General features: G+C 66.5%; 98 protein-coding genes and 2 pseudogenes (1 of these 100 only partly in view). 55 read left to right on the forward strand and 45 right to left on the reverse strand.

Annotated features, from left to right (window positions below; translation table 11 throughout):
- The 9 genes from SMAL_RS11380 to moaA form a co-directional block, all read right to left on the reverse strand.
- Positions 1-3,071: the 5' portion of a nitrate reductase subunit alpha gene (locus SMAL_RS11380; RefSeq protein WP_012511274.1), read on the reverse strand. 673 nt of this gene lie to the left of the window's left edge; 3,071 of the gene's 3,744 nt are visible here — the first part of the coding sequence; the start codon lies at positions 3,069-3,071; its stop codon lies beyond the left edge, outside the window.
- Positions 3,072-3,143: 72 nt separating this feature from the next.
- Positions 3,144-4,562, reverse strand: a complete 1,419-nt coding sequence (locus SMAL_RS11385) for a NarK family nitrate/nitrite MFS transporter (protein ID WP_012511275.1) — start codon at positions 4,560-4,562, stop codon at positions 3,144-3,146.
- A 145-nt stretch (positions 4,563-4,707) separates the two neighbouring features.
- Positions 4,708-5,073: a hypothetical protein gene (locus SMAL_RS11390; protein ID WP_012511276.1), complete on the reverse strand. Its 366-nt coding sequence runs from the start codon at positions 5,071-5,073 to the stop codon at positions 4,708-4,710.
- Entirely contained in the window at positions 5,070-5,618 is a 549-nt protein-coding gene (mobA, locus tag SMAL_RS11395; protein WP_012511277.1) for a molybdenum cofactor guanylyltransferase, read from the reverse strand. Before mobA ends, SMAL_RS11390 begins: the two co-directional genes overlap by 4 nt.
- Before the next feature lie 36 nt (positions 5,619-5,654).
- Positions 5,655-6,155 (reverse strand): molybdenum cofactor biosynthesis protein MoaE, encoded by a 501-nt coding sequence (locus tag SMAL_RS11400; RefSeq protein WP_012511278.1) that lies wholly within the window; start codon positions 6,153-6,155, stop codon positions 5,655-5,657.
- A gap of 3 nt (positions 6,156-6,158) precedes the next feature.
- Complete coding sequence (locus tag SMAL_RS11405) at positions 6,159-6,419, reverse strand: MoaD/ThiS family protein (protein WP_006371550.1); 261 nt, start codon at positions 6,417-6,419, stop codon at positions 6,159-6,161.
- Positions 6,419-7,672 carry a molybdopterin molybdotransferase MoeA gene (locus SMAL_RS11410; RefSeq protein WP_012511279.1) on the reverse strand — a complete coding sequence of 418 codons (1,254 nt, stop codon included), beginning with the start codon at positions 7,670-7,672 and terminating at the stop codon, positions 6,419-6,421. Before SMAL_RS11410 ends, SMAL_RS11405 begins: the two co-directional genes overlap by 1 nt.
- Positions 7,672-8,667, reverse strand: a complete 996-nt coding sequence (moaCB, locus tag SMAL_RS11415) for a bifunctional molybdenum cofactor biosynthesis protein MoaC/MoaB (RefSeq protein WP_012511280.1) — start codon at positions 8,665-8,667, stop codon at positions 7,672-7,674. Before moaCB ends, SMAL_RS11410 begins: the two co-directional genes overlap by 1 nt.
- Before the next feature lie 8 nt (positions 8,668-8,675).
- Positions 8,676-9,656: a GTP 3',8-cyclase MoaA gene (gene moaA, locus SMAL_RS11420; RefSeq protein ID WP_012511281.1), complete on the reverse strand. Its 981-nt coding sequence runs from the start codon at positions 9,654-9,656 to the stop codon at positions 8,676-8,678.
- Positions 9,657-9,850: 194 nt separating this feature from the next.
- Here moaA and SMAL_RS11425 point away from each other — a divergent pair, with 194 nt between their 5' ends.
- A complete protein-coding gene (locus SMAL_RS11425) occupies positions 9,851-10,255 on the forward strand; it encodes a hypothetical protein (RefSeq protein WP_012511282.1) in 405 nt (134 codons plus the stop codon).
- Here SMAL_RS11425 and SMAL_RS11430 read toward each other — a convergent pair.
- Complete coding sequence (locus SMAL_RS11430) at positions 10,249-10,578, reverse strand: hypothetical protein (RefSeq protein ID WP_006371559.1); 330 nt, start codon at positions 10,576-10,578, stop codon at positions 10,249-10,251. The genes SMAL_RS11425 and SMAL_RS11430 overlap by 7 nt on opposite strands.
- A gap of 569 nt (positions 10,579-11,147) precedes the next feature.
- Between SMAL_RS11430 and SMAL_RS11435 the strand changes: the two genes are divergently transcribed.
- Positions 11,148-11,522 (forward strand): hypothetical protein, encoded by a 375-nt coding sequence (locus SMAL_RS11435; protein ID WP_012511283.1) that lies wholly within the window; start codon positions 11,148-11,150, stop codon positions 11,520-11,522.
- A gap of 45 nt (positions 11,523-11,567) precedes the next feature.
- Here the strand turns inward: SMAL_RS11435 and SMAL_RS11440 are convergent, their stop codons facing one another.
- Positions 11,568-11,903, reverse strand: a complete 336-nt coding sequence (locus tag SMAL_RS11440; protein WP_006371662.1) for a DUF6984 family protein — start codon at positions 11,901-11,903, stop codon at positions 11,568-11,570.
- Between the two features lie 220 nt (positions 11,904-12,123).
- Between SMAL_RS11440 and SMAL_RS21210 the strand changes: the two are divergent.
- A pseudogene (locus SMAL_RS21210) lies at positions 12,124-12,385 on the forward strand (IS3 family transposase); the annotation flags it as partial.
- A gap of 37 nt (positions 12,386-12,422) precedes the next feature.
- Here the strand turns inward: SMAL_RS21210 and SMAL_RS11445 are convergent.
- Both SMAL_RS11445 and SMAL_RS11450 read right to left on the reverse strand, forming a co-directional pair.
- Positions 12,423-12,998, reverse strand: a complete 576-nt coding sequence (locus tag SMAL_RS11445; RefSeq protein ID WP_232273975.1) for a hypothetical protein — start codon at positions 12,996-12,998, stop codon at positions 12,423-12,425.
- Positions 12,999-13,002: 4 nt separating this feature from the next.
- The gene (locus tag SMAL_RS11450) at positions 13,003-17,736 is read right to left on the reverse strand and encodes an RHS repeat-associated core domain-containing protein (RefSeq protein WP_012511285.1); all 4,734 of its coding nucleotides are present in this window, start codon (positions 17,734-17,736) and stop codon (positions 13,003-13,005) included.
- A 271-nt stretch (positions 17,737-18,007) separates the two neighbouring features.
- Here SMAL_RS11450 and SMAL_RS21215 point away from each other — a divergent pair.
- Positions 18,008-18,142: pseudogene (locus SMAL_RS21215) on the forward strand (alpha/beta fold hydrolase); the annotation flags it as partial.
- A 35-nt stretch (positions 18,143-18,177) separates the two neighbouring features.
- Here SMAL_RS21215 and SMAL_RS11460 read toward each other — a convergent pair.
- Positions 18,178-18,972 (reverse strand): AraC family transcriptional regulator, encoded by a 795-nt coding sequence (locus SMAL_RS11460; RefSeq protein WP_012511286.1) that lies wholly within the window; start codon positions 18,970-18,972, stop codon positions 18,178-18,180.
- Between the two features lie 70 nt (positions 18,973-19,042).
- Between SMAL_RS11460 and SMAL_RS11465 the strand changes: the two genes are divergently transcribed.
- The 10 genes from SMAL_RS11465 to SMAL_RS11505 all read left to right on the forward strand — a co-directional run bounded on the left by SMAL_RS11465 (position 19,043) and on the right by SMAL_RS11505 (position 26,583).
- On the forward strand, positions 19,043-21,013 hold the full coding sequence (locus SMAL_RS11465; protein WP_232273976.1) for an FUSC family protein: 1,971 nt from the start codon (positions 19,043-19,045) through the stop codon (positions 21,011-21,013).
- Positions 21,014-21,017: 4 nt separating this feature from the next.
- Positions 21,018-21,227: a DUF1656 domain-containing protein gene (locus tag SMAL_RS11470; RefSeq protein ID WP_012511288.1), complete on the forward strand. Its 210-nt coding sequence runs from the start codon at positions 21,018-21,020 to the stop codon at positions 21,225-21,227.
- A gap of 1 nt (position 21,228) precedes the next feature.
- Positions 21,229-22,113, forward strand: a complete 885-nt coding sequence (locus SMAL_RS11475) for an HlyD family secretion protein (protein WP_012511289.1) — start codon at positions 21,229-21,231, stop codon at positions 22,111-22,113.
- On the forward strand, positions 22,110-23,546 hold the full coding sequence (locus tag SMAL_RS11480; RefSeq protein WP_012511290.1) for an efflux transporter outer membrane subunit: 1,437 nt from the start codon (positions 22,110-22,112) through the stop codon (positions 23,544-23,546). The genes SMAL_RS11475 and SMAL_RS11480 overlap by 4 nt, the downstream gene beginning before the upstream one ends.
- A gap of 134 nt (positions 23,547-23,680) precedes the next feature.
- Positions 23,681-24,028: an RcnB family protein gene (locus SMAL_RS11485; RefSeq protein ID WP_012511291.1), complete on the forward strand. Its 348-nt coding sequence runs from the start codon at positions 23,681-23,683 to the stop codon at positions 24,026-24,028.
- Positions 24,029-24,308: 280 nt separating this feature from the next.
- A complete protein-coding gene (locus SMAL_RS21220; protein WP_232273977.1) occupies positions 24,309-24,680 on the forward strand; it encodes a hypothetical protein in 372 nt (123 codons plus the stop codon).
- The gene (locus SMAL_RS21225; protein WP_012511293.1) at positions 24,677-24,820 is read left to right on the forward strand and encodes a hypothetical protein; all 144 of its coding nucleotides are present in this window, start codon (positions 24,677-24,679) and stop codon (positions 24,818-24,820) included. The genes SMAL_RS21220 and SMAL_RS21225 overlap by 4 nt, the downstream gene beginning before the upstream one ends.
- An 81-nt stretch (positions 24,821-24,901) precedes the next feature.
- Complete coding sequence (locus tag SMAL_RS11495) at positions 24,902-25,432, forward strand: hypothetical protein (protein WP_041864535.1); 531 nt, start codon at positions 24,902-24,904, stop codon at positions 25,430-25,432.
- A gap of 49 nt (positions 25,433-25,481) precedes the next feature.
- Positions 25,482-26,108: a hypothetical protein gene (locus tag SMAL_RS11500; RefSeq protein ID WP_012511295.1), complete on the forward strand. Its 627-nt coding sequence runs from the start codon at positions 25,482-25,484 to the stop codon at positions 26,106-26,108.
- An 82-nt stretch (positions 26,109-26,190) separates the two neighbouring features.
- Complete coding sequence (locus SMAL_RS11505; protein ID WP_012511296.1) at positions 26,191-26,583, forward strand: diacylglycerol kinase; 393 nt, start codon at positions 26,191-26,193, stop codon at positions 26,581-26,583.
- Between the two features lie 49 nt (positions 26,584-26,632).
- Here SMAL_RS11505 and SMAL_RS11510 read toward each other — a convergent pair whose 3' ends face one another.
- Positions 26,633-27,553: a M14 family metallopeptidase gene (locus SMAL_RS11510; RefSeq protein WP_006371858.1), complete on the reverse strand. Its 921-nt coding sequence runs from the start codon at positions 27,551-27,553 to the stop codon at positions 26,633-26,635.
- A gap of 145 nt (positions 27,554-27,698) precedes the next feature.
- Here SMAL_RS11510 and SMAL_RS11515 point away from each other — a divergent pair, with 145 nt between their 5' ends.
- From SMAL_RS11515 to SMAL_RS11545, 7 genes are all read left to right on the forward strand, one after another.
- Positions 27,699-28,352 carry a DUF3348 family protein gene (locus tag SMAL_RS11515; RefSeq protein ID WP_012511297.1) on the forward strand — a complete coding sequence of 218 codons (654 nt, stop codon included), beginning with the start codon at positions 27,699-27,701 and terminating at the stop codon, positions 28,350-28,352.
- Positions 28,353-28,362: 10 nt separating this feature from the next.
- On the forward strand, positions 28,363-30,627 hold the full coding sequence (locus SMAL_RS11520) for a DUF802 domain-containing protein (protein WP_012511298.1): 2,265 nt from the start codon (positions 28,363-28,365) through the stop codon (positions 30,625-30,627).
- The gene (locus SMAL_RS11525; RefSeq protein ID WP_012511299.1) at positions 30,624-31,262 is read left to right on the forward strand and encodes an OmpA family protein; all 639 of its coding nucleotides are present in this window, start codon (positions 30,624-30,626) and stop codon (positions 31,260-31,262) included. The genes SMAL_RS11520 and SMAL_RS11525 overlap by 4 nt, the downstream gene beginning before the upstream one ends.
- A complete protein-coding gene (locus SMAL_RS11530) occupies positions 31,186-31,629 on the forward strand; it encodes a DUF2894 domain-containing protein (RefSeq protein WP_232273978.1) in 444 nt (147 codons plus the stop codon). Before SMAL_RS11525 ends, SMAL_RS11530 begins: the two co-directional genes overlap by 77 nt.
- A gap of 390 nt (positions 31,630-32,019) precedes the next feature.
- The gene (locus SMAL_RS11535) at positions 32,020-32,985 is read left to right on the forward strand and encodes an IS110-like element ISStma4 family transposase (RefSeq protein ID WP_012510657.1); all 966 of its coding nucleotides are present in this window, start codon (positions 32,020-32,022) and stop codon (positions 32,983-32,985) included.
- 198 nt (positions 32,986-33,183) lie between these two features.
- Positions 33,184-35,502: a TonB-dependent receptor gene (locus SMAL_RS11540; protein ID WP_012511301.1), complete on the forward strand. Its 2,319-nt coding sequence runs from the start codon at positions 33,184-33,186 to the stop codon at positions 35,500-35,502.
- A 21-nt stretch (positions 35,503-35,523) separates the two neighbouring features.
- A complete protein-coding gene (locus tag SMAL_RS11545) occupies positions 35,524-36,984 on the forward strand; it encodes an esterase-like activity of phytase family protein (protein ID WP_012511302.1) in 1,461 nt (486 codons plus the stop codon).
- 119 nt (positions 36,985-37,103) lie between these two features.
- Here SMAL_RS11545 and SMAL_RS11550 read toward each other — a convergent pair whose 3' ends face one another.
- From SMAL_RS11550 to SMAL_RS11590, 9 genes are all read right to left on the reverse strand, one after another.
- Positions 37,104-37,862 carry a 2,3-dihydro-2,3-dihydroxybenzoate dehydrogenase gene (locus SMAL_RS11550; RefSeq protein ID WP_012511303.1) on the reverse strand — a complete coding sequence of 253 codons (759 nt, stop codon included), beginning with the start codon at positions 37,860-37,862 and terminating at the stop codon, positions 37,104-37,106.
- Positions 37,853-41,743: an enterobactin synthase subunit F gene (locus SMAL_RS11555; RefSeq protein ID WP_012511304.1), complete on the reverse strand. Its 3,891-nt coding sequence runs from the start codon at positions 41,741-41,743 to the stop codon at positions 37,853-37,855. The genes SMAL_RS11550 and SMAL_RS11555 overlap by 10 nt, the downstream gene beginning before the upstream one ends.
- Positions 41,740-41,997: a phosphopantetheine-binding protein gene (locus SMAL_RS11560; RefSeq protein WP_006372122.1), complete on the reverse strand. Its 258-nt coding sequence runs from the start codon at positions 41,995-41,997 to the stop codon at positions 41,740-41,742. The genes SMAL_RS11555 and SMAL_RS11560 overlap by 4 nt, the downstream gene beginning before the upstream one ends.
- A complete protein-coding gene (locus tag SMAL_RS11565) occupies positions 41,994-42,629 on the reverse strand; it encodes an isochorismatase family protein (RefSeq protein WP_006372124.1) in 636 nt (211 codons plus the stop codon). Before SMAL_RS11565 ends, SMAL_RS11560 begins: the two co-directional genes overlap by 4 nt.
- On the reverse strand, positions 42,629-44,281 hold the full coding sequence (locus SMAL_RS11570) for a (2,3-dihydroxybenzoyl)adenylate synthase (RefSeq protein ID WP_012511305.1): 1,653 nt from the start codon (positions 44,279-44,281) through the stop codon (positions 42,629-42,631). Before SMAL_RS11570 ends, SMAL_RS11565 begins: the two co-directional genes overlap by 1 nt.
- Complete coding sequence (locus SMAL_RS11575) at positions 44,278-45,471, reverse strand: isochorismate synthase (protein WP_006372127.1); 1,194 nt, start codon at positions 45,469-45,471, stop codon at positions 44,278-44,280. Before SMAL_RS11575 ends, SMAL_RS11570 begins: the two co-directional genes overlap by 4 nt.
- Positions 45,468-46,664 (reverse strand): MFS transporter, encoded by a 1,197-nt coding sequence (locus SMAL_RS11580; RefSeq protein WP_012511306.1) that lies wholly within the window; start codon positions 46,662-46,664, stop codon positions 45,468-45,470. The genes SMAL_RS11575 and SMAL_RS11580 overlap by 4 nt, the downstream gene beginning before the upstream one ends.
- A gap of 154 nt (positions 46,665-46,818) precedes the next feature.
- Entirely contained in the window at positions 46,819-47,130 is a 312-nt protein-coding gene (locus SMAL_RS11585; protein WP_032129991.1) for a DUF3817 domain-containing protein, read from the reverse strand.
- Between the two features lie 153 nt (positions 47,131-47,283).
- A complete protein-coding gene (locus SMAL_RS11590; protein ID WP_012511308.1) occupies positions 47,284-48,219 on the reverse strand; it encodes a TIGR03571 family LLM class oxidoreductase in 936 nt (311 codons plus the stop codon).
- Positions 48,220-48,285: 66 nt separating this feature from the next.
- On the opposite strand from SMAL_RS11590, the gene SMAL_RS11595 reads away from it, so the two are divergent.
- The 5 genes from SMAL_RS11595 (at position 48,286) to SMAL_RS11615 (ending at position 52,190) form a co-directional block, all read left to right on the forward strand.
- The gene (locus tag SMAL_RS11595) at positions 48,286-48,735 is read left to right on the forward strand and encodes a GNAT family N-acetyltransferase (protein WP_012511309.1); all 450 of its coding nucleotides are present in this window, start codon (positions 48,286-48,288) and stop codon (positions 48,733-48,735) included.
- 119 nt (positions 48,736-48,854) lie between these two features.
- Positions 48,855-50,369 (forward strand): thioredoxin family protein, encoded by a 1,515-nt coding sequence (locus SMAL_RS11600; RefSeq protein ID WP_012511310.1) that lies wholly within the window; start codon positions 48,855-48,857, stop codon positions 50,367-50,369.
- A 284-nt stretch (positions 50,370-50,653) separates the two neighbouring features.
- Positions 50,654-51,283 (forward strand): superoxide dismutase, encoded by a 630-nt coding sequence (locus SMAL_RS11605; RefSeq protein WP_012511311.1) that lies wholly within the window; start codon positions 50,654-50,656, stop codon positions 51,281-51,283.
- Positions 51,280-51,855 (forward strand): flavin reductase family protein, encoded by a 576-nt coding sequence (locus SMAL_RS11610; RefSeq protein ID WP_012511312.1) that lies wholly within the window; start codon positions 51,280-51,282, stop codon positions 51,853-51,855. Before SMAL_RS11605 ends, SMAL_RS11610 begins: the two co-directional genes overlap by 4 nt.
- Positions 51,855-52,190, forward strand: coding sequence for a tetratricopeptide repeat protein (locus tag SMAL_RS11615; RefSeq protein ID WP_032129997.1), 336 nt, complete (start codon positions 51,855-51,857; stop codon positions 52,188-52,190). Before SMAL_RS11610 ends, SMAL_RS11615 begins: the two co-directional genes overlap by 1 nt.
- A gap of 5 nt (positions 52,191-52,195) precedes the next feature.
- On the opposite strand, the gene SMAL_RS11620 is transcribed toward SMAL_RS11615, so the two are convergent.
- Positions 52,196-53,344 carry a fatty acid desaturase family protein gene (locus tag SMAL_RS11620; RefSeq protein ID WP_006372458.1) on the reverse strand — a complete coding sequence of 383 codons (1,149 nt, stop codon included), beginning with the start codon at positions 53,342-53,344 and terminating at the stop codon, positions 52,196-52,198.
- 12 nt (positions 53,345-53,356) lie between these two features.
- Entirely contained in the window at positions 53,357-54,427 is a 1,071-nt protein-coding gene (locus SMAL_RS11625) for a ferredoxin reductase (RefSeq protein WP_050559890.1), read from the reverse strand.
- A gap of 92 nt (positions 54,428-54,519) precedes the next feature.
- Here SMAL_RS11625 and fabR point away from each other — a divergent pair, with 92 nt between their 5' ends.
- The 4 genes from fabR to SMAL_RS11645 all read left to right on the forward strand — a co-directional run bounded on the left by fabR (position 54,520) and on the right by SMAL_RS11645 (position 60,928).
- A complete protein-coding gene (gene fabR / locus SMAL_RS11630) occupies positions 54,520-55,176 on the forward strand; it encodes an HTH-type transcriptional repressor FabR (RefSeq protein ID WP_005409961.1) in 657 nt (218 codons plus the stop codon).
- A 785-nt stretch (positions 55,177-55,961) separates the two neighbouring features.
- Positions 55,962-57,959, forward strand: coding sequence for an autotransporter family protein (locus SMAL_RS11635; RefSeq protein WP_232273979.1), 1,998 nt, complete (start codon positions 55,962-55,964; stop codon positions 57,957-57,959).
- 259 nt (positions 57,960-58,218) lie between these two features.
- Entirely contained in the window at positions 58,219-60,378 is a 2,160-nt protein-coding gene (locus SMAL_RS11640) for a TonB-dependent receptor plug domain-containing protein (RefSeq protein ID WP_012511315.1), read from the forward strand.
- Positions 60,368-60,928 (forward strand): thioredoxin-like domain-containing protein, encoded by a 561-nt coding sequence (locus SMAL_RS11645; protein ID WP_012511316.1) that lies wholly within the window; start codon positions 60,368-60,370, stop codon positions 60,926-60,928. The genes SMAL_RS11640 and SMAL_RS11645 overlap by 11 nt, the downstream gene beginning before the upstream one ends.
- Positions 60,929-60,996: 68 nt before the next feature.
- On the opposite strand, the gene mntR is transcribed toward SMAL_RS11645, so the two are convergent.
- A complete protein-coding gene (gene mntR, locus SMAL_RS11650; protein ID WP_006372477.1) occupies positions 60,997-61,467 on the reverse strand; it encodes a manganese-binding transcriptional regulator MntR in 471 nt (156 codons plus the stop codon).
- Positions 61,468-61,584: 117 nt separating this feature from the next.
- Between mntR and SMAL_RS11655 the strand changes: the two genes are divergently transcribed.
- Positions 61,585-62,916, forward strand: coding sequence for an Nramp family divalent metal transporter (locus tag SMAL_RS11655; protein ID WP_012511317.1), 1,332 nt, complete (start codon positions 61,585-61,587; stop codon positions 62,914-62,916).
- Positions 62,917-63,057: 141 nt separating this feature from the next.
- Here the strand turns inward: SMAL_RS11655 and SMAL_RS11660 are convergent, their stop codons facing one another.
- The 4 genes from SMAL_RS11660 to SMAL_RS11675 form a co-directional block, all read right to left on the reverse strand.
- Complete coding sequence (locus SMAL_RS11660; protein ID WP_012511318.1) at positions 63,058-63,384, reverse strand: thioredoxin family protein; 327 nt, start codon at positions 63,382-63,384, stop codon at positions 63,058-63,060.
- Entirely contained in the window at positions 63,356-63,835 is a 480-nt protein-coding gene (locus tag SMAL_RS11665) for a flavodoxin (protein ID WP_041864661.1), read from the reverse strand. Before SMAL_RS11665 ends, SMAL_RS11660 begins: the two co-directional genes overlap by 29 nt.
- 13 nt (positions 63,836-63,848) lie before the next feature.
- Positions 63,849-64,889, reverse strand: a complete 1,041-nt coding sequence (locus SMAL_RS11670; RefSeq protein ID WP_012511320.1) for a ribonucleotide-diphosphate reductase subunit beta — start codon at positions 64,887-64,889, stop codon at positions 63,849-63,851.
- Between the two features lie 108 nt (positions 64,890-64,997).
- Positions 64,998-67,361 (reverse strand): ribonucleoside-diphosphate reductase subunit alpha, encoded by a 2,364-nt coding sequence (locus SMAL_RS11675; RefSeq protein WP_012511321.1) that lies wholly within the window; start codon positions 67,359-67,361, stop codon positions 64,998-65,000.
- Between the two features lie 430 nt (positions 67,362-67,791).
- On the opposite strand from SMAL_RS11675, the gene SMAL_RS11680 reads away from it, so the two are divergent.
- Both SMAL_RS11680 and SMAL_RS11685 read left to right on the forward strand, forming a co-directional pair.
- The gene (locus SMAL_RS11680) at positions 67,792-68,769 is read left to right on the forward strand and encodes a zinc-binding dehydrogenase (protein ID WP_012511322.1); all 978 of its coding nucleotides are present in this window, start codon (positions 67,792-67,794) and stop codon (positions 68,767-68,769) included.
- A gap of 226 nt (positions 68,770-68,995) precedes the next feature.
- Positions 68,996-71,620, forward strand: coding sequence for a TonB-dependent receptor (locus SMAL_RS11685; protein WP_012511323.1), 2,625 nt, complete (start codon positions 68,996-68,998; stop codon positions 71,618-71,620).
- Positions 71,621-71,712: 92 nt separating this feature from the next.
- Here SMAL_RS11685 and betT read toward each other — a convergent pair whose 3' ends face one another.
- Both betT and SMAL_RS11695 read right to left on the reverse strand, forming a co-directional pair.
- Complete coding sequence (betT, locus tag SMAL_RS11690; protein ID WP_006372779.1) at positions 71,713-73,692, reverse strand: choline BCCT transporter BetT; 1,980 nt, start codon at positions 73,690-73,692, stop codon at positions 71,713-71,715.
- 195 nt (positions 73,693-73,887) lie between these two features.
- Positions 73,888-74,268 carry a VOC family protein gene (locus SMAL_RS11695; RefSeq protein WP_006372781.1) on the reverse strand — a complete coding sequence of 127 codons (381 nt, stop codon included), beginning with the start codon at positions 74,266-74,268 and terminating at the stop codon, positions 73,888-73,890.
- Between the two features lie 145 nt (positions 74,269-74,413).
- Here SMAL_RS11695 and SMAL_RS11700 point away from each other — a divergent pair, with 145 nt between their 5' ends.
- The 3 genes from SMAL_RS11700 (at position 74,414) to SMAL_RS11710 (ending at position 78,891) form a co-directional block, all read left to right on the forward strand.
- Positions 74,414-74,932 carry a sigma-70 family RNA polymerase sigma factor gene (locus tag SMAL_RS11700; protein WP_041864536.1) on the forward strand — a complete coding sequence of 173 codons (519 nt, stop codon included), beginning with the start codon at positions 74,414-74,416 and terminating at the stop codon, positions 74,930-74,932.
- Positions 74,929-75,873: a FecR family protein gene (locus SMAL_RS11705; protein ID WP_012511325.1), complete on the forward strand. Its 945-nt coding sequence runs from the start codon at positions 74,929-74,931 to the stop codon at positions 75,871-75,873. The genes SMAL_RS11700 and SMAL_RS11705 overlap by 4 nt, the downstream gene beginning before the upstream one ends.
- Before the next feature lie 69 nt (positions 75,874-75,942).
- A complete protein-coding gene (locus SMAL_RS11710; protein ID WP_012511326.1) occupies positions 75,943-78,891 on the forward strand; it encodes a TonB-dependent receptor in 2,949 nt (982 codons plus the stop codon).
- Positions 78,892-79,033: 142 nt separating this feature from the next.
- On the opposite strand, the gene SMAL_RS11715 is transcribed toward SMAL_RS11710, so the two are convergent.
- Positions 79,034-79,357, reverse strand: coding sequence for a DMT family transporter (locus SMAL_RS11715; RefSeq protein WP_012511327.1), 324 nt, complete (start codon positions 79,355-79,357; stop codon positions 79,034-79,036).
- Positions 79,357-79,710, reverse strand: coding sequence for an SMR family transporter (locus SMAL_RS11720; protein WP_010485170.1), 354 nt, complete (start codon positions 79,708-79,710; stop codon positions 79,357-79,359). The genes SMAL_RS11715 and SMAL_RS11720 overlap by 1 nt, the downstream gene beginning before the upstream one ends.
- A 160-nt stretch (positions 79,711-79,870) precedes the next feature.
- Between SMAL_RS11720 and SMAL_RS11725 the strand changes: the two genes are divergently transcribed.
- The gene (locus SMAL_RS11725) at positions 79,871-80,722 is read left to right on the forward strand and encodes a LysR family transcriptional regulator (protein WP_012511328.1); all 852 of its coding nucleotides are present in this window, start codon (positions 79,871-79,873) and stop codon (positions 80,720-80,722) included.
- 101 nt (positions 80,723-80,823) lie between these two features.
- Here SMAL_RS11725 and SMAL_RS11730 read toward each other — a convergent pair whose 3' ends face one another.
- A complete protein-coding gene (locus SMAL_RS11730) occupies positions 80,824-81,744 on the reverse strand; it encodes a M14 family metallopeptidase (protein ID WP_012511329.1) in 921 nt (306 codons plus the stop codon).
- 131 nt (positions 81,745-81,875) lie between these two features.
- Here SMAL_RS11730 and SMAL_RS11735 point away from each other — a divergent pair, with 131 nt between their 5' ends.
- The 3 genes from SMAL_RS11735 (at position 81,876) to SMAL_RS11745 (ending at position 86,611) form a co-directional block, all read left to right on the forward strand.
- Complete coding sequence (locus SMAL_RS11735; protein ID WP_012511330.1) at positions 81,876-83,957, forward strand: TonB-dependent receptor family protein; 2,082 nt, start codon at positions 81,876-81,878, stop codon at positions 83,955-83,957.
- 62 nt (positions 83,958-84,019) lie between these two features.
- Positions 84,020-85,792: a chloride channel protein gene (locus SMAL_RS11740; RefSeq protein WP_012511331.1), complete on the forward strand. Its 1,773-nt coding sequence runs from the start codon at positions 84,020-84,022 to the stop codon at positions 85,790-85,792.
- A gap of 102 nt (positions 85,793-85,894) precedes the next feature.
- Positions 85,895-86,611, forward strand: coding sequence for an MgtC/SapB family protein (locus tag SMAL_RS11745; RefSeq protein ID WP_012511332.1), 717 nt, complete (start codon positions 85,895-85,897; stop codon positions 86,609-86,611).
- 15 nt (positions 86,612-86,626) lie between these two features.
- Here SMAL_RS11745 and SMAL_RS11750 read toward each other — a convergent pair whose 3' ends face one another.
- A complete protein-coding gene (locus SMAL_RS11750) occupies positions 86,627-87,034 on the reverse strand; it encodes a MerR family transcriptional regulator (RefSeq protein ID WP_012511333.1) in 408 nt (135 codons plus the stop codon).
- 63 nt (positions 87,035-87,097) lie between these two features.
- Here SMAL_RS11750 and SMAL_RS11755 point away from each other — a divergent pair, with 63 nt between their 5' ends.
- On the forward strand, positions 87,098-87,925 hold the full coding sequence (locus SMAL_RS11755; protein WP_012511334.1) for a class I SAM-dependent methyltransferase: 828 nt from the start codon (positions 87,098-87,100) through the stop codon (positions 87,923-87,925).
- Positions 87,926-88,007: 82 nt separating this feature from the next.
- On the opposite strand, the gene SMAL_RS11760 is transcribed toward SMAL_RS11755, so the two are convergent.
- From SMAL_RS11760 to SMAL_RS11775, 4 genes are all read right to left on the reverse strand, one after another.
- Complete coding sequence (locus tag SMAL_RS11760) at positions 88,008-88,298, reverse strand: DUF6959 family protein (protein ID WP_019659952.1); 291 nt, start codon at positions 88,296-88,298, stop codon at positions 88,008-88,010.
- Positions 88,299-88,419: 121 nt separating this feature from the next.
- Complete coding sequence (locus tag SMAL_RS11765; protein WP_012511335.1) at positions 88,420-89,256, reverse strand: OmpA family protein; 837 nt, start codon at positions 89,254-89,256, stop codon at positions 88,420-88,422.
- Positions 89,257-89,317: 61 nt separating this feature from the next.
- Positions 89,318-94,459: an ESPR-type extended signal peptide-containing protein gene (locus SMAL_RS11770; RefSeq protein ID WP_012511336.1), complete on the reverse strand. Its 5,142-nt coding sequence runs from the start codon at positions 94,457-94,459 to the stop codon at positions 89,318-89,320.
- Positions 94,460-94,694: 235 nt separating this feature from the next.
- Positions 94,695-95,675, reverse strand: coding sequence for an AraC family transcriptional regulator (locus SMAL_RS11775; protein ID WP_041864538.1), 981 nt, complete (start codon positions 95,673-95,675; stop codon positions 94,695-94,697).
- A gap of 692 nt (positions 95,676-96,367) precedes the next feature.
- Here SMAL_RS11775 and SMAL_RS11780 point away from each other — a divergent pair.
- The 13 genes from SMAL_RS11780 (at position 96,368) to SMAL_RS11840 (ending at position 108,955) form a co-directional block, all read left to right on the forward strand.
- A complete protein-coding gene (locus tag SMAL_RS11780) occupies positions 96,368-96,559 on the forward strand; it encodes a Flp family type IVb pilin (protein WP_012511338.1) in 192 nt (63 codons plus the stop codon).
- 66 nt (positions 96,560-96,625) lie between these two features.
- Positions 96,626-97,171: an A24 family peptidase gene (locus SMAL_RS11785; protein ID WP_012511339.1), complete on the forward strand. Its 546-nt coding sequence runs from the start codon at positions 96,626-96,628 to the stop codon at positions 97,169-97,171.
- The gene (locus SMAL_RS11790; protein ID WP_012511340.1) at positions 97,168-97,644 is read left to right on the forward strand and encodes a TadE/TadG family type IV pilus assembly protein; all 477 of its coding nucleotides are present in this window, start codon (positions 97,168-97,170) and stop codon (positions 97,642-97,644) included. The genes SMAL_RS11785 and SMAL_RS11790 overlap by 4 nt, the downstream gene beginning before the upstream one ends.
- Positions 97,645-97,667: 23 nt before the next feature.
- Positions 97,668-98,705, forward strand: a complete 1,038-nt coding sequence (gene cpaB, locus SMAL_RS11795; RefSeq protein ID WP_012511341.1) for a Flp pilus assembly protein CpaB — start codon at positions 97,668-97,670, stop codon at positions 98,703-98,705.
- An 18-nt stretch (positions 98,706-98,723) separates the two neighbouring features.
- Positions 98,724-100,082: a type II and III secretion system protein family protein gene (locus SMAL_RS11800; protein ID WP_012511342.1), complete on the forward strand. Its 1,359-nt coding sequence runs from the start codon at positions 98,724-98,726 to the stop codon at positions 100,080-100,082.
- Positions 100,083-100,109: 27 nt separating this feature from the next.
- Entirely contained in the window at positions 100,110-101,366 is a 1,257-nt protein-coding gene (locus SMAL_RS11805; protein ID WP_041864539.1) for a CpaE/TadZ family protein, read from the forward strand.
- Positions 101,351-102,700 (forward strand): TadA family conjugal transfer-associated ATPase, encoded by a 1,350-nt coding sequence (locus tag SMAL_RS11810; RefSeq protein WP_012511344.1) that lies wholly within the window; start codon positions 101,351-101,353, stop codon positions 102,698-102,700. Before SMAL_RS11805 ends, SMAL_RS11810 begins: the two co-directional genes overlap by 16 nt.
- Positions 102,701-102,702: 2 nt before the next feature.
- Positions 102,703-103,659, forward strand: a complete 957-nt coding sequence (locus SMAL_RS11815) for a type II secretion system F family protein (protein WP_012511345.1) — start codon at positions 102,703-102,705, stop codon at positions 103,657-103,659.
- 28 nt (positions 103,660-103,687) lie between these two features.
- Positions 103,688-104,623 (forward strand): type II secretion system F family protein, encoded by a 936-nt coding sequence (locus tag SMAL_RS11820; RefSeq protein WP_012511346.1) that lies wholly within the window; start codon positions 103,688-103,690, stop codon positions 104,621-104,623.
- Positions 104,623-105,543: a tetratricopeptide repeat protein gene (locus SMAL_RS11825; RefSeq protein WP_012511347.1), complete on the forward strand. Its 921-nt coding sequence runs from the start codon at positions 104,623-104,625 to the stop codon at positions 105,541-105,543. Before SMAL_RS11820 ends, SMAL_RS11825 begins: the two co-directional genes overlap by 1 nt.
- Positions 105,540-105,980 (forward strand): DUF3613 domain-containing protein, encoded by a 441-nt coding sequence (locus SMAL_RS11830; RefSeq protein ID WP_012511348.1) that lies wholly within the window; start codon positions 105,540-105,542, stop codon positions 105,978-105,980. Before SMAL_RS11825 ends, SMAL_RS11830 begins: the two co-directional genes overlap by 4 nt.
- A gap of 8 nt (positions 105,981-105,988) precedes the next feature.
- Positions 105,989-108,142, forward strand: a complete 2,154-nt coding sequence (locus SMAL_RS11835) for a TadG family pilus assembly protein (RefSeq protein ID WP_012511349.1) — start codon at positions 105,989-105,991, stop codon at positions 108,140-108,142.
- Between the two features lie 99 nt (positions 108,143-108,241).
- Positions 108,242-108,955: a DUF2968 domain-containing protein gene (locus SMAL_RS11840; protein WP_012511350.1), complete on the forward strand. Its 714-nt coding sequence runs from the start codon at positions 108,242-108,244 to the stop codon at positions 108,953-108,955.
- Positions 108,956-109,029: 74 nt separating this feature from the next.
- Here SMAL_RS11840 and SMAL_RS11845 read toward each other — a convergent pair whose 3' ends face one another.
- A complete protein-coding gene (locus SMAL_RS11845; RefSeq protein WP_012511351.1) occupies positions 109,030-109,413 on the reverse strand; it encodes a hypothetical protein in 384 nt (127 codons plus the stop codon).
- A 188-nt stretch (positions 109,414-109,601) separates the two neighbouring features.
- On the opposite strand from SMAL_RS11845, the gene SMAL_RS11850 reads away from it, so the two are divergent.
- Complete coding sequence (locus SMAL_RS11850) at positions 109,602-110,426, forward strand: alpha/beta fold hydrolase (RefSeq protein ID WP_012511352.1); 825 nt, start codon at positions 109,602-109,604, stop codon at positions 110,424-110,426.
- 114 nt (positions 110,427-110,540) lie between these two features.
- Here the strand turns inward: SMAL_RS11850 and SMAL_RS11855 are convergent, their stop codons facing one another.
- The 3 genes from SMAL_RS11855 to SMAL_RS11865 are packed head-to-tail and all read right to left on the reverse strand — an operon-like array spanning position 110,541 to position 115,293.
- A complete protein-coding gene (locus SMAL_RS11855) occupies positions 110,541-112,190 on the reverse strand; it encodes an MFS transporter (RefSeq protein WP_012511353.1) in 1,650 nt (549 codons plus the stop codon).
- Positions 112,184-113,467, reverse strand: a complete 1,284-nt coding sequence (locus SMAL_RS11860) for an alginate export family protein (protein ID WP_012511354.1) — start codon at positions 113,465-113,467, stop codon at positions 112,184-112,186. Before SMAL_RS11860 ends, SMAL_RS11855 begins: the two co-directional genes overlap by 7 nt.
- Positions 113,446-115,293: an amidohydrolase gene (locus SMAL_RS11865; RefSeq protein ID WP_180889449.1), complete on the reverse strand. Its 1,848-nt coding sequence runs from the start codon at positions 115,291-115,293 to the stop codon at positions 113,446-113,448. The genes SMAL_RS11860 and SMAL_RS11865 overlap by 22 nt, the downstream gene beginning before the upstream one ends.
- Positions 115,294-115,343: the final 50 nt, after the last annotated feature.

The following is a 115,343-nucleotide window of genomic DNA, read 5'->3' on the forward strand; positions in this document are numbered from 1 at the left end:
TTGTAGCTGACGTTGTCGTCTTCCAGGCCCGACCAGATCGGCGAGGAAATGATCTTGCGCGGCTGTGCCTGGATGTCACGGAAACGGATCGCCTCGTGCTCCTTGCCCACCGCCAGGTGGGTGTGCTCGCGGCCGGTGAACGTGCCCAGCGATTCCCACGCCTTCACTGCGACGTGGCCGTTGGTCTCCGGCGCCAGGTGCAGGATCACCTCGGCCGCGTCGATCGCGGTCGAAATGGCCGGACGGCCCTGGCTCACGCCCGCGTCGTGCACGGTGTGGTTGAGCTTGCCGAGGAATTCGACTTCGTGCTTCGTGTCCCAGCTCATGCCCTTGCCGCCATTGCCCAGCTTGTCCAGCAGCGGGCCCAGCGAGGTGAACTTGCGGTACAGATTGGGGTAGTCGCGCTCCACGACCGTCATCGACGGCATGGTCTGGCCCGGAATGGCCTCGCACTCGCCCTTCTTCCAATCAGCCACGCCGAACGGCATGCCCAGCTCGTTGGGGGTGTCGTGCAGGGTCGGCACCAGCACCAGGTCCTTCTCCACGCCCAGCACACCGGGCGCCATCTCGCTTACGGTGCGGGCAACTTCCTTGAAAATCTCCCAATCACTGCGCGATTCCCAGGCCGGATCCACCGCCTTCGACAGCGGGTGGATGAACGGGTGCATGTCCGACGTGTTGAGATCGTCCTTCTCGTACCAGGTGGCCGTGGGCAGCACGATGTCCGAGTACAGCGCGGTGGTGCACATGCGGAAGTCCAGCGTCACCAGCAGGTCGAGCTTTCCTTCCGGCGCTTCGTCGCGCCACTTCACTTCCTCCGGCTTGACCGCGCCCATCTCGCCCAGGTCCTTGCCCTGCAGGCCGTGGCGCGTACCCAGCAGGTGCCGCAGCATGTATTCGTGGCCCTTGCCCGAGGAACCGAGCAGGTTCGAGCGCCAGATGAACATCATGCGCGGGTGGTTCTGCTGCGCGTCCGGATCAGCAAAGGCGAAGTCCAGCGAACCATCCTTGAACTTTCCCAGCGCATAGTCGGCCGGGGCCACGCCGGCCGCTTCGGCCTCGCGCACCAACTGCAGCGGGTTGCGGTCCAGCTGCGGTGCGCTCGGCAGCCAGCCCATGCGCACCGCACGCAGGTTCAGGTCGGCCAGGCTGCCGCTGTACTTGCTCGCATCCGCCAGCGGCGACAGCAGCTCATCCACCTGCAGCTTCTCGTAGCGCCACTGCCCGGTGTTGAAGTAGAAGAACGAGGTGCCGTTCATGTGACGCGGCGGGCGGCTCCAGTCCAGGCCGAAGGCCAACGGCTGCCAGCCCGTCTGCGGGCGCAGCTTTTCCTGGCCCACGTAGTGCGCCCAGCCGCCACCGGTCTGGCCCACGCAACCGCACATGATCAACATGTTGATCAGGCCACGGTAGTTCATGTCGTTGTGGAACCAGTGGTTCATGCCGGCGCCGACGATGATCATCGAACGGCCATGGGTCTTGTCGGCGGTACGGGCGAACTCGCGGGCGATCTCGATCACTTCCGCACGCGACACGCCGGTGATGCGTTCCTGCCAGGCCGGGGTGCCCGGCACCATGTCGTCGAAGCTCGATGCCACGTTGCTGCCGCCAAAGCCACGGTCCACGCCGTACTGGGCCAGCAGCAGGTCGTAGACCGTGGCCACCAGGGTCTCGCCGCCTTCGGCCAGGGCCAGGCGGCGCACCGGGATGTTGCGCTCAAGCACGTCGTCGGCCGGCGCAGCGGTCCAGCCCTCCGACTCGATGCCACCGAAGTACGGGAAGCTGACCGCCTCGATGCCCTCATGAGCGTCGGCCAGGCTCAGGCGCAGGCGCGTATCGGCGCCATTGCTTTCCTTCTCCTCGATGTTCCACTTGCCCTTCTCGCCCCAGCGGAAGCCGATCGAACCGTTGGGCACCACGATCTGGCCGCTGCTCTCGTCCAAAGCCAGCGTCTTCCAGTCCGGATTATTGGCTTCACCCAGGCCACCCAGCTCGCTCGCACGCAGGAACCGGCCCGCTACCAGGCGGCCATCGTCGCGACGCTCCAGGCGCACCAGCATCGGCATGTCCGAGTACTGGCGGCAGTAGTCCTGGAAATACTGCGAGGGCGAATCCACATGAAACTCGCGCAGGATCACATGACCGAAGGCAAAGGCCAGTGCCGCGTCGGTGCCCTGCTTGGGGTGCAGCCAGTGGTCGGTCAGCTTGGCCAGCTCGGAATAGTCCGGGCAGATCGCCACCGTCTTGGTGCCGTTGTAGCGCGCCTCGGTGAAGAAGTGCGCATCGGGCGTACGCGTCTGCGGCACGTTCGAGCCCCAGGCGATGATGTAGCGGCTGTTGTACCAGTCGGCCGATTCGGGCACGTCGGTCTGCTCGCCCCAGATCTGCGGCGAGGCCGGCGGAAGGTCGCAGTACCAGTCGTAGAAGGACAGGCAGGCGCCGCCCAGCAGCGACAGGTAACGCGCGCCGGCGGCGTAGGACACCATCGACATCGCCGGAATCGGCGAGAACCCGACCACGCGGTCCGGGCCGTACTGCTTCACCGTGTACAGGTTGGAGGCGGCGATGATCTCGTTGGCCTCTTCCCACTGCAGGCGCACGAAGCCGCCCATGCCGCGGCGGGTCTTGTACGAACGCGCCTTCTCCTTGTCCTCCACGATGCTGGCCCAGGCATCGACCGGGGCCTTGCTCTTCCGTGCTTCGCGCCACAGGCGCAGCAGCGTGCCGCGGATCAGCGGGTACTTCAGCCGGTTGGCGCTGTACAGGTACCAGGAATAGCTGGCGCCACGCGGGCAGCCACGCGGTTCGTGGTTGGGCAGGTCCGGGCGCGTACGCGGGTAGTCGGTCTGCTGGGTTTCCCAGGTGACCAGGCCGTTCTTGACGTAGATCTTCCAGCTGCACGAACCCGTGCAGTTCACGCCGTGGGTGGAACGCACGATCTTGTCGTACTGCCAGCGGGCGCGGTAACTGTTTTCCCAGTCACGGCCTTCGCTCTTGGCGAATCCGTGGCCATCGGCAAAGGTCTGGGGGTCACGCTTGAAGAACTGCAAGCGATCGAGGAAATAACTCATCGGGGATCTCCCTTTGCGGACATCGGCATCGTGGCTGTGTGTGTCATCTGGCTGCGGTGCGTTTTCATGTCGTCAGCAGGGTGTCTCGGCACCGCGCCGGTAGTACCACCACCAGGTCACGGCCAGGCAGGTGACATAGAAAACGACGAACCCGTACAGCGCCATGTCGGGGCTGCCGGTCAAGGTGATGGACGAGCCGTAGCTCTTGGGAATGAAGAAACCGCCATAGGCACCGATCGCACCGGAGAAACCGACCACCGCGGCCGACTCGATGCTGGCCTGGTGCGCGGCCGAGGCCTTGCCTTCGGCGTTGTCGTTGGCCGACCAGCGCTCATGCAGGGTGCGGAAGATCACCGGAATCATGCGGAAGGTGGTGCCGTTGCCGATGCCACTGAGCACGAACAGCGCCATGAAGCTGAGCAGGAAGCCATGGAAGTTGCCGCCCTGGCCGTGACTGGGCAGGAAGTGCAGCACACCGAACACGGCGGCGATCATCAGCGCGAACACCCAGAAGGTCAGGCGTGCGCCACCCCAGCGGTCGGCCATGCTGCCACCCACCGAGCGCATCAATGCGCCCAGCAGCGGGCCGATGAAGGCGTAGGCCAGCGGGTTCACGTCCGGGAACTGGCTCTTCACCAGCATCGGGAAGCCGGCCGAGAAACCGATGTAGGAACCGAAGGTGCCGATGTACAACCAGCACATCAGCCAGTTGTGCTTGCGGCGGAAGATCACCGCCTGCTCGGAGAACGACGAGCGGGCGCTGGTCAGGTCGTTCATGCCGAACCAGGCCGCGATGGCGCACAGCGCGATGGCCGGCACCCAGATGAAGCCGGCGTTCTGCAGGAACAACGGCGCCCCGCCCTCCGCCGTGGGCTGCGGTGCACCACCCAGCGCACCGAACACGCCCACGGTGATGACCAGCGGGATCACCGCCTGCGCCACCGACACGCCCACATTGCCCAGGCCGGCGTTCAGGCCCAGCGCCAGGCCCTGCTTCTGCTTGGGGTAGAAGAAGGAGATGTTGGACATCGACGAGGAGAAGTTCGCGCCACCGAAGCCGCACAGAATTGCGATGGCCACGAACACCCCGTACGGCGTGGCCGGGTTCTGTACCGCAAAGCCGAGCCAGAGCGTCGGCGCCAGCAGCGAGGCCGTGGACAGCGCGGTCCAGCGGCGGCCGCCGAAGATCGGGATCACGAACGAATAGAAGATGCGCAGCGTGGCGCCGGACAGGCTGGGCAGCGCCACCAGCCAGAACAGCTGGTCGGTGCTGAAGTTGAAACCGATCTTCGGCAGGCTGATCGACACCGCCGAGAACAGCACCCAGACCGAGAAGGCCAGCAGCAGCGAGGGGATCGAGATGACCAGGTTGCGGGTGGCGACCCGCTTGCCGGTGCGCTCCCAGTAGCCGGGGTCCTCCGGCGTCCAGTCGCTGATGACGCGACCCGGACGGGCAGTGCTGCGGACAACAGAATCGCTACCGACGGTCATACATGGCTCCAAGGCTGTGGAATGACGTGGGTACTGCGTTTCAAGTTGTGACCCGTCGTCATGCAGCCATTAGGCCGCGCAGCAACAACGACGGGGTTGATCTGGATCAATCAGGGGCCGGTTTCCGCCGTGCCCCTGACAAATGTCAAACCGGTGAAGCGGTGTTGCGGCGGGTCACCCCGCGCTGGCGCACGCTGTCGCGCACGTCCACATCGAACTGCAGCTGAAGCTGGCCGCCATCTTCCAGGGCAATGTCGAATGGCAGCCCATCCCGGCACGGCAGCCGCGCCGCCAAGGCCTCGACTGCCGGGCGCGGCAGTACCAGGCGGCAGAAGGTGCCGCCATCGAGCAGCACCGGTTGATCGCCGCCATGCAGCGACACCGCCATGCCCCAGCCCTCGATGCCGCCAAAGCGGGTCATGTTCTCGACCGATTCACCGGCCAGCAGGCGCGCCAGTTCGGCCTCGTCCAGGCGAAGCCGTACTGATTGATCCTGCAACTGCACTTTCATGACGCAACATCCTCCCATTGTTCGGGGGTATTGCAGTTGACCAGGCAGGCTTCGTCAACGCTTTCCAGCAGCAGCGCGTGCATCTGCAGGCGGTGCTGGAAGGCCTGTACCGAGCGCGGCCTCTGCGCATCATCCAGCATCGCGGCCAGCACGCTACGAGTGGCATTGTCCACATTCAACAGCATGGGAAAGGGATGCCCGTCAAAGATCGTGCATGCGCCCCGCCCCTCGGCGGCCAGCCGTTGGAGCAGCCGCGGCGCCAGCAACGGGGTATCCACCGCTACCACCCAGGCCGGGCTATCGGGCATCTGCTGCATCACGCTGTGCAGTCCACCCAGGGGACCGCAGCGCGCCACCTGATCGGGGATGCCGCCGAAGGCTGGATAGTTGCCGCTCACCCACACCCGTTGGGCGCCGGCCTGCAGCAGCAGGCCGCGCATGTGTTCCAGCAGGGTGCGCCCCTGCCACGGCAGCAGCGCCTTGTCGCGCCCCATCCGGCTGGACAGGCCGCCGGCCAGCACGATGCCATCGATGGTTCCGCTCATTGCAGTAGAGCCACGCCATGCGTGGCTGCACCGGCATCAATGCGGGTGGTCGTGCACGTGGTCATGGGCATGTGCGGGTTCGTTGTCTGCATGGCACAGGCTGCAACCCTCGCTCCACTCGCTGTCGCCGTCCTCGTAATGCTCCTGCTTCCAGATCGGGCACTGGTGCTTCACCACCTCGATCAACTGCCGGCAGGCCCGGAAGGCCTCGTCACGGTGCGGGCTGCCCGCAGCCACCACCACCGCCACATCGCCGATGCCCAACCGGCCCTTGGCATGGGCTACATACAGCTTCAACTTCGGCCCGAACGTGGCCTCGACCTCTGCTGCCAACCGCTTGAACTCGTTCAGCACCAGCGGCTCGAACAGGTCGTAGGTGATCCCGTTCACCGGCCGGCCGATATTGACGTCGCGCACCTTGCCGATGAACACATCGATGCCACCGAAACCCGGATCGGACACCGCAGCGATGCCCTCGGCCGGATCGATCGCCGCCTGCGCGCGATCCACCACCTTGGCGATGATCTTCTCGCTCATGGCTCAGCCCCCGCTCACCGGCGGCAGGATCGCCACCCGGCCATCGTCGGGCAGCGCCTCGTGGTCACGCAGTACGCGTTGCTGGTCGGCAAACGCCGAGTAGTCCAGCAGGCCCGCGCGGAACCCCGGCCAGCGCGCAGGCAGCAGCTCGCGCAGCGCCTGGCGCAGATCGGCCACAGTGCCACCGGCCACCTCCACCGCGATTTCGCGGCTGGCATCCAGATCGGAAAACGCACCGAACAACTGCAGATTCACCTGTTTCATCATGACTCCTTGCTCGCCAGCTGCACCGGGTCATGGTGACCCCAACCCTGCACGCGCACCGGCGTGCCGGCAGCGGCCAGTTCTCCCTCGGCCTCCAGCACCACCCAAGCGTTGGCCTGCAGCATGGACATCAAACGGAACGACTCCTGCCCGGACAGCACGCGCGCACTCAGGCACCCCTGTGCGTCCACTTCCACCCGCGCACGCGCGTGGAAGCGCAGGCCCGGCGGCTTGCGCACGTCGGCCTGCAGCGGCAGCTGCAACACGGCTTCCGGTGCCAGCCCCAGCAGGCGGCGCAGCACCGGCTCGACGAAGAAGCGCTGGCCCACGGCGGCCGACACCGGGTTGCCGGGCAGGCCGAAATACAGCGCGCCATTGGGCAGCACCGCAAACAGCAACGGCTTGCCCGGGCGGATCGCCACCTTGTGGAACACGATGCGCGCACCACGTCCAAGCAGCGCATCGGGAACGAAATCGTAGCGGCCGGCCGACACCGCGCCGGTGCTGATCAGCAGCTGCGCGCCCGCAGCCAGCGCTTCATCCAGCACCGCGTTGAACGCGGCCACGTCATCACCCACCGTGCCCTGCCAGACCACCTCGGCACCGGCGGCCTGCAGCCGGCCGACCAGGTACGGCCGGTTGCTGTCACGAATCTGGCCGGATTCAAGCGTCTGCGCCGCCTCGGTCACCAGCTCCTTGCCAGTGGCGATCACCGCCGCCTTCGGCCGCGCCACTACCGCCACCTGGCCCACGCCAATGGCGTGCAGCAGGGTGCGCGCATTGATGTCCAGCACCTGCCCGGCCTGCAGCACACGCTCGCCTTCGCGCACATCCTGGCCGCGCAGGCGCACGTTCTGGCCCGGCTTCACCGTGCTCTTCAGGGCGATGCGGGTCGGGCGGCCGTCCTCGCTGGTAAGGATCTCCACGTTCTCGACCGGTACCACCGTATCCAGCCCAACCGGCATGCGCGCACCGGTCATGATTTCCCAGGCACCCTCGCCGCCCTCGGCACCGGCATCGCCTGCCGCCTGCCAGCCCTGCACCACGAATTCGGTACCGGCCTCGAACGTCGCGCCGTTGGCGCGCAGCGCGAAGCCGTCCATTGCCGAATTGTCGAACGGCGGCAGCGACTGCTCACTGATGATGTCACTGGCCAGAGTGCGGACGCCGGCCTCATGCAGCGGCAGGCGCTCGGCCGGCAGCGGCGTGGCCGCGTCCAGCAGGTGCTGCAACGCTTCGCTGTAGGCAATCATCAGTGGCCACCACCGTCGACCATCGCCAAGGCGTGGCCCAGTACCGGCGCCAGGATATCGAGGCACTGCGCCGCCGCCTTCGGGCTGCCCGGCAGTGCAAACACCAGCATGTTGCCCAGCTGCACCACCTCGGCGCGGCTCAGCCAGGCCATCGGCGTGTGCTGCGCGCTCAGTGCGCGCACCATCTGCGCCAGGCCATGCACCGGCCGCGCGTTCAAGGAACGCAGCGCCTCCGGGGTCAGGTCACGCGGGCCCAGCCCGGTACCGCCGGTACACAGGCACAGGCGCACACCCTCGGCCGCCAGCGCCTGCAGGCGGCCGGCCAACGGCTCGATGCCATCCGGCAATACCTCGGCCGCCACCACCTCGCCGCCCAGCTTTTTCACGCCGGTCACCAGGGTCGGGCCAGACACATCCTCATACGTGCCCTCGCTGGCGCGGTCACTCAGCGTGATCACCGCGCAGGCCGCGCCCTCCAGGCCCTTCGGCGCACGCGGCTTGAAGCGCGCGCGCTCGGCATCGTCCATGCCATCCGGGTGCAGCCACACGCCGCGCTTGCCACCTTCCTTGAACAGCAGGCGGATGCCTTCAATGCGCAGGGCCGGTTCCACCGGCTTGCTCAGGTCGTACAGGGTCAGCAGCGCCGCGTTGACGCCGGCCAGTGCCTCCATCTCCACGCCGGTGCGCGCCTCGCTGGCGCACTCGCACCACACGCGGATCGCCTGCCGTTCCGGCACCGCCGCGCAGAACACCTGCACCAGCTCCAGCGGCAGCGGGTGGCACAGCGGCATAAGCATCGAGGCCATCTTGGCACCCTGCAGGCCGGCAATCTCGGCCATCACCAGCGCATCGCCCTTGGGCAGGCGGCGCTCGACGATCAGCGGATAGGCCACCGGACCGGCATGCAGCTCGCCCACCGCCACCGCACGGCGGCGGGTGATGCGCTTGTCGCGGACATCGGCCATATGGAAGGCCGCATTCAATTCCCCACTCATCGTGTTGCTCATCCTCCGATGGAGGCCAGGTGCGGGGTCAGCCCGGTCTGGCCCTGGTGCAGTCCATGCCCGGCCGCTTTCAGGCCAAGCTGTGTGGTGATGCGTGCCAGCAGCGCGTCGTGGTCGTCGTCGCGCTGCAGCAGCGGGCGCAGCGGTACGCCGAACTCGCCGAACAGGCACAGCCGCAGGTCGCCCTTGGCGGTCACCCGCAGGCGGTTGCAGCCCTTGCAGAAGTCACGCGAATACGGGGCGATGATGCCGATGCTGCCGCGATGGTCGGGGTGGCCGAACTCACGCGCCGGGCCGGCATCGGCCGCGCGTGGACGCTCGTGCCAGCCTGCGGCAAGCAGCTGCTCGATCACCACGTCGGCACGCAGGTGGTGGCGCTGGAAATAGGCTTCGTTGTCGCCGGTGCGCATCAGCTCGATGAAGCGCACGCTGAAAGGACGGTCACGCAGGTAGTCCATCCACTGCGGCAGCTCGTCGTCATTCAAGCCGCGCAGCAGCACCGCGTTGAGCTTGATCGCCGGCAGGCCCAACGCCTGCGCCAGGGCCAGGCCCTGTTCGATCTCCGGCAGGCGGTCATGCCCGGTGATGGTCCTGAAGCGTTCGCGCTGCAGGCTGTCCATGCTCACGTTCAGCGCGGTCAGGCCGGCGCGGTGCCAGCCCGGCAGGCGACGCGGCAGCAACGTGCCATTGGTGGTGATGGCCACCTTGCGGATGCCCGGCGCCGCCGCTACGGTGGCGATGATCTCGTCCAGATCCTTGCGCAGGCTGGGCTCGCCACCGGTCAGGCGGATCTTGCTCATGCCCAGCGCGGCGAACGCGCGCACCAGGCGCGCGATTTCATCCACCTGCAGGAAGCGCGGGCGGCCATCGACCTGGTAACCGTCGGGCAGGCAGTAGCTGCAACGGAAGTTGCAGGCTTCGGTCAACGACAGGCGCAGGTACGGAAAGCTGCGTCCGAAACCGTCGGTGAGTTGGCTCATGGCTGGTCCACCTTGTTGCTCCACCGTCTTGCCTGTACCCGGAACGGCCCGGAAACCCTCGTCTGCTGGAACGATTGCCAGAGTACGCGGCAGTCAGCTCCATGGGCATGACTTAAATCAATCGTCTTCGGCCCCGCGCGGCAGGCGTTGTGGCAGCATGCGGCTTTCCGTGCAGCGGGCGTGTGACAACCCTCATGATGATGAACGATTTCCAGCAGCTGCTGCACGCCGCAGGCCAGCAGGCTGAACCGCAGCGCTTGCTGTTCGTATTCGTGCGCGCCGAGCTGCCCGAATCACCCACCGACGACCAGCGCGACCGGCATGACCGCCGTGAGGGCGGCACCCTGTCGCCGGTGCTGTGCGTGGACAAGCTGCCAGCCGAGGTGCCCAGCTTCAAGGCGCTGGCCACCGAATCCACCACCACCGGCATCGACTGGGACCTGGTGTTCGTGGCGGCGCTGGACGGTCGCGCCGGTTTCGCTCCCAACAGCGATGAGGCCGCCCGCCCGCTGAAGCTGATGGTCAACGCCATCCATGACGGTCAGATCGGCCGCTTCGCCGCCTTCGACCGGGGCGGCGAGCCTGTTCAGTTCTATTGAGCCACCAGCTGCAGGGTCAGGAAGAAGATCACCAGCACGGTGTTCAGCCCCCAGGCCACGGTCAGCCCGCGCGCGGCCACGCCCAGGTTGGGGTTGTGCGCAGTAGGCGCCGCCCGCCACACCGCCGGGATGATCCAGCCGGTATAGAGCAGCAGTACGGCAAATACCCCCAGCAGCAGCGGGGTGCGCTGGTTGGCCAGCGCCCAGAGGGCTACCGCCCACAGAATGTTGCTGGGAATGACGCCCTGCAGCCAGAACACGCTCCAGAGCCGGGAACGACCCTGCGCGTCAGGTGCCGGGTGCAGGGAAGCAGTGGCGGTCATAAGTCTCCTTCAGTTTAGGAAACGTGCCGGACCAGCCTGCGCTTGGTGGCTGGGAACGTCAACCCGCGTCGCACGTCACGCTTTGGCGTCGGCGGGTCCCCGCCATGCTCGACTCAGGCCCCCGCGGAGCCTGTCGCCATCACCCCTTCCCACCCGCTTCCCTCCCTCGCCCAACCTCGACACCTGTCGCAGATTGCACGGTTCGGGCGGATCACCACGCCAGCCAGCGCTGGCAGTGCTTAACAGCGTGGGAGAATGCCGAAAGCGTCTCCAATCGAGCGATGTTTGCAACTCTTCTGATTGGCATTGCACAGCGCCAGGGGCTCAGATGGCGTGCCACCGGAAAAGGGTGGCCGGGCTTCGAACACCCGAGTTGATGTTGATGTATGCGCTTGCCAGCCGGCGTCACCTCAGCGTGGCGCCGGCTGGCAATCCGTCTGCCGGCTATGGCGGGCGGTGCGTGGGGGCTTCCGGGCCCGCCGGACTGACATCAACCCGGTGTTCGAACCACGTACCGCCCGCCACTTTTATGGGTGGCGGCTACCGATTGCCCTGCACGGAGCCTTGCCATGAACGAATCGGACTTCCCGCATCTGCACGCCTATCGCAGCACCGCCCACGACGACGGTTCGCCACAGGCTGTGCCCGCAGTGGACAGGAACACCTTCATTGCCAACCTCCATCGCATCGGCGTCGGTGCGGCGGCCGATGGCCAACCCTGGCCGGAGCGGCATCAGCTGCCCGGGCGCTGCCTGGCCCTGGCCGATGCCGATTGCGCGTTGAGCGGGTTGCGGGTAGTGCTGGAAATGCTGCTGGCGGCGGAGCGCACCCGGCAGAACGGCGAACCGGAGCAGTACGTGGGCGACCGGGTGATGGAGGGGTTGGTCATGGCTTGCCAGTCGTTGTGCGCGCAGGCGGAGGGGCGGTTGCAGCCCGAAGGGTGAACGCCAGGCGCAACGGCCTTCAGCGAGGAACGCTTTCAACAGGCGTCAATGCTCGCTGAAAGCGCTTCTCAGATCGACGCCGATGATCGGAGAGAAGTCCACCTTGCACAGCTCCAGCTCGAAGAGTTGATCGTGATTATCCAGGCACAGGGTGACTCTCACCGGCACGCCGTCGGCATCGGCAAGCATGGCAGTGGCAATATCACTGCCGAAAAGCTGGGTCGTGCTGGACAGGAACACCACGCCCCCGAATCCGACGACCTCCACGTCCTCCACCTGGGCGAGCGCCAGATCCTTCAACAACCGTTCGGACAGTTCGGTCGTCTCAGGCAGCAGCCTGTGGATGAGAGAGACCTCGTCGGGGGTGAGGAATCTGGGCACGGGATGTCCTTCAGGGCACTGCACCCGCCATCGGCAGATGCTCGATCCGCCATGTCCTGGCGTAGATGAGAATGACGCTTCCGGTCGAGCTGGTCTCGAGACGGAAACACTTCAGGCCGGACAGCGGATAGCCGACCGCCTTCCAACGATCAAGAAGATCAGCAAGTCCCGGCTCGTTATCGTCAACCCTGGCGAACTCAATTCGCTCTTCACCCAGTAAAACTGGCAGAGCGTTCTGCGCGAGCAGACATCCTGTGCAGCATGAGCCGGATAGGAAACAGCCATGACAACGCATCGATGGAGAAGTTCTTCCAGCGACAGTAGCGGGAACATACAAAGCAGAGGATCTAAAGCAATCACGACGAGACACGCGCAAACGTCGCCCTGCACATCGAGATGTTCTAGAACCCAAGACAGCGCCACGGCTCCAGCGACGAGCCGCCCCAATAAAGTTCGAGACGCAGCAGGCACTTGGCGGCTGATGGCTACCCGGGAAACACTGGACGATTAACCTTTGGATCAGGCCCCGCCCAGCTTCTTAACATTCTTCTCCTTCACCACGTCCAGCATCGATTTGACCGCCTCAATTCCATGATTCAGGGCCACTATTAGAGAATCGCAAAGTTTCAGATCATGATCATCCAACGCCGGGACTAGTTCCTTCAGCAACTTCAGCGCTAGATCCGTCTTCCCCAATAGCGCCAATGCAGTTGCATGATTGATATGAGCGTGAGCACCTCTCAAGCCCCGCGTCTCAAGAAATGATGCAAATTCCATCAAGGTCATTGAAGACTTCGCTTCAATAACGTTTCGCAGCTCGATCGATGAAAGAATGCTCTCAACCACATCATCGTCTGCCATTTGATCCCTTCCGATAAACGGCCGATCCGCGATTCGGCTGCTGTAGGAAAGATGCGGCCCAAAGGAGTCAAACAATGGAAATACAAAATTCCATACATAGAGCCCCCTTGGGACGAACTCCAGAACAATTCCTTGTGCCACATAGTCATAGTCACTTCGGAAAAAATATCCGCTTGACCCGCCGATCAGGCCGGACCTTTTCCGCAGAAGGCTGCAAATGTATCGCTTGTTCATCTTATCAACGGCCTTCAGGCTTAAGTTCCACCACGAGAGTTCCCTCGGGGAGATTCTTGACGTACTTATTGTACTGATCCCAGGAGATGTAAGCCCAACCAGTCTTCAGATCGAAGATGGCTTGAGGTGCATCAACTGGGCCGTACACAGCGTCCGCCCGTGAGGACCCCGGGTACCCATACCTAACAACCCTACGGCCAGCGTAGCTCACCTCAGTCGCATACTGAGACGTCGGGCATGTGGTATCCACCAGGCGCTTGAACTCACTATGGATGAGCGTTCCGCGTATCCAAGGCAGTGAGCAACGCCATCCACAGGTGGCGTCAATGGTGGACGCTGCTTGGTTTGCCAGCCTCTGGAGCCGATTTCCGACCGCCTGCAACTCCGGTGAAACAGGTACGGCCTGAGGTATGTATTTTTTATCGGCCAAGCCTAGCGGATCGACACGGCCAGTGGGATCTCCGCTTCCATACGCGAACGAGTTCAGTCCACCCATCAACCCAATCGGATCGCTCTGGGTATACCGCCCCACTGCCGGGTCGTATTCCCTCCGATAGTTGTAGAACAGCCCACTCGCATCCGTCGCCTGTTGGCCCGGGAATCGCAGCGCCAACTCGAATGCCACGCCATCGCCGTCCGGGTCGGTACTCGGAATCTGGTTGCCGAACACCTCGCTCTTGTTGCTCCACTCCCAGATCGCCACATCGCGCGCCGGGTCGATCACCACGCGCGGCGTACCCAGATGGTCCGGCTGGATGTAGGCCAACTCCGGCACACCTGCGCTTGGCACGCTGATCAGCGCCACCGGGTAGTTGTCCAGCCAGATGGCCTGCTGCTGCGCCTGGCCCGTGGCCGAGTAGTTGCCCAGCCACTGCCCTGCTTCGTTATACAGGGTGATCTGTGCAGCGCCACCAGCCGGGGTGCGCAGCACGCGCTCGCCGCGATGGTTGTAGGCGTAGCTTTCCAGTACGGCGTTGCCTTGCTTCACCGCGTTCATGCGGTTGGCATCGTTGTAGATGAACGTCTTGCCGCCGATGCTGGTGGTGTTGCCCACCGCGTCATGGTTGCGCGCTTCACCATCCACCGCAGTCAGGCGATGACTGGTTGCGGGATAGGTGTAGCTGGCAGTGCCCGCCGAAGTGGTCAGCGCGGTGCGATTGCCGGTGGCGTCGTAGGCATAGGTTTCAATCGGCGTGCCGGTCGCACCGTCCTGGGTCTGGGTCAGGCGACCCAGCGCGTCGTAGGCGTACTTGGCCAGTACCGTCGAGCCAGTGCCGTTCTTCAGCTCGGTGATCGAACCGACCGGATCATAGCCGTAGCCCAGCGACAGGCCATCTGCGGCCGGGTCATGTACCGCCTGCGGGCGGTAGTCCAGATCCAGCGGACGCTGCAGCTGGCGGCCATTGCCGTAGGTCCAGCCGGTCGCCGGACCGAAGGCTGCATAGCTCACGTTGTTCACCACGATCTGGCGCGCCTGGCCGGGCCGGGTCAGGCCGATCTGGCTGATGCGGCCCTGGATATCACGCACGTAGTCGGCCACGCTGCCGTCGGGGTAGGTCAACGCAGTCAGACGGCCCGACTTGCTGTAGGCGTAGCGCAGCGTGCTGGCCACACCATTGACGGTCTGCACCTTGCGGGTGACCTGACCGAAGCGGTCATGGCAGTACTGGGTGCTGCCGTTGGCATGCAGCACCTGCCCCAGCCGCCCCTTGGCGAAGCGCTCGTCGGCGGCGCAGGCCGCTGGCGCCACGTCATAGCTGTAGCCTACGTCCAGATTGGGGTCCGGATAGGCGACTCCGATCAAACGGTTCAGCGCATCGTAGTGATAGGTGGCGGTGACGCCGCGCGCGTCGGTAGCGGCCTTGCGATTGCCTGCCGCGTCCACGGTGTAGCTGCTGGCGCCACTGTCCGGGCTGACCTGTCCGGTCAGATCACCGAAGCCGTTGTAGGCGTAGGTGGTGTGCAGGCCCTTCGGATCAGTGACCTGGGTGACCTGGTCCAGCGCGTTGTACTGGCTGCGGATCTCCGCCGCGACGCCGCCCACGTCCTGCAGGGTCTGGGCCAGGCGGTTCAGCGGGTCGTACTGCTGGCTGGTCACGCGCTGCAGTGCGTCGGTCACCGTCTGCAGGTTGCCGTTGGCATCGTAGGCAAAGCCGGTAGCGTGATTGCCTGCGTCCTTCAGCGCGGTCAGCTGGCCGAGCGTGTTGAACGTGCGTGCCAGGGTACGGCGCAGCGTGCCACCGGTGTCCAGCGTGTCTTCCTTGAGGCGGTTGCCGGCATTGTCCAGTGTGTAGTGAATCGTGTTGCCTGCGTTGTCCTCGATGTCGGTCAAGCGCAGCGCAGCATCGTAGACGTAGGAAACGCTGCTGCCATCCGGCTCGGTGATCTTCTGCACCTGGCCCGTCGGCCAATAGCTCAGCTGGGTGACCCGATCCTCGGCAGTGGTCGCGCCGCGTACGGTGATCGAGGTCGGCCAGCCGCGAGCATGGTACGTGTAATCGGTGACCACGCCGTTGGCGTCCTTGACCGACAACGGCCGCCCGAACGCGTCGTAGGCCAAGGTCTCGACCGTCTGGCCCAGCGCATTGGTCACGCTGCGCAGGTCGCCCTTGCGATAGCTGCAGGCGCCATTGGCCGCGCATCCCGCATCATCCGCCGGGTAGTAGGCGTAGGTAACGGCATCAACCACATCCGTGCGCGGACCATCCACACTCTTCAGCAGCCCTTCCACAGGGCAGCTCCCTGCCGCAGCCACGTCCGCAGCTTCGCAATACGTGTAGCTGGTGATGCGCGTCTGACCGGACGCGATGTCGGTCACCGTGTTGGTTGTCGGCTGTCGCCGGGTATTGAAGGACGTTCGGGTTTCACGATTGCCGATGCGGGTGGTCAGTACCGCATTGGTTTCGACGTCGCGCGCGGTGGTCACCACCCGCTGTTCGGGCAGGCCGACCGCTTCGGTCACGGTATGGATGCTGACGGCACGACCGCTCACCGGATCGGTGCCCTGCGCATAGGTGTGCTTGGTCTGGATGCCGCGGCGATCGGTGTAGGTATCCAGACGCCGGCGGAAGTCGACACTCTGGTCGTAGTAGGTTCGGCTGACGGTTCCCTGCGAATCCGTCAGGCCGGTCACCTTGCGCGACGGCGCAGTGTCGCCGCCGGGTGTCAGGGTGTAGTCGGTCTGCCGCCCAAGCGCGTCGGTCACGACCGCACCGCCATTGGGGCTATAGGCCAGCGTCACGCCATCGGCACCGCCGGCGTGCTGACTGGAAATGACACGGCCGTCGGAATCATAGGTAAAAGTGCTGTAGCGACGCCCGTCCTCCGCCGTGATGCCGGTCAGATGCTGGGGGAAAGCTTGGTTCTCGTAGTGATACGTGCGCACACCGCCACCCGCATAGGTCACCGTGGCAACCTGGTTCTGCGGCGTGTAGGTATAGGTGGCGAGCGCAATGCCTTCGACCAGTACCGAACTGATCAGCGCCTCATAGTCGTTGGACTGGTGGACGAACTCCAGCGTGCGGCCACTGCTGTGGGTGACGGCCGCAAGGCGGTCGCTGTCATCGTAGATATAGGTCAGCGACGTGGCATCCGGGAAGCGCTTGGTGATCAGACGCCCGTCCGCGCCGAAGGTCGAGATGGAACCCGCCGAATACAGCGTCCAGTTACCGTTCTGGACGAGACGATCACCACTGTCGTCGTCCGCCTCATAGGCTTGGCCGATCTTCTTGAATGCACGCTGGAAACCGGTGCTTTCAATGATGCCCACACTGTCAACGCCATCCAGTGCCAGGTGGGCGCCCAGCGAATGGGTCCAGCCATAGCCAAAGCCGCCGGATGAGGTGGAGATGCCGGAGTGATAGAACCGCGTCAGCGCGATCCAGCCCAGATCGAAGTCCGGCGCGATCTCATACTTCTCGCCCGTTTTAACATCACATGGGTTGCCGACATTGCCGTCGCAGGTACCGCCGTTGGAGGCCGGGTCATTGTCGGGAATCGGACTCATGTTCGCAGCTGTATCCTTGCGGGACATGGGGCAGTTACCGTTGCCGCCATCCTTGTCGCACTTCTGCGACTTCGAGGTGATGGTCGCAACGAAGTCCTCGTTGACGCAGGCGTTGTGCTTGTTGGACCACTGCGTAAGCGGAACAGGGCAATCAAGGCGGCGCTTGCGGCCGAAGGCCGCCTGACTCACGTGGGGCGTGCAGGGCGATTCGGCCGTGTTCTGCCCAATCATATGCGTGATCTGATAGAACCTGGACTCGACCACCCCCTCCATTTCGGGCACACCCGAGAACCAGTCTCCCTGTGGAGTCACAGCAGCACCCGGACAGACAGGATTGGTGGCCTGGACGCGCGCGAGATAGCTCGCGACCATCGCCTCTTCGGTCGTAAATTCCGCCGTGGCCAGATAGGTCCAGTCTGGATCCGAAGGTTGCGCCTTCCCCATCCAGTAGGTGATCGACGTGTTTCCGTTCAAGTCCACGACTTTCGACTTGATCTTGTCGACAGACTGCCAGCCGAACTGGAACTCCGGCGGGAACGGGCTGGGCGCCGGCAGGTTCTTGATGGCGGCCACCGCCGCCTGTTGGGTCTTGTATTGCGTCGCATCGCCACCGGGCTGCGAAATGCGCCAGGTGATCTTGCTTTCCTGAGCCTGTGCCACCGCAGGGGCGAAGCAGCCGACGGCAACAATGGCCAGCGCGGCACGCGAGAAGCTCTTCAGTCGTTCCAACACCCCTGTTCTCCTTCCTGGACGAACACAGCGCCGGCGGGAACGAGAACGCGGAGGTGTTCCCCACGTCATGCTTCGGATCGTCCCTGGTCCGGAATGCGGCAGTTGCCACATGCCGCCTTTATCGTTGAGGACGCTCGCACATTCAAGTGTGGAGTCGCGTAACCGGTCACAGATTCAAGCATCCGTGGCCATTCAGCGGCCTACGCCCGGCTCCCATGACTTCTTCTACAGGGAGTCCGTGTTCATAGCTCACAACACCACCTGCACAACTGCCGCACACGCCCTGCTCTTCTCGGGATTCACGCGCGGCTCGCACCGCTACCTGGCAACCGGCCACACCCTCCAGCGCGAGGACCCTGCTTCGGTGGTGGCCGCGATTCAATCGGTCTCCGGCATCTTGGAGTAGCCGTTCCAGGCAACGGCTTCCCCGGTTGTTCCCGGCTACTGCCCACGCAGGCGCACCGCAAAGTACCGCGCCGGGGAAAGGCCAAGCGCCTTCTTGAACATGGTGATGAAGGCCGTCACCGACTCATAGCCCAGCGTCTCGGAAACGCGTTGTACCGGTGCACCACCGGCGAGTTCACGAATGGCGATGAGCAGATGCAGCTGCTGCCGCCAGCGCCCGAAGGACAGACCCGTTTCTCGCTCAATGAGCCGGGTCAACGTGCGCTCTCCCAAGGCCAGGCGCATGGCCCACTGGCTGATGGTGCTGCGGTCTGCCGGGTCAGCCGACAGCGCCGCAGCCAGCGCACGCACCTTCGGGTGATGGCTGACGGGCAACGACAGGTGCTCGGCCGGCATTTGTACCAGCTCGTCCAGCAACACCCGCGCCAGCCGGTCGGTATGGCTGCCATGCGGGTAGTCCAGTGGCGCGTCGGCCAGGTGCAGGATCATCTCGCGCAGCATCGGGGAGATCGCCAGCGTCACGCACTGCGCTGGCAGTTCGACGACGCCGGGCTCGACGAACAGGTAGCACAGGCGCGCGTTGGCGGTGGCGCGGTTGCTGTGCGGCATGCCACCCGGAATCCAGACGCCACACTGGGGCGGCACGATCCACAGTGCATTGGCCACTTCGCAGGTCACCGCCCCATGCAACGCAAGAATGAGCTGGCCCTTGCGGTGCTCATGTACGGGAATTTCTGCGTCGTGCTCGGCCACCTGAAGGCGGCTGGCGACCGCCGGGCGATCGGTCTCGTCCGGGTCCAGGTCAAAGCCGGGGAGCGAAATGCGAGCCATTCTCACATTGACCGGTTTTAGCGATTGGTTGTCATTGTAGCGAAATTCGCCAGTGCGACCGATCACTAGCATGAGCCGCATGCACGCCCCCACCCCATTTCGCCCCAACGTGCGCCAGGCATTTGCACGGTTGAAGAGCCCCGCCCTCAGGACCGACCAAGAGGCGGTGCTGTTCTCGCTCAAATGCCTGCTCGCCGCGTCGCTGGGGCTGTATGTCTCTCTAAGGATCGGCCTGAATCGCCCGTTCTGGGTGATCGGCACGGTCTATCTGGTGTCGCAGCCCCTTTCCGGGGCGACGCTCAGCCGCGGCCTGTTCCGCCTGCTCGGTACCGTGGGCGGGGCCATCGCCACCGTCGCGCTGGTGCCACGCTTCGCCAATGCGCCCCTGGTGCTGAGCGCCGCGCTGGCCACGTGGATGGCGCTGTGCCTGTATCTGGCGATGCTCGACCGCACGCCACGTGCGTACGCGTTCCTGCTGGCCGGCTATACCACCAGCCTGATCGGGTTTCCTGCGGTGATGGTGCCGGGAGACGTGTTCACCATCGCCATCACGCGGGTGCAGGAAATCTCCATCGGCATCCTGGCCGCCACCCTGGTACATGCGTTGGTGCTGCCGCGCCGGGTCTCGATGCGCGTGCACGCGCGGGTTGCCGCCGTGCTGGATGATGCGGAACGATGGACACGCGACATGCGCGCCGGTGCATCGGACACGGTGCTGGCGTCGGACCGCTCGAAAGTGGCAGCCGACCTGCTCGAGCTGCATGTACTGTCGATCCACCTGCCCTTCGACAGCGCCCATGGCGTGGCCCAGGTGCAGATCCTGCGTGCCCTGCATGACCGGATGCTGGACGTACTGATGCTCTCCAGCGCGGTGGAAGATTCCCTCGCCCGGCTGCGCTCACCCCAGGCCAGCGCGATGGATGCAACAGGCTGGCGCGATCTGCTGCAGGCCGGCCTCGCCGCGCAACAGGCCGAACTCGACCTCGCCCACGCCGACTGCCGCGTGCTGCAGGCGCAACTGCACACTGCCCGCCCCGACTGGCACCGGCATGTACCTGCTCGCCTTGCGCGACATGCGCAGGGTGCGGTACTTCACCGGGATCATCGGCTTGCCCTGCGCAGCGCGCTGGGCGCGTTCGTCGGCATCCTGCTGAGCTGCGTGCTGTGGATCATTACTGGCTGGTCGGAGGGCGCCACGGCGGTGTCCATCATCGGCACTGCATGCGTCCTGTTCGGCACCCTCGAAGCGCCGGCACCGCATGTCATGCGCTATCTGCTGGGGTCGTTGATTGGCGTTGCCGTCGGCCTGCTCTACGGTCTGCTGATCTTCCCCGCGCTGTCCGATTTCGTCGGCCTGATTGCCGCGCTCGCGCCTGCGCTGCTGCTGTGCGGATCGTTCCTGGCCCGGCCATCCTTCATCATGGCTGCGCTGGGCGTGGTGCTGACGTTTCCGCTCATCGCGGGACTGGGCGCGACCAATACGGTCAACATCGTCGGCGCACTCAACAACAGCGTTGCATTGTTCGTCGGTACGGCAATGGCACTGTGCAGCATGCAGTTGTTCCAGACCGCCGATGCGGGCCGCAACCGCGCACGGCTGGAGCGTTCGATCCGTCGGGACATCGCACGACACGCCGCCGGACAAGGTGATATGACCCGCGCCTGGCTCAGCCGCATGCTGGATCGAATCGGGCTGCTCGCTCCCAGGTTGCAGGGCCGTTCCAACGCAGCACACGACCTGCGAGCGTTGTTTGCGGACGTTCGTGCGGCACGTGCATCCAGCCAATTCCGCACACTGAACAAGTGCCTGGACGACCCGCACGTTCGGGCGCTTCACGCGGCGCTGATCGAACGCGTCACCGCACATTTCAGGATTCGCGCCCACTCACCACGCAGTGTCGACGCCCATCTTCTGGAACTGGTGGACCGCGTGCGCGAGGCAGCGGCAGCCAGCGCCGAGGCCGATCAAGGGTATCTGCTGCACCTGCTCTGCGGGTTGCGCCGCGACCTGCTGGTCCCCCCGCTCGCCCATCGACACTGACAGCATGCTCTCTGATCTTTCCATTGATGGCGTGCTCATTCCCGGCCTGCTCGCCGTGGCCGCCGCTGCGCTGGCGCTGTCGGTGCTGACCTCACGTCTGCTCGCCAGCCTCGGTCTGTACCGGCTGCTCGTCGCGCGGCCGCTGGTGGGCCTGTCCCTGTTCGTGATCCTGGCGGAGCTGATGATCCGGCTCTCGCCCCTGCTCGAGAAATGAAATGAAACACCTGCTTGCTGTCATCGGGCGCTGGAGCGCAACGCTGGGCGTGTGTGCGCTTGCCGCCATTGCCGCGCTCTCCATCTGGAATCGTTACGAAATGCGCCCGTGGACGCGGGATGGGCGGGTGCGCGCCGATGTGGTGCGCGTTGCATCGGACATGGGGGGGCTGGTGACCCAGGTGCTGGTGCACGACAACCAGCGGGTGAGCGCCGGACAGCTGCTGCTGGTACTGGATCAACCGCGCTTCGCTGCCGCGCTTGAGAAGGCCGACGCAGCGGTCAGCAGTGCACGCGCGACGCTGGCGCTGGCCCGCCGCGAATCGACGCGGGACAACGCACTTGGCAACCTGGTCGCCTCGGAAACACGCGAACGCAATGCCGCCAAGGTCGATACCGAGCTGGCTGCGCTGGCGCAGGCACGGGCCGAACAGCGCGTTGCCCAGCTCAACGTGCAACGCACCGAGGTGCGCGCGACCACCGATGGCATCATCACCAACCTGGACCTGCACGCGGGCGACTACCTGCAACCCGGTGCGCAGGCGCTGGCGCTGATCGACACCCGCAGCCTGCGAATCGAGGGCTACTTCGAGGAAACCAAACTGGCCTGCATCACCGAGGGCGATGCCGCCGTGGCCCGACTGATGGGCGACGACCGCGACGTCCGCGGACACGTGGACACCATCGCCGCCGGCATTGCCGACGATCAGCGCTCAAGCACCCACAACCTGCTGCCGGCCGTGGCGTCGACCTACACCTGGGTCAGGTTGGCACAGCGCATCCCGGTACGCATCCATATCGATGATGCTCCGCCGGATACGCGTCTGATCGTGGGTCGCACTGCGAATGTGACCATCACGCCCTCGGCACGGGGAGCCTGCAAGTGAGCGTGCGAACAGTGCGTGGTGGGCTGCTTGCCCTGCTGCTGCCGATGACGGCCTGCGTGTCCGGCCCCGACTATCACCTGCCGGCGAGCGCTGTCGCAGCCTCCCCACGGGCGGCGCGGGCCTTTGTCTCGGGCCAGGAGGCATCGTTCAGCCACGACGCGCCACCGGATCGATGGTGGCAACTATATGGCGACCCCCAGCTAGACGCCCACGTGCGCGAAGCACTGGCGGCCAATACCGACCTGCGCGCCGCCGATGCCAACCTTCGGCGCGCCAGCGCAACCGTGCTGGAGTACCGCGCGCGCGGCTCCGTGCAGGCCGAAGTGGATGCGTCGGGCACGCTCACCCATGCCGGTGGTTACACCCAGGCGTCGGCCGCACCGCAATCCTATGCGCTGGGCCTCCACCTCTCCTATCCGCTGGATCTCGCAGGCGGCATCCGCCGCGGCATCGAGGCCGCCAACGCAGACGCGGAGGCTGTCGCTGCGGCACGGGACCAGGTCCGCGTGGTCGTCGCTGCTGCCGTCACCCGTGCCTACCTCCGGGTGTGCACCAGCAATCACACGCTCACCGCAACCCGGCAAGTGCTGGCGATACAGCGCGCCACGCTGGAGGCAACCCGGCGCCTGGCTGCAGGTGGGCGCGGAACGGACTTCGATGTCAGCCGTGCCGGTGCCGCCGCCAACCGCAGCGCAGCGGGGATACCGCACCTGCTGGCCGAACGCCAGGCCACACTGTTCGAACTGGCCGCATTGATGGGCAGGCTCCCGGCAGACTATCCCAGGGAGGCCGAAGCGTGCCCGCAGCCCCCTGAGCTGGAGCAGGCGCTGCCGGTCGGTGACGGCTGGCAGCTGCTCCAGCGGCGCCCTGACATACGCGCAGCCGAACGCAGCCTGGCCGCCGCAACTGCAATGATCGGCGCCGAGACGGCGGGTCTCTATCCGCAGATCACCCTGGGCGCCTCTTCGGGCGTGGCCGGCACACCGGCGCATCTGCTGTCGGCTGACGGCTTCGGGGCGAGCACCGGCCCCGTGCTGTCATGGCACTGGCCCAACCGCCGCGTGGCGAAGGCCCGCATCGCTGCGGCCGGTGCCAATGCAGATACAGCTCTCGCGTCCTTTGACAGCATTGTGCTGCAGGCATTGCGCCAGACCGAGACCGCACTTTCTGCCTGCACACAGGAGCTCGAACGCGAGCACAGCCTGGCGCAGGCGCGGATGGACGCAGCGCGGGCCGCCGGGCAGGCACAGCAGCTCTACCGATTCGGCAGGATCGATTTTCTCGATGTGCTTTCGGCCCAGGCCGCGCTGGCAGATGCGGAGTCCGCGTTGGCCACCTCGCGCGCGCAGCGCATTGACCGCCAGATGGATCTTTTCCTGTCCTTGGGTGGTGGCTGGGCCACAACGGATTCAGCCTCGGGCGGGGTCCAGTGACCCGTTGCCTGGCAGCGACTGCAGGCCGCGCCGTCTGTTCAGAAAAGTACCGCCTACACCCGTATTCATTCACATGGATTGCCCTATATTCCCGCCACAGCGCCGCATGCTGCGGCCATGACGGAGGCGTCTCCATGAAGACCACACGTTTGCTTGCCATCGCATTGAGCGCAGCCACCGCGTTGACCGCGGCCCCCGCGTTCGCCGATCCGCCGCACCACGCCCGCGGCAACGGCCCGCCCCCGCATGCGGGCGGCCCGCATAACCGTGATGCGCCGCCGCCGGGCTGGCAGAAGAAGGCCTGGCGACGTGGCGAGCGCCTGTCGTGGGCCGAAGTGGACCGCCGCTACTGGGTAGACGATTACGCGCGCTATGACCTGCGCGAGCCGGGCCGCGACCGGCGCTGGGTGCGGCAGTCGGACAACGAGTACTTGTTGGTGGAGATTGCCACCGGGCTGATCATCGATGCGCTGCATCGCTGAAGCGACCTGCAGCGTCCCCACACGGAGCGATTGACTTCGGTGCGGACAACTTACGACCGGGGTCACCCCGGTTGGCGGCGCCTGTGCCCACTGCGCCCAATGTGCTTGCGTGACGGCCCGGCATTCATGCCGGGCCGCAGTGCGCCGTCAAACTCTCCATGAGGTGCAGGATGCGCAATGGAATGGGACCGAAACTGGTGATCGCCTGCCTGGCGCCCTCGCTGTTGCCCCAGCGGCGGCAACAGCGGCCGCAACGCCGGGCGATCGTGGGCAGGACTTCGTGCAGACACAGGCCATCGCAGCGCGCTGCCAAAAGACCCTGCCCGGCCTGGAACTGCAGCTGCAGGAGGGCCGCAAGCACTGGCTGTCGACACTCGACGCTGCCCAACTGCAGGCCGCCGAGGCCTATGCCAGCAGCCAGGAAGGCAAGGCTCTGGAAAAGGGTGTGGAGCAGGATGCCTCCCGGGCCTTCGGTCGCAACCCCCTGTCCGCGGCAGCGACCTGCGTTGGCCTGCTCGCCGAGTACGGCCCGGCCCATCCGCTGCCTGCCGCCACGGCAATGCCGGCCGACCGGGTGCAGCACTACAGCTGCACTTTGCGCCGATGGCGCTGGCCCGGTTGCAGTGCGCCCGCCTGGAGGACATCGACGTGACAGCCCAGCCCGACGGTTCGGAAACCTGGCAGTACCGGGCCTGCGGCCGGACCGAATCCGTTCGCATGGCCCCGCTCGGACAGAACTGGTCGATGAGCGATGCGGACCGCAATCGCCTGTTCGACGCGCTCACCGGGTAGGTTGGACTGCACGCAAGGACGATGTATCCACCCGCCTACGGACGGTGATGCGCCAGCGCCGCCTCCCATCCTCAGGACCCCATGATGCCCAACGCACGTGTACGCTTCGCCGCCCTCGCCCTCTTGCTCCCGGCATGCCTGCCGGCCTACGCCGCACAGAACGCACCCGCCGACGTCAAGGCCATCGAACAGGTGATCGAATCATTCCGCATCTCGCTGATCAACAAGGACAAGCCGACCTACATGGGCCTGTTCTTCTCCGACAAACCCGAAGACATCGGCTGGCAGTACGTTTCCGAAGATGTGCGCCTGCAGGACATCCGCAAGGCCAAGCCCGATGCGATCAAGGCGCGGCGGATTCCTTCCAACAACTTCATTGCGCTGATCGACGGCGTCGTTGCCTCGCCGAAACCGACGGAAGAGAAGTTCTCCAACACGAAGATCGAGACCGATGGCGACGTGGCCTCGGTGTCGTTTGACTACAGCTTCCACGACGATGGCGTGAAGACCAACTGGGGCAAGGAAATGTGGCAGCTGGTCCGCACCGAGCGGGGCTGGAAGATCTTCTCGGTGATCTATTCGATCCGCGATTCACGCAGCCCGGCCGAATAAGTGATCTGTCAGACTGGTGCCCACCGTACACCCACGCCAGCCAGACCCGATGACACGGATTGCAGACCTCAACGCCGACCAGCTCGCCCACCACGCGCTCAACATCTTCATCGCCCAGGGCCGTCACGTGGAAGGCGCACGCGTGATCTACCGGGCGCTGCAACTGGACCCGCATCATCCCGGTGCGCTTCGCTGCCTGAGCGATTTCCTGGCCCACGAGGGCACCGAGCCCTTCGCGGCAGTCACGCTGGAACACGCCCTGTCCGGTGCCGTTCCACTGAATGGCGATGCGCGCCGGACGCTGGATGACCTGCGTTTCCTCGATATCTGGTCGTGGGGCTTCTCCCGCCACAACTCGGGAGAGACGAACCTCAGTGGCGAAGCGTTCAAAAGCCGCGAGGATTTCGTGTTCGATGGCCCGGCCTATGCGGCCTTCCTCAACACGGTTACCGAGCCGGCCGGTTCGTTGCAAGGCGCCTTCCAGGCCGCGGTCCGCATCTGCGGGCTGATGTCCGGCCTGCTGCGCCATGCGGAGAAGGACAATCCGGCGTTCGATGACGTGCTGCGTTCTTCCGACTTCGTCGAGACCGAGGCGTACCCGGCATGGCTGGCCTCGCCGACTGATGAGCTGGACACCCTCGACCAGGCCATCCAGGCGCAGCGCCAAGCCGGCTGAAGGAAAATCCAACGGGCGTCCGACGCTTTCCCGACGCCCGCCTGCACATCCTGTCGTGAGGTCAATTCATGGCAGGACCGGCATGCAGCCACCTCACCCCAGGGATAGCGGCAAGTACCCGCACGGCAAGACCGGGATTCGCCGCATCTTCCATACGCTGATCCATTCGCGCGATGGCTTCATCGCCACCTTCCGTGGCGAAGCCGCCTTCCGGCAGCTGTTGCTGCTGCATGCACTGCTGATCGCCACCGCGTTCCTGCTGGACATCAGCCGGGTCGAACGCGCCGTGGTGCTGGCGGTCTGCTTCATCAGCCTGCTGGTGGAACTGCTCAACTCGGCCATCGAAGCGGTGGTCGACCGCATCTCGCTTGACCACCACCCACTGTCCAAGAACGCCAAGGACATGGGCAGCGCCGCACAGACCACCGCACTGCTGATGGTCGGCACGGTGTGGGGCGTGATCCTGCTGGGCTAGCTCACGCCGAGCCGCCGGGCATGACCCGGCGCGCCCCTGGGCGGAGGTATTACTGCGTGGCCAAGGCGAAATCCAGGCCCGCGCATACCGCCGCCACCTGGGCGTCATTGCATTCCTGCGGGTTGGTGCGCGGGCTGTCCGGGTAAACCTCGGTGGTGGTGGCAAAGCGCGCGTCGGTGAAGCCGGCGCAGGCGCCGATCGAGCGCGATTCGCCCCAGACCACGCCCGGCGACTGCAGCGGCAGACCGACCAGGTTGCCTTCGGCGTCGGCCGGGGCGATATGGGTGACCGGGGCCACGGCGGTGATCAACGCCTTCTGGAACTCGGCCTGCGGATCTTCGCTGTTGCCGATCACGTAGAAGCCATCCGGAATGGTGTCGCGCTCGAACGGCTTGCCGTCGCGGGCGCAGCGGGCCGGATCGAACTCGTGCAGGTCGCTGTCGGTGGTCTCGTGCAGGTCCAGGTGCACCAGCAGGTTCGGCTTGCGCTCGGCCACCCAGCGCATCAGCGCGGCGGCTTCCTCGATCTGGCCGCCGTCACGGAAGCTGCGGTTCGGGTCGATGGCATCCGGGTTCCAGCGCTGGATGCGCTCGTAGCCCCACGGGCTGACGCACGGCGCCACGATGAGGTTCAACCGGCCCAGGTAACGCTCGGCCTGCTGTTCCAGGAACTGCAGGGCACCATGCACGCCGCTGGTCTCGTAACCATGTACGCCGCCGGTGATCAGCGCGGTCGGCAGCGCCGGGTTCCAGTCGTGGTTGACCACGGCGAACAGCGGGTAATGGTCCGGTGCATAGTCCAGCTGACCGTACTGGATCACATCGAAGCTGTCGTCCAGACGTTCAAGCGCGGCCACTACATCGTCGTGGTAGCTGCGCTGACGCTGCTGGCGCGCCCGCCACTGTGCGCGTTCCGCGTCGCCCCAGGGCTGTCCGGGGGTGCCGATCGGGTAGAACTGCGCAACAGTCATTGGGTACTCCAAGGGTCGAACGGGATGGGTGCAGCCGGTCATTCTAAGCCTTGTCGCGCCTGCGGGTCCCCTCCCCCGGCCCCGCCTTCATCCAGGCCGGGTCATCTGGTTGTAAAATCAACGGTTTTTGGCCCCTCACCCCTTGATGGCGAAAGCAGCGCAGCCGGTCCTGGGTGGACCGGAATTCCTCCGCCTGCTCGCCCGTCTCAGCGACGGCGCGATGCCGGCCAGCAGTCCCGCCCTGACCGATCGCCTCGGCCAGTGGGTGGACTGGAGCCGTGCCGTGGCCCTGTCCGGGGCGCTCGGCGGACGCCTGCCCGAGCCCGGTGAGGCCACCGAAGCGGCCGGGGATGTACTGGACGACTGCGCCCAGGCCCATGCCAGCCTGCTGGCCTCGATCAGTGAGGATGCCGAGGCCGAGCGCCTGCTGGACCTGGCCGAAGCCACCGCCGCACCCAACTTCGCCTCGCTGCGCCAGCGCTACCGGGTACTGCAGCAGGCCATCCAGACCGCCACCGGGCGCCTGCGGGGTCGCCTGCGCGATCAGCTGGTGCAGGCTTCACCCGAGCTGGCACGGCTGGCCGAGGTCGATGCGGTGATGGAACAGACCCTCACCCCGCGCGAGCACAGCCTGCTGGCCACTGCGCCGGCGATGCTCGGCGCCCGTTTTGAACGCGTGCACGGCCAGCCCGGCTGGCGCGCGGCCTTCCGCCATGACATGCGCACCCTGCTGCTTGCCGAGTTGCAGCTGCGCTTCCACCCGATCGAAGGGCTGCAAGACGCCCTGCGCTCCCACTGACCGGAACACCATGTCCAGAACTGCTTTCCATGTCGTTGTTTTCCTTGTCGGCCTGCTGGCCGTGTGCTGGATCGGCATTGGCTACGTTTCGGTGCATCCGCTGGGTGCAGCGGTGGCGGCGATCATCGCGGCCTGCTACATCGCCGGTGGCGTGGAGCTGTACCGCTATCGCCAGGCCAGCAACGGCCTGCGCAGCGCGCTGAGCGACCTGTCCAGTGCCAAAGAGGGCTTGGCCCCCTGGCTGGAGCGCGTGCCGGTGGGCCTGCGCAACGCCGTGCGCCTGCGCGTGGAAGGCGAGCGCACCGCCCTGCCCGCGCCGGTGCTGACCCCGTACCTGGTTGGCCTGCTGGTGCTGCTGGGCATGCTCGGCACCCTGCTGGGCATGATGGACACGCTGCGTGGCACCGGCCTGGCCCTGCAGAGCGCGACCGACATGGCCGCCATCCGCGGCTCGCTTGCCTCGCCGGTGCAGGGTCTGGCGGTGGCCTTCGGCACTTCGATCGCCGGTGTGGCCAGCTCGGCCATGCTCGGCCTGCTGGCAGCACTACTGCGTCGCGACCGTCTGCAGGCCGTGCAGCAGCTGGACCGCGCCATTGCCGGCGACCTGCATCCGTATTCGCAAGCCTGGCAGCGCGCCGAATCGCTGCGCCTGCTGCAGGCACAGTCCGCCGCGCTGCCGGCGCTGGTCGACCGCCTGCAGGCGATGACCAGCACCTTCGAACAGCACAGTGCGGCCGCCAATGAGCGCCTGCTGGCCGGCCAGGCCGAGTTCCTGACCCAAAGCCAGGCGCTGCAGGAACGCCTGGCCGTCTCGCTGCAGCAATCGCTGCGCGAAGGTGCCGAGGCCAGCGCCGCCGCCATCGTTGGCGCGCTGCAGCCGATGGCCGAGACCACGCTGGCCGGACTGGCCCACCATGGTGAGGCGCTGCATGCCCGTGTCGAACAGGCGGTGCAGCAGCAGTTGTCTGGCCTGAGCGAAGGATTCGAGCGCAGCCGCGTCGCCACCGAAGCCAGCTGGGCCAAGGTGGTGAGCGAGCAGACCCAGGCACAACAGACGCTGGTGAGCGATCTTCGCCAGCACCTGCAGGCCTTCAGCGATGGCCAGGGCACGCATGCCGAAGCACTGGTCGCGCGCATCGGCGAGCGCCTGCAGGCCGATGCCAGCGGCAATGCCGAGGCCTGGCGCGCCGCCGCCGAGCAGCAGCAGGCACTGAACAGCGCGCTGGTCGAACGCCAGCAGCAGGCGTTGCTGGCCGCCAGCGAGCATCTGGACGCGCGTGCGCAGGCGCTGCTGCAGGCACTGGAACAGCACCACAGCACCAGCCAGGCGCTGCTGCAGGATCACGAACTGCAGCGTTCGCAGCAGTGGCAGTCCGCACAGGCCGCCGCCGCGACCGCGCACGCCGAACTGCAGGCCAGCCTGGACAGCCGCGAGCAGCAGCGCCAGGCGCGCTGGGATGCGGTCAGTGCCGAACTGCAGCAGGCCCACGCCGCGCTGCAGGCCCAGCTGCAAGCCGGCGACGAACAGCGCCTGCAGCGCTGGAGCGATGCCTTGCAGCATGTTTCCACCGACCTGGCCGAGCGCCTGCAGGCCAACGGCGAACGCCTGGCCGCGCAGCAGCAGCAGGTCTGCGACACGCTGGCCGAGACCGCACAGCAGATTGGCGAGAACGGTCGCGCACAGGCCAGCGCCACGCTGGCCGAAGTGTCTACCCTGCTGCAGACCGCCGCCGCCGCGCCCAAGGCTGCTGCCGACGTCATCAACGAGCTGCGCAGCACGCTGTCCGAGAGTCTTGTGCGTGACAACGCGATGCTGGAAGAACGCGGTCGCCTGCTGGCCACCGTGCAGACCCTGCTGGATGCAATCAACCACGCCTCGCACGAACAGCGCACGGCGGTGGACGCGCTGGTCGGCGGTTCGGCCGAGCTGCTGGAACGCGTCGGCAACCGCTTCACCGACCATATCGCCGCCGAGACCGGCAAGCTGGATGGCATTGCCGCGGCGCTCAATGGCAGCGCCGGTGAAGTGGGCCAGTTGGCCGGCACCTTCGGCGACGCGGTCGCGCAGTTCGGCAATGCCTCCACCGAGCTGTCCGGCCGCCTGGAACAGATCGGCGGTGCGCTGGATGCCTCGCTGGCGCGCAGCGACGAGCAGCTGGCCTACTACGTGGCGCAGGCGCGCGAGGTGGTCGACCTCAGCCTGCTGTCGCAGAAGCAGGTGATGGAAGAACTGCAGCAGCTGGCCACGCGCCGCGGCAAGGCCGGTAGCGCATGAGCGACGAGCTGGAGGTCGATGGCGGCTCGCACGCCCCGATCTGGGCCGCCTTCGGCGACCTGATGTCGGTACTGCTGGGTGCGTTCGTGCTGATCCTGGTCGGCGTGGTTGCCGTGCAGCTGGAACTGTCGCAGCGGCTGGACCAGGAAGTGAAGCAGCGCCAGGCCGAAGCCAAGCGACTGCAGACGCTGGAACAGGCGCTGGCGGGCCCGCTGGCCGCCGGTCGCGTGACGCTGGTGGATGGCCGCATCGGTATCAGCGGCAGCGTGCTGTTCGCGCTGAACTCCGACCAGCTGCAGCCGGAAGGCCAGGAGCTGCTGCGCAGCCTGGCCGCACCGCTGGCCGCTTACCTGGGCACGCGCGAAGAGATCCTGATGGTCAGCGGCTTCACCGATGACGCGCCGGTGCGCGAAGGCAACCGCCGCTTTGCCGACAACTGGGAGCTGTCGGCGCAGCGATCGCTGACCGTGACCCGCACCCTGATCGCCGATGGCGTCCCAGCCGATGCGGTGTTTGCCGCCGCGTTTGGCAGCGAGCAGCCGGTCAGCTCCAATGCCGATGAAGCCGGCCGCGCGCGCAACCGCCGCGTGGAGATCGCACCGATCCCCAAGCCCAAAGCCGCGGATGCCAAGTAAGCCGCCCGCACTGGATGGCCTGCGCGCACTGGTGCGCGACCTCGATGCGGGGTCGCGCTCGCTGCCGCATTACCCGCAGGTGCCGATGCTGCAGCAGGTGCAGCGCGAGTGGTCGGAACTGCGCAGCGAACTGCAGGTGCGCCGTTCGCTGCGCACCGAGGCCCCGGCCGATGGCGGTCCGCTGAATTCGGCGGTGCTGGTGCAGCGCATGCTGGACACCATGCAGGCCACCAGCCCCGGTTATCTGCGCCACTTCATTGACTACGTGGATACTTTGTCCTGGCTGCAGGCGCTGCAGGATGGTGCCGCCAGCGGCGGTGATACGCCGAAGCCGAAACGCACGCGCAAGCCGCGCAACGCTGGGTAAGCATTTTGTAGCTGCCAACCTCGGTTGGCGCTCCTTCACCATGATGCTGCGCATGCCAACCAAGGTTGGCATCTACCGTGATCCTGAAGCGTTTGTAGAGCCGAGCCCATGCTCGGCTCCGGGAACAAGCAGCCGAGCATGGGCTCGGCTCTTGTGTCTTGGATCGTGCCCTGATCAGGCACAATCCCCCGGTGACCCGGGAGGCTCCGATGACGCTGCCTCGGCTCTTAAGCCTTCGAGCTTGCAAAGTAGATTCAGCGCGTCGGCGGCCTGACACCGCCATGGAACTTGAACGGTATCTTAGGCCCGCCATCGGGTGAGAGCCTGTACTCACAAGGGCAAGTCTGGCGGCTTCCGATCACGATCGTAAGTTCAAGCTGGAGCGAAATCATGCAATTTATCGGCATCGACGCAGCCAAGGCGACTTTTGACATCGCCCTGCCTCTATCTCACGGCAAGTATCGAACCAAGGCCAAACTCCCCAATACGCCAAAGGGTTTTGATGAGCTTCTGGCCTGGCGCGCCAAACATGCGCCGAACGCGGCGGTAGGTATGGAGGCTACAGGCATCTATCACGAGGCCTTGGCTCAAGCACTGGTGGAAGCGGGGGTAGTGGTTCATGTGGCCAATCCCGCCCGAGTAAAGGCGTTTGGGCAGGCGGAGGGGATGCGGACCAAGACTGACCGCAGCGACGCCAAGCTGATTGCCCGGTTTTTTGAGGCACAACGCTCGGAAAAGCTGTATCCCTACGTTCCACCGACGCCCTCGGAGGTGAAGCTGCGCGCCTTGGTACGGCGTCGAGATGACCTCCAGGAAATGCTGCAGATGGAGCACAACCGCCTGGACGTTGCCGATATCTCGGTCCAGCAAGGGATCAAGGATGTGATCCGGACGTTGGAAGAGCAGATCAAGCAGGTCCAGAAGGCGATTGAGGACCATATCGATAACGATCCGGACCTGCGCCGGCGTCATCAACTGCTTACCAGCATCCCCGGTGTAGGCAACACCAGCAGTGCCCAGCTGTTGGCCATGCTGGGGGATCTAAGCAAATACAGCGACGTGCGCCAGGTGGTTGCCCACGCGGGCCTGAATCCGGCCCAGCGTCAATCAGGAAACTACGAAGGCAAATGCCGGATATCACGCGTCGGCGACGCCAATTTCCGCAAAAAGCTGTACATGCCGGCGCTGACCGGGAAGACCCACAACCCCACACTGAAGTCCTTTGCAGACCGGCTCAGCGCGAAAGGCAAGCCCTTCAAGGTCGTCATGTGTGCAGTGATGCGCAAGCTCATCCATCTGATTTGGGGCGTACTGAGAAGTGGCCGACCCTTTGAGCCTGACGTCGCCCTTGCCTAGGCGAGGGCGACACGGTATCTACATGCCTGCGCCTCACAACTGATGAACATGTCACCAGACAGTCATCTGTCTAGCGCACCATTTTCACGTTGATCCACGGCGCCTGCAGCGCCACCGGTCGCATCGGTTGTCTCCCCTTTTGAACTCCATGAGCTCCGCGCCCGTGCGGTGGCTCGTGCCTGCCTGAGTGTCCGTAACATGACGAAGACTTTGTTGGCCGCTGCGCTGTCCCTGGCGCTCGCTCCCGCGGCCTGGGCGCAGGATGCTGCCCCGACCTCCACTGGCACGTCCGCCACCGATCTCGATGCGGTTTCGGTGATCGGCAGCGGTGAAGCGCGCCAGGTGCAGCGCATCACCCGCGAGAACCTCGACATCCTGCCGCCGGGCACCAGCCTGCAGAAGACGCTCAATCTACTGCCGGGCGTCAACGCGCAGTCGGCCGATGCGCTGGGCACCAACGAGCAGTCGATGACCCTCAGCCTGCGCGGCTTCAACTCCACCCGTCTCGGTTACACGCTCGACGGCGTGCCGCTGGGCGATGGCGCGTACAACAACTACAACGGCCTGACCATCAACCGTGCGCTGATCAGCGAGAACATGGCCGGCGCGGAACTGGCGGTGGGCATCGGCAGCCTCGGCACGCCGTCCACCAGCAACCTCGGCGGCACCATCTCGTATACCTCTGACCGCCCAGCCCAAGAGTTGGGTGGCCGCGTGGTGCAGACCTTCGGCAGCGATGCCAACCGCCGCACCTTCGTGCGCGTGGACAGCGGCGAGTACAACGGCTTCTCCGGCTACGTTTCCGGCATGAATGCCGTCTCCGATCTGTGGAACGACCAGACCGCCTACAACAAATCCCCCACCAAGCAGTTCAACGCCAAGGGCGTGTGGAACTTTGGCCGCGGCCAGATCACCGGTTTTGTCGATACCTCGCGCACCACCCAGGCGGACTACTTCTACCTGTCCAAGGACGAGATGTCGCGTGGCCTCGGTTGGGACTGGGGCGGCTACGCGCCGGACTGGAACAAGGCCGTGGCCAAGGCCTACTGCAATACCGCCAGCCTCAACGCGAAGAAGTGCGACAGCAGCGGTCCGGACAAGGATGCCGATGGTGCCTTCACCGCCGGCCAGATCCTGCGCGATGACAACCTCTACTACCTGGCCGGCGACTTCTTCCTGGCCGATGGCTTCAGCCTGCGCGCCCTGGCCTACCACCACGACGACCGCGGCGAAGGCCACAACTGGAACAGCGGCGCGTGGTCGAACAAGGGCACCGCACAGGAAATTCCGATCATCTTCCGCAACACCATCTACACCATCGACCGTGACGGCGGCACGCTGTCGTTTGACTGGGAGCTGGGCGCACACCGCATCGAAGGCGGCGTCTGGTACGAGCGCAACACCAGCAGCGCCGAGCGCTACCAGACCGCCGTGGATGGGCCGCGCGACCTGAGTGGCATGAACACCCTGCCCTCCGACGTCGGCGTGTTCGCCCAGCGCACCCGCTGGAAGACCCACCAGTTCTTCCTGAAGGACACCTGGCGCCTGCTCGATGATCGCCTGACCCTGGAGTTCGGCGCCAAGAGCCCGCACGCCACCTCCGATGCACAAGCACTACCGGGTGACGCGAAGACGCCGATCTCGCCGACCTCGAACAACCAGTTCGCCACCGGCTCGCTGAAGGCCAGCAAGAACTTCCTGCCCAGCATCGGCGCCAACTTCCGCCTGGCCGAGCACCACGAGATCTTCGCCAGCTACGCCGAGAACATCGCCATGTTCCAGGGTGGCTTCAAGCTGGGCCCGCAGGCAGTCAGCCAGGCCACCTGGAACGCGCAGGGCAATCTGAAGCCGGAGGAATCGCGCTCGCTCGAAGCCGGTTACCGTTTCGTCACCGATACCCTGCAGGCCTCGATCGCGGCCTACAGTGTGCGCTTCGACAACCGCCTGCTGCAGTACAACCCCTGCGACTCGCGCCAGCCGGTCGGTCCGACCTGCGGCAACCGCTTCTACAACGTAGGCGGCGTCGACAGCCGCGGCGCCGAGCTGACCGTGCTGTGGATCCCGAACGAGCACTTCAGCTGGTACACCTCGGCCTCGCTGAACCGTTCGACCTACGCCTCCAACTACGTGCAGGCCGGTGTCGAGCAGCAGATCAAGGGCAAGATCCAGACCGATACACCCAAGCAGCTGCTGGCCACCGAGATCACCTGGCGTGACAACGGCTGGTTCGCCAGCCTGCGTGGCAAGTACACCGGCGAGCGCTTCTACACCTACACCAACGACCAGGGCTTCGGTGGCTTCACCGTATTCGATCTGGCCGGTGGCTATGACTTCGGGCAGGTCGGCTTCGCCAAGGGCATGCGCCTGTCGTTCAACGTGACCAACCTGACCAACAAGCGCTACGCCAGCAACCTGGATTCGAGCGTGTTCGCACCCAGCGACCCGGCCGGCAAGCTGTATGTATTCCATGCCTCGGCACCGCGCCAGGTGTTCGGTACGATCGACCTTCGCTTCTGATCGACCACCCGGAGTCCACCGATGCTCGCGACCGCCCTGCTGCTGGCCACCCTCTCCGCCAGCGGATACTCCGCTCCGCATGAGGCAACGGGTGCACCGCCACGCACCCTGAAGCTGGGTGGTCGTACCTATGTGGACAAGGGCCTGGTCGCGGCCGGACGGTTGCCCGCGGGCACGGTGGACTTCCTCGGCGACACGCTGGGCTCGTTCTCGTCGCTGGCGGTGCAGCCCGGCACCTGGAAGCGCACCGCCAACGGCTACGAAGGCGTGCTCTGGACCCTGCCCGACCGCGGCCGCAACGATCCCGAGGCCGGCCTGTTCTACGACTACACCAGCCGCGTGGAGCGCATGCAGCTACGCATCGACGCTACCTCTGGCAAGCCCGGTGCGCTCGGTACGCTGACGATGGTTCCGGACAGGGGCGTGGTGCTGAAGGACTTCAACGGGCAGCCGTTCACCGGTGCCGACCCGGGTGAGCACACGATCACCCAGCGCGAGGTGGTGTTGCCCTCGCCGGCCAGCGGCGCAGGCGCGGGCAAGGTCTCGCTGGATGCGGAGTCGCTGCAGTTCACCGCCGATGGCCACTTCTACATCGGCGATGAGTACACCGCCAACGTCTACTACTTCGATGCACAGGGCCAGCTGCAGGGCGTGATCATGGCGCCGCCGGCGATCCGTCCGCAGCGCGATGGCAAGCCCGCCTTCGGTTCGCTGGCGGCGCCGCAGACTGGGCGCCGCAACAATCAGGGCGTGGAAGGCATGGGCCTGTCGCCCGACGGTACCCGCCTGTTCGTGGCCCTTCAGAGCGCGACGCTGCAGGACAGCGCAAAAGGCAACGCGGCCGGGCGCATCAACACCCGCGTGCTGGTCTATGACGTGACGGCCTCGCCGACGCCACAGCAACCTATCGGCCATTACGTGATGGCCCTACCCGCCTACGCGCACGACGGCAAGGGCAAGCTGGACCGCACTGCCGCGCAGAGCGAGCTGCGCGCACTGGACGCGCACCGTTTCCTGCTGCTGGCCCGTGATGGCAATGGCCTGGGCAAAGACGGCGACGATCCGATCGTCTACAAGTCGGTGCTGCTGGTGGATGTGGCCGATGCCAGCAATCTGGCTGGCAGCACCTACGAAACCGGCACGACCTCGGTACTGGCTGATCCCATCGGTACCACGTTGAAGGCAGGCATCGTGCCCGCACGCAGCGACGAACTGCTGAACCTGCTCGACCGCCCCCAACTTGCGCGTGCCGGGCTGGACCTGGACACGAAGCGCGGCCCACATGCCGGACTACTCTCGGAAAAGTGGGAAGCCATGGACGTGCTGCCGGCGCTCGACCCGCAGCATCCGAACGACGTGCTGTTGCTGATCGGCAACGACAACGACTTCATCGCCCGCCGCTGCCGCATGCAGGGCCAATCCTGCGACAGTCCGTACGACAACGACAACCGGGTGCTGGTCTACCGACTGACCCTGCCCTGACGGAGAACAGACGTCACGCTCTCTGTAGAGCCGAGCCCATGCTCGGCTGAGGCAGAAAGCAGCCGAGCATGGGCTCGGCTCTACAACCCCCGATCCATTTCATCGCAGATAGGGTGCTATCACCCGCGCAGGGTGGCGCCGCCGTCCACATACAGGTCGCTCATCGCCACGTGCCCGGCCTGCTCGGAGAGCAGGAACATCACCGAGTGCGCGATGTCTTCCGGGGTGGCCAGCTTGCGCAGCGGGATGCCGGCCTTGTACGTCTCCAGGTTGCCGGCAATCACCCGCTCGGCACCGTGCTCGTCCTGCCACATGCCGGTCTGCATCGGGGTCAGCGTTGAACCCGGGGCGACGATATTGCAGCGGATGCCCAGCGGCGCCAGTTCCAACCCGAGGCAGCGGGTGAACATCGTGGCGGCAGCCTTGGACGCGGCGTAGGCAGCCATGCCGTGCCGCGGCACGCCGGCGGCATTCGAACTGACGGCGACGATCGCGCCCTGTCGCCGTGGTGACATCACCCGCGCCAGCGCACGCCCAACATGGAACACGCCATCGGCGTTGACTGCGAACACCCGGCGCCAATCGGCATCCGTGGTCTCCGCAACAGCTCCCACATGCAGAACACCCGCCACACTGGCGGCAAGGCCAATGGGCCCGATGCTGGCTTCCACGCGATCCACCAAGGCATCCACCGCCGCGCTGTCGGTCACATCGAGGGCAAACGCCTGCACACGTGCATCCGCGACCACGGGCGCCTCGCGATCGGTTGCCACCACCGTGCAGCCGGCCTCGGCCAACAGCCGTACCAGGGCCTCGCCGATGCCGCCGGCGGCGCCGGTCACCAGTGCCACGCGACCTTCAAAGCCGGTCAACTGCATGTTGCGATCTCCTGTTGCTCATCCCAGTGGCGCAGGCGCGCCGACAACCACGGTGCCAGCTGCGCCACCGCATCGCGTCCGGTCAGCTCGGCATGCAGGAACGGCAGTTCCAGCGCCTGCACCTTGCGCGCGTGCGTGCGCCACAACGCCGACTGCAGCTGCGGCCGCGTCTGATGATCCCGGCCAGCGCGCACGTGCACCAGCGTGCCGTCGAACGGTTGGTGGATGTGTTCGCGGATCAAGCGATTGGTGCCGGTCACCGCACGCACCACGCCATCGAGCACTACATCCGGCAGACTGCCGAGCGCACTACCACCGCGACGCAGGAAGGCAAGAATGCGTTCACGGCTGTCCAGCTCCGGATGCGCCTCCGGGTCATGGCCGGCAATCGCCAGCAGCGCACGCAGTGCGGCGATGGCATCCGGTTCCGGCTCGGCCCGCCAGCATTCGCTGGGATAGGCGTCGAGCAGCACCAGTTCACCGACTTCACGCCCGATTTCATGCAGGCGCACCGCCATCGCCTGGGCGAGGATGCCGCCCACCGACCAGCCCAGCAGATGCACCGGCCCCTTCGATTGCAGCGTAACCACCCGCTGCACGTAGTCATTGGCCATGGCTTCGATGCTGGACGGCAACGGCTGCTTCGGATCCAGCGCGGGCGACTGCAGGCCATATACCGGGCGTGCCGGCTGCAGGGCGCGCGCCAGCGTCCGGTAGTTCCAGGCGATGCCACCGGCCGGGTGCAGCACGAACAACGGAGTGGGCCCATCAGCGTCAGTCGCAGCCAGCGAGATCACCGGGCCCAATGCGTGGTCGGCCAGCGCCGGCGGTTCGGCAATGCGCGTCGCCAATGCGGCTACGGTCGGCTGCGCGAACAAGGCACCGAGGCCGAGGTCACAGCGCCAGCGTTGTTCGATGGCCAGCAGCAGGTGCACCGCGGACAGCGAGTCGCCGCCGAGACTGAAGAAGTCCGCATCCACTGCCACCGCTGCCTCGCGGCCCAGCGCCTGTGCGAACAGCATTGCCAGTTCCTGCTCCAGCGGCGTGCGCGGCGCCAGTCCGGCAATCTCGCTCTGCGGCGGCTTCGGCAAGGCGTTGCGGTCGAGCTTGCCGTTGGCAGTCACCGGCCACTGATCCACGCCAACGAACGCCGACGGCACCATGTAGTCCGGCACGCGAGTGGCCAGGTGGCTGCGCAGCATCACGGCATCGGCAAGCGCCGCTGGCACATAGGCCGCCAGCCGGGCATCACCGGGGACATCCTGGCGCAACAGCACCTCCACCCGATCCATGCCCGGCAGCTCGCGCAATGCCGCTTCAATTTCACCTAGCTCGATGCGCAGGCCGCGCAGCTTTACCTGATGGTCGCTGCGGCCGAGGTACTCGACCGCACCATCGCCGCGCCAACGCCCCACGTCGCCGGTGCGGTAGATGCGCTCGCCTGGAAGGAAGGGATCGGCCAGGAAACGTTCGGCGGTCAGGTCATCGCGGCCAAGATAGCCACGCGCCAGCTGCACCCCTCCCAGATACAGGTCGCCCGGCACACCGACCGGCAGCGGCTGCATCCGCGCATCCAGCACGTACAGGCGGGTGTTCCAGACCGGGAAGCCGATCGGTACCGGCCGTGAGCGGTCCTGCGCCGACGCCGGCCAGTAGCTGACGTCCACGGCCGCTTCGGTCGGGCCATACAGGTTGTGCAGTTCGGCCTGCACGCGCCCATGGAAACGATCACGCAGCGATGCGTCCAGCGCTTCGCCACTGGTGAACACGCGGCGCAGCTGCAGGTCTTCGGAGGCCGGCGCGGCAAGGAACGCGTCGAGCATCGACGGCACGAAATGCGCGGTGGTGATGGCATGCGCACGGATCAGCCGCGCCAGCTCGGTCGGATCGCGATGCGCGTCCGGGCCCGCCACCACCAGCGTCGCGCCGCACAGCAGCGGCAGGAAGAACTCCCAGACCGAGACGTCGAACGTGGCTGGGGTCTTCTGCAGAACACGGTCATCGGAACGGATGCCGTAGTGCTCGCGCATCCACAGCAGGCGGTTGACGATGGCGCGGTGCTCGATGACCACGCCCTTCGGCTCGCCGGTCGAACCGGAGGTATAGATCACATAGGCTGCATCGCTGGGCGCCGGATCGGCCCACGGTGCTGCGAAACTCAGCGCGGTCCATTGGTCGGGGGCGAGCACCGGCACGCCGTCCAAGCGCGCCGATACCTCTGCCGCAGCCAGTACGCACGCCGGCTGCGCCGAGGAGAGAATGCGCGCGAGGCGCTCATCGGGATGGGCAAGGTCCAGCGGCAGGTAGGCGGCACCCGCACGCAGCACCGCCACCAGCGCGATCACCAGTTCCAGCGAGCGTGGCAGCGCCACCGCCACCACACTGCCCGGACCGACCTCCATCGCACGCAGTTGTGCCGCCAGCGCGAAACTCCGCGCTTCCAGCGTTGCGTAGTCCAGCGTGGTGTCGCCGAACACCAGCGCAGGCGCGTGCGGATCACGGTCCATGCCCTGCTGCAGCAGTTCAACCAACGTAGTCTGTGGCAGCGCATGCGCGGTGGCATTGAAACCATGCACCACCTGCTGCGCTTCTACGGCGGAGGCCAGCGGTACCGCAGCGATGTCTCCGGCCTCCAGCGCCGCCGACACGAAATGCAGCAACCGCGCCGCGTGCGCTTCGACATCCTCGCGACTGTAAAGCGCGGGATTGGCTTCGATCTCCAGGTCCAGCAGGTGCTGGCCATCGCCACGGAAACCCAACGTCAGATCATCCACCGGACCGGTGCACAGCACCTCCAGCTTCGCCTGCACGCCAGTCACCGCCAGCGGCTTGTAGAACGGCTGCACATTCACCAGCGGACCGTGCAGGCGCTGCTGCGCGCCCACCAAACCCATGTCCCGGCGCAACTGCTCGCCACGGTAACGGCCGTGCTTGCGACCCTGGCTGAGCTGCCGGGCCAGCCCGCGGGCAAAGTCCTCGACGCTGCCCTCGCCAGCCGCCACGCGCAGCGGCAGCACATTCATCACCATCGCCGGCACCCGTGCCGATGCGTTGCCGAGCCGCCCCATGTAGGGCACGCCCAGCACCACTTCATCGGCAGCGCTCATCCGCCGCAGGTACTCGGCCGACAACGCGGCAAGCACATCCGGCCAGGGCTGCAGCCAACGCACCGATGCCTGCAGCAGCTGCTCACGGAATGCAGCATCGAGCGGCTGCACCCAGCGCAGCGCGTCGTCACTGGCCGCGAGCGTACCGGCCAGGCCCGCGCCCGCCGGTGCGCCCTGCATCTGCTCACGCCACCACTGCCCGGCCTGCGCGCGGCGCGGATCGGCACGATAAGCGGCATCATCGGCCAGCACGCCCGCCAGCCCCGGCAGTGCCTCACCCGCACGACCGGCATACAAGGCGCACACGCGATCAGTAAACAGCGCCATGCCGTAACCATCCGCGGCCAGATGATGGACGCGCAGGTACCAGGCCCAGCGCTGCCCACCCAGATCGAACAGCACTTGCTGGCTGATCCTGTCGCGGGTTGGATCGACCGCGCTGAGCCGGTCGGCCTGCATCAGGGCACGCGCCGCCGATGCCGGGTCGGTCTCGCCGGATAGATCGCGCACCGACAGCAGCGGCACGTGCGACGGGTCATGCCACTGCAGCGGCTGGCCGTCGGCCCCCTCGGCAAAGCGCAGCGCGAAGGCCTCGGCTTCAACCGCCGCCCGGTGGGCAGCCGCCATGAACGCGACCACGTCCAGCGGACCGTCGATCCACACCGCATGTGCGGTATTGAATGACGGATTGTCCGGTGCCAGCCGCTGCGCGAACCACAGTCCGGCCTGAGCCTCGGTCAGTGCCACCGGCGTGGCCAGCACAGCGACGTTCATGCGTTCTGCGCGGCCTGCAGTTTCTGCACCACGCCCCACCACTGGCGCAGCGTGGTGTGCTCGGCCAACTGCGAGAATTCCAGCGGCAGGCCGGTATTGCCCCAGGCCAGGACCAGCCCGAGCATGCGCATCGAATCCAGGTCCAGGTCGATCAGGTTGTCGTCGTCACCGATCTCGGCCGGCGTGCACTCCAGCACACGCGCCACATCGGAGCGCATCCGCTCCAGATCCAGCACTTCACTCGTGGCGGTCATCGCAGCACCTCCAGCAGCTGATCGGTGGTCATCGGCACGCCACAGGTGCGTGCGATCCAGTGCAGCGCCTGATCGTGATCGGCACGCGAGAAGTCCGCCACCGCATCGGCGGCGATGAACGCCTCGATATCACGCTGGAAAGCTTCAACCACGGTGGCCGTGCAACCGATATGCGCATACACGCCGGTCACCAGCAGCTGGTCGCGGCCACGCACCCGCATCAGCGTCTCCAGGTTGCTGCGCTGGAACGCGCTGTAGCGGTGCTTCACCAGCACGTGCTCACCCGGCTGCGGTGCCAGCGCCTCGATGATCGGTTCATGGTCGGCGCTGCGGCGCATTCCGGGCCCCCACAGATCGGCCTGCAGGCCACGGTCACGGCGATCCTGGTCGCCATGCTGGGCGGTGTAGAACACGGGAATGCCGTGCGCGCGGCAGTGCGCCAGCAGGCGCACGATATTGTCCACCGCCGGCCGCAGCGGCGCGTTTCGGGCATCGAACGCGGCCAGGAAGTAGCGCTGCATGTCGTGTACCAGCAGCGCGACACGATCGCGTTGCGGGCGCCAGGGCCCGCGCGCCTGCGGCAGTTCGGCAGCGGTCGGCAAGGAATAGTTGGTGATGCGGGGCAGCGCCATCAGCGCGTTCCTCCTGTCTGTTGCAGATGACGCGCGCGCAGCTGCGCGCGCAGTTCGCGGCGGCTGATCTTGCCGACCGCGGTGGTATCGAAGCTGTCGACGAACACGACCTGGTCCGGCACCTTGAACGCCGCCAGGCCGCGCGTACGCATCCAGGCCTTCAGTGCCGGTGCCTTGATCGGCTCCCCCTGCTGGATCACGAAGGCGCAGCTGCGCTCACCGAGATACTCATCGGGAATGGAGACCACGGCGGCGTCGAACACGCCGGGGTGGGCCAGCAGGTGATCTTCAATCTCCTCGGCGGAGATTTTCTCGCCCGCCCGGTTGATGTGGTCACCGGCACGGCCCTGCACCACCAGATAGCCGCCGGGCAACTGCTGCACGCGGTCACCGGTGCGGTAGAACCCATCGTCGGTGAACGAGCGCGCGTTGGCCACCGCATCGTTGTGGTAACCACGGATGGTGTACGGGCCGCGGGTCAGCAGATGGCCAACTTCGCCCTCAGCCACCGGCTGGTCGTGGTCATCGACCACGCGCACTTCGTCGTCCGGGCTGATCGGCCGGCCCTGGCAGGCCACGATCAGTTCCTCCGGATCATCCAGCCGGGTGTAGTTGACCAGGCCTTCGGCCATGCCAAACACCTGCTGCAGGGTGCAGCCCAGGCTGTCGATCACGCGCCGCGCAGCTTCCGGCACAAGCTTGGCGCCGCCCACCTGCAGTACCTGCAGGCTGGACAAGTCATGCTTGCTGCTGGCGGCCGCCTGTGCCCACAGCAGCGCCAGCGGCGGCACCAGGCCACAGCAGGTCACGCGCTCGCGGGCGATCAACGGGAACGCCGCATCCGGGCCGGGGCCGGGGCTGAGCACTACGCGGGCGCCTGCATACAGCGCGCCGAAGAAGCCGGGCGAGCTCATCGGGAAATTGTGCGCGGCCGGCAGCGCGACCAGATACACGCTGTCGCGGTCGATGCCGCAGATGTCATTGCTGGCGCGGAACGAATAGATGTAGTCGTCGTGGGTACGCGGAATCAGCTTGGACAACCCGGTACTGCCACCGGAGATCTGCAGGAACGCCACCGACTGCGGATCCGGATCGGCCGGCAGCTGGCTGCGGTCGCCCTGCAGCGACTCCAGCGCGGTGAACTCCGCTGCATCGCCATCGATGACCACGTGGCGCAGCGCCGGCACCTCGGCCTGCAGCGCCCGCGCCAGCCCGCGATGATCAAAGCCGTCGTGCAGGTCGGCAGTGATGTAGGCACTGGCCTCGGCCTTGTTCGCGAAGTGCACCAGTTCGGTGATGCGATGCGCAGGCAGCGCGTATACCGGCACCAGTCCGGCGCGGAACAGGCCACAGACCGTGGTGATGAAGCCTGCGGTGTTGCCCAGCTGCACCAGCACCCGCTCACCGGGCTGCAGGCCGAGTGCCAGCAGTCCGGAACCGATGCGACCGGCTTCGTGCCACAGCTGCGCGTAGCTCAGGCGGATATCACCGGCGACCACCGCGATGTCATCCGCATAGCGTTCCGCACGCTCACGCAGGAATGCCGGGAAGGTCTCGCCGCGCCAGTGACCGGCCTCGCGATAGCGCGCCGCCAGCGCATCGGGCCATACCTGCTTCAGTGGCAGGCGGGAGGAATCAATGGAGGTATTCATGCGGCAGGCTCAATGGCGGGCGCGGATTCATGGACACCCAGCGCGTTCAACAGGGCAGCGAACTTCGCCGCGGTTTCGGCCACCTCGGCCTCGGGTTCCGATTCGGCGACGATGCCGGCACCGGCATACAGGCGCAGCTGCGTGCCCTGCAGGCGTGCGCAGCGGATCGCCACGTACCAGTCGCCGTCACCCTGCGCATCCAGCCAGCCCACGGCGCCGGCGTAGAAGCCGCGCGGCACCGGTTCCAGTTCGCGGATGCGCTGCAGTGCCGCCAGCCGCGGCGTACCGCAGACCGCCGGCGTGGGGTGCAGCTGTGCCAGCAGTTCGGCGGCAGACGTCTGCGGATCCTTCAGGGTGGCATGGATGCGGGTGCCCAGGTGCCACATGCTGGCGGTGGCATGCAGCACCGGCCGTGGCTGTGCATCGATGTAGCTGCAGTACGGTGCCAGGCCCTCGACGATGGCGTCCACCACATGGCGATGCTCGTCATGGTCCTTGGTCGAGGCCAGCAGCGCCTGCGCGGCACGCTCGTCCTCGGCAGCATCGGCGCTGCGGCGTGCTGAACCGGCGAGCGGATGCGACAGCAGTTCGGCACCGCGCTTGCGCAGCAGCAGTTCCGGGGTTGCCCCCACCAGCCACGCCGGCGCCTGGCCCAGCTCCACCGGCAACGGCACCGCGTAGGTCGCCACCGACGGATCCGCGCCCAGGCGTGCCAGCAGCACGTCCGGCGACAGCGCCTGGCGGGTGCGTGCCAACAGGCTGCGCGCCAGCACCACCTTGTGCAGGTTCTGCTCGGGCGCACGCAGGACCTGCACCGCCGCGGCAACCGCTGACGCATAGTCCTGTGGCGCAGGCTCGGCCCGCAGGGCGCCGTCCAGCGGCGGTGCGGCCTGCGGTTGCAATGCCAGCGCAGGCAACAGGCGCTCGGGCTGGTACAACGCATCGTCCGCACGCGGTTCGAACGGCACCGCGCCAACCAACAGGCCCGGACCACCGCGCTGCTGGGCAAAGAACTCCGAAACGCGCTCTGCCAGCGTCGCCAGTGCACCGGCCGGCAGCGCGGCGCGGCAGCCACGTGCGTGCACGTGCTGGCCGGCATGCTGCAGCAGGAACAACGACGCGTCGTCGGTGCTTTCCAGCGCAGCCGGCGCAGCCTCCGGCCACGCGCCCTGCATCAGGGAATCGTTCATGAGGTCTCCTTCATCCGATACGCGGCGGCCAGCGCGCACAGCAACAGCAGCAGCGCGCCCACCAGCAGGTAAGGCAGGCTGGGCCCACCGCGATACAACAACGTGCCGAGCATCGGCCCGGCCACCATGCCCAGCCCCTGCGCGGCCGCCACCGTGCCGGCCGCGGCGCCCTGCTCGTGCGCCTCCACCGCATCGGCGGCCAGCGCCTGGAACGAGGGGAATACGAAACCCATGCCGAACGCGGCCAGCGCGTACGCCGTCGGCAACTGCCAGGCCTGCTGCACGCCAGCCACCGAAGCGAAGCCGATGCCGGAAATGAGTGCGCCGAGGACGATCCAGCGGCGTGGATGTACCTCCATCTTCATCACCAGCGCCTGTGCCAGGATGAGGCCGACGCCAACCGCTGTGAGTGCAATGCCGGCCATGCGCGCGCCCGCAGCGGCATCCAGGCCAAGGCGATCAATCGCGAAGAAGCCGACCGTCACCTGCGCGATGGTCACCGAGATCATGGCGATGAACGCCGCCAGCTGAGGCAGGCGCAGGCGCGGGTCGAGACGGCTCATCGGCTGGCGGCGTTGCGCAGAAGCGCTCTCCACCGGCGGTGTGGCCGGCAACCGCCACGCCAGCAATGCCAGCGCAAGCAGCGGCAACAATGCGGCCACATACAGCGCCAGCGACAGATTCGTATAGGCCAGCCAGCCAGCGGCGGCCGGGCCAAGCACCATGCCCAGTGCGTTGGCGCTGCCCAGGCGGGCGAGGAATTTCGCACGCTGCCCGGTCGGTGCCTTGTCGGCGATCAGCGCGGCAGCGGTAGGAGGCACCGCGGCGTAGAACAGGCCGATCAGGCCACGCGCACCGACCAGCACCAGCACCGATACCAATACAGGCGGCACCGCCTGCAGGGCCACGTCGATGAACACCGCCAGCGCGATGTAGACCACGGTGTAGGCACTCATCGCCAGCATCAGCACGCGCTTGCGGCCGATGCGGTCGCTGAGCTGGCCCCACGGGCGCGCGGCCAGCATCCACAACACACCGGCGGCGGTGACCGAGAGGCCGGCATGCCACTCGGACAAACCGAGCATGCGGACCACCGGGCCGATCACGGCGACGAAGGACATCATCGCCATGGTGCCGATCAGGGCAGCCAACACCAGCGCCGGCAAGCCGGGAACGACGGGACGTGCGTGCATGAAACACCAGCCGTAACAGGAAAGGATGGCCGGGCGCGTCTGTACGCCCCCGCCCGGCATCAGTCCTGCTCAGGGCCCGACGCCATCCTTAAATGATAACGGCTCGTATTTGCATTTGATACCCATTCTCTTGAATGGGCATGCAACAGTGGGTTCAGCGCATTGCACGCAGGCCCAGCAGGCCACGGCGCTTGAACCACCACTCCAGCGGCAGCGTCACCAGCGGCGGGATCGCCGCCAGCAGGGCCAGGGCACTGGCCCACCACGGCCAACGCAGGCGCACTGCCGCGAACAGCGTCACCGCCACGTAGACCAGGAAGGCCACGCCATGCAGCGGCCCGAACAGCTTGACCAGCGCCACGTTGGCCATCGGGCCGTACTTCATCCACATGCCGATGAGCAGGCCGGCCCAGGTCACGGCCTCGATGAAAGCGACCGCGGCGAACAGGCGTCCAGTCGGGTGCATGGGGGAACGTTGGGTCACAGAGTGCTCCGGCATCGGGATATCAAATGCGAATGATACGCAGATGCGAACGGTCCGGACACCGCCGGGTAGCGCCGGGCCATGCCCGGCGAGCGAAGCGGGGCAGCGATATGGCGTGTCCACCAAGGTGGACACCTACCGGAGCACATCCGGCATAACCTGCTCGCCGATCTCGCGCAGCACCGTGTCCATCGGCCGTCCGTTGTCGACCAGATTGAACATCACATGCGCCACGCCCTGCGCATGCACGCGCCGCAGATAGTCGCGCAGCCCGTCACGGCCGACCTTCAGGCCCAGCGGCAATGGCTCGGCTGGCGCCTGCGGATCCGCCTGCAGGTCCAGCAGCATCGACTGCACGAACGGCTTGCCCGGCCCGCCGCGCTGCACCAGCGCCTGCTGCCACAGACCGATGCGTCCTTCCTGCGCAACCTCCTCGCGGTGATAGGTGGCCCAGCCTTCGCTTTCACGCGCGATCCATTGCAGGCTCTGCCGCGCAGTACCCACCACCAGCATCGGAATCCGCGTTGCCGGCGCCGGCAACACGTCGAAACCACCGGTCGCCTGCAGTACGGCGGTCCGTTCATCGGCCTCTGGTGACAACGCGGCGCGCAACAACGTCCAGCGCTCACGGAACGCCGCCGCCCTGCCCTCCAGATCCTCACCGAACGCGGCAAATTCTTCCGGGCGGTCACCCGAACCCAGGCCCAGCACGAAGCGTCCGCCACTGATCCGGTCCAGGCTCAAGGCCGACTTCGCCACCTGCAGCGGCTGGCGCAATGGCAGCACGATGGCTGCGCTGCCGACCACGATGCGCTCGGTCGCGGCAGCCAGCATGCCCAGCCACAGGAACGGGTCATCCAGCGCACTCGCTGTTGCATCCGGGCCCTGTGGCACCATCAACGGTACATCGCGGGTCCACAGCGCGGCGAAGCCAAGATCATCGGCCAGCCGCGCGATCCGCCTGGCTTCATGCGGATCGGCCAGCCCATGTGCGGCGACAGGCGTCATCAGGCCCAGGCTCAGACCCTGTTGCGGAAACAAGGCAGCGTAAGCAGGATTGAAATCACTCATGCCGCCAGCTTAGCGCGCAGGCCTGCGGCGACGATGACGCGCCACCAACCACTGGAAGAACACTGCATGCCGACGATCCGCCCTGCCCACGTCGATGACCTGCCCGCGATCAGCGCGGTGTGCCTGGCTGCGTTCACTGCAGCGGTGGCGCCTTCGCTCAGCGCGGCCGGCATCGCCACCTTCGGCAGTGTCGCTGCAGCCGATGCGTTTGGTGCACGCCTGCAGGGTGACAACCACATCCTGGTGGCCGAGCAGGATGCGCGCGTAATCGGCATGGTCGAACTGAAGGAGGGCCGGCACCTGGCAATGCTGTTCGTCGATCCCGCGTGCCAGGGCCAAGGTATCGGCCATGCCTTGTTCGAAGCCGTGCTGCCGCAGGTACGCGAGCCGGTACTGACGGTGCGCGCCTCGCTCAACGCAGTGCCTACCTACCTGCGCTATGGCTTTGTGCTGGATGGGGAGGTCGGCGAGTTCAACGGGCTGGTGTACCAGCAGATGGTGCGGGCAGCGGCCTGAAGGCATCCGCCGGGCAATGCCCGACGGGCGTCATGCCCTGCGGCACGCCTGTCATAAGCAAACTGAATCAGCAGGCTCCCCGGCGGTTCCTACAATGGCCTGTCACCCTGCCCTTCGAGATGCTGCCGATGCGCGTCGCGCTTTCCGTGTTGCTGCTGGCCTCGGCGCTGAGCGCCTGCACCCCGGCCCCGGTATCCACCGCCAACTCCGCCGAGGCACCCGCGCCGGCGTCCGCCATCGCCTGGCGCCAGGGCGATGTGGACGATGCCTTCGCCGAAGCCGCCGACAGCGGCAAGCCGGTGCTGCTGTACTGGGGCGCGGTCTGGTGCCCGCCGTGCAACCAGCTCAAGGCGGGCCTGTTCAAGGACCCGGCTTTCATCGCGCTGACCAGCAAGTTCGTGCCGGTCTACCTGGATGGCGACGAGGAAGGCGCGCAGGCCTGGGGCGAACGCTTCGGCGTGCGCGGCTATCCCACGCTGATCGTGCTGGACCCACAGCGCAACGAAATCACCCGCGTGGCTGGCGGCAATGACGCCGCCGAACTGACCCGGGCCCTGACCGTCGCTGCAGGCCGCCGCAGTGCTGTTGCCGCCACCTTGGCCACCGCGCTGGCAACGCCGGACCGGCTGGCCGCCGAAGACTGGCAGGTGCTGGGCGACTACGGCTGGGAAGTGGACGCCAACCGCCTGGCCGGCGAGCGCAGGAGCCAGGATGTGCTGCGCCAGTTGTCCAAGGCCGCACCGGACGCCGCCCTGCAGCGCCGCTTCGCTCTGCTTGCCTTGGCAACGGCCGAAAAGCCCGATGCCTCACCCGTGCGCGAGCTGCTGCAGGCGGTGCTGGCGCAACCGGCGGAAGTGCGCCGCAACCGTGAGCTGCTGGGCTATGCGGGCGTGCAGCTGGTCAAGCAGGCCAGTGCCGGGCCGGCCACCAGCAACACGCTGGGACGGCAGCTGCTGGTCGCACTGGAGCGCGCAGATGCCGAGCGCGGTGATCGCGCCGACGACGCGTTGTCGCGTGCGCTGACCGAAGTGTCGCTGGCCCGCCAGCAGCAGCCGAAGGGCGCACTGCCCCCGGCCCTGGTTGAGCGGGTCAAGCAGCGCGTGGGCGCTGCCGATGCCGCCGCCACCGATGCGCATGCACGCCAGGCCACGATCAGCAGCGCGGTGTACGCATTGCGCGAGGTAGGTGACGACGCGGGTGCCGAGGCACTGTTGCTGGCCGAGCTGAAGCGCAGCGAGCAGCCGTACTACTACATGCCCGAGCTGGCCGAACTGGCCGAGCAGCGCGGCGACGCCGCCGGCGCGCTGGAGTGGTTGAAGCGCGCCTACGATGGTGCACAGGGCCCGGCCACCCGCGTGCAATGGGGCGTGCTGTACGTGGAAGGTCTGCTGAAGCTGGCGCCGGACGATGCACCGCGCATCGAGCAGGCCACCGCGTCGCTGATCGCCGAGCTGGAGGCACAGCCGTCGGGTTACCACCAGCGTACCCGCCAGCGCTTCGAGCGACTTGCCGGGCAGTTGAAGGCGTGGAGCGGCAAGCATCAGGGTGCGGAGACGCTGGCACGGCTGCAGCAGCGGATGCAGCAGGCGTGCGGTGACCAGGTGGATGGCGCCTGTAAGGACTGGTTGAGCTGAGTTGATGAAAGCGCTGGCGGCGGGTTCGCCGGCCGGCGCTTTTGTTGATCCGTGTGGGAGGGGGCGGGGGCAGCGCATCAGCGCGCCGGTGAGGGTTCGGAAAGCGGGTTCTGGTAGTGCCGGCCGCTGGCCGGCAACCCGACCTTCGCTGAATGCCGGCCAGCGGCCGGCACTACCACGCCTCCGTCTTGACCTCTTGATCTCTTGACCTCAACCAATGTTGAGGTGCGATAACAATCTCCCCACGGCCAGCCCCTCTGGCCTTCCCCACGGAGATTGCTTCGATGTCGTACTCGCTTCCCCCGCTCCTCTATGCCTATGACGCCCTCGAGCCGCACTTCGATGCGCGCACGATGGAAATCCATCACAGCAAGCACCACCAGACCTACGTCAACAACCTCAATGCCGCGATCGAGCAGGCCGGCCTTGCCGAACAGCCGGTCGAGGCGCTGATCGCCAACCTCGATGCCGTGCCGGAGGCGCAGCGTGGCGCAGTCCGCAACAACGGCGGTGGCCACGCCAACCACAGCCTGTTCTGGACCGTACTCAGTGCCAACGGCGGTGCACCCGATGATGAACTGGCCGCCGCCATCGACCGCGACCTCGGCGGTTTCGATGCCTTCAAGGAGGCCTTCACCAAGGCTGCGCAGACCCGCTTCGGCAGTGGCTGGGCCTGGCTGACCAGCGATCGCGATGGCCGCCTGCAAGTCGAAAGCAGCGCCAACCAGGACAGCCCGCTGATGGGTGCAACGGTCGGCCTGTCCGGCAATACCCCGATCCTGGCGCTGGACGTCTGGGAACACGCCTACTACCTGCACTACCAGAACCGCCGCCCGGACTACATCGGTGCGTTCTTCAACATCATCAACTGGGCCGAGGTCGGCCGGCGCTACCGCCAGGCCCGGGCCTCATGAGCGGCGAGACACTGCCGTACGCCGGGCCGTGGGCGGGGGTCTTCCCCGCCCCGGTCCCGGTGCCGTCGGTCGAGATGCCGCCGCGTGCCCTACGGCGGCTGCTCGGCCATTTCCCCACCGGCGTGGCCATCGTCTGCGCGCGCGATGCGCAGGGCAAGCCCATCGGCCTAACCATCAATTCGTTCGTGCCAGTGTCATTGCAGCCGCCACTGGTGCTCTGGAACCTGGCGTTGCACGCGCAGAGCCTGTCCACCTTCCAGCGCGCCACCCGCTTTGCGATCAGCGTGCTGGCGGCCGACCAGGAAGCACTGGCCCGGCGCTTTGCCGATCCGCAGGTACGCAACCGCTTCGACGGCCTCGCATTGCTGGATGACGACGAGGACGCCCCGCCACGCATCGCCGGCGCGGTAGCGCATCTCACCTGTACCCGCCACGCACAGTGGCCGGTGGGCGATCACCTGTTGCTGGCCGGCCGCATCATCGAAGTGCACGAGAACGGAGGCGCGCCGCTGCTGTTCCATCGCGGCCGCTTCCAGCCCGGACCGGCCGAGCTGCTGGTGGAGGTGCGATGATGAACATCGAGGCTCTGGAATGCATGCTGGCCAGCGGCAAGGACGGCGCGCTGCTGCGCTTCGGCCTGGGCAAGGGCTGGCTGGATGCCGGCAACCCGGTGCGCGCAGCGACCCATCTGGGCCGTTGCGTGGTCCTTGATCCGCAGTATTCGGCAGCGTGGAAGCTGCTGGGCAAGGCCTGGCTGGCCAGTGGCCAGCCGCAGGCGGCGCGCGAGGCGTGGCAACGCGGTTTGAGCGTGGCCGGCAGCAAGGGCGACCAGCAGGCACGCAAGGAAATGCAGGTATTCCTGCGCCGCCTGGACCGCGAGCAGGCGGACCTGGCGAAGGCGGGCTGAGTCGATCAGCCCGCGTTGGCCGATGCCGGTGCGGACATGATGTCCGACATCGGCAGGCGGCGCGGCTTGCTCGGGAACGCGTGGCGCAGGATGCGCCAGACCACCTGGCCGAACTGGCGCGGCAGCGAGCCGTTGTTGTAGTGCTGGCCGTAGCGACGGCAGATGTCCTTCACTTCCTTGGCGATGGCCGCATAGCGGTTGGCCGGCAGGTCCGGGTAGAAGTGGTGCTCGATCTGGTGGCTGAGGTTGCCCGACAGCACGTTGATCAGGAAGCCGCCGCTGATGTTGGACGAACCGCGCAGCTGGCGCAGGTACCAATGGCCGCGCGACTCATTGCGCAGGCATTCCTTCGGGAAGGTTTCCGATTCGGCGGTGAAGTGGCCGCAGAAGATGATCACGTAGGTCCAGATGTTGCGCAGGCCGTTGGCTACCATGTTGCCCAGCATCACGGTGAGGAAGAACGGGCCGGCCAGCAGCGGGAAGAACACGTAGTCCTTCAGCACCTGACGGGCCATTTTTCGCGCCACCGGGCGGGTCTGCATCCACATCGCACGGCCACTGATGCGGCCCTTCAGCCAACGGCCCAGGCGCAGGTCCTGCGCGGCCACGCCCCACTGGAACAGCAGCGCGAAGATCGGCGCGATGATCGGCTGCAGCAGGTAGAACGGCTTCCAGCGCTGTTCCGGGAAGATGCGCAGCAGGCCGTAGCCGATGTCATCGTCCATGCCACGCACGTTGGTGTAGGTGTGGTGGCGGAAATTGTGGGTCTTGCGCCAGTTGTCGGCGGTGGCAACGATGTCCCACTCGTAGGTGTTGCCGTTGAGCTTGGGGTCGCCGGTCCAGTCGAACTGGCCGTGCATGACGTTGTGGCCCAGCTCCATGTTCTCCAGGATCTTCGACAGCGCCAGCAGCAGCGTGCCGGTGATCGCGGCCGGCCACAGCAGCGGCATCCAGAACAACGGCGAGAACGCCGCCACGAACAGCAGGCCACGGCCACCCACGCCGAACCAGCGCACGGCGGCGGCCACGCGGCGGATGTAGCGGGTATCGGAAGCGCCAAGGCTGCCGATCACGCGGTCGCGGATCGCATCGAGTTCCTGGCCGAAGGCTTGCATCTCGGTGGTGCTCAGAGCACGGTCGGTAGCGCGGGTCATGGCAACGGGTCCTCAGAGATCCAGGGTCAGGTCGGTGGTCGGCGCGCTCACGCAGATCCGCACCGGCTGCGCCGATTCGGACTGCAGGTCGCCGGTGCGCAGGTGGCGGGTGGCGCCACTGACGCGATCACAACTACAACTGTTACAGATACCCATGCGGCAGCCATGCTTGGGCTTGATGCCATGGGCTTCGAGGCTTTCCAGCAGTGAGCGACCACGCGGCACGCTCAATTGGCGGCCACTGCGCGCAAGCGTCAGCGACACCTCACCTTCGCTGCTGGCATCGCGCAGCGGCGCCGGCGGTGTGAAGGCTTCGGCCTGGAAACCGGCCACCTGGTGCGCCAGACGCTCGCGCGCGGCGGCAACGAATCCATCCGGGCCGCAGGCCAGCACATGGCGCTGCGCCAGAGGCGTGTCATCGCCGGGCACCAGCAGATCATGGGTATCGATACGCGCGGCCGGCGCCTCACCCTCGCGGGTGGTCAGCAGATGCACGCGCAGGTTCGGATGCGCTGCGGCCAGCGCCTGCAGTTCATCACGGAACTGCAGATGGGCAGCGGTGCGCTCCCAGTAGAACAGGTCCACGGGCGCGGCCAGCGGGCGCTGGCAGGCCTCGCGCAACAGGCTGCGCATCGGCGTGATGCCACTGCCGGCCGCCAGCAGCAGCACCGGCGCCGCGGCCGGCAACTGGAATTCGCCGAAGGCGGCATCGAGGCGGAACAGTTCGCCCGGCTGCGCATGATTGACCAGATGCTGGCTGACCCGGCCGCCGTCGATCGCCTTGACGGTGATCGCCAGCTCGCGCCGACCGAGTGCGGTGGGGCTGTAGCTGCGCTGCCACAGGCGCCCTTCAATCTCGACGCCGAGGGTGACGTGCTGGCCAGCGCGCATGCCGGCCCAGTGCCGGTTGGTGCGCAGGACCAAGGTCGCCGCGCCCTCGCCGGCCGGCTCGCGCCGGACCAGGCGGGCCACCGGCTCGCGCAGGGTCCACAGGGGATTGAGCTGGCCCGCCCAGAAATCGAACAGCGACGGCGAGACCCAGCGGTACGGAGAGAACAGGGACGGACGGACGACAGCGCTCATGAGCGAACTATACGGGCGCACATACACCTGTGTATACATGTGTATATTGAACCGGATTGGGTATGATTCAGCCTCGCCCCACCGGAACCCCCATGGCCGCCGCCACCGCCTTGTCGACGCCCGAAGATGCCAACAGCCCGGCCCGCCGTACGGTGAGCCGCGAGGATCTGCTGGCTGCTGCCCTGAAACTGATCGGGCCGCACCGCAGCCTGTCCACGCTCAGCCTGCGCGAAGTGGCGCGTGAGGCCGGCATCGCGCCGAACAGCTTCTACCGGCAGTTCCGCGACATGGACGAACTGGCCGTGGCGCTGATCGATGCGGCCGGCCGCTCGCTGCGCACCATCATCGGCGAGGCTCGCCAGCGCGCCACCTCCACCGCCACCAGCGTGGTGCGGGTCTCGGTGGAGACCTTCATGGAACAGCTGCGCGCCGACGACAAGCTGCTGCACGTGCTGCTGCGCGAGGGCGCAGTCGGCTCGGACGACTTCAAGCACGCGGTCGAACGCGAGCTGCACTATTTCGAGGAAGAGCTGCAGCACGACCTGGTGCGCCTGGCCGCACTGGATGGCGCCGTACTGCATGCCCCGGAACTGGTGGCCAAGGCCATCACCCGGCTGGTGTTCGCGATGGGTGCCACCGCCATGGACCTGCCACCGGAGAAGGATCCGGAGCTGGTTGAACAGATCTCCACAATGATCCGCATGATCATCGTGGGCGCCCGTACCCCCGCCGCGTTCCGCCGCGGCTGATCGAGGCCCCTGAGTCGGATCCCTTTCCAGAGGAAAGGGCCCTGACCCGCCCCAGCTCCATGAAGCCCGCCACGCAGCGCCACGGCGCCGATGAACCGTGGCCGCTGTCACGGATTTAGATTGCAGATGCGCAGCTTGAGCATCCTGCACGCGCCATTCACTGCGCTCTCACGCACGCTGAATTATTCAGACCACGCGCTCCATTCAGCTTGGTGAGTTATTGAACGGGGTTTGAATCCGGCAAGTGCCGCTGCAGTCGTTTCAGATTAATTGCATGGCCCAGGCAAGACCCGATCCGCACAGTGCCGCCTCCGGTCCTGCGGATGCGGGTCCACCCCAATGAGCTTCAAGGAGAAACACCCATGCGCATGATGCAGTTCACGCCGAAGTTTCCTTCCACGCTTGTCCGTTCGCGGTTGGGTCTGGCCGTAGCCAGCTCATTGATGCTCGCCGCCATGGGCACCGCAAATGCTGTCGACGTCGGCCCCGGCCAGACCGTCACCATCACCCCAGGAAGTGCTTTCGAGGGACAGAATCTCTCCGTCCATGGAGGAACCGCCAATGTTCTCGGCGCCCGCATGGGCGCACTGGACTCGTTCTCTGCAGGCGGCACACAACAGACAATCATCAACGCAGATGGTGCTGGCTTCACGTCAACCACAGGCAATTTCGTACGGAGCTCAACAGCGGTCTTCCGCAATTCGGTGCTGAGCGCCACAACCGGCCCGGCCCTTGGTTTGGCACGATCAGGCGCTGTCGATGGCAATGGACGCCCCTACCCCAGAGTGTCGTTGATCGACAGCTCACTCACTTCCACACGCATCGGACTGCAGGTGCTCGCCGGCGGCTACGCTGATGTAGACGGTTCGACCATTTCCGGCGGTACGTATGGGGTCTCTGTCGGTGCGGGCTCCGTTTCGCTGCGCAATGGCTCGACGGTCAACGGAGTCACAGCTGGAATCCTGATCCTCTCGAGCCCAACCATCGAAGAGAATCTCGCCGACTGGGGCGTGATGGTCGATGGTTCACACATCGAAGCAAGCAACGGCAGCGCCATTCTGTTCGGCGCTCATCTGCCTTCTGTATCCCGTCCGGATACGCTGTTGATACAGAATGGTGCGACTCTGGTGGGGAGCAATGGCGTCATCATCTCCACCCGCGACAACGCCCACTTCGACGTCACCGCCCGCACCTCCACACTCAAGGGCGACATCACCATTGCCGATACCGCCACCGGCACGCTGCGCTTCCTTGACGGCCTCGACCTCACCGGCCGCATCCTCGGCCCGGCCGACGTCATCGTCGACCAGGGCGGCCGCTGGACACTGTCCGGCGACAGCAACACCGGCAACCTCACCCTGGGTGCAGGCAGCAATATCTTCCTCGGTGCTGCGGGTACGGCGGCCTATCCGCAACTGACCGTCAACGGCAACTACGCCGGCAATGGCGGCACCCTGCACTTCAACACGGTGCTGGCCGGCGACGACGCAGCAAGCTCGCGCGTGCATGTCACCGGCAATACCAGCGGCACCACCCAGGTCACCGTCAACAACATTGCCGGCGCTGGTGCACAGACCGTCAACGGCATTCCGTTGATGCAGGTGGACGGTGCCAGCAATGGTCACCTCGCGCTGCAGGGCCGCGCCATCGGCGGCATGTACGAGTATTTCCTGCGCAAGGGCACTCCGGGCGCGACCAACGGCAACTGGTACCTGACCTCGGCCTACACCGGCAATCCGTGCGACATCAATCCGGCGCTGCCGGAGTGCCAGGGCACTGGTCCGGTGGATCCGGTCGATCCTGTTGACCCGGTCGATCCGGTCGATCCGGTGGACCCGGTCAATCCCGTCGATCCGGTCCCCGTGCTGCGTCCGGAGCCGGGCGCGTACCTGGCCAACCAGGCCGCGGCCGTGCAGATGTTCCAGCTGCGCCGCCACGACCGCGGCGAGCCCGGCTTCGACCGCGCCCGCATCGGCACCTGGGTGCGCGCCGGGCGTGACCAGCTGCAGGCGAACGTGGCCGGCCAGGTCGATGCCCGTACCCACATCAATACCCTGCAGCTGGGCAGCGATGTCTGGCGCTGGGGCGATGGCCGTGGCCAGGTCGGCGTGATGCTCGGCACCGGCGAGGCAACCACGCAGGCGGTGTCGACGCTGAGCGGTTATGGCACCCGCGGCAAGGTCAAGGGCAAGTCGGCCGGTGTTTACCTGGGCTGGGTGCAGGATGCACAGAGCAGTGCCGGCCTGTATGTGGACGGCTGGCTGCAGGCGGCACGCTTCGACAACGAGGTGCAGGGCGAAGGCATCGCCCGCGAGACCTACGACTCCAGGACCCGCAGCGCATCGCTGGAAGCCGGTTATGCGTGGGCCATTCGCAGCAGTGAGGCCAGCACGCTGTACCTGCAGCCGCAGGCGCAGCTGGCCTGGACCGACTACGACGGTGACAGCCTGGTCGAAAACAATGGCACCACGGTCGAGGATGGTCGCGGCGGCGGCCTCAACAGCCGCCTCGGCGTTCGCCTGTTTGGCCAGGGCACGCTGCAGGGCAACCGCGTGCAGCCGTTCCTGGCGGCGAACTGGCTGCGTGGCGAGCGCGATGAGGCCATGCGCTTCAACAGTGAGTCGTTGAGCGCGAAGACGCCGGAGAACCGCTACGAAGTGCAGGCCGGTGCCCAGCTTCAGCTGGGCCAGCGCTGGAGCGCATGGGGTGACCTGCGTGTACAGCGTGGCGACAGCGGCTATCGCAACCACGGTGCCCAGGTGGGCCTGCGCGCCGCCTGGTAAGCCCCTCGCCGCCCTGGGATCACCCCAGGGCGGCGTTCCTCGATTTCCCTCGCACCCTGCCGGGCATGACATCCGGCAGGGTTCTGGCACCTAATTGTAATGTTATAACACCGTCGTCCGCGATGTTCTGATCCTGCTTTCGGCTTCGTGATTGCATGGACTTATTTATATAGCCGTTGCTATATCTATGACCCTCTGCTTTCATATGCGTCAGCCAGGTCGCCCTCGCCGCCTTTCCTCTCCCAAGGACGACGCCCTCATGCCCGTTTCCAGACCCCTTTCCCGCCGGCTGCCTCTGGCTGCCGCCATCGCCCTGACCCTGCCGCTGCCTGCGCTGGCAGTCACACCGAAGCCGACCGAGCTGGACCGTGTGCAGGTCAAGGTCAGCACTGCAACCCGCAGCGAACGCCTGCTGTCCGATGTCCCGATCCGCACCGAAGTGCTGCGCAAGGAAGACATCGCGCTGCGCGCGGCCACTGACTTCTCGCGAGCCGCAGAGCTGATCAATGGCCTGCGCGTGGAAAGCAACTGCCAGAACTGCAACACCAGCGAAGTACAGCTGCTGGGCCTGCCCGGCGCCTACAACCAGCTGTTGTTCGATGGCATCCCGCTGCTGTCCACGTTGGGCGGTGTGTACGGCCTGGAACAGATCCCGGCCGGGTTCGTCGACCGCATCGAAGTGGTCAAAGGCGGTGGTTCGGCGCTGTATGGACCGGGCGCGGTGGCCGGTGTGATCAACCTGATCCCGCCGCTGCCGGCGCGCAGCGGTGGCCATGTGCAGGCCGGCGTGGACGTGCTGAAAGGCACGCCGCAGAAGAATGCCGATGTGCGCCTCGACCTGGTGGCCAAGGACGCCGATGCCGGGCTGTCGTTGATCGCCCAGCGCAACTGGAACAGTGGCATCGACTACAACGGTGACGGCTATACCGAGATCACCCGCAAGAATCTCAAGGTCGGCGGGCTGCAGGCCTGGTATGCGCCCACACCGGGCACACGGCTGCGCCTGGACCTGCAGGTGACCGATGAAACCCGCCGCGGCGGCAACCGCCTGGACCAGCCCGAGTACCTGGCCAACATCGCCGAATCGCTGGATACGAAGTACCGGCGCGGCAGCGTGTCGTGGGACCAGGAGATCAATGCCGACGTCGATTTCCGCCTGGCCTATGCCTTCGCCGACATCGACCGCGACAGCTTCTATGGCGGCCTGGGCGACGTGGTCACCGATCCGTCTGCGCCGGGCTATGACCCGTCGCAGCTGGACCCGAACGTGGCCGGCAGCGCGGCCTCGCGGTCGTGGCGCCAGTACGGCCGCACCCAAAACCCGCTGCACTACATCGACAGCCAGTTGAACTGGCGGTTGGGGGCGCACGCGCTGGCCTTCGGCGTGCAGTACAAGCACGAGGCACTGCGCGACGACAACCGCACCGGTGACGGGCAGCGCCTGGCAGTGCTGGAAGACGCTACTTTCCACAACCTGGGCGCCTTCATCCAGGACGAGTGGAGCCTGCGCGACAACGTCGACCTGGTGCTGGGTGCGCGCGTGGACAAGAGCTCGGAACTGGACAGCGCGGTGTTCTCGCCGCGCATCGCGCTGGCCTGGCAGGCCACGCCGAACCTGAAGTGGCGGGCAGGCGTTGCCACTGGCTTCCGTGCACCGGAAATCTTCGTCGAGGACGTACATGTCGATACGCTGGGTGGCGAACAGGTGCGCGTGCGCAATACCGACGGCCTGAAGGAAGAGCGCGCGTTGACCACCCTGTTCGGCTTCGACTGGCGATCTGACCCGGCCAATCCGGTGTGGAGCTGGGATGCCACCGCCTCGTATGCGCGCATCCGCGACACCTTCGCACTGGGTGAGATCCAGCGCGGCGATGACGGCCAGCTCAGCCAGCTGCGCTACAACGCGTCCGGCTCCAATGTGCTGGGCGCGGAAACCAACCTCGGCTGGCAGCCGTCGCCACAGTGGCGCCTGACCGCGGGTGCCTCGTGGTACCGCTCGCGCTTCCGCGAACCGCAGCGCATCTTCGACGACACCGGCGACGGCGGCGACACCGTCATCGAAAGCCGCGACTACCTGAAGACGCCGCGCTGGACCGGCCTGGCCCAGCTCAGCTGGATGCCGGCCGAGCCGTGGGAAACCTTCGTCGCGCTGCGCCACACCGGCCCGATGTCGGTGCTGAACAACCGGCTGGGCGAACTGCACCGCACGCGTTCATTCCTGGTCACCGACCTCGGGGCGCGCTGGCACCGTCACCTGGGCGCGCAGGCGCAGCAGGAAGTGTCGGTAGCCGCCGGCGTCAAGAACGTATTCGACCAGCGCCAGAAGGATCTGGAAGTGGGCGCGCTGCGTGACAGCGACTATGTCTACGGGCCGCGTTTCGCGCGCTCGTGGTACGTCAACCTGCGCTATGCGTTCTAAGCCGCTACGAGCGTTGTTGCTGGCCTGTGCCGTGCTGCTGGCCGCACCGGCGATGGCTGCGGACCTGCATGCGCAGGTCTCCGCCTCGCTGATGCGGCCGGAACAGCGCTCGCTGCGGCCGATGCAATGGTCATCGCCACCGAAGCTGGTGGCGTTGTACTTCGGCGCCGACTGGTGCGCGCCCTGCCATGCCTTCGTACCCACACTGCGCAGCGTGCGTGACGCATTGCGCGAGGCCGGCGCCGATACCGAAGTGGTCTACGTCAGCCTGGATGAGAGCGAGGCCGCGCTGCGCCGCTACATGCATGCGCAGGAGATGCCGTGGCCGGTGCTGGACCCGCGCCGCGCCGCGCGCATGCCGGCACTGCAGGCGTTGGCTGGGCTGGCACCGCCGAATCTGGTGCTGATCGATGCTGACGGCAAGGTGCTGGCCAATGGTTGGCAAGGCCGGCGTTACGAAGGCCTGCAGCCCGTGTTGAAGGAATGGACGAAGCAGGCGTGTGCGCAGCAGCAGGCCCATTGCCCCAACGCCGGCATCCAATCGCGGTAACGCCAGGCCATGCCCGGCGAATTGCTTGACGCAGCCTTACGGCCGCCGGGCATGGCCCGGCGCTACCGTTACGGCGCCTCGCCCTCAGCCTTGCGCACGAACGCTTCGAACAACGCCAGCGTCTGCTCGCTTACATGGTGCTCGATACCCTCGGCATCGCGCCGCGCGGTATCCGGGTCCACGCCCAGCGCCAGCAGGAAACGCTCCACGGTCTGATGACGCTGGCGGCTGGCATGGGCCAGCGCCTCGCCTTCCGGGGTCAGGAACACGCCACGATATGGACGCTGCACCACCCAGCCATCACGGGCCAGCCGCCGCAGCATCTTCGCCACGGTGGGCTGGGCTACGCCCAGGCGGGTGGCGATGTCGACCTGGCGGGCCTCGCCGCCATCGGCCAGCAGATCCGAGATCAGCTCGACATAGTCCTCCACCAGCTCCATCCGGTGCGCCTCGCGCACTTGCCGGAAGCTCTCGACCTGGCGCTCGGCCTCGATCAAGGGGGTGCTTTTCAGCGATGTCGAATCGTCGGTCTTGCCCACGCCTGCGCCTGTCCTTCCGGGGTGATCCGGTGTTGAACCTGAATTCTGGACCAGTAACGCGATAAAGACGATTGTTTCACATTGCTAATGACTATAGCAGGAGCTATATTCGGACCCATGAACACCCTGGCACCCCGCGACCCTTCGGCCTCCACCCCGGCCAGCCTGGGTGCGCTCAACGCCTCGGTGGCGGTGCCCGACAAGGGCCACTGGTGGTTCCGCCTGCTGGCCTTCCTCGGCCCGGGCTACATGATCTCGGTCGGCTACATGGACCCGGGCAACTGGGCCACCGACCTCGCCGGCGGTTCGCGCTTCGGTTACCTGCTGCTGTCGGTCATTCTCATCTCCAACCTGATGGCAGTGATCCTGCAGGCGCTATCGGCGCGGCTGGGCATTGCCACCGGTATGGATCTGGCCCAGGCCTGTCGCGCGCGTTATCCGAAGCCGGTGAACCTGGCGCTGTGGGCGCTGTGCGAGGCGGCGATCATCGCCTGCGACCTGGCCGAGGTGATCGGCACCGCGATCGCGCTGAAGCTGCTGTTCGACCTGCCGTTGCTGTGGGGCGCGGTGATCACCGCCCTGGACACGCTGCTGGTGCTGCTGCTGATGAACCGCGGTTTCCGTGCGCTGGAAGCCTTCGTGATCGCATTGCTGTTGGTGATCTTCGGCTGCTTCATGGTGCAGATCGCGCTGGCCGCACCGCCGGTGATGGAAGTGCTGGGCGGCTTCATTCCGCGCGCGCAGGTGGTAACTGATCCGCACGCGCTGTACATCGCCATCGGCATCATTGGTGCCACGGTGATGCCGCACAATCTCTATCTGCACTCGTCCATCGTGCAGACCCGTGCCTACCCGCGCACCGATGAAGGCCGACGCAGCGCGCTGCGCTGGGCAGTGACCGACAGCACCCTTGCACTGACCCTGGCACTGTTCATCAACGCCAGCATCCTGATCCTGGCGGCGGCCGTGTTCCATGCCAATGGCCGATTTGATGTGGAAGACATCGAACAGGCGCACCAGCTGCTGGCACCAATGCTGGGCGTGGGCGCGGCGGCGACGCTGTTTGCGATTGCGCTGCTGGCCTCGGGCCTGAACTCGACGGTGACCGCCACGCTGGCCGGCCAGATCGTGATGGAAGGCTTCCTGCACCTGCGCCTGCCGCCGTGGCTGCGTCGGCTTATCACGCGGGCGCTGGCGATCATTCCGGTGGTGGTGGTGATCATGCTGTTTGGCGACCAGGGGGCGGTAAAGCTGCTGGTGCTGAGCCAGGTGGTGCTGTCGATGCAGCTGCCGTTCGCGATCATCCCGCTGGTGCGGATCGTGACCGACAAGGTGACGATGGGCGCGCTGGTGGCCCCGCGCTGGCTGGGAGCGATCGCCTGGGTGATCGCGCTGGTGATCGTGGTGTTGAACGTGAAGCTGCTGGTGGATACCTTCGCCGGCGGGTGACGCCAATGCCGGGGTCGGATCCCTTGCCGGAGGCAAGGGCTCTGACCCAGGTAGTTCCACGCCATGCATGGATGCCCTTGTCACGGTATGGGGGTCAGAGCCCTTGCCTCCGGCAAGGGATCCGACCCCGCCATCTCTGCGTCATAGATGCAGCGCAATGGCGGCTTCAATCTGTTGCGGCGACTGGAACCCGGCCAGGCGAGTGCGTTCGTCGCCGTCACGGAACAGCAAGAGCGTCGGCGTCTGCCGCAACCCCAGCTCACGGAAGAATGCCTCCCCCAGCACTTCCAACTGCACGCGCAGCAGGGTCGTGCCCTGCCCCGCCACGCTGTTGGCCACGCGGTGCAGCGACATCTCCAGCATCCGGCACCCCGGGCACTGGTCCTTGTGGAAATCCACCAGCACCCGCGGGTGTTCGGCCAGCAGCTGCTGGAACTGCTCAGGCGTGGTGGCGTCGATGATCTGCATCGGTGTTGCTCCAGTAATGGGCCAGGACCGCATCGGTCCAGGCCTCGATGGCCCCGGCATGGCGTTGGCCATGCGGCATCTGTTCGATCTCCAGCGGCGGATAGTCGCTGCGGAAATAGCGGATCAGCCGGTGCACGGCGCCGCAGTAGTACTCCTGCCCCCACTGCGTTTCGCCGGTGCCGAACACCGCCAGCTGCCGTGGCCGCTCGCCGCGGTCGGCGATGCCGGCCACCCAGGCCTTCATCTCCGCCGGCGTGCGGCCGGCGTTGTCGGTCCAGCAGCCCAGCAGCACCAGGTCGGCTTCATCGGCGGCCAGAGGCGGCGCCTGGCGCAGGTCGTCGGCCTCCTGCCAGTGCACCGCGTGGCCCGCTGCCCGGCAACGCTCGGCAATCTGCCGGCCGAGCTCGCGGGTGTTACCACTCAACGAGGCCACCACAAGCAGAATGCTCAGCGCTTCGCCGGGCTCAGAGGTCGTCGAAGCCGTTGTCGGCGTTGGTCTTCTTGTAACTTGCATTGCGCATCTCGAAGAAGTCGGTCTTGGTCTCAGTGAAGTTGTCGGCGTAGGCCTTGATCCACGGCATCACGTTGTCGGTGGTGTCGCTGTACAGGCGCTCGATGCCGAGCATGCCGGCCATCTTGTTCGCGCGGTACTTCACGTAGCGCACCATCTCGTCCACGTCGATGCCATCAATACCGTCCAGCACCTCCGACGACCACTGCGTCTCCAGTTCGATGGCATGTTCGAATGACTGGTGCACGTAGGCGGTCAGCTCGTTGGTCTGCAGCTCCGGGTTCTCGCCGATGATGGCGCGGATCAGCTCGCTGATGAACTTGGTATGCGCCAGCTCGTCGCGGTTGATGAAGCTGATGATCTTGCCGGTGCCATTCATGCGGTTCTGCCGCACCATGTTGTAGAAGTACGCAAACCCTGAATAGAAGTTGATGCCCTCCAGGATCGAGGACTGGATCAACGACTTGAGCAGGGTCTCGGCGGTCTTCTCGCGCATGAAGTCGTCATACGCGCCCATGATCGGGGCATTCCGCTTGATGATGGTCGGGTGGGTGCGGGCGATCTCGAAGATGCGGTTCTGGTTCGACAGGTCGGTGATCGAGGCCAGCACGTAGCTGTAGCTTTCGTTGTGGATCACCTCCTGCTGGCCGATGATCGCCGCATTGGCATGCGCGGCCGGATCGGTGATGTACTCGGCCACGTTGTAGATGAAGCGCGTCTGCGGCGAGTCGAGCGTGGCCAGCAGGCCGATGATGGAGTCGTAGGCGTTTTTCTCACGAGCGTTGAGCTCGCCGTACTGGCGGGCGTCCAGCTTCATGTCGACCTCGTCGGGAATCCAGAAGTTGGTCGACAGCTCTTTGTAGGCTCGATAGAACGACGGGTACGGAATGTCGTTCCAGTTGAGGATGCCGCTGGTGCGGCCGTTGATGATGCCGGTACTGCGATTGGGATGGCGCGGTTCGAGGATCTTGATGCGGTCGAGGGGGGTTGCCATGGTCTTACCTTCAGGGGTAGCGCCGGGCCATGCCCGGCGGAATATACGATTCCCGCGCGGTGCGCTCGCCGGGCATGGCCCGGCGCTACCGTGCGGTGCGCGCGCCGATCAGCTGGAGCACCACTCGCATTCGCTGATGTCGATGTCGTTGGAGCGCACGTAGTAGGTGGTCTTCAGGCCTTCGCGCCAGGCGCTCAGGTGCAGCTCCAGCAGCGTGCTGGCGCGGATGGTGCTGGGCACGTACAGGTTGAAGCTGATCGACTGATCGACATGGCGCTGGCGGCGCGCGTTCTGGCGCACGCTGGCGAACTGGTCGACCTTGTAGGCACCTTTCTCGTAGTACGGCCAGGTCTCCAGCGACAGGCCCGGCGCGGCCACCGGCCGCCGGAAATCCTTCTTTTCCTCGTAGTAGAACGCGCTGTAGATCGGGTCGATCGAGGCGGTGGAACCGGCGATCTGCGCGGTGCTCATGTTCGGCGCCACCGCCAGCAGCCAGCCGTTGCGCAGACCGTGCGTGGCGACCTCGCGGGCCAGGCTGTCCCAGGCCGCGCCGCTGTAGTCGCGGTCACTGAAGTAGCGTCCGTTGTGCCAATCGCTGCCGGCGAACATCGGGTAGCTGCCCTTCTCCTTCGCCAGCTGCGCGCTGGCCTGGATGGTCAGGAAGTTGATGCGCTCGTAGAGGCGGTCGGCCAGCTGTTCGGCATCCTGCGACTCCCACTGGATCGACTGCTGCGCCAGCAGGTGGTGCCATCCGAACGTACCCAGGCCGATGGCGCGGTACTTGTGGTTGGTGATCGTGGCCTGCGGCACCGGCAGCGCATTGAGATCGATCACGTTGTCGAGCATGCGCACCTGGATCGGGATCAGGCGTTCCAGCACATCGGTGGCCAACAGGTCATCCGGCGCACTGATCGCCCGACCGAGGTTGATCGAAGACAGGTTGCAGACCACGAAGTCACCGGCCCGGCGTGTAGTGACGATCTGGTCGCCGCTGACGATCTCCTGGATCATCCGCGTCGGGCTCATGTTCTGCAGGATCTCGGTGCACAGGTTGCTGGAATAGATCATGCCCGCGTGCTTGTTCGGGTTCCGGCGGTTGACCTCGTCGCGGTAGAACAGGAACGGGTTGCCGGTCTCCAGCTGGCTGAGCATGATCCGCTTGAACAGATCGATTGCCTTTACCGTGCGGCGGCTGATGCGCTCATCGGCCACCAGCTCGGCGTAGCGGTCACGGAAGCTGCCCGAACCACGCTTCTCGTCGTAGAAGTCCTGCAGGTACCAGCCCTTGGCCTGCTTCACCTCGTGCGGATCGAACAGGTACCAGTCGGCGCGGCGTTCGACCGCTTCCATGAACAGGTCGGGCACGCAGACCGAGGTGAACACATCGTGCGCGCGCAGGCGCTGGTCGCCGTTGTTGAGGCGCAGGTCCATGAAGGCTTCGATATCGCGGTGCCAGATGTCCAGGTACACCGCCACCGCACCCTTGCGCTGGCCGAGCTGGTCGACCGACACCGCCGTGTTGTTGAGCTGTTTGATCCATGGAACCACGCCGCCGGAGGAATTGGCCACGCCACGGATCGGCGCACCGCTGCTCCGTACGTAGCCCAGGTAGGCGCCGACGCCGCCGCCGTGCTTGGACACGCGGGCGATATCGGTATTGGAGTCATAGATGCCCTGCAGGCTGTCGTCCACCGTGTCGATGAAGCAGCTGGACAGCTGCCCACCGACCTTGCCGGCATTGGCCAACGTCGGCGTGGCCACCGTCATGTACAGGTTGGACAGCGCCCAATACGCCTCGCCGACCAGCTGCATGCGCCGCTCGCGCGGCTTTTCCTCCTGCATCAGGTACAGCGCGATGGTCAGCCAACGCTCCTGCGGCAGTTCATAGACCTCGCGGCTGCGGTCGCTGGCCAGGTAGCGCGTGGCCAGCAGGTACAGGCCGTTGTACGCGAACAGGCGGTCGCGTTCCGGGTCGATCATCTCGCCGGCCTGCTGCAGCTCTTCCTTGGAATAGCAGCGCAGGATGTCGTTGCTGTAGATGCCGCGGTCGGCCAGGCTTTCCTGCAGGCCCACATACGAGCCGTACTTCAGGCCGACATCGTAGAAGCGATTGCGGCTGGCGCGCTTGTACAGGCGGCGCAGGTAGATGCGCGCTGCAAACTGTTCCCACTCGGGTGCGACCAGGTCCACCCGCGACTCAGCCTCGCGGATCAGCAGATCGACCAGATCATCGGCGCTGATGCTGGGCTTGCGCTCGACCATCGCCTGCACCACGCGGCGGTAGTCGCTCACATCCAGCTGCGGGAACTCGGCATGCACGGCATCGATGCTGCGCTGCAGGCGCTCGGCCTCGAACGGCAGGCGACGGTTGCCGGCCTCCTTGGTGATCCAGGTCGGCACGCGCTCGCCACCGGCGCGCAAGGCGTCGCCAGCGCCGGCCAGATCGGCCACGCGGAAGGTACTGTCGGTCATGGTGGTGAAACTCCAGGCTCGCACGCGCTTTGGCGGTCGATGCCATGGCGGCCCTGCACGCGATACCGGCGCACGGGGCGAACGGGTGGATTGCCAGGGCACGGGAACGTAGGTCGTCGGCATCTGCCTGCGCCTGCGGCCGGTATCCGGGCCGTGGGGGCGACCTGCGTCCGCACGATGGCGGCCGCGTCGACACGGCAAGCCTCAGGGGCGGGCCGCGGGACGTTTGCTGCATGTCCGGCGGCGGCGGCTGACCGGGAGTGACGGCCACAACATAGTGGGGATATCCAAGCTCGTCAACACAAGATGCAGTAATCAACACATGTCGCGACGATCAGTCCCAGGATGCCGTGTTGCACCTGCGACGCCTTGTCGACAGCGCCTGCGTCCCCAGTTCGGTACAACATCAACTTTCCCCGGAACACCGCCCATGCGCGCTGCCCAGTACCCCTCCTTCGGCGACCCGGCCGACGTCCTTGCCATTGCCGACGCGCCGCTGCCTGAGCCCGGCGCCGGCGAGGTGCGGATCCGCACCGTGCTGGCCTCGATCCACAACCACGACCTCCTGACCGTGCGCGGCCTGTATGGCTACAAGCCGGCACTGCCGGCCATCGGTGGCAGTGAAGCACTGGGCGTGGTCGATGCACTCGGCGACGGCGTCGACGGCCTGCAGATCGGCCAGCGGGTTGCCGCCGCTTCGGTGCATGGCACCTGGGCCGAAGCGTTCATTGCACCGGCACGCATGGTGATTCCGATGCCGGAAGCGATCCCGGACGAGATGGCCGCACAGCTGATCGCGATGCCGCTGAGCGCGCTGATGCTGCTGGAGTTCCTGCACGTCGAAGCGGGCCAGTGGATCGTGCAGAACACCGCCAACGGCGCGGTCGGCAAGTCGCTGGCGATGCTGGCGCGTGCGCGCGGCGTGCATGTGGCCAACCTGGTGCGCAATGCCGATGCGGTCGCACAGTTGCAGGCATTGGGCATCGATCATGTGTTCGACACCTCGGTGGACGGCTGGAAGGATCGCGTGCGTGAGGCGACCGGCGAAGCGCAGGCCGCGGCCGCGGTGGATTCCATTGGCGGCGACGCCAGCGGCGATCTGGTCGACCTGCTTGGCCACCACGGCACGCTGGTGTCGTTCGGTGTGATGAGCGGCGAACCCATGCGCATTCCCGCCGGCGGCCTGATCTACAAGGAAGCCACGGTGAAGGGCTTCTGGGGCAGCAAGGTCAGCCAGGCGATGGCGGTGGAGGACAAGCGCCGGCTGGTTGGCGAACTGCTGAAGCGCGCGGCGAGCGGCGAACTGACCCTGCCGGTGGAGCAGATCTTCGCGCTGGACGACATCGCCCAGGCAGCAAAGGCCGGTGCGGGTTCGGGCCGCAACGGCAAGGTGCTGCTGCGGCCTTGATGGCCGGTCAACCGGGGTCGGATCCCTTTCCGTTGGAACGGGATCTGACCCGCAGGAGGAGTGCGGACCAACGGTCCGCACCCACCGGAGCACAGACCGCCCCACCGAGGCCACAGACTTTCGTTAAGAACCTGTGATGTATAACTGAATGCGCTTTCGTCATTGGAAGGCGCATGTACCTGCGTGCGGTACTGACGGCTCCTCCCCGTTCGGCGTTGTCGCTTCCATGTACCGCACCACCCTGAACCTGCTTGCCGGCGCGATCGCGCTGGGCCTCACCGCCGGCGCTGCCGGCGCCGCTGAAACCGCCGACACCGGCAAGGACAGCACCACCCTCGGCACCGTGCTGGTGACCGGCTCCAACATCAAGCGCAGCGATACCGCCGGGCCCAACCCGGTGCAGATCGTCAGCCGCGAACAGATCGAACAGACCGGTCGTTCCACCCTTACCGACGTGCTGCGCAACCTGTCGGCCAATGCCGGCAACAGCTTCGACGAGCAGTACACCGGCAGCTTCGCCGCCGGTTCTGCATCGATCGGCCTGCGTGGCCTGTCACCGAAGAACACGCTGGTGCTGGTCAACGGCTATCGGGTGTCCAACTTCGGCTTCGCACTCAATACCCAGGACACCTTCGTCGACCTCAACGCACTGCCGATCAGTGCGGTCGAGCGCATCGAAGTACTGAAGGATGGCGCCTCGGCGGTGTACGGCTCCGACGCCATCGCTGGCGTCATCAACATCATCCTGCGCAAGAACTTCCAGGGCGTGGAAGTCGGCGGCGGCTTCGGTACCGCCACCCAGGGCGGCCTGAACGAACGCAAGGCCAACCTGCTGGCCGGCTTCGGTGATCTGGAACAGCAGGGCTGGAACGTGCTGTTCGGGTTGGACCTGCTCAAGCGCGACCGCCTCGATGGCGATGATCGTGCCTATACCCGCAGCGGCGATTTCCGCGACAAGCCCGGTGGTCGCCTTGCCGGCTGGTCCACTGCCGGTGGCAACTGGCTGAGCAACCCGCGTGCGCCGCAACCGTTCGCCAACTGCCCCGACGGCAGCCAGCTGCGCCCGTACAGCGACTTCGGCAGTACCCTGCCCGGCCAGGCCTGCGCCTTCAATGCGCAGCCGTTCAAGACCCTGCAGCCCGGCGCCGAGCGCCTGCAGGCGTCGCTGAGTGCGACCTACCGCTTCAATGACAGCGTCGAAGCGTTTGCCGACGTGCTGTACAGCCACAACAAGGCCGACCAGATCTTCAGCGCGCCGTTGACCGTCGGCCCCGGCCTGCGCGCCTACAACCCGGCCACCGGCACCCTGATCGATGTGCCGGCGGTGCTGCCGGTCGGCCACCCGAACAACCCGGGCAGCACGCCGCTGCCGTTCGAGTACACCTTCTTCGACCTCGGCCCGCGCCTGAAGGACAACACCCAGGTGTTCTACCGTGCCCTGGCCGGCGTGCGTGGCAGTGGCGAGCGCTGGGACTGGGAAGTGGCAGCGCTGACCTCGCAGAGTGCACAGCGCGAGTACGTCGACAACTTCGTCAACCGCTACGCGTTCGAGCAGATCCTGCGCGATGGCAGCTACAACTTCCTCAACCCGTCCAGCACGCCGGGGGCGCTGGATGCACTGCGCCTGCAGACCAAGCGTCCGGGCTGGTACAAGCTGCATGCGTTGAACGTAAAGGCGTCGACCACGCTGTGGGAGCTGCCGGCCGGTGCGATCGGCTTCGCCTGGGGCGCCGAGTTCCGCAAGGAATCACTGGACGCGCGCACCAGCGCACAGGTGCTGTCGGGTACCGAGCTGCGCCCGGCCATCAACGTGGTCAACGGCGAGCGCCAGGTCAGCGCCGCCTACGCCGAACTGAGCGTGCCGCTGCACCGCACCCTGGAGCTGCAGGTGGCCGGTCGTGGCGATCACTATGACGACTTCGGCAAGGCGTTCTCGCCGAAGGTGGCGCTGCGCTGGCAGCCGCTGGACAGCCTGCTGCTGCGCGGTTCGTTCTCGCGTGGCTTCCGTGCGCCGTCGCTGCCGGAGATCGCGCCGGGCCAGACCGTCAGCTACGGCTCGGTGATCGATCCGTTCGACCCACTGCAACCGGGTGGCAGCCGCGGCGTGACCAACATCCGCACCGGCAACCCGGACCTGAAGGCCGAGCGCTCGCGCAATTTCAACGTGGGTGCGGTGTGGTCGCCGGATGGCGATACCAGCATTGGCCTGGACTGGTACCGCATCGAGCAGGACAACCTGGTCAAGCCGGACAGTGCGCAGTTCATCGTCGACAACCCGACCCTGTTCCCGGGCCGCGTACAACGCGAGAACGGACGCATCCAGTTCATCACCAACCAGTACGCCAACCAGGGCGAACTGACCACCTCGGGGCTGGACCTGGACGCCAGCCGCACCTTCCGCACCGACGGTTGGGGCAACTTCACCGTGGCCGGCAGCTGGACCCACCTGCTCAGCTTCAAGCAGCCGCTGGTGGCCGGCCAGGCGCCCTATGACGGGGCCGGCAACAACCGCCACGGCGCACTGCCGCGCACCCGCGGAACCACTTCGTTGAACTGGGCGGTGGGCGACTGGAGCAGCACGCTGAGCCTGCAGTACGTGAGTGGCTACGACCAGCGTGTGGCGACGGTCACCAGCAACCCGGGGCTGCGTGACCGCATCAAGCCGTATCACCAGCTGGATCTTTACGTCGCCTACGAAGGTATTCCCAACACCACGCTGTCGCTGTCGGTGCTGAACCTGACCGACAAGGACCCGCCGTTCGACCCGGCCGGTGGCTCCAACGGCTTCGACATCAGCCAGTACAACCTGCGCGGGCAGTTCGTCTCGCTGGGGGCGCGCTACCGGTTCTGATGCGGCAACGGGGCGGCGGTGATGCGCCGCCCCAATTGTGCTGCCGGCCAGCGGCCGGCACTACCACTGACCAACGGTCCGCACCCACCGCATCAACGGCTCAGGTGCAGGAACTGCAGGTGCCGTTCGTACTGGCTGATGATGTCGTTGATGATCTGCTTGCGGCTGTAGCCGACCAGGTCGTAGTCCTGGCTGCCTTCGTACAGATGCACTTCGGCGCGGTAGTAGCGCTGGTTGCGCAGCTGCTGTGCGGCGAACGACGGCGTCAGGTAGCCACTCAGGATCACCCGGTACAGGAAGTCCTGCTGCTCGCCGTGGTTCACCGTCAACTCCATGTCGCCGGCCTCGAAGCGCGTCGCCACATCCCAGCCCTGCCCGCGCAGCTGTTCGGCCACCGCTTCCATCGCCGGCTTCACCGTGTCATCCATGAAGCGGTAGACCTGGTCGCGCACCGGGAAGTGCATGGCCTGGCTCAGGCGCTGGCGCCAGCCCTGGTGGTGGCGGTCGTCACCGATCAGCGGCGAGGGACGGTACTGCAGCGCGCGCTTGCGGTGCGACTCGTCACTGAAGGCGCGGGTCAGGCCCCACATCATCAGCAACAACACCGCCGAGAACGGCAGCGACGCCAGCACCACTGCCGATTTCAGCGCATCGATGCTGCCGGCCAGCAGCAACCCGGCGGTCAGCACCGCGATGACCGTGCCCCAGAACACGCGCAGCCAACGCGGACCATCATCCTCCGGCGCCCCGCCATGCGAGGACAACGTGGACAGCACCACCGCGCCGGAGTCAGCCGATGTCACGAAGAAAATGAAACTGACGAACACCGTCACCGCGATCACTGCCTTGCTCCACGGGTAGCCGTCCAGCAGCGCGTACAGCACAGTGGGTGGATCATCCACTGCCAGTTGCGCCAGTTGCTGCTGGCCATGGTGCAGCACCTGGTCCAGTGCACTGTTGCCGAAGATCGACAGCCACGCCAAGGTGAAGCCGAGCGGGATCAGCAGGACGCCGAACACGAATTCGCGGATGGTGCGGCCACGCGAGATGCGGGCGATGAACAGGCCGACGAACGGCGCCCAGCCGATCCACCAGGCCCAGTAGAACACCGTCCAGCCGCCCAGCCATTCCGGTCGGCCGCCATAGGCGTACACATCGAAACTCTTGCCGACCACGCTGCCGAGGTAGTCGCCCAGGTTCTGCATCAGCGTGCTGAGCAGATACTGGGTGGGGCCGGCGCACAGCATGAACAGCACCAGCGCGATCGCCAGCAGCATGTTGATGTTGGCCATCCAGCGCACGCCCTTCTCCACGCCTGAAACGGCCACAGCCACCGCCGCGCCCATCATGCTGACCACCAGGATGATCTGCACCAGGTTGGAGTGCGGGATGTTGAACAGGTGCGACAGGCCGGCGTTGAGGTGCAGCACGCCGAAGCCCATGTCGGCGCCGATGCCGAACACGGTGGCGACAATGCCCAGCGCGTCCACGGTGTAGCCGATCGGGCCATTGATGCGCTTGCCGATCAGCGGGTACAGCGCCGAACGCAGGGCCAGCGGCAGGTTGTGGCGGTAGGCGAAGTAGGCCATCGCCATCGCAGCGAGTGCGAACACGCCCCAACCGTGCAGGCCCCAGTGCAGGAACAGCAGCTGCATGGCCTGGCGCGCGCCGGCCTCACCGGCCGCCGGATCGCCCTGTGGCGGCTGCAGGTAATGGGTCAGCGGTTCGGAGACGCAGAAGAAGAACAGGGTGATGCTGATGCCGGCGGCGAACAGCATGCCGGCCCAGGAGAGATAGCTGAACTCCGGCTCGTCATGGTCGGCACCGAGCTTGATGCCACCGTACTTGGACAGCGCCACGCCGACCACGAACACCAGGTAGAGGGTCATCGCCAGCAGGTAGTACCAGCCGACATTGAGTGCGGCCCAGTCCTGCGCCTTGACCAGAAGGCGGCCCGCACCGAGCGGGAACAGGCTGACAAACAGCGCGAACGCCACGACAACGATCGCCGCGAAGGCGAACACAGGTCGAAGAGTGCGCACCGGGGATTGTTGCGGCTCCAGTACTTCCATGGGGCGGCGTTCTCCGGTAGATCAAAGGGTTAGCCGACCGATTCTGGCTGAACCGCAGTGGACAGAGCATGAAGTTGCAGCCTGTGGTCACAGGCCCGGCCCACCATTCCGTGTTATCACGCGCGCGCCGAAGCGCGCCTGCGAGCGCGGCCGCGCGCGGACCGCGTGCATCGCGGCCACGCGCGTACTGTCCAATCACGACATCACATGCACCGCGCACAGCTTGTTGCCATCCGGATCGCGAAGGTAGGCCAGGAACAGCTGCCGCCCGGCCATGTTGCGGATGCCGGCCGGGTCTTCGATGGCGGTGCCACCGTGGCTTACGCCTGCGTCCTGCCAGCCACGCACGGCATCGGCGCTGTCCAGGGTGAAGCCGATGGTGCCGCCATTGGCATGGCAGGCCGGCTCGCCATCGATCGGTGCGGTGACGATGAACATGCGACCGTCCTTGAAATACACCAGGCGCCCCTTGTCATCGAAGACACCCGGACGGGCGCCCAATGCGGTGAACAGGGCATCGTAGAAGCGATGGGCGACGTCCATGTCGTTGGTTCCAACGGTGATGTGGCTGAACATGCGGGCACTCCCTGCTGAAAGACCGCAGTGTCGGCGAGCCCGGCGGGCATCGCAAACGCCCTGGCCATTGCCCCCTGCGCAAGGTTTGTCGTACACCGCTCGATCGCACTATAATGGGAATCATTCTCATTAATGATCGATGCCGATGGCCGTGCCCGCCGCCTCCAGCACTGCGCTGGCGGGGTTCTACCGCGAACACCATGGCTGGCTGCTGGGCTGGCTGCGCCGCCGCACCCACAACGCCGACTGCGCCGCCGACCTGACCCAGGACACCTTCGTGCGCCTGCTCGGCCGTCGTGTCGATCCGTCCGAACTGCGCCTGCCGCGTGCCTATCTCAGCACCATCGCGCACGCGCTGCTGGTCAATCACTGGCAGCGCGCGGACCTGGAGCGCGCCTACCTGACGGCCTTGGCCGCGCAGCCGGAGCCGGTGCATCCATCGGCGGAGGAGCGCACGCAGGCGCTGCAGCTGCTGCATGCCATCGCCGACATGCTGTCCGGCCTGGCCGAGCGGCCACGCCGTGCGTTCCTGATGGCACGACTGTCCGGCCTGGGCTATGCGGAGATCGGCCAACAACTGGGCGTGTCCGAACGCATGGTCAAGAAATACATGGCGCAGGCGATGCTGCATTGCCTGCGCCTGTCCGGCGACGCAACAGCATGAGCACCGCGCTGGCCAGCCCGGCACTGGAGCAAGCCGCCGAATGGTTCGCGCTGCGCGAGCAGGGCTGGAGTGATGATGAGCAGTACCGCTGGCGCGCATGGCTGCAGGCTGATGCCGGCCACGCCGATGCGTGGCGTCGGGTCGAGTCGGTCTGGCAATCCTTTGCACCCCTGTCGGCACCGGCCGCTGCCACAGCGCTGGATGCCGCAGGCCGTCGCCGCCGGCAGGCTCTGCGCGGCCTCGGAGGTGCACTTGGCATCGGCGCAGTCTCGCTGCTGGGCCTGCATGGCCTGCAGACGCAACGCGGCCTGCAGACACAACGCACTGCTGCCGGGCATACCGGGCACTGGATACTGGCAGATGGCAGCCAGCTGTGGCTCAACGCCGACAGTGAAGTCACGATCGACATCGGCAGCGACCGCCGCGCCCTGCACCTGCTGCGTGGCGAACTACTGCTGCAGACCGGCCATCACCCTGCCTTCGCCGACATGCCCTTGAGCGTGCACGTGCCAGGCGCACGCCTGCAGCCGATTGGCACCCGCTTCGCGGTCGGTCGTGAGGCGCAGGGCAGCCGCCTGGATGTGTTCGACGGTGTGGTGCGCTGCCTGCCGCTGTTCGGCGCATCGTTGGACGTGCCCGCCGGCGGTGCGGTGCAGATCGGCCCGATGGGTGGACTCTCCCCGGTGGCTGCGGATCCGTTGCGCGGTGACTGGCAGGAGGGACGCCTACAGGTACAGGACACGCCTTTGATCCGCGTCATCGATGAGCTGGCCCGCCACCATCAGGGCTATCTCGGTTGTGATCCGGCGCTCGCCGCATTGAAGGTCACGGCGGTACTGCCACGCCTGGACAGCACCCAGGCGCTGCATCTGCTGGCCCGCGCCCTGCCGATCCGTGTCGAGCAGCGCTGGCCGTGGTGGACCGTCGTGCGTCCGCTTTGAAATCGCGGTTCCCTTTCTGTGCGCTCACCGGGCACTACAAGGGAACCCATTGCGGATGTTGCCGCCCCCATGAAACTGCCCTGCCCCTCCCCTCGCCCCCTGGCCATCGCCTTGTGCATGGCCCTGGCGACCCCCTGCCTGCTGCCTGCCTCGGTCCATGCACAGGAGACCGCCGCTGCGGTCCGCTGGCAGATTGCGCCCGGCCCGCTCGACCAGGCCCTGACCGCATTCGGCCAGCAATCGGGCCTGTCGATCGCCGCCGACGCGCGCCTCACCCGCGGCCGCCACAGCAAGGGTGTGCAGGCCACGCTCGGTACTGACGCTGCATTGGCGCAGCTGCTGGCCGGCACCGGCCTGGCCTTCCAGCGTGATGCCAGTGGCGTGGTGCTGCAGGCGGCGCCGAACGCCGAAGCCGGAGTGCGCCAGATCGGCACCCTGCGCGTGGCCGGCCAGGCCAGCGAAGGCGCTTCGCCGTGGGGGCTCGCCGATGCCGATGCGGTCTACCGTGACAGCGGCTCGCGCGTGCACCTGGACCACCAGCAACTGGAACGCTTCCGCGGTCAGTCGATCGGCGACGTGCTGGCCGGTGCGGTGGGCGTACACACCGCTGACGTCCGCAACGGCGGTGCTCTGGACGTCAACATCCGCGGCCTGCAGGGCCAGAACCGGGTGCCGGTGATCATCGACGGCGGCCAGCAGGCCATCGACGTGTACCGCGGCTATGCCGGCGTGCAGCAGCGCAGCTACCTCGACCCGGACCTGATCAGCGCGATCAGCATCGAGAAGGGGCCAAGCCTGGCCGCCAACGCCGCCAGCGCGATCGGCGGAGTGGTCTACATGGAAACGCTGAAGGTGGATGACATCCTCGACGACGGCCAGCACTGGGGCCTGCGCGTACGCGGCGGCGTGGCCGACAACAGCATCGACCGCACCCGCACCTTCAAGCAGATCGCGCGCGGCAGCGACAACCGCAACAGCCTGCGCGACCCGCGTGACTGGAATGGCAGCGTGGCCTTCGCCCAGCGCGGCGAGGACTGGCAGCTGGTTGCGGCCTATGCGCGGCGGCGCCAGGGCAACTTCTTCGCCGGCAGCAACGGTGCGCATCGCTATGACAAGCAGTACCTGTCCAGCGGCGGCACCGGCATGTCCAGCCAGGCCGTATCCAAGCTCTTCCATCCGGGCGATGAAGTGCTCAACACGCATACCAACAACGAATCGGCATTGCTGAAATTCACCTGGACGCCCAATCCGGACCAGCGGTTGGAGCTGAGCCACCGCTACTTCAATTCGAGCTTCGGCGAGATCATGCCGTCGGCGATCGGCCGCGTGGGTGAGTCCAACGAATGGGTGACCTACGTGGACAAGGCCAACACCATGTTCCAGTTCGAGCCCGGGAAGATGCGGGTCAACGCCACCTCGCTGCGCCATCGCTACCGGCCCGAGGCGCATCCGTGGCTGGACCTGAGCAGCACGCTGTGGTTCACCACCGCCACCAGCCGCATGTTCAACAGCAACATCGCCAACACGCCCCTGTTCAAGGACGTGCCCAACGACCAGATGCCGGACACGCTGGGCGAAACCTATGGCCCGGGCCTGCAGTCGGACGTGAAGACCCAGCGCTGGGGCGTGGACAGCAGCAACACCACGCGCTTCAGCAATGATCTGGGCGACTGGACGCTGCGCTACGGCGCCTCCTTCCAGCACGAGGACACCGCGCCCAACTCACCGGTGCTGCCGGTGGATTTCAACAACAACCGCTACCTGCGCTCGGGCACACGCCGCGAAGCCAGCGTCGTCGCCTCGCTGCAGTGGCAGCCGTGGGACTGGCTGTCGCTGACTGCCGGCGGCCGCTTCACCGATTACCGCACCCGCGACCGCAATCGCGTCGCTTTCGTCAGCGAATCGCGTGACCTGCGCTACACCTTCGCGCGCCTGAGCAAGGGCGGCCAGCTGCTGCCGGGCTGGTACAAGGAGTGGTACCCGGATGCACAGGGCAACTACACCTACGACTCGCTGCGCGCCACGCCCTATGGCGACAGCACGCTGGGCCAGGCCTACGATTTCGACGGCTTCATTCCTGATCCGCGCGGTGCCAACGGTTTCTATACCAAGCAGATTCCCACCGCCTGGGGCTACAAGCCGGCGATCCGGCGCTCCGGCCACGGCTTCGCGCCGTATGCAGAGGCGCGCTTCAACCTCGACCAGGACATGTTCTTCTACGTGAAATACGCGCAGGGCTGGAAGATGCCCAGCCTGTTCGAGTCGACGCTGGGCAACAGCACCTCGGCACCGGTGGCCGACCTGAAGCCGGAGAAGAACCGCTCGTGGGACATCGGCTTCAGCCTGCTCAAGCAGGACCTGTGGCGCGACGGTGACCGCCTGGCGTTCAAGGTGGCGTGGTTCAAGAACGATATCGACAACGCCATCACCCGCCGCTTCGATTCCAGCAACTGGGCGTTCTACGTCGACAACGTCGACAACTACACGGTGTCCGGTTACGAGCTGCAGTCCGGCTATGACGCCGGCATCGCCTACCTGGACCTGTCGGCCAGCTACTACCAGCGCGCGCGCACCTGCGATGCGGCCACCGCCAAGCGCCTGCGCGAAGATCCGTATGCGAAGTGGAGCAAGCTGGACACCACCCCGGACTGCGTGGACGGCGGCTTCGGCACCTCGTTCGTCAACGCGCAGAACCCGCCGAAGTACTCGATCCACAGCACGCTCGGCTTCCGCCTGTTCGACAAGCGGCTGGATACCGGCATCCGCCGTACCTACAACAGCGGCCCCACCCATGAACTGGACAAGCCCTGGAACACCACCGGTTCGACCGGCCTGCAGAACATCTACCTGCCGACCGCGATCTATGACTTCTACGCACGCTGGCAGTTCACGCCGCGCAGCGAAGTGGAGCTGGTGGTCAGCAATCTGCGCAACACCTACTACATGGACACGCTGGCGATGAGCCTGATGCCGGGCCCGGGCCGCACCACGCGGCTGAACTTCACCGCACGCTTCTGAGTGCTTCAGAAACAGCAACGCCCCGGGGAGATCATCCCCGGGGCGCTTGCTTGCGGCGGCTCACGCTCTGGCAGGTGCCAACCTTGGTTGGCACAGCAACTCAGCATTGGTGGGTGCCAACCTTGGTTGGCACAGCGACGCGTTACTTCGCGGTACTCAGCAACAGCACCGCAACAGTGACCAGACCGATGCCGACCCAGCCGATCGGACGCAGGCGGTTGCCGAACAACAGGCGGCCGCAGGTGGCAGTACCGATCACGCCGATCGCACCCCACATCGCATAGGCGGTGGCCAGATCCATGTAACGCACGGCCTGGCCCAGCAGGGCAAAGGCGATCCAGACCAGGACGATCGCAGCGACGCCCCAGCGCCAGCGGCGGAAACCTTCCGACTTGGCCACCATCATGTTGGCGGCGACGTCGATCAGCGCAGAACAGATCACGAAAAACAGGGCCAGGGTATTCATCAGTGCGCCTCCCCGAGGGTGACACAGACGATGCCGACCACTGCCAGCACCAGGCCGGCCAGCTGCTGCAGCGACAGGCTCTCGCCGAAGACGGTGAGGCCGACCACGGTCAGCAGGGTCAGGCCGAGCCCCTCCCACACCGCATAGGCCACGCCAACCGCGATACGGCGCACCGACTGCGCCAGGAAGAAGTAGGACAGCGCCAGCGCGCCGGCCATGATCAGGTAACCGGTCCAGCCACCATCGCGGGCGGCATGAGCCATGAACGAGGTGCCGACCACCTCGGCGACGATCGCCACGGTCAGGCAGGCCCAGGCGACCAGCGCGCCACGGGCGGGAACAGTACGGGACATGTGAAACTCCTTGCAGGGCGGGGACCGCGCCGCCTTTTCAATAGATCCACGCCGTGCGTGGAGGGTCCGGAACGCCCCGCAGACAGGGGCGACGGCGGCCAGTATCATCGTCTTTTACGGTGGGATCAAAATGGGTCCCATCGAAAGGAGCAATGGATCAATGCCCTACTCCCCTGAATCCCTGCAGGCCTTCGTGGAAGCTGCGGCGCTCGGCTCGTTCTCGGCGGCGGCGCGACGCCTGCGCAAGACCCAGTCGACGGTCAGCACCGCCATCGCCCACCTGGAGGCCGATCTGGGCGTGAGCCTGTTCGACCGCAGCGGGCGCTACCCGCAGCTGACCGAGGCCGGGCGCCAGGTGCTGGGGCACGCGCAGGAAATCCTTGCCGCCGATACCCGCCTGCAGCAGTTGAGCGTGCGCCTGGCCGCACCGGTCGAACCGCGCCTGACCGTGGCGTTCTCCGACGTCTACCAACTGGACCCGGAACAACGGGTGCTGCAACGCTTCGCCGAGGCGTTCCCGGAGATCGAGCTGGAATGGCTGGATGCCGAGGGCGAGGACGTGCTGGAACTGGTAAGCAACGGACGCGCCGCGCTGGGTCTGCTGCCACGGCAGGAGCACTATCCGGACGGACTGGTGGCACGGCCGCTGGCGCACCACAGCGAACTGTCAGTGTACGTGGCGCGCGAGCATCCGCTGGCCAGCGCTGGCCGTCGCGCCGCCGCGCAGCTGGCGCGGCACCGGCAGGTGCGCCTGAGCGCGGAAGTCGATCAATCCCGCGTGGTCACCGGCCTGGCCTGGACCGCCACCGACTACCTGATGGTGATGGAGATGGCCGAGGACGGCCTCGGCTGGGCCGAGCTGCCGCGGGCGCTGGTGCAGCGCTATGACCGTGGCCGGCTGGTGGAACTGGTGCTGCCCGGCTGGCCGCGGCGCATCCACAGCGACCTGCTGTGGCGCCGTGATACGCCGCCGGGACCGGCCGCACTCTGGTGGGCCGACGCATTGGGGTGAACCGAAAAAGGGGACGGAGGGGATTAAGTCGTTTGTGGCACAAACGACTTAATCCCCTCCGTCCCCTTTTTCAGTTGCCGGCCAGAGGCCGGCACTACCGATCAACGATGGGCGAGCGCGTAATCCAGCGCCGAGCACACGGCTGCCACCTGCGCGTCATTGCACTGCTGCGGGGTCGCCCGCGGGCTGTCTGGGTAGACCTCGGTGGTGGTGGTGTACTTTGCGCCAGTGATGCCTGCACACAACGCCAGCTTCACCAGCGGGTACTCGATCACGCCATGCGCCACCACCGCTGAACCGATGATCTCGCCCTTGTCGTCGGCCGGCGCGATGTGGGTGACCTTTTCCACCGCGGCGATCACCGCCTGCTGGAACGCCGCCTGCGGGTTCTCGCTGTCGTCCACCAGGTAGAAGCCATCGGGAATCAAGCCCGGCTCGAACGGCTTGCCGTCACGCGCGGCCAGCGCCGGGCGGAACTCGCTCTCGTCGCTGTCGGTGGTCTCGTGCAGGTCAATGTGCAGCACGAACTGGCCCTTGATTGGTGCAACCAGCTCGATCAGCGCGGTCGATTCGCGGGCCGGGCCATCGGCGCGGAAGTTGCGATTCGGGTCGATCGCATCGAAGTTCCAGCGGTTGATGCGCTCGAAGCCCCACGGATTCACGCACGGCGCCACCAGCAGGTTGGCCTTGCCGGCGTAATCGGCTGCGTGCTTTTCGAGGAACTCCAGCGCCCCCATCACGCCGCTGGTCTCGTAGCCGTGCACGCCACCGGTGACCAGGGCAGCCGGCAGTGCCGGGTTCCAGTCGCGGCTGCGCAGGGCGAACAGGGTGTAGGTCTCGCCAGCGTAGTCCAGTTGGCCATAGGCCACCTTGTTGAAGCGCGAGGCCAGTGCCTCGATGCGCGGCAGCACCTCCTCGTCATAGCGACGCAGGCGCTGCTGGCGGCCACGCCACGCCTCCCGTTCCGCCGCTCCCCACGGCTGGCCAGGGGTTCCGACGGGGTAGAAAGCGGCTTGGGACATGGCAGATCTCAGCGAGTCAGGAAGCAATCGCCCACTTTACCACCGGCCCACCGGCATGAACCGGAGACGCATTCCATTGGCGAATGGAATCAGCAATAATTCTCATTTACGCCCATCCACGACCTGCATCGATGCCCATCCACGCCCCGCAAACGGCCCGCCTGCCGCTGGCCGCCGCCCTCGCCCTGTGCCTGCTTCCGGCTGCCAACACCTTCGCCCAGGACGGTGCCACCACGCTGGACAGCATCCAGGTTTCCGGCAGCTGGCTGGGCACCGGCCTGCATGACAGCGTCAAGAGCTTCGCCGGCGCGCGCACGGTGGTCGACCGCCAGCGCATCGAGGCCAGCGGCGCGGCCAGCATCGGCGATGCCATGCGCCGCATCCCCGGCGTGCAGGTCACCGACAACTCCGGCACCGCCGGCAGCTCGGTCTCGCTGAACATCGGCGTGCGCGGCCTGACCGGGCGCTACTCGCCGCGCTCGACCGTACTGCTGGATGGTGTACCGCTGGCGGTGGCGCCGTATGGCCAGCCGCAGCTGTCGTTCGCACCGACCAGCCTGTCCAACATCGAGTCGATCGACGTGGTGCGTGGCGGCGGCGCGGTGCGCTACGGGCCGCAGAACGTGGGCGGCATCATCAACTTCAGCACCCGCGCCATTCCCACCGAGGCCGGCCTGCACAGCGAAGCGGGCGTGCGCTACACCGCCTACGACCATGGCGGCGGTGACAGCACCCAGTACAACGCCTTCCTCGGCGGCACCGGCGACAACGGCCTGGGCGCGGCCCTGCTGTACTCCGGCCAGGATGGCCGCGGCTGGCGCCAGGGCAGCGATGACCGTTTCAACGACCTCGCGCTGAAGTTCGCCTATGCCATCGACGAACAGCAGGAACTGCGCGCCAAGCTGTCCTACTACGATGTGCGCTCGCTGACGCCGGGCGGCCTGACCCGCGCCCAGTACGAGGCCGACCCGTTCCAGAACACGCGCCCCACCGATTTCTGGAAAGGCCACCGCACCGGCATCGACCTGGGTTACACCAACACGCTGTCGGCCAACAGCGAGTTCGAGGTAGTGGCCTATTACAACGAAAGCAGCCGTGCCAGCTCGCTGATCAACGCCGCCAATACCCAGCTGACCGTGCAGCCGCGCGACTACCGTGTGCTCGGCATCGAGCCGCGCTACACCCAGCGCCTGCACTGGGGCGCCAGCGTGCACGACATCACCGCCGGCTACCGCTTCCTGCGCGAGCGCGGCAACGACCGCAGCTACACCGTCACCCGCCGTACCGGTGTGGCCAGCGCCACCAACCGCTTCGACAACGCCACCGACGCACATGCCTTCTACATTGACGACCGCATCGCGATCGGCCAGTGGCGGATCACCCCGGGCGTGCGCATGGAGTGGATCGACATGGACCGCCGCCAGTCCGGAGGCGCGGCGACCGTCAGCAGCCGCAACGACAAGGCGCTGCCCTCGCTCAACATCGCCTACCTGCTGACCCCGCAGCTGACCGTGTTCGGCAACTACACCACCTCGTTCGGGCCGGTGCAGAACATCCAGCTGAATTCGCAGACCGCCAGCAACCCGCTGAATCCGGAAATCGCCAGGACCACCGAGCTGGGCGCGCGCTGGCAGGACGGCGCACTGCGCGCGGAAGTGACCGTGTTCAAGATGCGCTTCGACAACCAGATCCTGCAGGTGCCGGGGATCACCCCGCCGACCTTCCAGAACATCGGTGCCACCGACCACAAGGGCGTGGAAAGCGCGCTGGAGTACCACTTCGCCGAGGACAGCGCACTGGCCGGGCTGGAGCTGTATGCCAACTACACCTGGACCAAGGCGATCCAGCAGTCCGGTGATAACCGCGGCCTGGACGTGCCCTTCTACTCGCGCGACACCGACAGCGTCGGCGCCCGCTACGCGCTGGCCGGATGGACCTTCAACGTCTCCAGCACCCACCAGAGCGGCCAGTACTCCGACGCCGCCAACACCTGGGCCGAGAGCGCCGATGCGCGCGTGGGCCGCGTGCCCGGCGTGCGGCTGTGGAATGCACAGGTGGCCTGGCAGGTACCGGGACTGGGCGACAGCGAGATCGCGCTGGGCGTGAACAACCTGGCCGACAAGCGCTGGTACACCCGCAACGTCGATGGCAACGCCGGCCGCATGGTGGCCGCGCCACGCACCTTCTACCTGCAGGGCCGCTACCGCTTCTGAGCCGGTAACCGCCCGATGCAGTGACGGTGGCGATCACGGTGGCGGCGTATCATGCCGCCACCATGTCACCGTCTGCTTTGCCATCGCGCCTGCATCTGGCCTTCCAGGGCCTGCGCCTGCGGCTGCGCGGCAGCGACCTTTGGTTCATCGCGCTGGCCCTGCTGGTCGGCCTGATCGCCGGCTACCTGACCCTGCTGCAATCCGGCATCGCACGCTGGCTGCAGGGCACCCTGTACGGGCTGGACGAAGGCATGCGCCTGAGCTCCCTGCCCTCGCTGACCTGGACCGCGCTGTTGGTGCTGCCGCTCGGTGGCCTGCTGGTCGGGCTGGTCAGCCTGGCCGCGACCCGGCTCAAGCGGCCCCTGCTGGATGCGGTGGAAGCCAACGCCCTGCATGGCGGCCGCATGTCGATGCGCGACAACCTGATCGTGCTGACCCAGACCCTGCTGTCCAACGGCTGTGGCGCCTCGGTCGGGCTGGAGGCCTCCTATACCCAGATGGGTGCCGGCAGCGGCTCGCAGCTGGGCCGGGTGATGCGCCTGCGCCGCAATGATGTGCGCATCCTGGTCGGCGCCGGTGCCGCCGGTGCCATCGCCGCCGCCTTTGGTGCGCCGCTGGCCGGCGCGTTCTACGCCTTCGAGATCGTCATCGGCGCCTACACCCCGGCCGCACTGGCGCCGGTGGCGGTCGCCGCGCTGGCCGGTGCATTCGTGGCCGACCAGGCCGGCATCGAGGCCTATCTGCTGCCCGCTGCCTCGACGATTGATGTGCGCGCCGCCGACTACGCCATCTACGGCCTACTGGGGTGCTGCTGCGCGATGGTCGGCATCGCGGTGATGCGGCTGATTGCCTCGATCGAGGGCACGGTCAAGCGCAGTCCGTTGCCGCTGTGGGGCCGGCCGGTGGTCGGTGGCCTGCTGCTGATCCCGCTGGCGCTGGCCAGCCCACAGGTGCTGTCGTCCGGCCATGGCGCCCTGCACCTGGACCTGACCACGCACCTGCCACTGATCTGGATCGGTGGCCTGCTGACCCTGAAGTGCCTGGCCTCCGGCATCTCGCTCGGGTTTGGTTTCCGTGGCGGCCTGTTCTTCGCCTCGTTGTTCATGGGCACCCTGGTCGGCGCCCTGTTCGCCGGCCTGCTGGCGATGGCCACCGGCGTGCCGGTGATCGACGCCACCTCGGCCGCACTGGCCGGGATGGCAGCGCTGGCCGCGGCGGTGGTCGGCGCACCGATGACCATGGCCATGCTGGTACTGGAAGGCACCCACGACTTCCTGCTGACCAGCGTGGTGATGAGCGCGGTGCTGGTCTCCAGCACGCTGGTGCGGCAGTGGTTCGGTTATTCGTTCTCGACCTGGCGCATGCACCTGCGCGGCGAGACCATCAAGAGCGCGCGCGACGTGGGCTGGGTGCAGAACCTCAACGCCGGCCGGCTGATGCGCAAGGGCGTGGCCACCGCGCCGGCCGACCTCGACGCCGCCGCCTTCCGCCAGCGCTTCCCGCTGGGCTCGGGCAGCCGGGTGATCCTGATCGACAGCGAAGGCCACTACGCCGGCATCGTGCAGATTCCGCGCGTGTACGGCGACGGCGTGAAGCCGGAAACCGCCATTGGCGAACTGGCCGAGAACCGCGACGTGTCGCTGCTGCCAGGCGCGGACGTGGTTACGGTGATGCAGCGCTTTGACCAGACCCAGGCCGACGAACTGGCCGTGGTCGCCGCCGACGGCCAGGTGCTGGGCGTGGTCTCCGAAGCCTTCGTGCGCAAGCGCTACGCCGAGGAACTGGACAAGCGCCAGCGCGAACTGATGGGCGAGCGGGTCGAGGACACCGACTGACCCCGCAAAAAAGGGGACGGAGGGGATTAAGTCGTTTCTGGCCGCCTCGAAATCCACGCATGGCGTGGATCTACTGTCACCTCGACCGGGTAGACTCCGGCCATGCGCTTCATTGAAACCTTCCAGGCCGGTCCCTTCGCCGACACCGTGGTCAGCCTGCTGGCCGCCTTCGTGCTGGGCACGCTGATCGGCGCCGAGCGCCAGTACCGCCAACGCACCGCCGGCCTGCGCACCAACGTGCTGGTCGCCGTCGGCGCCGCTGCCTTCGTCGACCTGGGCATGCGCATCGCCGGCAGCGCCGAGGCGGTGCGGGTGATCTCCTACGTGGTCTCCGGCGTCGGCTTCCTCGGTGCCGGCGTGATCATGAAGGAAGGCATGAACGTGCGCGGGCTGAACACCGCCGCCACGTTGTGGTGCTCGGCCGCGGTCGGCAGCTGCACCGGCGCGGACATGTTGGCCGAAGGCGTGCTGCTGACGGTCTTGATCATCGCCGGCAACACCCTGCTGCGGCCGCTGGTGAATGCGATCAACCGCATCCCGATCAACGAGACTGCCACCGAGGCCACCTACGAGGTGCGCCTGAGTGTGGATGCCGAAGCGGTGCCACGTGTACGCGAACGCCTGGTCGATGCGCTGGAAGCGGCGCAGTATCCGGTCGGTGATGTGCAGGTGGTCGAGCATGCCGATGCGCCCACCGATGTGATCGCGGTGCTGGTCAGTACCGCCGTGAGTGCCGATGAGCTGGACGTTGTGCTGGCGCGGATGGAACACGTGCCGGGCGTGCTGCATGCCACCTGGGAAATCAGTACCCGCGATTGACGAGGCTGCGCGGGTTCACCCACCCGCCAGGCGCTGCTGGGCCCGCAACAACTTGCGGAACGAACCGCACTGGCGCGCATCCTGCGCTTCCGGGCAGGCAGCCGCGCGCTGTAGATGGCGGCGCACCCGCTGCAGCTGGGTGATCTGCTGCTGCAGCACATCGGCCTGTGCCAACAGGGCCTCCCGGTCCAGCGAGATGCACCCACGCTGTGGCGGCAGCGATGCACCGATCTGCTGCAACGACAGTCCCGCCGCCTGGCCGAGACCGATCAGCGCCAGACGCTCCAGCACCTGCTCGTCGTACTGCCGGCGCAGGCCGCGCCGCCCCAGCACCTGCAGCAGGCCCAACTGTTCGTAATAACGCAGGGTCGAGGCCGGCACGCCACTGCGCTTGACTACCTCGCCGATATCCAGTTCACGCATGAGCTTGACCTCAAGTCGCCTTCAAGCATCAACCTATGGGCAACTTCCCGGCAGGACAAGGCCATGGCCAGTACATCCCCCGTTGATCAGAATGCGCTCTGGAATGGCCCTGGCGGCCAGATCTGGGTCGCCCAGCAGGCCATCCTCGACGGTCTGTTCCAGCCGATGGCCGACCTGCTGGTGGCCGAACTTCCGGAATCCGTCACGCACCTGCTCGATATCGGCTGTGGCACCGGCGCAAGCCTGCTGGCCGCCGCAGCGGCTCGCCCTGCCGCGCACGGCACCGGCCTGGACATCTCCGCGCCGATGCTGGCTCTGGCCCGGCAGCGCGCAGAAACGGCGGGACTGGACGCGGACTTCATCGTCGCCGACGCGCAGCGGCATCCGCTGCCCTCCGCGCACTTCGACTGGATCCAGTCGCGGCTGGGCGTGATGTTCTTCGAGGACAGCCAGGCCGCCTTCGCCAACCTTCATCGTGCCGCAGCGCCAGGCGCGGGCCTGCGTTTCATCGCCTGGCGCAGTGCCGACGAGAACCCGTTCATGACCACGGCCGAACGCGCCATTGCTGATGAACTCGAGCTGACACCCCGTGCGCCTGGCGCACCGGGCCAGTTCGCCTTTGGCGATGGCAAGCGGGTACAGCGGCTTCTGCAGGCGGCCGGCTGGAAGGACGTCGAAGTGGTTGCGGTCGACCTGCCCTGTTCGATCGCCCGCGATGAGCTGCCAACCTATGTCGGCCAACTTGGCCCGCTGGGACTGGCCCTGCGCGCGATGCCGGAAGACCGCGCCGACGCACTTCGAAACAAGGCGCTGGCCGCGTTCGCGCCCTTCATCGAAGGCGACCGGGTGCGCGTGGATGCCGCCTGCTGGCTGGTCCGCGCCCGCGCCTAGAAAAAAGGGGACGGAGGGGATTAAGTCGTTTCCGGCACAGCCGGGGCAAGAACGACTTAATCCCCTCCGTCCCCTTTTTCTTCTACAGCGCCTCGCCGGCATCGGCCAGGCGCGATTCAATCAGCGCATACCACTGCTGCAGCACGTCGATCAGCATGTCCAGCTCGGCGTCGGTGCGCTGTGCGCGCCCACTGCGCAGGCAGGCCTGGGCTTCCTGCAGCTGGGCGAGGAAGCCGGCCACGGTATCGGCCTGCAGGATCAACCCCGGCAGTCGCCGCCCGGGAATGCGCACCACCGCATGATTGCCGAGCTGGCCGTACACACTCAGTGTGGTTTCCGTCTTCATGGAAAGAGGCAGGAATTGGGCGTTCATCGCGTGCACCATGGAAAACCTGAGCCGCCGGCAGGCGTGGACAACGGGGGAGACGTGGCCACGTCCTGCCGGCGGTCAGGGGGGACTCGGGATGCCGGGCACTTGCCCCGGCGCAGGATTCTCAGCGTGGCTGCGCCACACCCGCGATCTGCACGCGCCGGTTCGGCGCCAGGCAGGCGATCAGCTCCCGACGGTTGCGCTGCTCGCACTGCACGATCGGCTCGGCCGCGCCGCGTCCTTCGGCACTGATGCTGGCTGCAGGCACGCCGCCCTGCACAAGCGCGCTGCGCACGGCCTCGGCACGTCGCTGCGACAGTGCCTGGTTGTAGCTGGCACTGCCGATACGGTCGGTATACCCGGTCACCCGGATTGACTGCACCTGACTGGCCTCGCGCACCTGCGCCAGTACGCCCTGCACGGCCTGCTGGCCTTCGGCACTGAGCACCGCGCTGTCGAAACCGAACAGCGCATCGGCGGACAGGCGCAACGGCTGCTCCGGCAACGGCGCCGGTGCAGGCGGGGCCGGCGGCCGCGGCGGGTCCAGCACCGCCGCACATGATTCAGGCTTCCAGTAGCCACCCTGGGCGATGCCCTTGCTGTCGAATCGCACCTGGAACTGGCAGGTGAAGTACTCCGCGCCCTGCGCAGTGCGGAAGTTGAACAGGTAGTTCCACTCGCGCACGCCCCACATGCCCTCGTTGAAATGCGGCGTGCCCAGCAGCGTGTACAGCTGGCGCTTGCTCATGCCCGGCGCGAAGCGGCGCAGGTCGGCGACGTCGGGATAGATGCCTTCCTTCAACGAGGCCTTCGAGGCCTCCGGGAACTGCACGGCGGTGGTTTCGGCAGGACCTTCGGCTGCCGGCGCATGGCTGCGGCAGGCGGCCAGCAGGCCCATTCCCAGGACCAGGCCCAGCACTGCGGCCATCTGGCCGGTGCGGGCGATGCGATGCTGTTTCATGTCATTCCCCCTTTGGACGTTTCCGCGATGCCGGGCCGCGCGTGCGGCCCGGCGGCGGGGATCACCACTGGATGCCGGCACCGACGGCCACACCGGCCTCGCCACGGCTGTTGGTGGAGCCGCTGAACTTGTAGATCCAGCGCCCTCCTTCGGAGACACCGGAGATACCAACCGCCACGCCCGACTCGCCGTTGTAGCTGCCGGCGGCGACCGAGGCCATGCTGCGGCCCGCTTCGCTGGGCTGCGGCAGTGCTGCGGTGGCCATTGCCGAGGCGATACCGGCCGAGGCGCGGTTGTCGGTCTTGCGCAGGTCGCGCTCGAAGCCACCCATGCGCTCGTCGGTGTAGGCCTTCGACCAGTCCAGGGTCTGCGCCATGCCCGACTTCAGCTGGTCGACGTTGACTGCGTCGGTACCGGCGGTGCCGGCGGCGACGTTACGCACCGTGGTCGGGCCGCTGTTGGTGCTGCCCAGCGTGACACTGTTGTAGTTGGTCGCGCCGTTCACCGTGGTGTCGTAACGGATCGTACCCTGCTGCGAGGCCTGCAGCTGGCGTACGTTGACCGCGTCGGTCGCCTGCGAACCGTCGGCCACGTTGACCACCTGGCGTTCGGCACCGGCGGCACCCACTGAGACCGTGTTGGCCCGGTTCGCCACCGAACCCGCACCCAGCGCCACCGAGTTGTCGGCCTGCGCCTGCGAGCCATTGCCCAGCGCGGTCGAGTTGGCACCGGCGGCGGTGGAGCCTGCGCCACCTGCGGCCGAGTTGGCACCGCTGGCGGACGGATCGGCCAGGTTGTTGGTGTTGTTGGCGCGGAAGCTGCCGGCCACGTTGGTGATGTTCTGGATCTTCTGGTCGGTGTACTTCTTCGATTCGTCGATGGCGTAGTTCACGCCGTTCTTCAGCTGGCCGACATTGGTTGCGTCGTACGTATCGGAACCGTCGGCGACATGGGTGATCTTGCGCTCGCTGCCGGTGCTGCCGACCGAAACCTCACCGGCCGAGTTGCTGGCGCCGGTCTGGCCATAGGCGCCGGTGTAGCCGCTCTGCGCACCGACGCTGGCCACCGACCCGGCACCCAGGGCGACGCTGTTGCCGGCACTGGCGCTGGCGCCGTTGCCGACCGCCACGCTGTTGGCACCGGCCGCACTGGCCTGCGGGCCGACCGCCACCGCTTCCGCACCGGCAGCCGTTGCAGGCGCTGCGGTCGAGTTCACTGCCAGGTAGGCACTGCCACCGCTGTTGTTGGTGATGCGTTGGTTGAGGACCTTCAGCGAGCCGTCCACCGCAGTGAAGGCGGCGGTGACATTGTTGTAGTCGCCGCTGGTAAAGGTGCCGTCGGTGGCGATGCTGGAGATGCTGAACTTCGGCGCGGTCCACACGTTGGTGGTGCCGTTGTACGCGGTGGTGCCACCGAAGTAGTTGGCGACGGTGCTGTTGGTGCTGAACAGCTGGTCGCCGGTGATGGCATCACTGCTGCCGGCCAGGATGCTGCCGGCGGCGACGTTGGTGATCTTCACCGCGCCGGTGCCGGTACCCGTCAGCGTCACGCTGTTGAGCACGTTGCCACTGCCATCGACGTCGTACTTCACGGCCAGCTTGTCGATCTCATCGGTCTGGTCGGCGACGTTGGCCAGCGAGTTGCTGACCGCGTCGAAGGCGGTGCCGACATCGTTGTAGCTGCCCTTGGTCACGGTGCCGTTGGCGGCGACGTTGTTGATCGAGTAGGTCGGTGCGGTCAGCACGCCGCTGGCGTTGACCGCTGCGCCACCACCGAGATGAGTGGCCACGGCCTGGTTGGCCGCAAACAGCTGGGCACCGTTGATGGCCTCACTGCTGGTGGCACTGACCTGACCCGGGCCGAGATTACGCAGCGTGGTGGCGGTGCCGGTCTGGCCGAGCGTGGCACTGGCGTAGTTGACGCTGCCGTCGCCATTGAGGTCATAGCGCAGTGCCCCCTGTTCCGACGCCTGCAGCTGACCGACGTTGACCGCATCGGTCGCTGCGGTACCCGCGGCCAGGTTGGTGACCTGACGCTCGGCTCCGGCCGCACCGATCGACACCGAGTTGGCACGGTCGGCCAGGCTGCCGGCGCCCACCGCGATGCTGTTGGCGGCGGTGGCGCGGGCATTGGTGCCGACGGCGATCGAGTCCGTGCCACTGGCCAGGGCTTCGGTGCCGGTCGAGTTCACCCGCAGGTACTTGGTGCCGCCGTTGCGGATGTCGGTGATCTGCGTGTTGAGGTTGACCAGCGAACCATCGACCGCGGCGAAGGCATCGGTGGCGTTCTCATACAGACCCTTGGCGATCGCACCGCCGGTGGAGATGGTGCTGATCTCGAACAGTGGTGCAGTGAAGGCACCGCTGGCCGGATCGAAGGCCGCGCGACCACCGAAGAAGCCGGCGATGGCGGCGTTGGTCGTCGCCAGCTGGCCGCCATTGACCGCTTCCAGGCTACCGGCACTGACCGCACCAGCGGCCAGGTTGCCGATGGTGGTGGTGCCGGTGCCCGCACCGAGCGTTACCCGGCGATAGTTCGGATTGCCGGCGCCATCCAGGTCGTAGGTCACTGCGGCATCGGCCACGCCGTTGATCAGGCTGATTGCGCCCTTCAACTGCGCCACGTTGACCGCGTCCGTGTTGACGCTACCAGCAGCGACGTTGGTGATCTGGCGTTCGCCGCCGCCTGCGGTGCCCACCGACACTTCACCGGCAGAGACCTGCGGTGCAGTGAGGCCATAGGCGCTGTAGCTGGCCTGGGCGCCGCGCAGCGCGGCCGAGCGGTAGCCCAGGGCGACCGAGTTGGCCTGGTTCGACGTCGCCTCGGCACCGAGCAGGGTCTGCCCATTGGCGGTACCGACGGCGCTGTCGCCGACGATCACCGAATGACCCATGCGGGCGGCATAGTCCGCAGTCGGGACACCGGTCGGGTTGCTCGGATCATTGGTGCCGGCACCCGGGAAGGCGACGTTGGCATCGACCTTCGGCAGCTCGTGGCGGGCATTGGCGCCGATCACCACTTCCTTCGAACCGTTGGCAAAGGCGCCGTCACCCATCAGCACCTGGTAGTCCTGCGCGGCGTTGACGGCCCAGCAGGAGATGTCGGCCAGGGCGATGTCCAGGCACTTGGCCGCCCACGCCGGCGAATCCTTCGGCAGCAGCAGCCCGAGCAGGCCGCCCGGATTGCCGTTGTTGATGTTGTAGATGTAGCTGTCGGAGGTGACACCACCGATCAGGGTCAGGTGCGAGCTACCGCCGGTGACGGCGCCACCCAGGCCGTTGAGAGTGCTGCCGACCGGCGACAGGTTGACCACGGGCAGGCCCAGCACATTGACCGTCGAGTAGGTCTGCATCACGTTGGCGTTGCTGAGCTTGAGGTTGCCGTTGCTCAGGTAGCCGTTGCCGCCAAACAGGCTGGTGGTGGTCGGGCCGATCAGCTGGCCGACGTTGCCAACCAGGCCGCCGGTGCCGATGATCAAACCCGCATTCGGGTCGGCCGGTGCCGGCGCCTTCGGACTGGTCGGCGGAATCGCCGAGGGCTTGGTCAGGCCGAGGCCGCTCAGCGTGCCACCGACCAGGCCACCCACGGCACTGCCGAGATTGCCGATGGTGCCATTGAGGTTGCCGTTGAGCAGGTTGCCCACGGCACCGCCGACGTTACCCAGCGTGTTGCCCAGCAGGCCGCCGAGGCCACCGCTGCTGCCGCCGGTCGCGCCGTTGAGCACACCGCCAACGGTGCTGCCCACCGCGCCAACCGTGTTGTTGAGTGTACCGCCCACCGCGCTGCCGACGTTACCGACAGTACCGTTCAGTGCGCCGCCCACGGCACCACCGACTGCACCGACGGTGCCGACCGCTCCGTTGAGCGTGCCGCCCACCGCACTGCCAACAGTACCCACGGTGCCGTTGAGCGCACCGCCAACTGCACCACCGACGGATCCAACGGTGCCGTTCAGTGCGCCACCCACGGCACCACCGACTGCACCGACGGTGCCGACCGCTCCGTTGAGCGCACCGCCAACTGCACCACCGACGGATCCAACCGTGCCGTTCAGTGCGCCGCCCACCGCACTGCCAACAGTATCAACGGTGCCGTTGAGCGCACCGCCGACTGCACCACCGACGGAGCCAACGGTACCGTTCAGTGCGCCGCCCGCCGCGCTGCCAGCTGTGCCGACCACACCGTTGAGCGCGCCACCCACCGCACTACCCGCAGAGCCCACCACGCCGCCCACCAGGCCGCCCACACCCAACGCACTGTTCTGTGCCGCGACCGTTGCCTGGCCGGCGAGTTTCAGATTGCGGTCGGCCACCACTTCCTGCCCATCCGGCGCCTGCAGGCGCACGTTGCCGGCGACGCCGGTATCGAAAGCTGCAGTGATCGCACGGTCGTGGGTTTCGCCCGGCAGTTCTTCCTTGGCCGGAAGCGTGACCGCTGCCGTCGCTTTGACCTGGCCCTGGCCATTGATCTGGTGCCCAGCCAGCTTCAGCTGCGAATCGACCTTGCCATCGACCGAGGTCTTCAGCCCAGGCAACGAACCCGCCGAGGTACTGCTGATGCCGGCCGCCGCCGTGGCGCCGGTATCGATCGAGGCCACCTGCGCACCGGCGACGCCAACGTTGGCTTTCGCCCGCGCATCCGCAGCCACGCCGAGCGGTGCATGCGCGGACGGCGCAACCTGTGCCGCCAGCGATGCATCAACCTTCGTTGCATTGGACGCTGCATGACCCAGCCCGATGTTGGCGCGGACATCGGCGGCCAGTGCCGGAACGGCAACCTGCTTCGGCGTGGTGTTCGCCGCCAGATTCACCTGCACGCTGGCCGGCAACACATCGCGCACCACCGGCAGCGAGGCAGTGCTCAGCTGCAGGCCGACACGTGCATCGGCGCTGATCGCAGGGCTGCTCTGCGCCTGGCGCGAGGCGGCGGCCAATGCCACTTCGGCATCGACCTTCACCGGCATCGGCTGCGCATACTTGGCGGCCAATGCCTGCAGGTCGCGCAGCGATTGATTGGTTTCTGATGCTCCTGCGTGGCCGCTGGCCAGCGCACACAGCAGTGCCAGCGCCAGCACCGTGGGCATCAGCAGGACACTGCGCGGATCGCGCGCGGCACCGCCGCCGCTATCGCCGGTGGCCAGTTCCGAGGCCACAACCAGAGCATTGAGCTGGCGGTTCCATACACGCCGGTAGATGCGGTTCATGAGCATTTCCCCCGTAGGCGAACAACTGGAATGTCAGTGGACTTGCCGTTAGGCAGGTGACTGACATTTCAGCGCTTGCAACGGTGGCTGCGCACTTCATTCCGGCACGGCAATCGCGCATTCCGGCAAATCCACGGTCGGAATCGGCAGCCGGTTATGCAGAAGCGGCAACCATATCGGCAAGCGGATATGCAATTCCGGCAGAAACGTCGGGGAAGCCCTTGTACCGCTAAGGTCAGGCCGGCTGGCCGATCTGCGCCGGCGCGCGCATCAAGGTATCGCGCGGCAATTCGCCGAAGACCTTGCGGTAATTGTCGGCGAAGCGCGACAGGTCCCACAGGCCGCAGCTGAGCGCGATGGCCTTCACCGAGCGACGGCTGGAATCGGCCATCGACAGGCTGCGGCAGGCCGCGCACAGACGCAGCATCGACAGGTAGCGGTTGGGAGAGGTGCCGAACAGGTCCTCGAAGGCGTAGCGCAGGCCGCGCTCGCTGACGCCAGCGGCATCACAGATTTCATTCATGTAGATATTGCGGCGCAGGTTGAGCCGCATGAAGTTCTCCGCACGCTGCGCGATCAGATAATGCGTCCGGCGTGCGCGACTGCATCCCGGGCGGTCTGCTGCACCGGCGCCGAGCAGCGCCTGCACGTGCCCATGCAGAAGGCGTTCGGTTTCATCCGGCTGCAGGGCGATGCCCTGCCCCAGCTGCTGGTGCAGTTGCTGGTAGTGCCCCGCCAATGGCGCAGAATCACTGGCTAGATTGAACAAGGACAGCGCCTGGCCTGCGGGCGGCGTGCTGCGCAGGCTCAGTTCGGTCAGCTTGCGCTGCACGCGCGCCACCGGTACCAGCATCAGGGTCATATGGGTGCCGGGGCTCAGCGTGAACTCACTGATACCCTCGGGCATGACGATCAACGCCATTCCTGGCGTGAGTGGCACTCCGTGACACCAGCTCAGCGTTTCATCGGTGGCGTGGATATACCCCAGCATCGCCCAGTCCGGCGGCAGCATGAAGCGCCCACGGCAATGGAAACCACAGCTGATGCTGCAGAACAGGGCCTCCTCGTGCACGCGCGAAGCGAAGGCCGCCCGTGGCCCGTTGCCATCGAGCAGAAGCAATTCGACATCACACACACGAAGCACGCCGCTCAGCGTCGCCAGGTCGATCGACCGCAGGCCGCTGTCGTCGCTGTCTCCTACCCCACCATCGACCATGACAGTGTCGTCCCCCCGTTGATCCGTCATGCGATGCGGCCCCCACTGCCTGACAGGACGCACACCGTTCCAGGAACCGCTGCCGTTGCCGGGATGGGAACGATCAATGCCGCTCAGCCACCCGGGAAAACTCCATAGCTTGAATGCGAGTATGCCCGATAATATTCGCGGGTAAACCCACGGAATGGATTGAATAAAATCGATACACAGGTGAAGGGCTTGTTGTCGTGTTTGGCACGGTTTTCGCATGCGATCACTTCAAGGGATCACATTATCTGCACGTCGATGAACGATTTTGCCGGCGAACGGATTCTCGTCACAGAAACAATCTGAAAGTTTAAGGTCCGAGTGTTTTCTGCCGAATTTGCATATAGGTTCCGGTTGCAGCGGGCCGCCATTCAGGCAAAGTCGATATCACGGTGATCCGGCCCTTCAAGAGTGGCCGCATCCAGGGGGAACGCATGAACATGCACGCATCGCACGATACTTCGACCACCGGCCCGGCGCCGTGCGGTCGCAGTCGCGCGGCCGGCGTCCTTCCTGGAAACGATCACCCTGCTTGAGCACAGCGGGCCCGTCCCGCCGTGCCTCCTCCGCCAGGATGGGCGGAGGTCCACGGACGATCCCGGCGGAGCCGGGCCACCGCCCAACGCAGGTGTCCTGTTGCAGACAGGTAGAGGGAGACAAGCATCATGAACGCATCGATCCGCAGGTTCCTGAAGGAAGAAGATGGCGTTACCGCACTCGAGTACGGCCTGCTGGCTGCTGTGATTGCGGGTGTCCTGATCGCACTGGGCAGCACGCAGATCAAGGATTTCTTCGAAACGCTCTTTGAGAATCTCACCAAGCTTGCCGACAAGGCATCGGGCACCCCGCCGGCCTGAGCCGCGTCCCAGGCTGATCAGGGACAGCAACTGCTGACCGTCCACTGACGGACAATGGAGGGTGCGATGACACTGCTGGGACTGTTGGCCATCGGCGTGTGCCTGCGGATCGCGATCAGCGACCTGTACGCCCGCCGGGTACCCAACACCTGGCTGTTGTCGGCGTGCGTGATCGCGGTTGTCCTGATCGTCGCTGGCCAGTTCAGCGCGCCGCGCCTGCCGTGGGGACCCCACGTCGCCGGCGCGGCGCTGGGCCTGGTCGCGCTGCTGCCATTCCATGCACTCCGCTGGATGGGCGCTGGCGACGTCAAGTTCTTCTCGGTGCTGGGGCTGATGTTGGGCTGGCAGGCATTGCTGCCGATCTGGATCGCGGCCAGTCTCGCTGCCGGCGCCCATGCGGCGATCGTCCTGGTATCGCGTCGGCTGGGCGCATTGTTGCCGTTCGGCCTGCAGGCCCAGGTAGACCGCGCCAGTTCGCACTGGCAATCACATCCTGCACTCCGTGACATGCAAAGCGCCCGGCAGGGACGCCACGGCATTCCCTATGCAGCCTACCTGGCGATTTCCGCCATCGGCTGGATCCTCATCAGCGCCTACGGAGGTGTGTCATGAACTCCCGCAGCCCCCGCCGGCAGCGTGGCGTCGCCAGCATCGAGTTCGCGTTGATGCTGATGTTTGGACTGTTGCCGCTGCTGATGTTCACCTTTTCCGGCGTGATGATCATGGCTGCGCAGCAGACCCTGGCCACCGCCTCGGCCGAGGGTGCGCGCGCATCGTTGCGCTATGGCAATGCCAATGAGCGCCGTACAGCGGCATGCGTCGCGGCGCGCAACTCGATGCAATGGCTGTTGAAGTTTTCAGCACAGACCGTCGACTGCAGCAATGGCGGCAGCAACGCCGTCGTGGTGTCGCCGCAGGCGCCCTGCGCGGGCTTGGCCACGGCCCAGTGCATGACCGTGACAGTCAGCTACGACTACGCCAGCCATCCCTTCCTGCCCGGCACCGCCACGCTCTACAAGTGGGTGATGCAGGCCCCCATCCGCAGCGTCGCGGTCGCCCAGCTCGACCTCGGCAGCGGCAACTGACGATCGGTACAGGAGACGGTTCCATGCTCAAGTTGACCCGCATCGCCGCCGTTGCCCTGATCGGGCTGGCCGTGCTGCTGGCCCTGGTCGCCTTCATGATCGGGCGTAAGCCGAACGCACCGGCCACAGTGGCTCCGGTCGCGCAGAGCGAGGCCCAGGCGATCACGGTGGTGGAATCGGTAGCGCGCCTGCCGGCCGGCGAACCAATCACCGCCAACGGGCTGCGCCTGGCGCAGCGCACCGCGCCGGTCGCCGGTGCCGCCACCAGCATCGCTTCCGTCGTCGGCAAGGTGCCGGTGCAGGATATCGCCGAAGGCACCGCCATCAGCAGCAGCGCACTGGCGCAGGGATTCTCGCTGCAGCTGCGCCCGGGCGAGCGCGCCCTTGCGGTGCCGGTCGATGAACTGGTCGGCGCTGGCAACCGCATCCTGCCCGGCGACTTCGTCGACGTCTTCCTCAACCTGCGCAACGCCCAGCCCAACGCCAGCGGCCCGGGCGAGGCTGCACAGACGCGCCTGCTGCTGTCCCGCCTGCGCGTGCTCAGCTATGGCCAGCAGGATATCGCCCCGGCTACCAGCGACGCTGTTGCCAGCAACGAAGGCGACAACCGCAACGACCCGCGTGCCGCCGACATCACCGGAAGCGGCAGCAGCCACACCACGAGCAGCGAAACCACCCAACCGGCACGCAGTGCGGTGCTGGCGGTCCCGGTGGCCGATGCCAATCGCCTGCTGCTGGGGGCGCAGCAGGGCAAGCTGTTCCTGGCCCTGCGCAATCCGGCTGATACCGGCCTGCCCGACCTCGCCCTGTTCCCGCAGTCACGCGGGGTGATCGATCCGTTGCGCGGCCTGGATGCGGAACAGCAGCTTGCCCTGCAGCGACCGGAGAACCATGCCTTCGCCGGTATCGACGACGATGCGCTGGCTGGCCGCGGGACCTCCCCGGCACGTGCCAACCCGCAGACGCCGGCACGTGTACCTGCGGTGCGTCACAGTGCGCCGCGCGCCCCTGGCATCGAAATCATCCGCGGGGACAGCTCTGCTCCCCGTGGTTCCCTTTGACCTGCATCGAGCGCATCCATGACCGAACGTCGCCGCAGTCCACGCCTCTCCCCCCGCCAGCGCTGGCTGGCCCTGCTGCTGGTGCTGCTGGCACCGGCAACAAGCGTGGCGGCCGACGACCTGGTGCTGCAGGCACGTGAGCAGCGGCCTTGGACGCTGCCAGCCGACCTGGAGCGGGTCGCCATCGCCGACCCCGGCGTGGCCGACATCGTGATGCTGCGTGGCCAGCGCCAAGCCCTGCTGGTCGGCAAGGCACCGGGCACCACCACGCTTCTGCTCTGGCACCGCAAGCAGGCCGAACCGCAGCGCATGCAGGTGCGGGTGCAGAGTGCCGTGCAGGGTGCGGCCGACACGGGCTCGGGCGGGCTGGTGTTCACCCAGCAGGACAACCAGGGCCTGCTGCAGGGAAGCACCGACAGCGTGCTCTCGCACATGCAGGAACAACGCACCGCGGCGATGGCGTTGGGCAAGGACGGCACGCTTGCTGACACATCGACGATCAGCAGCGGCGGCGTGGTCCAGGTCGAGGTCAAGGTGGTCGAGTTCAACAAGACCGCACTGAAGCAGATCGGCATCAGCTTCCAGAACCGCAATGGCAACTTCGCCTACGGCTTCGCCCGCCCTGGCGGCCAGTTGCCGGGCAACACCGGCATCCTTCCCGGGATGAAGGAAGGCAACTCCGGCAATGAAGCCGAGTCGCCCATTTCCTCCGCATTCCGCCTGGTGTTCGGCTCGACCAAGGGCCTGTGGAACGCCGATGTCGACCTGCTGCAGAGCAACGGCATGGCGCGTGTGTTGGCCGAACCGACACTGGTCGCGCTGTCCGGCCAGAGTGCCAGCTTCCTTGCCGGTGGCGAACTGCCGATCCTGGAACCGCAGGGGCTGGGTACCACCACCATTACCTACAAGCCATTCGGCATCGGCCTGACCGTGACGCCGACGGTACTGGCGCCGAACCGCATCGCCCTGAAAGTCGCACCGGAAGCCAGCGACCTGGACTACAGCAACGCCATCGCGCTCAACGGCGTGCAGATTCCCTCAATCACTACCCGGCGCGCAGACACCACGGTCGAGCTCGGCGACGGCGAGAGCTTCGTGATCGGTGGCCTGGTCAGCTCCAACGTGGTTTCCAGCGTCGGCAAGATTCCGCTGCTGGGTGACCTGCCGATCATCGGCTCGTTCTTCCGCAACTTCGACTACAAGCGCCAGGACAAGGAACTGGTGATCATCGTCACGCCGCGGCTGGTGAAGCCGCTGGCGCGCAACACCGAACTGCCGTTGCCCGGCGACCGCGAAGCCAAGCCGCACATGCCCGAATGGGGCGCCTGGCTGCTGGGTCCGATCAGCCAGGACCCGGTGCCCGGCTTCTCGCGCTGATTCCATGATGCCTGTGATACCACGACCATGCCCTACGCCACCGCCCAGCCGCTGCATCCACAAGGACCACCGATGAACCTGGTCCTGTACGGCATGGATCGCGAACTGCTGCCCCGGCTGGCGGCCAAACTGCCGCCGACCACGACCCTGCATTGGCAGGACAGCAGCATGCCGACCTCCGCGCAGGACCTGCAGCGCGGCCCGGAAAGCCTGGTGCTTCTCGATTTCCGTCCCGAGCACGCGGCCGCCTCCAGCGTGCTTGCACAGCAACTTCAGCAGACCGAGCCGGACCTGATGCTGGTCGCGGTCGGAGCCACCAGTGCCGGCCAGGTGGAAGGCGTGGTGATGGCGCTGCGCGTGGGCCTGCGTGACGTGCTGGACCTGGACAGCGACAACACCGGCATCGAAGCCGCACTGCGCCGCGCATTGTCGCCACGAACGGCTCCCTCGGCACAGCTGGCACACAAGGCACGCCTGATCGTGCTGCTGGGGGTGCGCGCCGGCGTCGGCACCAGCACCCTTGCAGCGCATCTGTCGGTGCTGGCGCAGCAGACCCGTGCGCTGGCCCAGGGCGAGGCACTGCAGCAGGACGGCCTGCTGCTGGAACTGGCGCAACCCTCGGGCGACCTCGCGCTGTACCTCAATCTCGACAGCCGCTTCCACTACGAGGATGCGCTGCGCAATGCCAGCCGCATCGACGCTACCCTGGCCCGCACCGCGATGGCGCGTCATGAGTCCGGGCTGGTGCTGCTGGACCGTGCAGGTGGCAGCGATGCGGTGCCGCCCTCGGACCCGGGCGCGTTGCTGCAACGGCTGCGCGGCGTGTTCGCCAGTGTTCTGTGCGATGCCGGTGGCTGCCCTTTGCGTCAGCTGCCGCCGCTGCTGCTGGACCAGGCCGACGAGATCTGGCTGGTCACCGACGCCTCGATCGCCACGCTGGTGTCACTGGACCAGGCACTGAAGCACCTCGCCGGCCAGCGTGAACGCGAGAAGCGCCTGCAGCTGGTGATCAATCGCCACGACGACAGCAGCGGCATGAGCCCCGAGCAGATCGCGCGCCGCTTCGAGGTGCCGCTGCTGGCAACGTTGCCCGAACGACCGCGCGTACGCCTGGCAGCCAGCCAAGGCCACCTGCTGCTGCAGGATGCACCGCGCGACCCCTACCTGCGTGCCCTCGCCCCGCTCGTCCCGCGACTGGATCCGGCCGCGTGCCCGGTCCAGGCGCAGGGCCTGCGGGAAAGACTCTCCCTTGCCCTGGGTGGATCGCAATGGAAGACAAGGTAACCCCGTTCCCGCATGCCGTTGCCCGTCCGGTGCTGCCCGAGAGCGCGGCGGGCCATCTGCCGTTCGCGCAGACCGAGCAGTACCAGAAGGTGCTGTCGGCCGCGCATGAGCACCTGCTCAACAGCATCGAGGACGAGCGCATCGACATCGATTCCTGGGCCCCGGACACCATCGCCCGCTGGGTGCAGGTGCAGACGGTGAGCTTCATCCAGGAGTGGCGCATCCCGATCAACGAAGAGGAAATGCAGGTGGTCGCCGATGGCCTGGTCAAGGAGCTGACCGGCTTCGGCCCGCTCGATGACCTGCTGCACGACCCGTCCATCGAAGACATCCTGATCAACGGTTTCAAGGATGTGCACGTCTCGCAGGGCGGCCAGCTCAAGCGCGCCACCCAGCGCTTCACCGACGATACCCACCTGCTGCGCATCCTGCGCCGCATCCTCGCTCCGCTGGGGCGCCGCCTGGATGATTCCAACCCGATGGTCGATGCGCGCCTGCCCAACGGCGGTCGCCTCAACGCGATCATCTCGCCGCTGGCGGTGGACGGACCGATGGTGTCCATCCGCAAGTTCCGCAAGGATCCGTTCACCCCCGATGAACTGCTGGCCAAGGGCACCTTTGATGCACCGATGCAGGCCTTGCTGAAGGCGATGGTGCTGGGCCGCTGCAACATCCTGGTGTCCGGCGGCACCAGCTCGGGCAAAACCTCGCTGCTGAACGCCCTGGCCAGCTACGTGCCGGCCAACGAACGCGTGATCACGGTGGAGGACACCGCCGAACTGTCACTCAACCATCCGCACGTGGTGCGCCTGGAAAGCCGCATCGGTGGCGCCGAGGGCCAGGGCGCGGTCAGCATCCGCGACCTGGTGCGCAACAGCCTTCGCATGCGCCCCGATCGCATCGTCGTCGGCGAGGTGCGTGGCGCCGAGGTGCTGGAAATGCTGCAGGCAATGAACACTGGCCACGACGGTTCGATGGCGACCATCCATGCCAACTCGCCGCGTGACTGCCTGTACCGCATCGAGATGCTGGCCGGCTTTGCCGGCTTCCAGGGCAGCGAGGACAGCCTGCGCCGGCAGATCGCCAGTGCGATCGACTTCATCGTGCAGATCTCGCGCCTTGGCAGCGGCCGCCGCGTGCTGGTCTCGATCACCGAGATCACCGGCGTCAGCGACAACCTGATCACCACCCAGGAAATGTTCCGCCACGAGCTGCAGATCGACGGCAACGGCAAGGAGATCGATCGCTGGATCGGGCTGGGCTTCCATCCGCACTCGCACAAGCTGGAGCCGTTCCGCCTGCAGCTGCGCGAATCGCTCTACGGAGACTTCTGAGCATGGGAACCGGCGCGCTGCTGGGCGTTTTGAGCGTCATCTCGGTGCTGCTGGCGCTGGCGGTCTGGCTGTGGGGCACAGCCAGCAGCCGCGAGCAGCGCCAGGCGTCGATGCAGCACGCCGAACAGCGCCTGGCGCGTGGCAACGCCAGTGCCGGAGCCCCTGCAGGCGCCTCGGTCGCGGCAGCCAACGACCCGCCGCGACCGGCCAGCAGCGGGCGCCGCGTGCTGCCCCTGGACGGCCTGCTGCAGCGCGCCGGCCTGCAGACGGGCTGGAAGCTTCCCATCATGCTGCTGGTGCCGGGGCTGGTGCTTTCGGTGGTGGCGATGCTGCGGCTCGGCACCGTGTGGATGTTCCCGCTGACCCTGCTGTTGTACCTGCTGGGCTGCTGGCTGTGGGTGATGCGGCGGACATCGAAGCTGCGCGCGCAGCTGCTGCATCAGTTGCCGGACTTCCTCGACAACCTGGTGCGCCTGACCGCGCTGGGCAACAGCCTGCAGGCGGCATTCCAGGTGGCATCGATGCAGACCAGCGCACCACTGCGGGGCCTGCTGGACACCACGGTGCGCTATGCGCGGAGCGGCATGGACCTGGACCGTGCACTCGCACTGGCGGCGCAACCGTATCGCATGGATGTGCTGAAGGTGCTGTCGGTAGTGATCGGGGTCAGCGTGCGCATTGGTGGCCGCTCCGACCAGATCCTGCAGCGCATGGGTGATTTCATGCGCGACCTGGAACAGGCGCAGCAGGAGCTGGCCGCGACCACATCGGAGACTCGCATGTCGGCGTGGGTGCTGGGGCTGCTGCCACCGGCCTGCGCCGTGCTGATGGCAATCTCCAGCCCCGAATTTTTCCAGCCTGTCCTGCACGATCCACTCGGCCACAAGATCCTGCTGATCGCACTGGGGCTGGAGCTGTTCGGAGCGTTCCTGCTGTATCGCCTGGCCAAATCACTATGAACCGCCGCAGCCACCCCGGAGATGCCCGATGAGCGCCAGCGCCTGGTTCGCCCTCTCCCTGCTCGTGCTGGCCGCCGGTATCGCCCTGCTCGGTATCGGCGGCTGGGTGCGCAGCCATCGCGAACACCGTACCTCGGCCACGTTGAAGACCGCCCTGCAACCGCGCGAAGAGGCGCGTGACAACGAGACCACACAACGCGATTCACTGGGCTGGCTGGAGCGATTCGGCCGCGCGCTCAGTGGCGGTCGCCTGGAAGCGGCGCTGCTGGCCAATGAGGATCGCCTGCTGCTGGACCTGGCCGGCTGGAACACGCGTCGCGGCACTGCGATCTATCTGGGCCTGCGCTTGCTGCTGGCACTGCTTGTACTGGCATTGGCACTGGCTGTCAGCGATGCCACGGGGCTGGCGAAGATCATGGTGGTGATCGGTGCGCTGGCCGCCGGCCTGCTGCTGCCCAAGTTCGTTCTATCTTCCTGGGTGAAGCGGCGCCGGCGCGCCGTCGACAAGGAGTTGCCTCTGCTGATCGACCTGCTGCGTCTGCTGCAAGGCGTGGGCTTCAGCATGGACCAGAGCCTGCAGACGCTCGGCGACAAGCTGCGTGACGCGCTGCCGGTACTCGGTGGCGAACTGCAGGAAGCCAACGTGGCCTACACCCACGGCCGCACCCGCGCACAGTCACTGCGTCGCTTGAGCGAGGTCTATGCCGACGACGACCTGAGCAGCCTGATGCAACTGATCCTGCAGGTGCATGCGCACGGCGGTGCGGTGCAGGAGCCGTTGCGGCAGTTCAGCATCCGCCTGCGCGAACAGCGCCGCAATACCTTGAAAGAAAAGGTCGGCAAGCTCTCGGTGAAGATGACCGTGGTGATGATGCTGACCCTGCTGCCAGCGCTGATGCTGGTCCTTGCCGGCCCCGCGCTGGTCGCGCTGGCCACCACCATGTCCAAGATGGGATCGCCCTGATGCCTGCCCTGCGCAACGCCTGCCTGCTGATTGCTCTCGTCGCCGTCGCCGGCGGCTGCTCATCGACCACGCCGAAGTATCTGCGTGCCCCCAGCCTGGCGGCACCAGAACCGGCACCGCAGGACAGCCGCAACGCTTACCTGGAGCTGATCGAGCGCATGCAGCAGCAAGGCGCATGGTATGCCTCGCTCGCCCACGTCGACGCCTTCCGCCAGCGCTACGGCGATCCGCCGGCGTTGCGCCTGCTGCAGGCCGATGCATTGCGCGAGACGGGACAGGCCGACGCGGCGATCGCCCTGTACCGCGAACTGTCCAGCGGTCCGCAGGCGGCTGCAGCGGCGCATGGTCTTGGCCTGATCGCCGCGCGCCGCGATGACGATGCCGGCAGCGAACAAGCGCTGGCGCAGGCCACCCAGCTGCAGCCATTGAATACCAGTTACCTGGGCGACCTTGGCTATGCACGGCTTCGCGCCGGCCGCTTCGAGCAGGCGCGCGAACCGCTGGCCAAGGCCCTGGAGCTGTCACCAGGCAACGCCAAGGCCACCGCCAACCTGGCGCTATGGGCGGTGCTTCGTGGCGATACCGCCACCGCCGAGCGTCTTGCCCAGCAGGCCAACCTCAACGAAGAAACCCGTAACAGCATCCAGCAGCAAGCCGCGCAGATCCGTGCCCGCCTGCAGCAACGTCATGCCGCTGCCGCTGCCTCTGCGGCCGCAACGGTCACGCCGCCACCCGCCCCTGCGACGGCGACGGCGACGGCGACGGCGACGGCGACGGCCAGCAGCAATACAACAGGCAGCACACGACTGGCCGCCGAACCGCGCCGCGATGCCCGGGATGCGCGCGACCCTCAGCGCCTGCCGCCCTCGATGCTGGAACGCTTCAGCGCCTCCGACCGCCCGAACGGGAACACACCATGACCGCGACACCCCTGTCCCGACGCCTGCTGTCCGTATTGACCTGCCTGCTGGTTGCGGGAGCCGTGCAAGCGCAGCAACAACCGTTGACCGGGCAGATGCTTGGCGGCGGTAGTCCGTCCGCGCCGCCAGCGCAGCCGCTGCAATCCGAGCCACTGCCTACGGTCGACCTGGCAGCGCCCGCTACACCGACGGCGGTTGTCGCCGCCGACAGCATCGCTCCAGCAACGCGCCCGGTACGCAGCCAGATCGGCGATACCGCACGCAACCTGTTCCGCCTGCAGGCATCAGGGCAGCAGGCCGGCCAGCATCTGCCGATCCTCGGCGACCAGGCCACCCTGAGCTATGCCCGCTACATCAAGAGCTTTGAACACGAGATCCCGGACTTCTTTGAAACCGATGTCGCCAAGTCCAAGGGAACATCCTCATCCGGACGCTGAGGTAGGCCATGAAACGCCCACGCCAGTTCAGTTTCAGCCGCCCGCTTGGCGGCATGTCGATCACCATGATGCTGGTCATGCTGGCATTGCTGGCGATGCTGGGTCTGATCGAAATCGGCTATCTGTTCTGGGCCAAGCGTGATGCGCAGAAGGTCGCCGACCTGGCCGCACTGGCCGGCGCGCAACGACTGGAGCTGTGCACCTCGGACAACAGCGACAACAGTGCGGCGCGGCAGAGCGCGCTGACCCAGAACAAGTTTGCGGGCAGCCTGCAGATCCGCTGCGGTAACTGGAGCGCCAGCCGTGGCACGGCGAACCGTTTCGTCACCACGATCGACGCCAGCAACCCCCGCAACGCGGTCCAGGTGGTCGCCGAGCGCAGCGTGCTGCCGTTCTTCGGGCAGAACACCAGCCTGCCGACCGTCAGCGTGCAGGCCGTTGCCCGACGCTCGGAGCCCACCGCCGTATTTGCGGTCGGCTCGCAGCTGTTGCGGACCCGGGGCGACTCACTGCTGATGTCGACCCTGCGCCTGATCGGCCTGGATGTCACCAATGCTACGGTGCTTTCCTATGACGGCCTGGCGCAGGCCAACATCACTCCATCGGGCCTGTTGAAGGCGCTCAACATCCCGGTCAGCGCCAACCTGAGCGTGGCCGACTTCAACCGGCTGCTGGCGGTCAACAAGATCTCGCTGGCGCAACTGGTTGATGCCACGGCCACCGTGGTCGGCCGCAACACCACCGTCGGCGTGCAGCTGCGTGCCCTGTCGGACCTGGTCGCCACCCGGCTGGACATCACCAAGCTCAACATTGCACTGGGCAGCGAGTCCGGCGGCGGTGGGCTGTTCGCCGAGGTCATTTCTCCAGACGGCACCGCCGGCAGCGCACTCGAGTCGAAGATCAGCGTACTCAACCTGATCAGCACGGCCATCTCCATCGCCAATGAGGGCAATGGCATCGCGGTCGAAGGCTTGAACCTGCTCGGCATCAACGTACAGGCGGGCGTGGTCGAACCACCGTCGATCGCCATCGGCGGCGTAGGCTCACGTGCCTACAACGCGCAGGTCCGGCTGATGGTGGACGTGGACAGCAACAACCTGTTTGCGCTGGGCCCCCTGCTGCAACTGCTGGGGACGCAGCTGCACCTGCCGCTGCATGTCGATGTCGCCAATGCGATGGGCACTCTGACAGGCATCCAGTGCGGCGCCAGTCCGCCAAAAGCGACCATCCAGGTCGACTCCTCGGTGCTGCGCGCCTGCGTGGGCAAGGTCGATCCTGCGCAACGCTTCTCCAAGAACAATGTCTGTGACAACACCCTGCAGAACGAACAGCTGCTGAAGCTGCTGGGCAAGCCCCTGATCACCAACAAGATCGCCCTGCCCGCCCTGACCAGCTCGCAGAACCTGACCCTGGCAGCCGGCGAGAGTGGCTCCACGCAGATCAATCCACTGGCGCTGGGCAACGCCGTTTCCGATCTGGTCAGTGAGCTGCTGCGCGTGCTGGCGGGCATGCTCAGTTCACCGCAGCAGGGCATGAGTGCGAATGACACCGCCAAGGCGCTCGCCGACCGCTACCTGCAGGCGACCTTCCCACCCAACACGCGCTACGACGTGAACAAGCTGATCCCGTTGCTGCGCGATGGCGACCCCAGCCGGCAGCTGGCCCCGCTCAACAGCTGGACCGTACCCGATGGCCTTCCCTATGCCTGTGGCCTGCTGAACCTTGCCACCTGCCACAAGGATGGCCAGGTCTGGGATGCATTCAAGGTCACCGTCACCGGCCAGGGCCTGGGCGTGCTCGATGGCCTGCTCGGCTCGCTGGTCGGCGGCCTGCTGATCAACCGCTGCGACAGCCTGCTCGGCAACCTGCTGGACTACAACGGCTGTGTTCGCAACAACCTGGCCTCGTACATCCAGACCGCGCCGGCAGGTTTCCTCGACGGCACCGGCGGCAGCGGCGTCACCAACCCCGATGGCAGCGTCAGCTGCAGCGGCCTGCTGTGCACGCTGCTGAAGCCGATCCTGGCCGCACTGCGGCCGGTGCTCAACAGCGTCGGCTCGCTGCTGACCAACCTGCTGGCCAGCGTGCTGGGGCTGGAGCTGGGCCGTACCGACGTCAACGTGCAGTCGATCCAGTGCAGCGCGGCGCAGCTGGTCTATTGACCCGTGACGGGCGCCCTTGGCGACGCCCGCGCCCATGCTAGACTCCCGGCGGGGAACCACCTTCATCTCAACCCACACTCATCCGTGGATGGTCTAGACATGCGAGAAACTTCAGGGGGCGCGGTCTTCGCCCGGCACGCGCGCAGCGCGGCAATGCTGGCCGTGGCCATGATGCTGGTCGCACCGGCGGCGATGGCTGCACGAGGGGACCGCGAAGCTGCCGCAGAGCCGGCCGCGCGTACTGCACCGGTGGTACGCAACACCGTTGACGAACTCAAGCAGCTGATGGATGCGCGCCAGCTGACCGAGCTGCGCACCACCTACAACGGCAACTACGGCGCCAGCCTGCTGTTCAATGCCAGTACCCTGACCTACTACGTCGCCCTGTTCCAGGAAAAGAACTTCTGGCGGGTGATCAAGACCGATGCCGTCGACAACGCCGAGCGTGTCTACCGCACCTTCGCACAGCAGTCCGAGCAGCTGGCACAGGTCTATATCGACACCACCCGCCTGGAAGCAGGCAAGCGCTATACCGAGCGCCTGGTGGCCTACAACGAGGAACGCCTGCGCACCCTGCAGCAGGAAATGGAACAACAGCAGGCGCAGTCGGCGCAGGTCAGCGCTGCCCTGCAGCAGGCCCAGCAGCAGGCGGTCAGCCTGAGCACCGACGTGCAGAGCACCAACAGCCAGCTGGATTCCCTGCAGCGCCGCATCCAGATCCTGCAGGCCGAACAGGGCAACCCGGAGCTGAGCCTGCCCAAGCCGGACAGCGTGCCCTCGCCTGCACCGGCTGCAGCCAGCGACGGTCGCTGAGGTCCAAGCGTCCATCAGCCCACACGACGGCGCCGCAGGGCGCCGTTGTCGTTTCCGGCACTTGTTGCCAGCGTTCAACGGCAGGCGTCGTACACCGCGTCATCCAGCTGCCGGCGTTGTACGAAGTCCAGCCGTGTGCGCTTCGCCAGTGCCTTCTCGCGCTGTTGCCGTGCACGGTCGCAGGCTGCAGGGTCGCTGCGGATGGAAATCAGCGCCGCGCGCGCAGCTGATGGGCGCACCGCACGCGGCTTCGATGTGACCGGTGCCGCCTTGGCTTCCACACCCCGCGACAACGACTGCTCCACCGGAACCTCCCAGCGCCATTCCGCACGCCCCTGGCACGGCGTCTGCTGGTAGACCGGATGCGGACCGTCCGCGCACTTGTAGACATTTGTCTGCGCGTGCGTCGTGGCGGCCAGCAGCAGGCACAGCATCAGGGACCATTGCGCTTTCTGCATGCTGCCGGTTTCCCGAAGAAGGAGCCGCCATCGTCGACATGCCGACCACGCTGCGCCAGAGCGATATGCGTCACAGCCCGGGCAATCCAGCACAGCCGTGCAAGCCGCCCGGCGTGCGCTGCGCTGTACTGCCGAAGGCACCGGCACACCTGCCGCTGCCTTCCCTCCCTTCCGCCAAGGAACCTGCAATGAGCAACTACGTCACCGTCGCCGATGGCACCCGCATCTTCTACAAGGACTGGGGCAGCGGCCAGCCGATCGTGTTCGCCCACGGCTGGCCGCTGTCGTCCGATGCCTGGGACCCGCAGATGCTGTTCATGGGCCAGAACGGCTACCGCGTGATCGCCCATGACCGCCGCAGCCACGGTCGTTCCAGCCAGACCTGGGACGGCAACAACATGGACACCTATGCCGATGACCTGGCGGCGGTGATCGAGACGCTGGACCTGAAGGACGCGATCCTGGTCGGCCATTCCACGGGAGGTGGTGAAGTGGCCCACTACATCGGTCGTCACGGCAGCAAGCGCGTGGCCAAGGTCGTACTGGTCGGTGCGGTACCGCCGCTGATGCTGAAGACCGACGCCAACCCGGCCGGTACCCCGTTGGAGGTCTTCGACGGCATCCGCAAGGGCACCGGTGGCGACCGTTCGCAGTTCTTCCAGGATCTGGCAACGCCGTTCTTCGGGGCAAACCGCGATGGCAACGCCGTCACCCAGGGCATGCGCGATTCGTTCTGGCTGCAGGGCATGCTCGGGGCCGTCAAGGGCCAGTACGACTGCATCCACGAATTCTCGGAGGTGGACTACACCGAGGACCTGAAGAAGATCGATGTGCCGGCGCTGGTGGTGCATGGCGACGACGACCAGATCGTGCCATTCGATGCCTCGGCCAAGCTGTCCTCGCAGATCATCAAGGACGCCGAGTTGAAGGTGTATGCCGGTGCCCCGCACGGCCTGACCGTCACCCACGCCGCCCGGTTCAATGCCGACCTGCTGGCGTTCGCGCGTAAATGATGTACCGCGGCGGCGCCATGACGGTGCCGCCGCTTCTTCGGTCGCAAAAAGGGGACGGAGGGGATTAAGTCGTTTGTGCACAAACGACTTAATCCCCTCCGTCCCCTTTTTGGGTCAGATGTCGCTGTGGTGGTGCGGGACCCCGGTCTTCGGCAGCGGGTCATGGCCGCCGACGAAATGGCGCACCACTGGTGCACGCTCACCGCGATGCAGCCCGCGCAGCACTTCCTGGATCGCCTTGTCATCGGCGGTGATGCGCTCGTGCTGGCGCAGGTGCTCCAGCCACGATGGGGTCACGAAATACTCCAGGTGGATGCCTGGACTGGCCACGTCCTCCACTACGCCCCAGACCACCGCGCCATCGCGGCGGCGGATCGTGCCCAGCGCGCGCATCTGCGCCTGGAACGCGGCCCGGTCAGCCTCGTCGATGCGGTACTCGAGGGTGACCAGTACCGGGCCACGATCATTCGATACCGGCACCGACAGTTCCGGTGCGGGCCAATGCCCGGCCGGGCTGAGGTTCAGGTCTTCCGCCCCGGCGATGCGCACGCGCCAGACCAGCAGGCCACCGATCACCGCGCCGGCAGCCGCCACCAGCAACGCGAGCTCCGGCGACGTACGCTGCGCCAGCGCGCCCCAGCTCAGGCCACCGGCAGCCATGCCCGCGGAGAACACCATGATGTACAGCGCCAGCGCCCGTGCACGCACCCACGCCGGTACCGCCGTCTGTGCCGCAATCTGCAGCGACGACAGCACCGTGATCCAGGCGAAGCCATTGATCAGCATCACCAGCGGCAGCACGTACCAGCTGCGACTCAGCGCCAGCCCGACCAGGCTCAACGCCAGCGACAGCGTGGCCAGCAGCACCAGCAGGTCACGATCCATCTGCGCACGCAGCTTCGGCAGCAACAGCGCACCGCCCACCGCGCCGATACCGATGCAGCCCAACAGAATGCCGTACTGCCCCGCCCCGCCGTGCATCTGCCCGCGTACCACCACCGGCAGCATTGCGTTCATCGCTGCAGCGAAGAAGAAGAAGCCGACCGACTTGATCAGCACCGCCTGCAGGCGCCCGGCGCGACTGGCGTAGCGCAGGCCCGCCTTCAATCCAGCACCGAAGCCTTCCGGCGGCAGGCTGGACTGCTTCGGGTCACGCTTCCAGCCCCATACCACGAACAGCATCGCGGCAAAGGTGATGGCGTTGAAACCGAAGGCCCAGACCGCACCGAGCTGGGCCACGATTACGCCACCGATGGCCGGGCCGATCGAGCGTGCGATGTTGATGCCGATCGAGTTCAGCGCCACCGCCGAGGCCAGCATCGGCTGCGGCACCAGTTCGGAAACGATCGCCGCCTGTGCCGGCATCGCCATCGCCGCACCGCAGCCCATGCAGAAGGTCAGCAGCACCAGCAGCTGCGGCGTCAGCATGTCCAGCGCGGTCAGCGCCGCCATCACTGCGGCGACCAGCAGCATCCAGCCCTGGGTGGCCAGCAGGTACTTGCGGCGGTCGACGATGTCGGCCAGGGTGCCGGCGGCCAGCGCCAGCAGCACGATCGGCACCGTGGTGGCCGACTGCACCAGCGCCACCATCAATGGTGAGCCGGTGCGCTCGGCCATCACCCAGGCGGCGGCGACATCATTGACCCAGGTGCCGATGTTGCTGGCCAGGATCGCCAGCCAGATCGAGCGGAACATCCGGATCTTCAGCGGGGACCAGGCACCTGCAGCCTGTGCGGGGGGTTGCGACGCGGTTGCGTTCACCATTGCCATGCTCCAACGATCGAGGCGAACAGCGTGTCCTGGCCACCGGCCTGCTTCAGTGCAGGACCTGCGTCGACCCAGGCCAGCTGCAGCTGCCATTGCCAGTGTTCGCTGGCCTGCCAGCGGGTTTCGGATTTGTATTGATTGCCAATGCGGCGCGCGCCACCAGCGCTGCCCGGCAGTGCCACCAGGGGTGCCGGCGTGGTGTAGACCGCATCGGCGCGCCGATGCTTCCAGGCCATCTGTACGCCCAGCTCTGTCGTCAGCGTGTCACGCAGCCGCAGGGACAGCGTAGGCTGGACGTCCATCAGATTGGCTGGGGCCAGCAGGCTGGCTTCGCTGAAATAGGCCGACTTCGGGAACAGGGCATTGAACGTGCCCAGGCGGCCATCACGTACGTTGCCATCACCACTGGCGATGTCGGCCTTCAGCCCCAGGCGCGGCTGTAGCGGAAGATCCCGCCAGCGCCAACCGGTATCGGTGGCCAGCGTCCAGGCACGGATGTCGAGGTTGCCTTCGGTGGTACGCAATTCACCGCCCTGCGCCACCAGCTCATTGTTCCAGTCCAGCGCCCCGGCCTGGCCGAACCAGCGCGCGCCCAGGGTCTGCCGACGTTCGGTGCCCGAGCCCGCCGCGAACCGCGCGCCCTCGCGGCGGTAGTCCAGCAGATACAGGTCCCATTGCCCTGGGCTGCGGTCACGCGCGGTGGTCGCATATGCTCCCCACAGATGCGCGCCCGGTTCGCCGCGATCATCGAACGCCCCCGGCCGGTTCTGCACCGGTTGCAGCGCCATCAGGTCCAGCGTGCCGAGGCGGCCCTTCCATCCTGCACGTGCTCCGTCGAACGCCAAGCGGATGTTCGGCCCGTCGCGTACCGACAACAGCCGTGAGCTGCCGTATCCCGCCTCCTGCCGGCCCAGCTGCAGATGGAAGCCACGGTACTGCCAGCGCCAGTACACCTGCTGCACATCCAGCGCGCTGCGGTCAGTACGGCCCGGACCGCCGGCCTTGCCGCTCTCCCCGTGAACACCCAGCTGCAGCTTTGCCTGCCAGGTGTCTTCCACATAGGTGGCCGATGCCAAGGCGCGCAGCAGGCCATAGTCATCTTCGCTGCCGCCAATGCCGAACCGGGTCGGATCGTAGTACAGGCCACGCGCCCGCAGCGATGCATCCCATTGCAGCTGGCCGTCCCCAGCCGCGCTGCAATGACCGCCGTCGCAGGCCTGCACCAGCGACGGTGCGGCCAGCAATGCCAGGCTCAGAACGCGAAGCACGAGCATCCCATCGCGCCCCAGAACGCGGTCAGGTCGTCAGTGGGTGCAGCATGCCGGGCAGCATGGCCATGCGCGCCGTGGGTACTGCAGGCCGCACCATGATGATGGCGGTGCGCGGCCGCCAGACCGGTTGCGGCGCCGCCGACGTGGTAGCCACCGAACCGGTTGACCGGCGACCAGTCCGGCATCGCCGGCGGCAGCTGCGGCGCCAGCCCTGCATAGTCGGCATCTGCATGCACGATGCGTCCGCCGACCACGGTCAGCACGCTGGTGATGTCGGCGATCTGCGCGTCATCCACGCGGAAGAAGTCGGCCGAGAGCAGGATGAAATCAGCCAGCTGACCGGCTTTCAGCGTGCCCTTCACCGCTTCGTCGCCGGAGAACCAGGCGCTGCCCTGGGTCCACAGGCGCAGCGCCTGCTCGCGTTCGAGCAGGTTCTCATCGCCATACAGGGCCAGACCGCCCACGGTGCGCCCGGTCACCAGCCAGGACAACGCCACCCACGGGTTGTAGCTGGCCACGCGGGTGGCGTCGGTACCGGCACCGACCGGTACGCCTTCGGCCAGCATGCGCTTGACCGGCGGTGTATGCCGCGCGGCCTGCACGCCATAGCGCTCGACGAAGGCTTCGCCCTGGTAGGCCATGCGGTGCTGCACGGCAATGCCGCCACCCAGCGCACGGATGCGTTCGATGTTGCGCGGGGTGATGGTCTCGGCGTGATCGATGAACCAGTGCAGGCCATCGAACGGCACCTCGCGGTTGACCTGCTCGTACACGTCCAGGATGCGGGTGATGCTCTCGTCGTAGGTGGCATGGATGCGGAACGGCCAGCGCTTCTCGACCAGCAGCTTCACCACATCGTGCAATTCCGGCTCCAGCTCCGGCGGCAGTTCCGGACGCGGTTCGTTGAACAACTCGAAGTCGGCGGCGGAGAACACCAGCATCTCACCGGCACCATTGTGGCGCAGCAGGTCATCGCCCTGGCGTGGCTGCAGCATCTCGCTCCAGCCTCGGAAGTCGTTGACCTCGTTGCCCTTGTTCTGGGTGAACAGGTTATAGGCGATGCGCACCGTTAGCTGGTCATCGCGGTGCAGCTGCTCGATGACCTGGTAGTCCTCGGGGTAGTTCTGGAAACCACCGCCGGCGTCGATCACCGAGGTGATGCCGAGACGGTTCAACTCACGCATGAAATGACGGGTGGAATTGGCCTGGTACTCGATCGGCAGCTTCGGGCCCTTGGCCAGGGTCGCGTACAGGATCAGCGCATTGGGCTTGGCCAGCAGCAGCCCGGTCGGATTGCCGAGCGAGTCACGCACGATCTGGCCGCCCGGCGGATCCGGGGTGTCCTTGGTATAGCCACAGGCACGCAGTGCGGCGCGGTTGAGCAGCGCACGGTCGTACAGGTGCAGCAGGAACACCGGCGTATCCGGCGCGATGTCGTTGAGCTCCTGCAGTGTCGGCAGGCGCTTCTCGTTGAACTGGGTGGCGGTGAATCCACCGACCACACGCACCCACTGCGGTGCAGGCGTGCGGTCGACCTGCGCCTTCAGCATGTCCAGCGCGTCCCCCAGCGAACGCAGGCCGTCCCAGCGCAGTTCAAGGTTGTAGTTCAACCCACCGCGGATCAGATGGGTATGGCTGTCGTTGAGGCCGGGCAACAGGCGCCGCCCCTGCGCATCGATCAGGGTCGCTTCGTTGCCCCAGCCGCGCATGATCTCCTCGTCACTGCCGACGGCGACGATGCGCCCTTCCTGCACGGCCAAGGCCTGCGCATGCGGCTGTTGCGGGTCCAACGTAGTGATGCGGGCATTGCGGATGACCAGCGTGCTCATGCGACGCTCCTTGGAAGTGGAATCGAGTGCAGCACCGGCGCGGCCGGCCA

The sequence above is a fragment of the Stenotrophomonas maltophilia R551-3 genome (assembly GCF_000020665.1).
In the GTDB taxonomy this organism is placed as follows: Bacteria; Pseudomonadota; Gammaproteobacteria; order Xanthomonadales; family Xanthomonadaceae; genus Stenotrophomonas; species Stenotrophomonas maltophilia_L.

Excerpts from the sequence above, each read along its gene's own strand:
- SMAL_RS11385 (WP_012511275.1), bottom strand. The coding sequence starts at position 4,562 with ATGACCGTCGGTAGCGATTCTGTTGTCCGCAGCACTGCCCGTCCGGGT.
- SMAL_RS11390 (WP_012511276.1), bottom strand. The coding sequence starts at position 5,073 with ATGAAAGTGCAGTTGCAGGATCAATCAGTACGGCTTCGCCTGGACGAG.
- mobA (WP_012511277.1), bottom strand. The coding sequence starts at position 5,618 with ATGAGCGGAACCATCGATGGCATCGTGCTGGCCGGCGGCCTGTCCAGC.
- SMAL_RS11400 (WP_012511278.1), bottom strand. The coding sequence starts at position 6,155 with ATGAGCGAGAAGATCATCGCCAAGGTGGTGGATCGCGCGCAGGCGGCG.
- SMAL_RS11405 (WP_006371550.1), bottom strand. The coding sequence starts at position 6,419 with ATGAAACAGGTGAATCTGCAGTTGTTCGGTGCGTTTTCCGATCTGGAT.
- SMAL_RS11410 (WP_012511279.1), bottom strand. The coding sequence starts at position 7,672 with ATGATTGCCTACAGCGAAGCGTTGCAGCACCTGCTGGACGCGGCCACG.
- moaCB (WP_012511280.1), bottom strand. The coding sequence starts at position 8,667 with ATGAGTGGGGAATTGAATGCGGCCTTCCATATGGCCGATGTCCGCGAC.
- moaA (WP_012511281.1), bottom strand. The coding sequence starts at position 9,656 with ATGAGCCAACTCACCGACGGTTTCGGACGCAGCTTTCCGTACCTGCGC.
- SMAL_RS11425 (WP_012511282.1), top strand. The coding sequence starts at position 9,851 with ATGATGATGAACGATTTCCAGCAGCTGCTGCACGCCGCAGGCCAGCAG.
- SMAL_RS11430 (WP_006371559.1), bottom strand. The coding sequence starts at position 10,578 with ATGACCGCCACTGCTTCCCTGCACCCGGCACCTGACGCGCAGGGTCGT.
- SMAL_RS11435 (WP_012511283.1), top strand. The coding sequence starts at position 11,148 with ATGAACGAATCGGACTTCCCGCATCTGCACGCCTATCGCAGCACCGCC.
- SMAL_RS11445 (WP_232273975.1), bottom strand. The coding sequence starts at position 12,998 with ATGAACAAGCGATACATTTGCAGCCTTCTGCGGAAAAGGTCCGGCCTG.
- SMAL_RS11460 (WP_012511286.1), bottom strand. The coding sequence starts at position 18,972 with ATGGCTCGCATTTCGCTCCCCGGCTTTGACCTGGACCCGGACGAGACC.
- SMAL_RS11465 (WP_232273976.1), top strand. The coding sequence starts at position 19,043 with ATGAGCCGCATGCACGCCCCCACCCCATTTCGCCCCAACGTGCGCCAG.
- SMAL_RS11470 (WP_012511288.1), top strand. The coding sequence starts at position 21,018 with ATGCTCTCTGATCTTTCCATTGATGGCGTGCTCATTCCCGGCCTGCTC.
- SMAL_RS11475 (WP_012511289.1), top strand. The coding sequence starts at position 21,229 with ATGAAACACCTGCTTGCTGTCATCGGGCGCTGGAGCGCAACGCTGGGC.
- SMAL_RS11485 (WP_012511291.1), top strand. The coding sequence starts at position 23,681 with ATGAAGACCACACGTTTGCTTGCCATCGCATTGAGCGCAGCCACCGCG.
- SMAL_RS11495 (WP_041864535.1), top strand. The coding sequence starts at position 24,902 with ATGATGCCCAACGCACGTGTACGCTTCGCCGCCCTCGCCCTCTTGCTC.
- SMAL_RS11500 (WP_012511295.1), top strand. The coding sequence starts at position 25,482 with ATGACACGGATTGCAGACCTCAACGCCGACCAGCTCGCCCACCACGCG.
- SMAL_RS11505 (WP_012511296.1), top strand. The coding sequence starts at position 26,191 with ATGCAGCCACCTCACCCCAGGGATAGCGGCAAGTACCCGCACGGCAAG.
- SMAL_RS11510 (WP_006371858.1), bottom strand. The coding sequence starts at position 27,553 with ATGACTGTTGCGCAGTTCTACCCGATCGGCACCCCCGGACAGCCCTGG.
- SMAL_RS11515 (WP_012511297.1), top strand. The coding sequence starts at position 27,699 with ATGGCGAAAGCAGCGCAGCCGGTCCTGGGTGGACCGGAATTCCTCCGC.
- SMAL_RS11520 (WP_012511298.1), top strand. The coding sequence starts at position 28,363 with ATGTCCAGAACTGCTTTCCATGTCGTTGTTTTCCTTGTCGGCCTGCTG.
- SMAL_RS11525 (WP_012511299.1), top strand. The coding sequence starts at position 30,624 with ATGAGCGACGAGCTGGAGGTCGATGGCGGCTCGCACGCCCCGATCTGG.
- SMAL_RS11530 (WP_232273978.1), top strand. The coding sequence starts at position 31,186 with ATGAAGCCGGCCGCGCGCGCAACCGCCGCGTGGAGATCGCACCGATCC.
- SMAL_RS11535 (WP_012510657.1), top strand. The coding sequence starts at position 32,020 with ATGCAATTTATCGGCATCGACGCAGCCAAGGCGACTTTTGACATCGCC.
- SMAL_RS11540 (WP_012511301.1), top strand. The coding sequence starts at position 33,184 with ATGACGAAGACTTTGTTGGCCGCTGCGCTGTCCCTGGCGCTCGCTCCC.
- SMAL_RS11545 (WP_012511302.1), top strand. The coding sequence starts at position 35,524 with ATGCTCGCGACCGCCCTGCTGCTGGCCACCCTCTCCGCCAGCGGATAC.
- SMAL_RS11550 (WP_012511303.1), bottom strand. The coding sequence starts at position 37,862 with ATGCAGTTGACCGGCTTTGAAGGTCGCGTGGCACTGGTGACCGGCGCC.
- SMAL_RS11555 (WP_012511304.1), bottom strand. The coding sequence starts at position 41,743 with ATGAACGTCGCTGTGCTGGCCACGCCGGTGGCACTGACCGAGGCTCAG.
- SMAL_RS11560 (WP_006372122.1), bottom strand. The coding sequence starts at position 41,997 with ATGACCGCCACGAGTGAAGTGCTGGATCTGGAGCGGATGCGCTCCGAT.
- SMAL_RS11565 (WP_006372124.1), bottom strand. The coding sequence starts at position 42,629 with ATGGCGCTGCCCCGCATCACCAACTATTCCTTGCCGACCGCTGCCGAA.
- SMAL_RS11570 (WP_012511305.1), bottom strand. The coding sequence starts at position 44,281 with ATGAATACCTCCATTGATTCCTCCCGCCTGCCACTGAAGCAGGTATGG.
- SMAL_RS11575 (WP_006372127.1), bottom strand. The coding sequence starts at position 45,471 with ATGAACGATTCCCTGATGCAGGGCGCGTGGCCGGAGGCTGCGCCGGCT.
- SMAL_RS11580 (WP_012511306.1), bottom strand. The coding sequence starts at position 46,664 with ATGCACGCACGTCCCGTCGTTCCCGGCTTGCCGGCGCTGGTGTTGGCT.
- SMAL_RS11585 (WP_032129991.1), bottom strand. The coding sequence starts at position 47,130 with ATGCACCCGACTGGACGCCTGTTCGCCGCGGTCGCTTTCATCGAGGCC.
- SMAL_RS11590 (WP_012511308.1), bottom strand. The coding sequence starts at position 48,219 with ATGAGTGATTTCAATCCTGCTTACGCTGCCTTGTTTCCGCAACAGGGT.
- SMAL_RS11595 (WP_012511309.1), top strand. The coding sequence starts at position 48,286 with ATGCCGACGATCCGCCCTGCCCACGTCGATGACCTGCCCGCGATCAGC.
- SMAL_RS11600 (WP_012511310.1), top strand. The coding sequence starts at position 48,855 with ATGCTGCCGATGCGCGTCGCGCTTTCCGTGTTGCTGCTGGCCTCGGCG.
- SMAL_RS11605 (WP_012511311.1), top strand. The coding sequence starts at position 50,654 with ATGTCGTACTCGCTTCCCCCGCTCCTCTATGCCTATGACGCCCTCGAG.
- SMAL_RS11610 (WP_012511312.1), top strand. The coding sequence starts at position 51,280 with ATGAGCGGCGAGACACTGCCGTACGCCGGGCCGTGGGCGGGGGTCTTC.
- SMAL_RS11615 (WP_032129997.1), top strand. The coding sequence starts at position 51,855 with ATGAACATCGAGGCTCTGGAATGCATGCTGGCCAGCGGCAAGGACGGC.
- SMAL_RS11620 (WP_006372458.1), bottom strand. The coding sequence starts at position 53,344 with ATGACCCGCGCTACCGACCGTGCTCTGAGCACCACCGAGATGCAAGCC.
- SMAL_RS11625 (WP_050559890.1), bottom strand. The coding sequence starts at position 54,427 with ATGAGCGCTGTCGTCCGTCCGTCCCTGTTCTCTCCGTACCGCTGGGTC.
- fabR (WP_005409961.1), top strand. The coding sequence starts at position 54,520 with ATGGCCGCCGCCACCGCCTTGTCGACGCCCGAAGATGCCAACAGCCCG.
- SMAL_RS11640 (WP_012511315.1), top strand. The coding sequence starts at position 58,219 with ATGCCCGTTTCCAGACCCCTTTCCCGCCGGCTGCCTCTGGCTGCCGCC.
- SMAL_RS11645 (WP_012511316.1), top strand. The coding sequence starts at position 60,368 with ATGCGTTCTAAGCCGCTACGAGCGTTGTTGCTGGCCTGTGCCGTGCTG.
- SMAL_RS11655 (WP_012511317.1), top strand. The coding sequence starts at position 61,585 with ATGAACACCCTGGCACCCCGCGACCCTTCGGCCTCCACCCCGGCCAGC.
- SMAL_RS11660 (WP_012511318.1), bottom strand. The coding sequence starts at position 63,384 with ATGCAGATCATCGACGCCACCACGCCTGAGCAGTTCCAGCAGCTGCTG.
- SMAL_RS11670 (WP_012511320.1), bottom strand. The coding sequence starts at position 64,889 with ATGGCAACCCCCCTCGACCGCATCAAGATCCTCGAACCGCGCCATCCC.
- SMAL_RS11675 (WP_012511321.1), bottom strand. The coding sequence starts at position 67,361 with ATGACCGACAGTACCTTCCGCGTGGCCGATCTGGCCGGCGCTGGCGAC.
- SMAL_RS11680 (WP_012511322.1), top strand. The coding sequence starts at position 67,792 with ATGCGCGCTGCCCAGTACCCCTCCTTCGGCGACCCGGCCGACGTCCTT.
- SMAL_RS11685 (WP_012511323.1), top strand. The coding sequence starts at position 68,996 with ATGTACCGCACCACCCTGAACCTGCTTGCCGGCGCGATCGCGCTGGGC.
- betT (WP_006372779.1), bottom strand. The coding sequence starts at position 73,692 with ATGGAAGTACTGGAGCCGCAACAATCCCCGGTGCGCACTCTTCGACCT.
- SMAL_RS11695 (WP_006372781.1), bottom strand. The coding sequence starts at position 74,268 with ATGTTCAGCCACATCACCGTTGGAACCAACGACATGGACGTCGCCCAT.
- SMAL_RS11700 (WP_041864536.1), top strand. The coding sequence starts at position 74,414 with ATGGCCGTGCCCGCCGCCTCCAGCACTGCGCTGGCGGGGTTCTACCGC.
- SMAL_RS11705 (WP_012511325.1), top strand. The coding sequence starts at position 74,929 with ATGAGCACCGCGCTGGCCAGCCCGGCACTGGAGCAAGCCGCCGAATGG.
- SMAL_RS11710 (WP_012511326.1), top strand. The coding sequence starts at position 75,943 with ATGAAACTGCCCTGCCCCTCCCCTCGCCCCCTGGCCATCGCCTTGTGC.
- SMAL_RS11715 (WP_012511327.1), bottom strand. The coding sequence starts at position 79,357 with ATGAATACCCTGGCCCTGTTTTTCGTGATCTGTTCTGCGCTGATCGAC.
- SMAL_RS11720 (WP_010485170.1), bottom strand. The coding sequence starts at position 79,710 with ATGTCCCGTACTGTTCCCGCCCGTGGCGCGCTGGTCGCCTGGGCCTGC.
- SMAL_RS11725 (WP_012511328.1), top strand. The coding sequence starts at position 79,871 with ATGCCCTACTCCCCTGAATCCCTGCAGGCCTTCGTGGAAGCTGCGGCG.
- SMAL_RS11730 (WP_012511329.1), bottom strand. The coding sequence starts at position 81,744 with ATGTCCCAAGCCGCTTTCTACCCCGTCGGAACCCCTGGCCAGCCGTGG.
- SMAL_RS11735 (WP_012511330.1), top strand. The coding sequence starts at position 81,876 with ATGCCCATCCACGCCCCGCAAACGGCCCGCCTGCCGCTGGCCGCCGCC.
- SMAL_RS11740 (WP_012511331.1), top strand. The coding sequence starts at position 84,020 with ATGTCACCGTCTGCTTTGCCATCGCGCCTGCATCTGGCCTTCCAGGGC.
- SMAL_RS11745 (WP_012511332.1), top strand. The coding sequence starts at position 85,895 with ATGCGCTTCATTGAAACCTTCCAGGCCGGTCCCTTCGCCGACACCGTG.
- SMAL_RS11750 (WP_012511333.1), bottom strand. The coding sequence starts at position 87,034 with ATGCGTGAACTGGATATCGGCGAGGTAGTCAAGCGCAGTGGCGTGCCG.
- SMAL_RS11755 (WP_012511334.1), top strand. The coding sequence starts at position 87,098 with ATGGCCAGTACATCCCCCGTTGATCAGAATGCGCTCTGGAATGGCCCT.
- SMAL_RS11760 (WP_019659952.1), bottom strand. The coding sequence starts at position 88,298 with ATGAACGCCCAATTCCTGCCTCTTTCCATGAAGACGGAAACCACACTG.
- SMAL_RS11765 (WP_012511335.1), bottom strand. The coding sequence starts at position 89,256 with ATGAAACAGCATCGCATCGCCCGCACCGGCCAGATGGCCGCAGTGCTG.
- SMAL_RS11770 (WP_012511336.1), bottom strand. The coding sequence starts at position 94,459 with ATGAACCGCATCTACCGGCGTGTATGGAACCGCCAGCTCAATGCTCTG.
- SMAL_RS11775 (WP_041864538.1), bottom strand. The coding sequence starts at position 95,675 with ATGGTCGATGGTGGGGTAGGAGACAGCGACGACAGCGGCCTGCGGTCG.
- SMAL_RS11780 (WP_012511338.1), top strand. The coding sequence starts at position 96,368 with ATGAACGCATCGATCCGCAGGTTCCTGAAGGAAGAAGATGGCGTTACC.
- SMAL_RS11785 (WP_012511339.1), top strand. The coding sequence starts at position 96,626 with ATGACACTGCTGGGACTGTTGGCCATCGGCGTGTGCCTGCGGATCGCG.
- SMAL_RS11790 (WP_012511340.1), top strand. The coding sequence starts at position 97,168 with ATGAACTCCCGCAGCCCCCGCCGGCAGCGTGGCGTCGCCAGCATCGAG.
- cpaB (WP_012511341.1), top strand. The coding sequence starts at position 97,668 with ATGCTCAAGTTGACCCGCATCGCCGCCGTTGCCCTGATCGGGCTGGCC.
- SMAL_RS11800 (WP_012511342.1), top strand. The coding sequence starts at position 98,724 with ATGACCGAACGTCGCCGCAGTCCACGCCTCTCCCCCCGCCAGCGCTGG.
- SMAL_RS11805 (WP_041864539.1), top strand. The coding sequence starts at position 100,110 with ATGCCCTACGCCACCGCCCAGCCGCTGCATCCACAAGGACCACCGATG.
- SMAL_RS11810 (WP_012511344.1), top strand. The coding sequence starts at position 101,351 with ATGGAAGACAAGGTAACCCCGTTCCCGCATGCCGTTGCCCGTCCGGTG.
- SMAL_RS11815 (WP_012511345.1), top strand. The coding sequence starts at position 102,703 with ATGGGAACCGGCGCGCTGCTGGGCGTTTTGAGCGTCATCTCGGTGCTG.
- SMAL_RS11820 (WP_012511346.1), top strand. The coding sequence starts at position 103,688 with ATGAGCGCCAGCGCCTGGTTCGCCCTCTCCCTGCTCGTGCTGGCCGCC.
- SMAL_RS11825 (WP_012511347.1), top strand. The coding sequence starts at position 104,623 with ATGCCTGCCCTGCGCAACGCCTGCCTGCTGATTGCTCTCGTCGCCGTC.
- SMAL_RS11830 (WP_012511348.1), top strand. The coding sequence starts at position 105,540 with ATGACCGCGACACCCCTGTCCCGACGCCTGCTGTCCGTATTGACCTGC.
- SMAL_RS11835 (WP_012511349.1), top strand. The coding sequence starts at position 105,989 with ATGAAACGCCCACGCCAGTTCAGTTTCAGCCGCCCGCTTGGCGGCATG.
- SMAL_RS11840 (WP_012511350.1), top strand. The coding sequence starts at position 108,242 with ATGCGAGAAACTTCAGGGGGCGCGGTCTTCGCCCGGCACGCGCGCAGC.
- SMAL_RS11845 (WP_012511351.1), bottom strand. The coding sequence starts at position 109,413 with ATGCAGAAAGCGCAATGGTCCCTGATGCTGTGCCTGCTGCTGGCCGCC.
- SMAL_RS11850 (WP_012511352.1), top strand. The coding sequence starts at position 109,602 with ATGAGCAACTACGTCACCGTCGCCGATGGCACCCGCATCTTCTACAAG.
- SMAL_RS11855 (WP_012511353.1), bottom strand. The coding sequence starts at position 112,190 with ATGGTGAACGCAACCGCGTCGCAACCCCCCGCACAGGCTGCAGGTGCC.
- SMAL_RS11860 (WP_012511354.1), bottom strand. The coding sequence starts at position 113,467 with ATGCTCGTGCTTCGCGTTCTGAGCCTGGCATTGCTGGCCGCACCGTCG.
- SMAL_RS11865 (WP_180889449.1), bottom strand. The coding sequence starts at position 115,293 with ATGAGCACGCTGGTCATCCGCAATGCCCGCATCACTACGTTGGACCCG.